This is a genomic window from Brachybacterium sp. sponge (genome assembly GCF_001613775.1).
GTDB lineage: Bacteria > Actinomycetota > Actinomycetes > Actinomycetales > Dermabacteraceae > Brachybacterium > Brachybacterium conglomeratum.
This window is the reverse complement of record NZ_LRMP01000001.1, coordinates 843821-957489: the sequence shown is the minus strand read 5'-3', so window position 1 is coordinate 957489 and position 113669 is coordinate 843821. Positions and strand designations below refer to the sequence as shown.

Genomic DNA, 113669 nt, shown 5'->3' with positions numbered 1-113669 from the left:
GGCGACGAGGGCCGTGTCTCCGCCGACGCGGTCGGCGTCGTGCCGGAGGCCGATCAGGTCGCGACCGGCGGCATCTGGTCGGCGTCCCTCCGCGCCCGCACCGCCGGGCTGTGGGTGGTGTGGTTCTGCATCAACCTCTCCTACTACGGCGCGTTCATCTGGATCCCGACGCTGCTGGTGGACCGCGGCTTCGACCTCACGAAGTCGTTCACCTTCACCCTGATCATCACGCTCGCCCAGATCCCCGGCTACGCCGCCGCGGCCTGGCTGATCGAGGTGCTGGGACGGCGCTGGACCCTCACGATCTTCCTCGCCGGCTCGGCGCTGTCCGCCGTGGGCTACGGCATGGCCGACTCCGAGGCGATGATCCTGATGGCCGGCTGCCTGCTGAGCTTCTTCAACCTCGGCGCCTGGGGCGCGCTGTACGCGATCGGCCCGGAGCTCTACCCCACCGCGGTGCGCGGCACGGGCACGGGCGCGGCCGCCGCCTTCGGCCGCCTCGCCTCGATCCTCGCCCCGTTCCTGGTGCCGGCGCTGGTGCTCGCCGGCGGGCAGTGGCTCGCCTTCGGGGTGTTCGCGCTCGCCTTCGCCGTCGCCGCCGCCGCGGCCTTCACCCTGCCTGAGCAGCGGGGGAAGGCGCTGGCGGAGTAACGGCGCCGGGGCCCGCGGCCCCGCGGGCTTGCTCGTCGACGCTCGTCTCCGGTGAGCCGGAGTTCGTCGACGATCCGTACCACCGCTGGCCAGTTGATCGACGATACGTACCAGAAAATTGGTACGTATCGTCGATCAACTCTGTGGCCCCACGGTCGGGAAGGCACCCCCGACCTCGGCCTCAGCTCACTTGTCGAGGGAGCCGTCGTAGGCGCAGATCGCGTCGACCTTCGCCGCCGACGAGGACTCCGGGTCGAACTCGAGGTCGAGCCACACCTTCACGAGCTCCTTCGCGAGCTCCAGCCCGATCACGCGCTCGCCCATGCACAGCACCTGCGCGTTGTTCGACAGCACCGAACGCTGCACGGAGTACAGGTCGTGCGCGGTCACGGCGCGGATGCCGGAGACCTTGTTCGCCGCGATCGCGACGCCCAGACCGGTGCCGCAGATCAGCAGCGCCCGATCTGCCTCGCCCGCGGCGATCTTCTCCGCCGCCTCGACGGCGACGTTGGGGTAGTAGGTGCCGTCCTCCCGGCCGGTCACGCCCACGTCGATGACCTTCTCGACGCGGGGATCGTTCTCGAGCAGCTCCTTGAGCGCGGACTTGTGGCCGTAGCCGGCGTTGTCGGAACCGGTGACGATGGTCAGAGCCATGATGTTCTCCTTCGGTGACGAATGACGGATGTGCAGGTGAGACGGAGGCGGCGGCGCGGTGAGTCGCCGCGGCCGCCCCGGCTCAGGCCGAGAGCTTCTCGGCCAGCAGCGTGACGATCTTCGAGAACGAGATCGCGCCGGGGTCGGGGGTGCCCACGGACTTGTCGCCGTGGTTGCGGGCGCGGCCCAGGGTCGCGGAGATGTCCGCGGTGGCCTCGGCCGCCTCGACGGCGCGGGCCGCCGCGGTCTCGATCGTCCGGGAGGCGGAGGCGGCGGGGCCGTCGCCCTTCTCGGCGCCCGTGGCCTGGGCGAGGGCGATCGCCTCGCGGAAGGGCACGGCCGCATCGACCATGGTCTTGTCGCCGGGCTTCGCCCCGCCGAGCCGCTCGACGGCCTCGACCGCCTGGACCAGGCCGGTGAGCAGGTGCTCGCCCGAGACGGGCGCGTCGTCGGAGAAGGCGCTGCCGAGGCTGGTCAGCGCCGCGCCCCACAGCGCGCCGGAGGTGCCGCCGGCCTCGGCGGACCAGGCGGCACCGGCCTGGACCAGGACGGTGCGGGCACCCCCGTCGGACCCGACGACGCGGTCGGCTGCCGCGCGGGCGGCCTTCGCGCCGAGCACCATGCCCTGGCCGTGGTCGCCGTCGCCGGCGATCGCGTCCATTCGGCCGAGCTCCGGCTCGAGCTCGACCAGCAGCGCCTCGACGTCGGCGAGGATCCCGGCGATCCGCTGCGCCGACTCCTTCGACTCGTCGGACGCGTCCGGGATCGGGTCCTCGCCGGGGGTGTAGATCTCGGTCCGCTCGGTGCCGAGGTCGCCCTCGACGGTGCCGCCGCGGCGGAAGGCGGGGGCGTCGGCGGCGGCGAGCCAGTGCTGCTCGAGCTCCTCGTCCAGGCGCATCACGGTCAGGGACAGCCCGGCCATGTCGAGGCTGGTCACGTGCTCGCCCACCTCGGGACGCACGATGGTCAGGCCCGCCTCGGCCAGGAGCTGCGAGGCGTGCTTCCACACCACGAACATCTCCTCGTACTTCACGGTTCCCAGGCCGTTGAGCACCACGGCGACGCGGTCCGAGGCGAGCTCGGGGGTCTCGCCGAGCACGCCGTCGACCAGCACCTTCGCGAGCTCCTTCGCGCTCGGCATGGGCTGCTCGTCGATGCCGGGCTCGCCGTGGATGCCCAGGCCGATCGCCATCCGTCCCTCGGGGACGTGGAAGAGCGCGTCCTCCGCACCGGGCAGGGTGCAGCCGTCGAAGGCGACGCCGAGGGAGCGGGTGGCATCGTTCGCCTTCCAGGCGAGGCGCTCGGCGTCGTCGAGGTCGGCGCCGGCTTGGATCGCGGCCCCGGCGACCTTGAAGACGGGCAGGTCGCCGGCGATGCCGCGGCGGTCGCGGTGCTCGCCCTCGCGGCCGGAGGCGATGTCGTCGCTGACGGCGACGATGCGCACGTCGATGCCCTCGGCGCGCAGCTTCTCGGCGGCGACGCCGAAGTGGAGCACGTCCCCGGCGTAGTGGCCGAAGCCGAGGATCACGCCGCCGCCGTTCTCGGCGTTCTTCGCGACCGAGTACACCTGGTCGGAGGACGGCGAGGAGAAGATGTTCCCGCAGGGCGCGCCGTGGGCGAAGCCGGGGCCGACCCAGCCGGCGAAGGCCGGGTAGTGGCCGGACCCGCCGCCGACGACGAGCGCGGGCTGCCCGGCGGGGGTCCGCTTCGCGCGCACCACGCCGCCGTGGACGCGCAGCAGCTCCTCGGGGTGCGCGGCGACCAGGCCCTCGACGGCGTCGGAGGGGAAGGTCTGGGGGTCATCGAACAGGTAGGTCATCGGGTCTCTCCGGATCGGCGGGGTCGGTGCGGATGGGGGCATGTGCGGCGGCCGTCGGGCCGGCGCCGGGCGGACACGGCGGCCGCGGCGGCGGGCGCGGGGCCGGCGGCGGGCCGCGGTCCCCACGACGCCTCGGCCGACGGGATCGGCGGCCGACGGGGTGGCCCGTCGGCCGCCGGGGCTCAGGCGGCGGTGTAGCCGCCGTCGATCGACAGGATCGAGCCTGTCACGAAGCTCGCGGCGTCGGAAGCGAGGTACACGGCGGCGCCGGCGAGCTCCTCCGGCTCGCCCGGGCGGGACATCGGGGTCATGGCGTTCCAGATGTCGATCTGCTCGCCGCCCTCCGCGTAGAAGCCGCGGGTCAGCTCGGTGCGCATGTAGCCGGGCGCGATCGCGTTCACGCGCACGCCGCGGGAGGCCCACTCGAGCGCGGCGGAGCGGGTGAGGTTGTGGACCGCGGCCTTGGAGGCGTTGTAGGAGGCCTGGGTCTGGGGCACGTTGGCGATGATGCCGCTCATGGAGCCGGTGTTGATGATGCTGCCGCGGCCCCGCTCGAGCATGGCCCGGCCGACGGCCGAGAGCACGTGGTAGACGCCGTCGAGGTTCAGGCTCATCACGGCCCGCCACTTCTCGCCGTCGCCGTCCTCGACCGGGTGGTGGATGGTGCGCCCGGCGTTGTTCAGCAGGATCTCGATCCCGCCGACCTCCTGGTCGATCTCGGCGACGACCTTCTCGACCATCGCCTGGTCGGTGACGTCGAGGTGGCGGTAGCAGACCTCCACCCCGGTCTCCGCGGCGAGGTCCTTCGCGGCCTGCTCGCCGGTCGCGTCGTCGATGTCCGCGAGGACGATCGGGGCGCCGTGCTGCGCGAGGCCGCGGGCCATCGCGAGCCCGAGGCCCTTCGCGCCGCCGGTGACGAGGGCGGTGCGGCCAGTGAGGTCGAACATGGGGCTGATGGCGGAGGTCATGGAGGACTCCTTCGAAGCAGTGGGCGGACGGGGCCGGCGGGGCCGACGGACGCTGCGCGCGGGGCGGGGCGCGACGGACGAGCGGGCGGATCGGCCGGGACCCGGGGGCCGACGGTCATCCCGTCGGCCCCCGGGGCGCGGATCAGGCCTCGGCGGCGGCGATGTCCTTCTTGCCGACGCGGGGCTGGTCGACCTTCAGCGCGAAGGTCATCAGGAAGGCGAGGGCGTACAGGACCACGAACGCCCAGACCACGCCGACGTCCCCTCCCCAGGGGCGCACGACCGCGACCACGGCCGAGCCGAGGAAGGTCGCACCGCCCGCGGCGGTCGTGTACATCGCCATCGCGGCGCCCTTGTGGTCCGGGGCGAGCGCCGGCATGATCGCGCCGAGCGGCACGAAGCCGGCCAGCAGGATGCCGAAGACGGTGCCCGCGATGACGGCGACGACGAAGCCCCAGTCGGAGCCGGCCGGCACCCAGTGCGGCACGTACCACCACAGCAGCAGGCCGATCGCGGAGCCGACGATGCCGAACCAGCGCACCGTGGTGGTCCAGCCGATGCGGTCGCCGAGGGCGCCGAAGGCGGCGTTGAACAGGATGTTGCCGGCGAAGACGATCGAGGTCATCAGCAACCAGCGGCTCTGCCCCCAGCCGAGGGTCTCGGCGATGACGGTGGGCAGGATGATGAACATGCCGAACTGCGGGGCGGTGTTGATCAGGCGGGTCAGGAAGCCCATCATCACGCGCTTGTTCGTGAACGCGAGGTGCACGCCCGAGAAGACCACCTGGCGGGAGGTCTCGCCCTCCGGGGCCAGTCGGATGGAGCCGTGCTTCTCGCGCACCCCGAGCCAGGCGATCAGGAAGCCGGCGATCACGATCAGCGAGGAGACGGCCATGGCCCAGCGCTCGCCGAAGAAGCCGCCGCCGAAGGCGGGGATCAGACCGATCGCGACGAGCGATCCGATGGTGGGCATGCCGCCGGTGAACATGACGTAGAACCAGCCGACCGCCGCACCGTTGCGCTCCTTGGGGACCACGGCGTTGACCCAGACCAGGAAGGAGAAGGCGAACAGCGGGAAGCCGAAGCCGCGGAAGAAGTAGGTCGCGGCCACCAGCGGGATCGACTCGGTGGACAGCGCGCCCAGGAACGCGGCCTGGAACACCAGCCAGACGACGAGGCCGAGCAGCATCACCCTGCGCGGGCCCCACAGGTCCGAGAGGGCGCCGGCGAGGTACGAGCCGACCAGCGAGGCGAGGGAGTAGAAGGTGATGATGGTGGCGGCGAGGTTGATCATGTCGTCGCCGCCGCCGAAGACGTTCGCCATGTGCGGGGAGACGAAGTTGGTCTCCACGCCGTTGCCCGTCATGAAGACGAGCACGCCGAGGAAGCCCCACCGCAGCGGATGGGGGATGCCGAGTCGGTCCAGGAAGGTCTCCTGGGACGACCCGGCGGCCGGCACGGCGGGTCCGGCCTGGGTGGTCGAGGGTACTGCGCTCATAAGGGCACTCCTGTGTGCGAGGGGGAGAGGCGCGGGCGGCCGACGGCAGCATCGAGGCGTCGGCCGCCCCGTCAGGGCTGATCCGGGACCAGCGGGGCCGTGCTCAGCGGCCGGGGAGGATGGAGACCTTGACGGAGGCGCCGGCGGAGTCGGCGACCGAGTCGAGGGCCTTCTGGAAGTCGGCGAGGCCGAACTGGTGGGTGCAGATCTCGTCGAGCGGCAGGTCGCCCTTCTCGATGATCTTGATGGCGGCGGGCCAGGTGTGCGGGCCGAGGTGGGCGCCGCGCACGTCGAGCTCCTTGTCGTCGGAGATGATCGACCAGTCCACGGAGACGTTCTCCTTGAACACGGAGTACTCCACGAAGCGGCCGAGCTTGCGCAGCAGGTTCAGGCCCTGCGGCACGGCGCTGGGGTGGCCGGTGCACTCGATGTAGACGTCGGCGCCGTAGCCGCCGGTGAGGCCGCGGATCTCCTCGTAGATGTCGACCTTCGAGGGGTTCAGGGTGAGGTCGGCGCCGCACTTCTTCGCGAGCTCGAGCTTCTCGTCGTCGAAGTCGAGGGCGATGACGAGCTTCGGGTTCTTGTGGGCCGCGCCGATGATCGCGCCGAGGCCGATGGGGCCGGCGCCGGCGATGACGACGACGTCGTCGAACTCCAGCTCGGCGCGCTCGACGGCGTGCATCGAGCAGGACAGCGGCTCGGCGTAGGCGGCGTGCTGCGGCGCGATGTCCTTGGAGATCCGGTGGGCGCGGGCGAGCTTGGGCACGATCATGTACTCGGCCATGCCGCCGTGGTAGTGCTTGAAGCCGAACATGTCGTGCGGGGCGCACATCCAGTACCAACCGCGCTGGCAGTACATGCACTCGCCGCAGGGGACGATCTGCTCGACGACGATGCGGTCGCCGACGGAGACGCCGTGGTGGGCGAGGATCTCGTCGGAGCCCTGCACGACGGTGCCGGTGATCTCGTGGCCGGGGATGATGCCCGGCTCGACCCAGCGATCTCGGTTCTCGTCGCCCCAGAACTTGGCGGCGCCGGCGTAGGCCTTGAGGTCGGAGGCGCAGACGCCGACGGCCTCGACCTGGATCAGGAGCTCATCGGCGGCGGGGGTCGGGACCGGGCGCTCCTCGAGGCGGTAGTCCTCGGGGGCATGCATGACGACGGCCTGCATGGTGGCGGGCAGCTGGCTCACGTGAGACACATCTCCTTCGATACGTTCCGCCCGGCCTGGTGGCCCCACAGGGCGCGCCGACGGGTCGGGCCTGACGAGGAACACTCTAGGCAGACCGGGAACAAACGTCAAGCACAAATGTTCTGCGTTCGGGCGTCGCAGGTCAGAGGCGTGCCACGGGGTGGATCGGGCGCGGTCAGCCCGTCGTGGCGGCGAGCGCGAGCACGGCCTGGGCCGTCGGCTCGTCGGTCAGCAGCGTCGTGTACAGCCCGGTACGGGCGCCGGCGAGGATCGAGGGCGCCTTGCGCTCCCCCGCCGCCATCGCGATCGAGGTCGGCAGCGCGGTCAGCAGCGCGCGCGGCGGGCGCACCAGCAGCTCCGAGCCGGGATAGCTCACCGGACGCCCGTCGATGTCGTAGAAGTGGAGGTTGATGTCGCCGACGGCCGGGACCAGCGCCGTCTCGTCGCGCGGCACCACGGAGGTCAGCGCCGCGCGCCCCTGGTAGGGCTCGCCGATCCCGACCACCACAGCGCGGGCGCGCGCCCACAGGTCGGTGATCTCGCGGAAGCTGGGGTCGGCCTGCAGCGACTCCCAGAGCTGCTCCGAGGGGCTCGCCGGGGCGAACATGAACTTCGGCTCGGCCCGGGTGCGGTCCGCGAAGCGGCGCACGATCTCGTTGGTCTGGAAGGACGGGTCGGTCTCCTGCTGCCCGCCGACGGTCGGGGCGATCACCACTCCCGGCAGCTCGGGCAGCCCGGGCATGCCGCTGACGGCGTAGGTGGTCTTGCCCGAGGAGATCAGCAGCACCTCGCCCCGCTGCAGGTCCAGGGAGCGCAGCTCCTCCCCCAGCAGGTCGCCGATGCCGCGGTAGTCGCGCTGAACCTGGTTCCCCGGGGCGATGCGCACGGAGCGGACCCCGAGCACGTCCTGCAGGCGGGCGGCGAGATCGGGCAGGTCGGCGGTGGGCGGCTCGAGCACCTCGAAGCGCACCATCCCGATCCGTCGCGCCTCGGCGAGGAGCTTGGAGACCGTGGGCCGGGAGACGCCCAGGCGCGCGGCGACCTCCGCCTGTCGCACCCCGTCGACGTAGTAGGCGGAGGCGGCGCGGTGGAGCAGCTGGAGGTCCATCGCGGTCTCGAGCATCGATGCTCCTCCCTCTCCGTGAAGGCCGTGTCCGGGCCCCGGGGCGGCGGGGCTCGCGCCGATGATCCTAGTGAACGCCGGGCGGTGCTGCGGAACGGGGCTCCGTCCTGCGCCCCGGGCAGGGCTGACGGTGGCAGGATGGTCTGCGGCGATGACGGCACGGAGAGGCGGCGCGATGACGGCAGGCACGGGGGCGACGACCCCTGCTCCGCGGACCGCCCCGTCGGCCGCGCCCCGAGCGGCCGGAGCGCCCGCCGGCGCGAGGGTCCCCGCCGTGCTGGGCGTCGACGTCGGCACCTCGAGCACGAAGGGCACCCTCGTCGCGCTCGACGGGACGCTCCTGGCCACCGCGGTGCGCGAGCACTCCGTCTCCCGCCCCGCCCCGGGCCACGTCGAGATGGACGCGGAGATCTGGTGGGAGGAGTTCGTGGACATCGCCCGCGAGCTCACCGCCGACAGCGCCGCGGACGTCCCCGCGGAGGTCACCGCGATCGGCGTCTCGGGGATGGGCCCCTGCGTGCTGCTCACCGACGAGCGCGGCGAACCGGTGCGCCCCGCGATCCTCTACGGCGTGGACACCCGCGCGGGCGACGAAATCCGCCACCTCACGAACGTGCTGGGCAGGGAGGAGATCGTCGCGCACTGCGGCGGGATGCTCACCTCGCAGGCGGCCGGGCCGAAGGTCGCCTGGGTCGCCCGGCACGAGCCGGAGGTCTACGCGCGGGCGCGTCGGCTGTTCATGCCGGCCTCGTATCTCGCCTTCCGCCTCACCGGCGAGTACGTGCTCGACCACGTCAGCGCCAGCCAGTCCGCGCCGATGTACAGCCTTCGCCACCAGACGTGGCATCCCGAGTGGGCCGAGCGCGTCGGCCCCGGCCTCGAGCTCCCGGAGCTGCGCTGGGCGGGCGACGCGGCGGGGACCGTGCAGAGCGCGATCGCGCGGCTCGTGCCCGGTCTGCGCACCGGGATCCCCGTCATCACCGGCACCATCGACGCCTGGGCGGAGGCCGTCAGCGTCGACGCCGCCTCCCCGGGCGACCTGATGCTGATGTACGGCACCACCACCTTCCTCGTCGCGACCACCGTCGAGCCCGTCGCGAGCCGCACCCTGTGGCCCACCTCCGGGGTGGAGCCGGGCGCCTACGCGCTCTCGGGCGGCATGGCGTCCTCCGGGGCGATCACCGGCTGGCTGCGCGAGCTGACAGGCTCCCCGGAGTTCGACGCGCTGCTGGTGGAGGCGGAGGCCAGCGGTCCCGGCGCGAACGGGCTGGTCATGCTCCCCTACTTCGCCGGCGAGCGCTCCCCCATCGCCGACCCCGGCGCCCGTGGGGTGATCGCGGGGCTGACCCTCTCCCACACCCGCGGGGACCTTTACCGCGCCGCGCTCGAGGCCGCCGCCTTCGGGGTGCGCCACCATCTCGAGACGCTCACCGCGGCCGAGCTCAGCCTGGACCGGGTCGTCGCCGTCGGCGGCGGAGCCCGCAGCGACCTGTGGCCGCAGATCGTCTCCGACGTGACGGGCCTGGTCCAGCGGATCCCGCGGCGCGTCGTCGGCGCCTCCTACGGCGGCTCGATGCTCGCCGCGCGCCTCGCCCACGGCACCGACGTCTCCCGCTGGAACCCGACCGATCACGAGATCGTCCCGGACCCGTCGCGGCGCGAGCGCTACGACGAGCTGTACCGGCTCTACCGGGACCTCTACCCCGCGACCTACGAGATCACCCACGCGCTCGCGGCGATGCAGGAGCACTGAGCGGGTCAGCTGCGGCGGGCGGAGCGGCTGCGGCGGGCGGGGCAGCTGCGCCGAACGTCAGCCCCTTCCCCGTCGGCCCCGCCCCACTGCCCCGCGATGGGAGTTGTTCGACGTCCCGTACCACTTCTCTGGTACGGGACGTCGAATAACTCGGGCGCGCCGGGCGCCTGGGGCCATGCCGGACACCTGCAGCGAGGCCGGGCACCGAGGGCCGCTCCGGACAATGCCGGCGAGACCGGGCACCGAGGGCCGTGCCCGACACCAGCGGCAGGGCCGGGCACCGGCCCTGCACTGGCGGGGTCGTGCAACGGTGCACCCGCCGCCGGGACTCCCACACGCCGTTCCCGCGCACCCCGTACGGTGGCCCCACCGGCGCCTCCGCGCGCCGGTCGACCGCATCCAGCGCCCGGAAGGGGAGCCCCATGCATGCCGACCGACTCACCGAATCCCTCTGTCACCACGCGGAGGGTCCGTACTGGTCAGTGACCTGGGGCGGCCTGCGCTGGGTGGACATGCTCGCCGGGGACATGCTGCATCTCGGCGCCGACGGGACGGCCCGGCGCCTGCCCACCCCGAGCCCGGTCGTGGCCTGCGTGCGCCCTGCGGCCGACGGCGGGGCGGTGCTCGCCCTCGAGAAGGGCTTCGGCCTCGAGGACGCCGACGGGTCCGTCCGCGCGCTGCCGCCGCTGTGGGACGAGGACGTGCGCATGAACGAGGGGGCGATCGCGCCGGACGGCTCCTTCCTGTGCGGCTCGATGGCCTATGACCAGCGGCCCGGCGCCGCCGCGATGTGGCGCCTGATGCCCGACGGCACCACCACCCGGCAGTTCGGGGACCTCACGATCTCCAACGGCCTCGCCTTCACCGCCGACGGGACGCGCGCCTACTACATCGACACCCCCACCGGACGGGTCGACCTCTTCGACTGGTCCGACGCCGACGGGCTCGTCGAGCGCAGGCCCTTCGCGGACCTCTCCGGCGAGGACGGCGGCCCGGACGGGTTGTGCCTGGACGCCGAGGGCCGGGTGTGGGTGGCGATGTTCGGCGGCTCTCAGGTGCTGGGCCTGGACGAGCGCGGCGCGGTCGCCGAGCGGATCACGGTGGGGGCGCGACAGGTCACGGCCTGCACCTTCGGCGGCGAGGACCGCGGGACCCTGTTCATCACCACCAGCCGGGAGAACCTGGCCGAGGGGGACGATCCGGAAGCCGGCTCGCTGTTCTCGGTGCGTCCGGGCGTCGTCGGCCCCGCCGAGGAGAACCTCTTCGGCGATCCCGACGACGCCGACGCGGACGACTGACCCCGACGCTCCCGTCGTCCGGCCGTGACGACGAATGCGCTCCTGGCGTGACCTCAGGGCCGTAGAGGCGGTGAGGTCACGCCAGGAGCGCAGAATCGTGCGGCCCCGGGCGGGGTGGCCTCGCTCAGGACGCGGTCGGCGCCTCCGCCGAGCGGTCGCGGGCCTCCCCGGTGGCGAGGGAGTCGAGCATGTCGTCGTACTCCACCATCGCCGAGGGCTCCGGCTGCGGGGTGATCAGGCTGACCAGCACCGCGAGCACCAGGCAGATCGCGAAGCCGGGGATGATCTCGTAGAGGTGCTCGTCCCCGAACAGGCCGATCGCCACGTCGGGCTCGAACTGGCCCCAGACGAAGGCGACCACCGCGCCGGAGATCATGCCCACCGCAGCGCCCGCCGTCGTCAGGCGACGCCAGAACAGCGACAGCAGCACGATCGGCCCGAAGGCTGCGCCGAAGCCCGCCCAGGCGAAGGCGACCAGCGCCAGCACCGAGCTCTCGGGATCCAGGGCGAGGATCACCGCGATGACGGAGACGACGAGCACGCCGATGCGGCCGCCCCACAGCTTGGCGCCGTCGCTGAGCTTCACGCCCACACCGCCGACGATGTCCTCGACCAGCGCGGAGGTGGTGACGATCAGCTGCGAGGAGATCGTGGACATGATCGCCGCGAGCACGGCCGCCAGCAGGATGCCGGCGATCAGCGGATGGAACAGGATCTGGGCGAGGTCGAGGAACACCGACTCGCCGTTGGTCGCATCGGTGATCTGCACGTCCTGGTTCTGCTGGAAGTAGGCCAGGCCCGCCATCGCGGTGAACACGGCACCGGTCACGCACAGGATCATCCAGCTCATCCCGACGATCGTGCCGTACTTCGCGTCGCGCGAGGAGCGCAGCGCCATGAAGCGCACGATGATGTGGGGCTGGCCGAAGTAGCCCAGGCCCCAGGCGACGGCGGAGAGGATCCCCACCCAGGTGCCGCCGGAGACGAGGGAGCCGAAGGAGGGGTCGACCTCGCGCACCGAGGCGAACATCGCCGTCGGCCCGCCGACGACGAACATCGCGGTGATCGGCACGATGATCAGGGAGACCAGCATGATCAGGCCCTGCACCACGTCGGTGTAGCTCGCACCGAGGAAGCCGCCGAAGAGGGTGTACAGGATCGTCACGCCGCCCACGAGGAGCAGGCCGGTCAGGTACGGCCCGCCGAACATCGACTGGAAGAACACGCCGCCGGCGACCATGCCGGAGGAGACGTAGAAGGTGAAGAACACCAGGATGATCAGGCCCGCCGCGATCCGGAGGATGTTCGTGCGGTCGTGAAGACGATTGCCGAAGTAGCTCGGGACCGTGATCGAGTTGCCGGCGATCTGCGTGTACTGACGCAGGCGCGGGGCGACGAAGATCCAGTTCAGACCGGCGCCGACGGTCAGGCCGATCGCGATCCACGCCTCGACCATGCCGCTCATGTACAGCGCGCCGGGCAGGCCCATCAGCAGCCAGCCGGACATGTCCGAGGCCCCGGCCGAGAGCGCCGCGACGAAGGGGTGCAGCTGTCGGCCGCCGAGCATGTAGTCCTCGCCGCCCTTGGTCTTGCGGAAGGCGTACAGGCCGATGCCGATCATGGCGCCGAAGTAGACGGCGAGCGCGACCAGCTTGAAGGCGAGCTCCATGGGACTCTCCGATCTCTGGTGGGGAAGGGTGGTCGGCCGGAGCGACGGTCCGTGCGCGGCATCATCGCTCGCAGGACGGCCGGTCCGGTCGGGGACGACGCGCCACCGTACCGGTGCCCGGAAGGGCAGCTGCCTCCGACCCTACGCCGAAGTGACCCCGATCACTCCCGTTCGTGGCCGGACGGTGACCTCCGGGCCGACGCACGGACGCCCGACACCCCTCGGGTGCCGGGCGTCCATCGGCCAGCTGATCAGCCGAACAGAGCGTCGGTGTCGTCGTCGACCCAGTCGAGGGTCCGCTCGACGGCCTTGCGCCACAGACGCATGTACCGGTCGCGGGTCTCCTCGTCCATCTGGGGCTCCCAGCGCTTGTCCTCGGCCCAGTTGTCGATGACGTCCTGCTCGCCCTCCCAGTAGCCCACCGCGATGCCGGCGGCGTAGGCGGCGCCCAGCGCGGTGGTCTCGATGACCTTCGGGCGCACGACGGGCACGCCGAGGATGTCGGCCTGGAACTGCATGAGGGTCTCGTTCATGACCATGCCGCCGTCGACCTTGAGCTCGGTGAGCTCCACGCCCTCGGAGGCCGCATCGGCGATCGCCGCGTCGAGGACCTCGCGGGACTGGAAGGCCGTGGCCTCCAGCACGGCGCGGGCGATGTGGTTCTTGTTGTGGAAGCGGGTCATGCCGACCATCACGCCGCGGGCGTCGGAGCGCCAGTGCGGGGCGAACAGGCCCGAGAACGCCGGGACCACGAACAGGCCGCCGTTGTCGTCGACCTGCTTGGCCAGGTCCTCGATCTCCGGGGCGTCCTTGATCAGGCCGAGGTTGTCGCGGATCCACTGCACGAGCGAGCCGGTCACGGCGACCGAGCCCTCGAGGGCGTAGACGGGCTTGTTCTCGCCGATCTTGTAGGCGACGGTGGTGAGCAGCCCGTTCTCGCTGCGCACCAGGTCCTCGCCGGTGTTGACCAGCATGAAGTTGCCGGTGCCGTAGGTGTTCTTGCCCATGCCGATCTCGAAGCAGGCCTGGCCGAAGGTCGCGGCCTGCTGGTCGCCGAGGATGCCGGCGATCGGGGTGTCGATGAGCAGGTCGTTCTTGCGGCCGTGCCCGTACACCTCGGAGGAGGACTTGATCTCCGGGAGCATCGACATCGGGATGCCCATGTCCTTCGCGATGTCCTCGTTCCAGTCGAGGGTGTCGATGTTCATGAGCATGGTGCGCGAGGCGTTGGTGACGTCGGTGACGTGCACGCCGCCGTTCACGCCGCCGGTCAGGTTCCACACCAGCCAGGAGTCGGTGTTGCCGAAGAGCAGGTCGCCGGCCTCGGCCCTCTCGCGCGCGCCGTCGACGTTCGCGAGGATCCAGGCGATCTTCGGGCCGGAGAAGTAGGTCGCCAGCGGCAGGCCCACGCGCTCCTTGTACTTGTCGGCGCCCTCGTCGCCGGCGAGGCGGTCGCAGATCTTCTGGGTGCGGGTGTCCTGCCAGACGATCGCGTTGTAGACGGGCTCGCCGGTGTTCTTGTCCCACACCACCGCGGTCTCGCGCTGGTTGGTGATGCCGACGGCGGCGAGCTGGTGGCGGTTGATGTCCGCGCCGGTGAGCGCGGAGCCGACGACCGAGCGGGTGTTGCGCCAGATCTCCATCGGGTCGTGCTCGACCCAGCCGGACCTGGGGAAGATCTGCTCGTGCTCCTGCTGGCCGGTCGAGACGATCTGGCCGGCGTGGTCGAAGACGATCGCGCGGGTCGAGGTGGTGCCCTGGTCGATCGAGAGGATGTACTTCGTCGAGTCGGTCATCGGAACTCCTTCGTGGTGATGAACGTGGTGCTGTGGTCATGGTGCCGGACGGCTCTGCGCAGCGCACGGGAGCCGCCCGGCTGGAGCGGGTGGGTCAGAAGGCGATGCTGGCGAGGCCGCCCAGGGCGCCGCCGAGCAGCGGGCCGACGATCGGGACCCAGGCGTAGCCCCAGTCGCTGCTGCCCTTGTGCGGGATGGGCAGGACGGCGTGGGCGAGGCGCGGACCGAGGTCTCGGGCAGGGTTGATGGCGTAGCCCGTGGGCCCGCCGAGGGAGGCGCCGATCGAGACGACCAGCAGCGCGACCGCGAGCGGGCCCAGGCCGTGCGGGGTGTTGCCGAACATGACGATGACGAAGACCAGCACGAAGGTCGCGATGATCTCGGTGACCAGATTCCAGCCGTGCGAGCGGATCTCCGGGCCGGTGGAGAAGGTGCCGAGGATGGTGCCTGCATCCTTCTCCTGGTCGTAGTGGGTCTTGTAGGCGAGCCAGGCCACGACGGCACCGAGGAAGGCGCCGATCATCTCGGCCAGGAAGTAGGCGATCGTGTTGGCGAAGTTCACAGCGATGCCGGGGCCGTACTCCTCGGCACCGCTGGCGAGCAGGCCGAGGGTCACCGCGGGGTTCAGGTGCGCGCCGGTCTTGTAGGCGACCCACACGCCGGCGAAGACCGCGAGGCCCCAGCCGAAGTTGATCAGCAGCCAGCCGCCGCCGTTGCCCTTGGTCTTGCCCAGGATCACGTTGGCGACGACACCGCCGCCGAGCAGTGTGAGCATCGCCGTTCCGGCGATCTCGTACAGAAAGATGGTTGCCATGGGGCCTCCTCGTCGAGCGGCCCCGCAGCTCTGCGGGACCGGTGGCATCCAGGTGGTGGGGAGAGGGGCGGGTCCTGCCCGCCGATGGTCCGCGGGCGGAGTCGCCCGCGGAGAGCCTCCCCGGCCGGATCAGGACCGGGGAGGAGTTCTGGGTCAGCCGCGGGCGGGCACCTCCGCGGCGGCCGCGATGCGGGAGGCGGCCTCGGCGTCGGAGGCGGTGGCCTCCCCGGCGAGACGGGCCTCGATGTACCCGCGGTAGGCGTCGACCTCGGCGCGCACGGTCGTCTCGTCCCAGCCGAGCTCCGGCGCGAGCAGCGCGGCGACCTCGTCGGCCGCGGCGACGCCGCGGTCGCGGGTCTCGTAGTCCAGGCGGGTGCGGCGCTCGAGCACGTCGGCGAGGTGCCGGGCACCCTCGGCGCGGGCGGCATAGACCACCTCGGCGCGCAGGTAGCGCGGGGCATGCTCGAGCGGGGTCGCGAGCGACGGGTCCTCGTCGATCAGGGCGAGGACGTCGGTGAGCAGGCTGCCGTAGCGGAACAGGAGCCGATCGACGCGGATCTCGTCGGCGCCGAACTCTTCGCCGCCGATCCGCTTGCTGATCTCAGACTTGTCGCGCACCAGGGCCGCGTAGCCCTGCGCGCCGATGACGGGGACCGAGCGGGTCAGCGACGGGCGGCCGGGCTCGGTGTCCTTGATCGCGAAGTCGACGACGTCCTCGGCCATGACGCGGTAGGTCGTGTACTTGCCGCCCGCGATGGCGCTCAGGCCGGGTTCGACCTGCATGACGGTGTGCTCGCGCGAGACCTTGGTCGAGCCCTTGTCCGAGCCCTTCTTCACGGGCTGCAGCAGGGGGCGGAGGCCCGAGTACACGCCGATGACGTCCTCGCGGGTGAGGTCGTCCTTCAGCACGGCATTGGCGTGCTCGAGGACGTAGTCGATGTCGTCCGAGGTGGCGCCCACGTCGCGGGGGTCCTGGGTCCACGGGGTGTCGGTGGTGCCGATGACCCAGTACTCGTCCCACGGGATGATGAACAGCACCGACTTCTCGGTCTGGGTGATGATGCCGGTGTCGGGGACGGCGGGGATCCGGTCGCGGGCGACGGTGACGTGGATGCCCTTGGAGGCGAGGACCTCGAGGCCGCCGTCGGCCCCGGCGAGCTCCTGCTGCTCCTGGGTCCAGACGCCGCCGGCGAGGATGACGTGGCGCGCGCGGACATCGAACTCCTCGCCGCTCTCCTCGTCGCGCACCCGGGCGCCGACCACGCGCTCTCCCTCGTGGAGGTAGTCGACGACGGTGGTGTAGTTCGCGACCGAGGCGTCGAGCTGGGCGGCGGAGCGCACCAGCATCATCACGAAGCGGGCGTCGTCGACCTGCGCGTCGTAGTACTCGAGCGCCCCGACGGCCTTGTCGCCGTCGAGCGCCGGGAACACCTCGAGCATCTTGTCGTGCAGGAGATGGCGGTGGAAGGGGACGGCGCGCTTGCGGCCCACCGACTGCATCGCGTCGTAGAGCATGACGCCGGAGCCGATGAAGCCGCGGTCGATGACCTTCTTGAAGAAGGGGAAGACGAACTTGATCGGCTTCACCAGGTGCGGGGCGGTGTGCTCGAGCAGCAGATCGCGCTCGCGCAGCGCCTCGGCGACCAGCTTGAAGTCGAGCATCTGCAGGTAGCGCAGGCCGCCGTGCATGAGCTTGGAGGAGCGGGAGGAGGTGCCGGAGGCCCAGTCGTGGGACTCCACGAGGCCGACGGACAGGCCGCGGGTGGCAGCGTCGAAGGCGGCGCCCGCCCCGTTCACCCCGCCTCCGACGACGAGCACGTCCAGCGGGTTCTCGGGGGTCGTGGCGCGCAGGCGGGCGAGGTGCTCGCCGCGGCCCTCGGGGGTGAGTGCGGATCGCTGCTGTTCGGACACGCTGGCTGCTCCTTCGCATCGGCACCTGGTGATCCCGGCGCTCGCGGCCGGGCCCGTCGCGCTCTCCGCGGCGGTGACACGGCCATCGTGGGACGGGCGTGCAGCATCGCGCAAGCCAGGTGCACGAACGTGCAAGACTGGTGTACATGACCCCCACTTCCCGGCTCGAGGACCTCTTCACCGCTGCACGGATGTACTACGGGCAGAGCCAGACCATGGAGGCGATCGCCGGAGAGCTCGGGGTGTCCCGCTCGACAGTGTCCCGAATGCTGCGGGATGCGCGCGAGGCCGGCCTGGTCCAGATCACCCTGCGCCCGCCCGAGGCGCATCGCGTGGAGGACCTCGGACGACGCATCGCCCGCCAGTACGGGGTGAAGGTGCACGTGGTGCCGGATCCGCCCGAGAGCGATCAGCGCGATCGCCTCGCCGCCGTGGTCGAGGAGGCCGCCGAGCTGCTCGATCAGATGCTCGAGCCCGGCTCCACGCTCGGCATCGCCTGGGGCACGACGGTCGCGGCACTGCTGAGCACGGTCCGACCACGCCCCGTTCCCGGGATGCGGATCGTGCAGCTCAACGGCGCGATCAACGTCGAGGGCTCGGGCCTGACATATATCGCGACCGTGCTCGCCCGGGCGGCGGAGCGATGGGACGCGACGGTGCACCAGTTCCCGGTCCCGGCCTTCTTCGACTACGCCGCCACGCGCGAGGCGATGTGGCACGAGCGCTCGGTGCAGCGGGTGCTGGAGACGCAGTCGCAGGCCACGGTCGCGGTGTTCAGCGTCGGCGCCTTCGACGCGGAGGTCCCCAGCCACGTCTACACCCACAACTACCTCACGGCCGCGGACCTGCGCTCGCTGCGGGCCGACGGCGCGGTGGGCGATGTGTGCACCGTGTTCCTGCGGGCCGACGGCACCTTCCGCGACATCGCCATGAACGCGCGCGGCTCGGGCACCGCCCCGGACCGACTGGCCCGGATCCCGCGCCGCCTCCTGGTCGCCTCCGGCTCCCGCAAGGCGCTGCCGTTGCGGGCGGCGCTGCGGGCCGGGGTCGCGACGGACCTGGTCATCGACGCGGTGACCGCCACGGCCCTCCTCGCCCTGCGCTGAACCGACCCGCTCCGCTCCGCTCCGCACGACAGCACCTCTCCCCTGCCCCAGCCCCACGACGCCGTCCGCCGGCCCCATCTTCGCGACGTCGAGACGTGGCTATGTGTCGTTATGGGGGCGAATAACGACACAGATCCACGTCTCGATCGCGACCAGCCGACGACCACGCGGGCAGACGGCGATCGGGACGGTCGCCGGGCCGCGCAGCAGGCGGCACAGCGACTGGGCCGGGCGGTCAGCGGGGGTGGATCAGGCGGAACCGCTCGCAGACGACGGGCATGTCCGGCGCGAAGCCGCCGTGCGAGTGCTCGGTCCAGAAGCGCTCGTGGATGTGCCGCCAGGCAGCGAGGGTCCGATCGCCCTCCCCCTCGGCGTGGGCGTGCTCGGCGGTGACCTGGTCGAACGGGACGGTCGTGACCTCCGTCGTCTCCAGCACCGCGCGGGGCGCCCCGCTGCCGTCGAGGATGATGGACAGCTCGCCGACCTCCGGGAGCGGGTCCCCGTCGGCCTCGTAGTCCCGGAGCGAGGAGGCGGTCCCCGTCTTCACCCCGTCGAGCACCAGGCGCAGCAGCCCGTCGGCGTGCTCGGGGGTGGCGCCGAACGCCCAGGCCTCCGGTCTGTGCTCGGGCAGCTCGGGGTGGGCGGTGCGGGCCTCGGCCCAGAACTGCTGGAGTGCGGCGTCGTCGCTGGTCACCCCCGCACACTACCGGGAACAGAGGCCGGGTCGTACCTCTTTTCTCTCAGCCCTCGGCGGCGGAGAGGTCGAGGCGCTCGGGGTGGGTGTAGAGGTTCATGCGGCCGTCCCCGTCGTCCCGCGCGCGGGTGAAGCCGACGAGCGTCTGGCCGAACTCCCGGGCGGTCTCGACGGCGAGGGAGCTCGCGGCGGAGACGCAGGCCACCAGCGGGATCCCGGCCATGCAGGCCTTCTGGACGATCTCGAAGCTGGCCCGGGAGGAGACCAGCAGGAAGCAGTCCCGCAGCGGCAGGCGGTCCTCGAGCAGGGCCCAGCCGATCACCTTGTCGACCGCGTTGTGCCGGCCCACGTCCTCGCGGGCCACCAGCAGGTTCCCCTCGAGGTCCACGAGCGCGGCGGCGTGGACGCCGCCGGTGCGGGCGAAGACGGCCTGCTGGTCGGAGAGTTCGCGGGCGGCGCGGAGGATCACGTGCGGGTCCGCCGCCCAGGACCGCAGCAGCGTGTACCGGCTCTTCTGCCGGACGGCGTCGATGCTCTCCGCCCCGCACACCCCGCAGGCGGAGGTGGTGGTGAAGGCGCGTGCGACCTGCGGCAGCAGCTGCGGCCGGGTGGTCGTGAAGTCCATGACGTTGTAGGTGTTCTGGGCGAAGCCGCTGCCGGCGTCGACGACGGCGCCGTCGCAGTAGCGGGCCTCGGCCACGTCCTCGCGGTCACGGATCAGGCCCTCGGCGTGCAGGAAGCCGTGGATCAGCTCGACGTCGTGGCCGGGGGTGCGCATGGTGAGGGAGAGCTGCTGCCCGTTCAGGCGGATGTCCAGCGGCTCCTCGACGGCGACGTGGTCGCCCTTGCGTCCGGCGTAGAGCTTCCCGTCCCGCACCCGGACGGTGCGGATCCGCGTGCTGTCGGTGACCCTGCCCATCCCTCGAGGATAGCCCTCCCACCTGCGGTGCGGCGTGCCCTCAGCCGTGGGCGTCGTCCCCGGATCCCGATGCGGCGACGCCGTTCCGACCGTTCTCCGCGAGCCGCTTGGCGAGGTCGAGCTCCTGCTGCCAGCCGTGGAAGTTCTCCTCGTAGTTGCGCCGCCGCACCGCCTCGTCCAGGCCCAGCTTCGCGAAGCCGCGCTCGCGCACGGTGAGCCGCACGCGGTTCCGGGCCGCGGTGCCGGCGGGGTCGATGACGAACTCGACGGTGTTGTTCGGGGCGTCGGAGATCTCGCCGAGCCCGCCGCCCAGCCAGCGGAACGCGACACGGTTCGGCGGCTCGTGCGCCTCGATCGCGAGCTGGAAGCTGCCGTGGACGGGATCGACCACGCGCGTCACCGGACCCGAGGTCGTGATCTCGTGCTCGCGGTACTCGCCGTCGTTGATGAACCAGCCGGGTTCGCGGATGACCGCGAAGACCTTCTCCGCGCTCGCGTCGATCAGCACGCTGTGCACGATCTCATCGGGGACGGGGGCGTCGGCGGGGAGTGACTGGGCGTCGGCCATAACGGTGCTCCTCGGGTCGGGGCGGCGTCGTCGCCGTCCTCACGAAGCGTGCCAGAGATCGGCGGCCCGGGCGAGGCTCCTTCTCCTGCTGGCGGGCTCGGCCGGGGCCGTGCGTTGCGGATGCGGGCGGTCCATGCATGGGTGGCCGGGGCGCGCAGCAACCCGCCCACCCGGACGGGCGGGCGGGCTGCGGGACCGGCGATTCGTGGCCGCGGCGGCTACCTGCGCGATCAGTCCTTCGTGACCGCGGCGGCGAGCAGGTTCAGCGACTGCTCCAGATCCTCCTCGGGGATCATCGGGAAGCGGATCTGCTTGAGCAGCTCGGGATCGGTGACGTCGGACCAGCTGTAGGTCAGCGACACCTCGGTCGCGTCCGACCCCTTCGGGGTGAGCTCGTAGAGCCACTCCCAGCCCTTCGGGCCCTCGGGGGCGCTGCCGTCCTCCCCCTCGGGAGCAGGCTTCCAGCCCACCATCTTGTTCTCGTCGTATGCGGTGACGAAGTTGTGGGTGCGATAGTCGCCGCCCATGTGGTCACCGTGCATGTTCATCACGAACTTCTCACCCACAGCGGTGATCCGCTCGGTGTCGTCGGCGGCGCGAACGAAGCCGGAGCCGTCGAACTCGTGGTGGCGGGCGGGCAGGGTCAGCACCGCGAACACGTCCTTCGCGGGCACGTCGATCGTGCGGGTGACGGTCAGATGGGTCTGCTCTGTGTTCATCCCTCCACCCTGCCTCGTGAGCTGCGCGATGTCACGCCTCAACGACCGGGCGGTCGAACTGCCTGGTCACCGCGGCGCGGGGACTCCCTGGGAGCAGCCGGGCACGGCGCGAGGGGCCGACGGACAGATCCCGTCGGCCCCTCGCGCCGTGCCGCGCGCGAGCTCAGGCGTGCTGCGCGGGGCGCACCGAGCGCTGCGCGGACTCCTCCTCCGGGCAGGCGGAGCCGAGCTCCGTCATGCCGTCGACGAGCCAGCGCACCATGTGGTCCGCGAAGGAGGCGCGGGGCAGGATCCGCCAGGTCTCCTCGCCGCTGCGCACGAGCACCACCGGGATGGTGCTCAGCAGCGTCGCCTCGGCCCGGCCGACGCCGAACACGCGCGGGTGCAGGTCCAGCGCGACGCTCTTCTCGAGCACCTCGCGGGCACCGGGGCCGTCGAGCACCAGCACGGTGCGGTTGGCGGAGAGGTCCACGGCCTGTCCGGGGACCCCCTCCTCGAGCGCCTCCTGGTAGGGCGCCTCGACGCCGGGCTCCTGCCGGCGGGAGACGTCCACGGCGAGGAACTCGTCGGGCGCCAGGCGCAGGACGTGCAGGCCGTCCAGGTCGCCGGTCACCTCGCCGTGCGCCGTCGGCAGCGGCACGCCGAGCACGGACTCGAGCGCCGTCGCGCCCTGCTCACCGGGCACGGCCCGCAGGCCGATCTGCACGGCGAACTCGTGCTCGCGCAGAGTCACGGCGCGCGCCCCGGTGACGGCGGCGCCCTCCATCAGGTCGGTGAGATGGCGGGCGGGGGCCGCGCGCAGCGGCTCCAGGACGTCCATCGAGGGGGTCAGGGTGGTGCTGTCAGCCGTCACGGCGGGCTCCTTCGGGGTCGACGAGCACGGGAGAGGTGATGGTCAGGTCGATGATCCGGTCCCCCTGCGGGGAGCGGACCTTCTCGCCGATGCGGCCGAGGCCGCCGTCGACCAGGGCGAGCGCGAACGGCTGGTCGAGAGCCGCCGAGAGGTACGAGGAGGAGACCCAGCCGATCATCGGCACCGGACCGTCCTCGGGCGTGATCGGGGTGTCGGCGTCGACGATCTGCGCGCCCTCCTCGAGGCGCGTGGTGCCGTCGTCGCTGAGCAGGCCGACGAGCTGGCGGCGGTCCTCGCGCACGGAGTCCGGGCGGTCCAGGGACCGCTTGCCCACGAAGTCCTTCTTCTTCGCGCCGATGATCCACGACATGTTCGCGTCCTGCGGGGTGATCGTGCCGTCGGTGTCCTGTCCGACGATGATCAGGCCCTTCTCGGCGCGCAGCACGTGCATGGTCTCGGTGCCGTAGACGACGATGCCGAACTCCTGGCCGGCCTCGTGCACGGCCTCCCACACGGTCCGCCCGTAGAAGGCGTCGACGTTGATCTCGAAGGCGAGCTCGCCGGAGAACGAGATCCGCGGGATCCGGGCCGGGATGCCGTTGGACAGGACCGTGTCGCGGAACTCCATGAACCCGAACGCCTCCTGGGAGACGTCGAGGTCGGGGGCGACCTTCGCGATCACGTCGCGGGAGCGGGGACCGGCGACGGTGATCGTGGTCCACTGCTCGGTCACCGACGTCATGGCCACGTCCAACTCCGGCCACTCCGTCTGGTGCCACTCCTCGAGGTGGTCGAGCACCGCGGCGGCGCCCGAGGTCGTGGTGGTCATGAAGAAGTGGTCCTCGGCCACGCGCAGCGTGACGCCGTCGTCCATGATCATGCCGTCGGGCCCGCACATCACGCCGTAGCGGCCCTTGCCCACCGGCAGCTTGAGGAAGCCGTTGGTGTACATGCGGTTCAGGAACCGCGCCGCATCCGCGCCGCGGATCTCGATCTTGCCGAGGGTGGTGCCGTCCATCATGCCGACGGAGTCGCGCACGCCGGCGCACTCGCGCAGCACCGCCGCGTCCATGTCCTCCTCGCCCTGCGGGAAGTACCGCGGGCGCTTCCACTGGCCCACGTCCTCCCAGACGGCGCCGTGCTCGAGGTGCCACTGGTGGACGGAGGTGATGCGGGCGGGGTCGAACATCTGCCCGCGGCGGCGGCCGGCCAGCGCCGCGAAGCTCACCGGGGCGTAGGGCGCCCGGTAGGTGGTGGTGCCGATGCCGCCGAGGTCCTCCTCCCCCAGCAGCACGCTCATCACGCCGATCGCGGCGACGCCCGAGGTCTTGCCCTGGTCGGCGCCGGTGCTGATCGATGTGTAGCGCTTGACGTGCTCGACTGCGCGCATGCCCGCGCCCAGCGCACGCAGCACGTCGCGCACCGTCTGGTCGCGCTGCAGGTCCACGAAGTGCTCGCGCCAGCGCTCGGGGTCCTCGGTCGCCGCGGAGACGGGACCGCTGTCGGGGCTGGGCACGAGCCACAGCGGCCGGGCCGGTGCCACGGGCGCCGACGCCTCGGCCTGCGGGGCATTCGCCGAGACCGGGTGTCCGGCGGCGGTCGCGGCGGCGGCACCGGCCTCGGCGCCCTGGGAGAGGGCGCCCGCGAGGTCGGCGGTGCCGAGCACGGAGCCGGCCAGGTGCTGGTCCTCGACCGAGGGGACGGCGACGAACGAGGTCAGCGCCGCGTCGTACTGGATCCGGCCCTGGCGCTGGGAGTGCAGGTGCACGAGCGGGGAGAGCCCGCCGGAGACGGCCAGGAGGTCCGCGGCGACGGTCTCGACCTCGCCGGCGATCTCGCCGTCGGCGCCCAGCGGCGCGATCTGCACCGCGGTGAGGCGGTCCCCGTCGCCGCCGCCGACGGTGTCCACGACGGACCAGCCGAATCGGGCGTCGACGCCGGTCGCCTCGAGGACGGCCGCGGCGCGGGCGCTGGGCTCGGGGCGGGAGTCGAGCACGACGGGCAGGCGCACGCCCGCGTCGTGCAGATCCGCGACGAGCTCCCAGGCGGAGTCGTTCGTGGTCAGCACCGCGACGTCCTCGCCCGCGGCGACGCCGTAGCGGTTGAGGTAGGTCTGCACGGCCGCGGCGAGCATGACGCCCGGGCGGTCGTTGTGCGCGAACACGACGGGGCGGTCCATCGCGCCGGGGGCGAGCACGACCTGCTTCGCGCGGATGTGCCAGACGCGCTGGCGGGAGACGCCGGGGCGGCCGTCGTCCGCTCCCTCCGCGGGGAGTCCGAGGTGGTCGGTGCGCTTCTGCAGGGCGGTGATGTAGTTCGCGTCGTAGCTGCCGAAGACGTTCGTGCGCTCGAGCACGGTGACGTCCTCGGTGCGGCGCAGCTCGGCGACGGTCGCGTCGACCCAGTCCATGGCGTCCTGGTCGTCGATCCGCAGGCCCCGCGAGGACAGCAGCGAGCCGCCGGCGAGGGGCTGCTCGTCCAGCAGCATGACGCGGGCGCCGGAGCGGGCGGCCTCGCGGGCGGCGGCGAGCCCGGCGGGGCCGGCGCCGACGACGAGCACGTCGGTGTGGACGTGCTTGTGGTCGTAGTAGGCGTGGTCCTCGCGCGGGTCGAGCGTCCCGAGCCCGCTGAGCAGGCTCGCCTCGAGCCCGTCGACGGCCTCGACCGTGGTGGCCGGGAGCATCGACTCGTCGACCCCGTCCTCCCGTCGGTCGTGGACCGTGATCAGGGCGTTGGTCTCCTCGAGGCCGGCGGCCATGAGGCCGCGGGGGCGGGCGAGGTAGATCGAGGGGGCCACGGCCAGGCGGCCGGCGGCCAGCAGGGCGCTGGCGACGGTGTCGCCGGCGAGCGCGGGCAGCGTCTCGCCCTCGACCGTGAGGGTCAGGGGCCGTGCGGGGTCGACCCCGTGGGCGGGGCCGCGGCGGGGGGTCTGGTTCTCAGGCATGGTCGTCCTCGTTCCCGGTGCGAGCCTCGGGGGCAGGGGTGGAGCCGTCGGCGGCGCTGCCGGCGGCGGAGGGATCGGCGACGGAGCCGTCGGTGCGTCCCTCGGTGGTGGTCATCGACGCGAAGCGGTCCGGCTCGGCGGCGTCGGCCAGCACCTTCTGGGGCTCCGGCAGGTCGGGGCGCGGGGAGCCCATCGGGTAGATGCGCTCGAAGCGGTAGGTGCGGGTGTCGCGCAGGGCGTTGAACCACTTGCGGCAGCCGGCCGAGTGCTGCCAGCGCTCGGCGAGGATGCCCTTGGTGTTGGCGCGGTAGAAGAGGTAGCGGGACCACTCGCGGTCGTCGAGGGCCGAGGGGTCCTCGGGGTAGGGCACGTGGGCCTCGCCGCCGTAGTGGAACTCGACCTCGTTGCGGGGTCCGCAGTGGGGGCAGTCGATGAGGAGCATGGTGGCCTCCTGGGGTCGTGGCGCCGGGGCGCGGTCAGTGGGCGACGCCGGCGGCGCCGTGCTCGTCGATGAGGTGGCCCGTCTCGAAGCGGTCGAGGGTGAAGGGCGTGTTGATCTCGTGCGGCTCGTCGTGCGCGATCGTGTGCGCGAGGGCGAAGCCGGCGCCGGGGGTGGCCTTGAAGCCGCCGGTGCCCCAGCCGCAGTTGACGTACAGCTGGTCCACCTCGGTCTTCGAGATGATCGGCGAGGCGTCGGCGGTGACGTCGACGATCCCGCCCCAGGTGCGCAGCACGCGGGCCCGGGAGAAGATCGGGAAGAGCTCCACGGCGGCGGCGAGCTGGTCCTCGACGACGTGGAAGGCGCCGCGCTGGCCGTAGCCGTTGTACTGGTCCACGCCCGCGCCCATCACGAGCTCGCCCTTGTGGGCCTGGGAGACGTAGACGTGGACGTGGTTGCTCATCACGACGGCGGGGTGGACGGGCTCGAACAGCTCGCTGACCAGGGCCTGGAGGGGGCGGGACTGGACGGGCAGGCGCACCCCGGCGGTCTCGGAGACCTCGGTGGAGTGTCCGGCCGCGGCGAGCGCGACCTTCCCGGCGTTGATCCGGCCACGGGTCGTCTCGACGCCGACGGCGCGGCCGTTCTCGACGATCACCTCGGTGACCTCGCAGTTCTGGATGATGTGCACGCCCATCTCGTCGGCCTTGCGGGCGAGCGCCCAGGCGACGTGGTCGTGCTTGGCGATGCCGGCGCGGGGCTGGTAGGTGCCGCCGAGGACGGGATAGCGGATGTCCTCGGAGATGTTGAGGATCGGCACGACCTCCTTGACCTGCTTCGGGTCGAGCCACTCGGCGTCCACGCCGTTGAGCTTGTTGGCGTTGACGCGGCGGACGGAGCCGCGCACGTCGCCGAGGGTGTGGTCGAGGTTGAGCACGCCGCGCTGGCTGAACAGGAAGTCGTACTCGAGCTCCTCGGGCAGCTGCTCCCACAGCTTCAGCGAGGCCTCGTAGATCATCGCCGACTCGTCCCACAGGTAGTTCGAGCGGATGATCGTGGTGTTGCGGGCCATGTTGCCGCCGGCCAGCCAGCCGCGCTCGAGCACGGCGACGTTGGTGATGCCGTGGCGCGAGGCCAGGTAGTAGGCGGCCGCGAGGCCGTGACCGCCGCCGCCGACGATCACGACGTCGTAGCCGGACTTCGGCTCGGGCGAGTGCCACAGGAATTCGGGGTGCTCGGGAAGAAGGTCGGCCATGGAGGGTTCCTTCGCAGAGGGGGACCGGGCGCTCCCGTCGTCGGGGGCGGGCCGGGTGGACTGTGTGTCGACCAGTCGACTGTGACTGATATATCACTTGTCGCTCACTGTAGGGTGGGTCACATCCGGTGTCAATCCCGGCCGCCCCCGATGCTCAGGAGCAGAGATGACCACGTCCCTCGGCACCTCGCCCGCCTCGCTCGCCGAGCAGGCGTACCTGGCCCTCCGCGACCGACTGATCATGCTCGAGATCGCCCCGGGCGAGCCGCTCCAGGAGGGACGGATCGCCGAGGAGCTCGGCGTGGGCCGCACCCCGGTGCGCGAGGCGATCAAGCATCTCGAGCTCGACCATCTCGTGGTCACCTATCCGCGCCGCGGCACCTTCGCCACCACGGTCGACATCACGGCGCTGGCTGCGATCACCCAGGTGCGCGCGGCGCTCGAGCCGGTCGCGGTCCGCGCCGCGGCCGCGAACCAGGACCCCTCGGCCCGCGCCGCCCTCGAGGAGTCGCTGCGCTCCCTCGACGCGCTCGAGGCCGGCCCCGAGGCCGCGGACCCGCGCCATGCCCTGCAGGTCGACGTCGGCGTGCACCGCGCGATCTACCGCGCCTGCGGGAACGTCTACCTCGCCGAGACGCTGCTGCGCCTGGACAACCTCTCCACCCGCATCTGGTGCGTGGCGATGCACCGCCTGCCGGGCCTGACCTCGCACGTCACCGAGCTGCGGGAGATGCTCGACGCGATGCTCGCGGGGGACGACGACCGCGCCGCCGAGCTCGTCGCGCAGCACGTCGCGGAGTTCGAGTCCTCCATCCGCACGGTGCTCTGAGGGGGAGGGCGGGCCGGGGCGCACGCGTCCGCGGCCGAGGCTCACGCGTCCGCGGCCGGGGAGCACCCGTCCGCGGCCGCGCCGCATCACGAGACGCTCACGGCCCGCCGACCCCCTTGACGTGACCCAGCCCACAGGGCACTCTGGCAACTCGGTTGTACTGAACGCAACGCGCACGCTCGCCGTCGCGCACCCCTCCCCGCGTCGCGCTCCGAGCGGGCCGACGCCTCCGACCTCCCAACGGCGGGAGGAAGACAGGAGTCCCCATGTCCAGCACTCCCTCCCATGCGACCGCGGCCGCGGCGACGCGGCTCGAGCGCGGCCAGGTCAGACTGACGCTCAGCACCGTCGGCCTGGGCACCTTCATCGAGTGGTTCGAGTACGCGAGCTACGCCTATCTCGCCACCACCATAGCCCAGGTGTTCTTCCCGAGCACCGACCCGGGCATCGCGCTGATGCAGACCTTCGGCGTCTTCGCGCTCTCCTTCCTGGTCCGACCGATCGGCGGGCTGTTCTGGGGCCACTTCGGCGACAAGATCGGCCCGAAGCGCACGCTCACCCTCACGATCGTGGGCATGGGGCTGGCGACCTTCACCATCGGCGTGCTGCCCGGCTACGCCACGATCGGGCTCGCCGCCCCGATCCTGCTGCTCGCGGCCCGGATGCTGCAGAGCTTCTGCGCCGCGGGCGAGTACTCGGGCGCGGCGGTGCTGCTGGCCGAGCACGCGCCGGCGCACAAGCGCGCCCGCTGGGTCTCGACCGTGCCGATCGCGACCTCGGCCGGCTTCCTCGGCGCCTCGGTGATGGCCTCGCTGCTGAACGGCCTGCTGCCCGAGGAGGCCGTGCAGGAGTGGGGCTGGAGGATCCCGTTCCTCGCCGCGGCGGTGCTCACGATCGTGGTGCGCTGGATCCGCCGCAGGGTCTCCGACTCGCCCGTGCGCGAGCAGATGGAGAAGGAGGAGGCGGTCGCGACCGCGCCGCTGTTCGAGCTGATCAAGGACCACTGGCCCTCGATGCTGCGGATGCTCTTCATCATGGCCGTGAACGCGAGCGGCTACTACCTGGTGCTCACCTACATGGCCACCTACATCGAGGTCGAGCTGGGGCTGACGGCCTTCCAGTCCAGCCTGATCCTCTCGCTCGCGCTGGTGCTCTACCTGCCGCTGATCTTCGTGGGCGCCTGGCTCTCGGACACCTTCGGCAGGCGTCGACTGCTGCTGATCAACGCGATCGGGTTCATCCTGCTGAGCTACCCGGCCTTCGTGCTGCTGGGACAGTCCGGCTTCCTCGGCGTGCTGCTGATCCAGATCTCGCTGGTGGCGCTGTTCAGCCTCAACGACTCGACCTTCGCCGTCTACTTCGTCGAGGCGGTGCCGCCGCAGGTGCGCCTCTCCGGCTTCGCGATCCCCTTCAACTTCGGCAACGCGATCTTCGGCGGCACCGCGCCGTTCATCGCGACCTGGCTGATCTCGGTCACGGACAACTCGTACTCGCCGGCCTTCCTCATCATGGGGCTCTCGCTTCTCGGGCTGGTCGCGCTGATCCTCCAGGGCGACTCGTACGATCCGAAGGCCGCCCGGGAACGGGCCGCCCGCGAGGAGCAGGAGCAGCTCGCCGCCTCCTGAGCGCCCGACGCGTCGTGGGGGCGCCTCACGGGCGCCGCGCGGCGCGCCGCGTCCCAGAACCCCCTTGACTGTGACCGCCGCCACGTGAATGATTGGGCAACCGCGTTGCCCTCAACGCAACAGTGCAGGGGAGCCAGTTCCGCGGACCGTCGAGCGATCGAGGACGATCGCCGTCGGCCCGGCCGCACCGACCATCCCGAGGGGTGTCCCATGACGACCACAGAGACGAACCAGCCCGGCGCCGAGGACCCGTCCTCGCCCCCTGACCCGGGGAGCGGCGACGGCGCGACCGGTACGCCCGACGGCGCCTCCCGCGCCGATGAGCGCACCGTCGACCTCCCCCGCTTCCGCGGATTCCAGATCCCGGCGCTGGACCGAGCGATCATCATGGCGCTGCCGCCGCTGCTGATCGTCGGCGTCGTCATCGCAGTGATCCTCGCGCCCGACGCCTCCGCGAACCTCATCTCGAACCTGCGCTCGTTCGTCACCGGCGGGTTCACCTGGTGGTTCGTGCTCTACTCGCTGATCGCGGTGGCGGTGTGCGTATGGCTGTGCATCAGCCCGCTGGGCCGCATCCGCCTGGGCGGCCCGAAGGCCCGGCCGGCCCACGGCAACTTCGCCTGGTACTCGATGCTCTTCGCCTGCGGGCAGGGCGTGGGCCTGATCTTCTGGTCCCTCGCCGAGCCGATGATGCTGCGCGACGGCGCCCCGGTCGCCTCGGACATGGGCAACGCCGGCCAGTCCGGCATCATCTGGACCTACTTCCACTGGGGCCCCACCGCCTGGGCGATGTACTGCGTGGTCGCGATCTGCCTGGCCTACTCGCACCACAACCTCGGCAAGACCCTCACCTTCCGCGAGGCGACCGTCGACCTCCTCCCCGCCGCCGCGCGCCGACCCGCCGGCGTCGTGATCGAGCTGCTCGCGATCATCGCGACCGTGCTGGGCCTGGCGACCTCCTTCGGCTTCGCGGCGATGCAGTTCACCTCGGGCCTGAACACCGTCACCGGCATCGCCTCCGGCCCCATGGTCTGGATGATCGTGATCGTCGTGCTCGGCGCGCTCACCGCCGTCTCCGCCTTCATGGGCGTGAACAAGGGCATGAAGCGCATCAGCGAGCTGAACTCCGTGCTCAGCATCGTGCTGGTGGTCGGCGTGTTCGTCTTCGGGCCGACGATCTTCATCCTCTCGAACATGTTCCAGACCTTCGGCGGCTTCTTCGCCTCCTTCCCGGCCATGAGCTTCTGGACCGAGGCCGAGACCGCCGGCAGCGGAGCGCCCTGGGACGAGCTCTGGAACGGCCCGTGGACCGTGTTCATCTGGTGCTGGGTGATCGCGTTCTCGCCCTTCGTCGCCGGCTTCATCGCCCGGATCTCCCGCGGCCGCACGATCCGCGAGTTCGTGCTCGGCGTGACGATCGTGCCCTCGCTGATCGTGATGGTGTGGACCGCGGTCATCGCCTCGGCGGGCATCCGCTACGACGACCAGAACGGCCTGGTGATCTCCGAGGCCGTGAACGAGGACCTCTCGGTGGCGCTGTTCCGGATGCTGGAGATGGTGCCGGGCATCGGCATCTTCCTCATCATCGCGGCGACCGTGCTGGTCGCGACCTACTACGTGACCAGCCTCGACTCCGGCACCTATGCGCTGGCGGAGTTCGTCTCGGCCCCGAAGAAGTCCGGACCCCTGTTCCGCGTGGTGCTCGTGGTCTCGATCGCGACCGTCGCGGCGGTGCTGCTGTCCCTCGGCGGCGCGGCCGTGGTGGACACCGTCCAGACCGGCACGATCATCGGCGCCTTCCCCTTCTCCTTCGTGATCATCCTGATGATCGTGAACCTGATCCGGCGCCTGCGCACCCGCAACGCCGCGGTCGTGCGGGCGGAGCGGGAGATCAACGACCCCGAGCCCCGTCCCGAGGACGAGTTCGTCGACGAGGACGGGATCCCCGACCCCAAGCGCGGCGTCGGCGAGGGCACCTTCGTGCCCCCGCAGACGTTCCACCGCCACGACGACCGAAGGGACGACTACCGATGACAGAGCCCTCCGCCCCCGACGCCCCGTCGCCCGACTCCTCCTCGCTCGGGCAGGCGCAGACAGGCGCCGCACGGCCCGGCCCGGCGCCGGCCGGAGCGCCGCCGGCCGGAGCCCCGTCGGTCGGAGCTCCGCCGACCGGGACCCCGTCGGCCGACGAGCCCGCCCGCACCGTGCGCCTGGCGACGATGACCGCCCGGGAGTACGAGGAGTGGGTGGGCGGCGGGAGCGCCGTCGCGATCCTGCCCACCGGGGCGTTCGAGCAGCACGGCCCGCACCTGCCGCTGGGGACCGACGCGATCCTCTCCACGGCGGTCGCGACCGCGGTCGCCGAGCAGACCGGGGCGAAGGTGCTCGAGCCGTTCACCCTGGGGTACAAGTCCCAGCAGCGCTCGGGCGGCGGGAACCACCTGCACGGCACGCTCAGCCTCGACGCCGATGCGCTCATCGCCCAGGCGCGCCAGCTGATCCGGGGCCTGCTCGCCCAGGGCGTGCGGCACGTGGTGGTGCTCAACGGCCACTACGAGAACACGCAGTTCCTCTACGAGGGCGCGGACCTGGCGCTGCGCGACCTGGGCCTGGCCCCGGGCGCGGAGCAGTCGGTGATGCTGCTGTCCTACTGGGACTACGTCTCCGCGCCGACGCTCGAGGTGGTCTACCCGGGCGGGTTCCCCGGCTGGGACGTGGAGCACGGCGGGGTGCTGGAGACCGCGCTGCTGCTGCACCTGCGGCCGGAGCTGGTGCACATGGACCGCGCGGTGAGCCATCCGCCCGCCGCGCCGTACCGCTTCGACCGCCTGCCGGTCGTGCCCGAGCGGACGCCGGGGACCGGCTGTCTCTCGGCGCCCGACGGCGCGAGCGCCGAGAAGGGCGAGCTGCTGTTCACGCAGACCGTCGAGGATCTCGCGGCAGAGCTGCGCGCCGAGCTCGGCCTCTGAACCGGGCCTGCCCCGCCCGGCGTCCACCACGAGCGCGGGGCGGGGCTCGTCGTCCCCCGGACCACCGGGCGGCCCCGTCGACCCCGTCGGCCCCGTCGGCCTGCCGCACCCTCCCCGCCGCCACACCGCCACGGGTGCGGGAACTGCTTCCCCGAACCGCTTGACGTGACGCCCCTCACGCGCAACACTGACGCAACCGGGTTGCACTCAAGACAACCATCAAGGCCACATCCCGTGCCGTGCCCCGTCGAAGGAGACGATCATGACCGCGACCACCGCAACCTCCGTCAACGACCTCGAGCGCCTCAAGGTCCTCCACAACGGCGAGAAGCAGAAGCTGACCTTCTCCGACGCCGAGTTCGAGCGCCGCCTGAGCGGCCTGCGCAGGATCATGGCCGAGAAGAACCTCGACGCCGTGATCCTCACCAGCTACCAGGGCATCAAGTACTACTCGGACTTCCTGTTCACGTACTTCGGCCGCTCCTACGGCATGGTCGTCACCGCCGACGACACCTGCACCATCACCGCGAACATCGACGCGGGCATGCCCTGGCGCACCAGCTACGGCGAGAACATCGTCTACACCGACTGGAACCGCGACAACTTCTACTACGCGCTCCAGCAGGCCCTCGCCCAGCGCGGGATCACCGACCCCAAGCGCCTGGGCATCGAGGACGACACCGTCTCGCTGCAGATCCTCCGCCGCCTCCAGGACGCCTTCCCCGGCGCCGAGCTGATCGACGTCTCCCAGGACGCGATGCGCCAGCGCATGATCAAGTCCGCCGAGGAGATCGCGGTGATCAAGGAGAGCGCCCGGATCGGCGACATCGGCGGCGAGGCGATCAAGAACGCCGTCCACGCCGGTGTGCAGGAGTTCGAGGTCGCGCTGGCCGGCACCGAGGCCATGACCCGCGAGATCGCGAAGACCTTCCCGCACCGCGAGGTGCGCGACACCTGGGTGTGGTTCCAGTCCGGCATCAACACCGACGGCGCCCACAACTGGGCCACCACGCGGAAGGTGCAGGAGCACGACATCCTGTCGCTGAACGCCTTCCCGATGCCCACCGGCTACTACACGGCCCTCGAGCGCACGCTGTTCTTCGGCGAGCCCGACGAGGAGTCGCTGCGCCTGTGGAACATCAACGTCGAGGTGCACCGCGCCGGCATCGAGCTGATCAAGCCCGGCGCCGTGTGCAAGGACATCGCCCATGAGCTGAACAAGATCTACATCGGCCACGGCCTGCTGCCGAACCGCACCTTCGGCTACGGCCACTCCTTCGGCGTCCTCTCGCACTACTACGGCCGTGAGGCCGGCCTGGAGCTGCGCGAGGACATCGACACCGTGCTCGAGCCGGGCATGGTCGTCTCGATGGAGCCGATGATCACCGTGCCCGAGGGGCAGCCCGGCGCGGGCGGCTACCGCGAGCATGACATCCTCGTGGTCGGCGAGGACGGCGCGGAGAACATCACGAAGTTCCCCTTCGGGCCGGAGCACAACATCATCCCGGCCTGATCAGGCACAGGGGACGCCGGCCGGCATCACCGCACCCGCGGACGATGCCGGCCGGCGTCCTCGTCCCCGCCGCACCTGACCGGGCCGGCCCGTGCTTCCCCGACCCGAGCCGAGCCGAGCCGAGCCGAGCCGAGCGGCATGATCGGTCATGGTCGGTCGAGGGCGCTGGGCGTGCCACTGCGCCTATATAGGCGTACTGGTACGCCCTGCGCCACCTCTCGACCATCTTCACCGCCTCCCGGCCCGATCCCCGACCCCAGGAGCCCCGCATGAGCAGCCCGGAGACACCGCAGCCCCGGCCCGACGCCCCCGACCTGCCGGACGGCCCCGTCGAGCGAGCGGGCGTGCACGAGTTCGCGCACACCCTCCACGAGGGCGCCGGCGACCTGCGCATCCGCCATCACTTCGCCGACAGCTCGCAGCTGCCCGTCGCGCTGCAGACCTGGACCCTCGCCCCGGGCGCCTACGAGGGCATGCACGCCCATGACGAGCCGGCGCTCGAGGAGATCTACCTGGTCCTCTCCGGACGGGCCCGCATCCGCCAGGAGGGCGAGACGCATCTGCTGGGTCCCGGGGATGCGCTGCGCGCCCCGGCCGGCATCGAGCACGACCTGGCCTGCGAGGGCGACGAGCCGCTGCAGGTGCTCGTGGCATGGGGGCCGACGGGGAACTTCGACATGAGCGGCTTCGGCTCGTACCGCAAGGCCCTCGCCGCCCGCGACGCCACGTCGGCCGATCGCGGTGCGGCGTCACCTGGCGGCGGCGCCTCGTCGGCCGATCGTGCCGTGGCTCCCGCCGACCGAGCCCCCGGGAACGACAGCGCCGATAGGATCCGAGGATGACCAGCACCAACGAGCAGGAGCGCACCGAGAGCGGCCGCGGCGCCTCCGTCATCGTCAACGTCCTGCGGATCATCCGCTGCTTCACCGTGGAGCATCCGCAGCAGGGCGTCACCGAGATCGCGGAGCAGGTCGGCCTGCACAAGTCGAGCGTCTCGCGGATCCTGTCGACCCTCGAGCAGGAGCGGGTGGTCGAGCGCGACGAGGCCTCCCGACGCTACCGGCTGGGCCTCGGCCTGATCGCCGTGGCCGGGCCGCTGCTCGCGGAGCTCGACGTGCGCCGGGTCGCGCTCGAGGACCTGCAGGACCTCGCCGAGCGCACCGGGGAGACCTCCGCGCTCGCGGTCTGGAACGGCGCGGCGTCGGTGACGGTGGAGCAGGTCCCGAGCCGCCATCAGATCAAGCACACCTCGGTGCTCGGCAGCCACTACCGCACGGCGCTGAGCTCGACCGTGCAGGTGCTCCTCGCAGCCCTCGAGCCCGCCGAAGCGGAGGCCCTGGTCGTTGCCGGCACGATCCGGCTCGAGGAGGGCTGGGAGACCGGCGACTACATGGAGCGGCTCGCCAGGGTGCGGGAGCAGGGGTACGCGCTCAACGACCGCGAGACCTCCGAGGACGAGGTCTCCCTCTCCGCGCCGGTGCGTGACCACCGCGGGGAGGTCGCCGGCGCCGTGCTGCTCGCGGCGCCGTTCTACCGCGCCGGGGCCGAGCAGCTCCCGCAGCTCGCCGCCCGGACCCGTGCCGCGGCCGACGCGATCTCGCGCCGGCTCGGCGCGGCGAGCCAGGGCTGAGGAGCCCTCCCCCGCTCACAGCGGGTCGGCGACCGCCTCCTCGAGGCCGAGCGGCGCCCGCCCCAGGACCTCCTGAACGTGCCCGGAGACGAGGTCGAGCTCGCCGTCGCGGATCGCGGTGTAGGTGCTGATCCACGCCTCGACCTGCCAGTCCGGTGCACCGTAGGGGGCGCGGGAGGCGCGGGCCTCGGCTATCGACTCGTCGACGTACTCGTACTCCTCCCCCGCCGCGCGCGTCATCAGCAGCGCCGCCTCGGCGAGGCTGACCGCGACCGGACCGGTCAGGTCCAGCGCCCTCCCGGCGTAGGGGGCGGGGTCGCGCAGGATCCGGGCGGCGACCTCGGCCACGTCGCGGCGGGCGACGAAGGCGCAGCGGCCCGTGCCGCCCGGGCCGCGGATCACCCGGTCGTCCCCGGCGAAGTCGAGCAGCACGTCGGCGTAGAAGCTGTCACGCAGGAACGTCCAGGCCATCCCCGAGCCGCGCAGCATCTCCTCGGTAGCGCCGTGGTCGCGGGCGAGGGTGAAGCCGGCGTCGTCGGACGCGCCGAGGAAGGACGTGTAGACCACGTGCCGCACCCCGGCGCGGGCCGCGGCGTCGATCGCGGTGCGGTGCTGGTCGAGCCGGTCCTCGGCCTCCCCGGCGGAGACCAGCAGCAGCGCGTCGGCCCCGTCGAAGGCGGCGGCGCAGGCGTCCGCGTCGCCGAAACCGGCCTGCGCCTGCTCGACGCCCTCGAGCGCGGGGAGGCGCTCGAGGCTCCGGCCGACCAGGCGCAGCGTGATCCCGGGCGCCCCGTGGAGCAGGCGGGCGACCTCGCCGCCCACCTTCCCGCTCGCGCCGGTGACGACGATGCGCATCAGAGCAGGCCCTTCTCGGTCAGCCAGCCGGTGGCGATGTCGGCGCTGGAGGCCTGGTCCACGACGCTCTGCCGGTTCAGCTCGACGAGGTCGTCGGCGCTGAGCTCGGCGATCACTCCCTCGATCGCCTCGGCCGCCTGCTCGTCGATCTTCTCGGAGACGACGGGGACCACGTTCTGCGGCAGGATCATCGACTCGGGGTCCTCGAGCACCACCAGGTCGTTCTCGGCGATGGAGGGATCGGCGCTGTAGATGTCGGCGAGCTGGACGTCCCCGTCCAGGAGGGCCTGGACGGTCAGCGGACCTCCGGAGTCCTCCACGGGCACCACGGCGATGTCGACGTCGTACACCGCCTTCGCGCCCTCGGGGCCGTAGGGCCGCGTCTCGAACTCGCTGTTCGCGGCGATCTTCAGGTCCTCCTCGACGCCTGCGAGGTCGCCGATCGCGCTGAGGGAGTGCGTGGAGGCGAAGTCGGAGGTGGTGGTGTAGGAGTCCTGGTCGGAGGCCTCGGCGAAGGAGAGCACGCGCAGCCCCTCCGGCAGGGCCTCCTCGAGGGAGGAGCTGATCTCCTCGGGGCTCGCGGAGCCCGCGTCGGGCTGGTAGTGCTGCAGGAGGTTCCCGAGGTACTCGGGCAGCAGGTCCAGCGACCCGGCCTCGAGCTCGGGCATGTACACCTCGCGCTGGCCGATCTGGTACTGGCGGTCGACGGTGAATCCCGCCTTCTCGAGCACCTGCGCGAACAGCTCGGCGATGATCTCGTTGGAGTAGTAGGCCTGGGAGCCGATGGCGAGCGTGCCCGCGGGGACCTCGCCGCCGCCGTCGGAGCCGGCGGAGCCGGAGCCCTCCTCCTCGAAGGGGTCGGAGCTGCCGCAGGCCGCGGCGCCGAGGGCGAGCCCGCCCGCGCCGAGGGTGCCCAGCAGGTGACGACGGGTGCTGTGGATGCTCATGAGGGTTCTCCTGGGAGGTGAGGTCGGACGGAGCGTGCGGCGGGGAGGGAACGGTCGGGACTCATGCGGCGGCCGTCCCGCGCGGTGCGGTCGCGCGCTGGAGCAGCAGCAGGGCCAGGTCGAGCACGAGGGCGAGCACGATGACCAGCAGTGACCCGGCGATCATCTGCGGATAGTCCTGGGAGCCGAGGCCCTGGAAGATGTATCGGCCCAGGCCGCCGCTGCCCACATAGGCGGCGAGCATGGCGGTGGCGACGACCTGCACGGTCGCGCCGCGAACCCCGCCCACTAGCAGCGGCATCCCCAGCGGGAGCTCGACCCGGGTGAGGATCTGCCATTCGGTCATGCCCTGGGCGCGGGCGGCGTCGACGGTGGCGGGGTCCGCCGATTCGACGGCGGAGTAGGCCCCGGCCAGCAGCGACGGGATCGCGAGGATCACGAAGGAGAGCAGCGGCGCGGTGAGCCCGATCCCGACCAGCAGCGCGAACAGGGTCACCAGGCCCAGGGTGGGCAGGGCGCGGGCCGCGCCCGCGGCGCCGACGGCGAGGCCCTTGAACCGGCCGGTGTGGCCGACGTACAGCCCGACGGGGACGGCGATCAGCGCAGCGACCAGCACGCCGAGCGCTGTGTAGCCGAGGTGCTCGGCGGTGCGCAGGGGGATCCCGGACGGCCCGGTCCAGCGCGCCGGGTCGGAAAGCCACTCGAAGGCTCCGAGGAAGGGGTTCTCGTTCACGGCCTGCTCCCCTCCCGTCCGCGGTGCCAGGGCATCAGCAGGCGGCCCAGCAGCACCAGCAGCGCATCGGTGAGCAGCGCGAGGGCGGCGGTCGCGACGACGCCGGCGGCGATCTCTGCGACGATCCCTCGCCGCACCCCGTCCACGAACAGCATCCCCAGGCTCGGCACGCCGAGCACACCGCCGACGGTGACCAGCGAGATCGTGCTGACCGCGACGACCCGCACCCCGCCCAGCAGCACCGGTCCGGCCAGCGGCAGCTCGACCTGCCAGAAGCGGGCGGCCGGGGCGTAGCCCTGCGCGGTCGCGGAGCCGAGCACGTCGCGGGAGACGGAGCGGAAGCCGTCGGAGGCGGTGGGGACCATGAGCGCGAGGCCGTAGAGGGTCAGGGCGACGACGATGTTCAGCGGACTGCGCACGCCGGTGCCGATCAGCCCGGGCAGCAGCACGAACAGCGGCAGGGACGGGATCGCGTACATCAGCCCGGAGGTGGTGGTCACGCCGGTGCGCAGCCAGCCGCGGGAGTTCGCGAGCTTCGCCAGCGGCAGGGAGAGCGCGAAGGCGAGCAGGATCGGCGGCAGCGCCTGGACCAGGTGCGCGCCGGTGTATCCCGCGATCACGTCGAGATTGTCGAGGACCCAGCTCACCGGAGCGGCTCCTGCCCGCGGTCGCCCTCATGGCCCCCGTCGGCCCGATGCGAGCCGGTCCCGCGCGAGCCGGCCCCGCTCGAGCCATTCCCGCCACCTGCGGGGGCGCCGGCGAGCACCCCGGCGGCGCGCCCGTCCGCGTCGACGACGACGTCGCGGCCGTCGACGCGCTCGACGTGCAGGGTGCGGGCGCCGCGGTCCGCGCCGACGAAGCTGGCCACGAAGTCGTCGGCCGGGTCGGCGAGGATCTCCTGCGGGGTGCCGACCTGGGCGATCCGGCCGCCGGGGCGGAGGATCACGACGCGGTCGCCGATGCGGAAGGCCTCGTCGATGTCGTGGGTGACGAAGACGATCGTCTTGCGCAGATCGCGCTGGAGGCGCTGCAGCTCGCTCTGCAGCTCCTCGCGCACGATCGGGTCGACGGCGCCGAAGGGCTCGTCCATGAGCAGGATGTTCGGGTCGGCGGCGAGGCCGCGGGCGACGCCGACGCGCTGCTGCTGGCCGCCGGAGAGCTGGGCGGGATAGCGGGAGGCGAGCTCCGGGTCCAGGCCCACGGTGTCCATGAGCTCGCGGGCCCGCTCGCGCGCCTCGCCCTTCGCGGTGCCGCGCAGCACGGGGACGGTGGTGATGTTGTCCAGCACGGTGCGGTGGGGCAGCAGGCCCGAGGCCTGCATGACGTAGCCGATGGAGCGGCGCAGCGCGACGGGATCCATCCCCGCGACGTCCTCGCCGTCGATCGTGACCCGCCCGGAGGTGGGGTCGACCATGCGGTTGATCATGCGCATGAGGGTGGTCTTGCCGGAGCCGGAGGTGCCCACGAGCGCGATCGCCTCGTGGGAGGCGATCTCGAGGGTGAAGTCCTCGACCGCGAGCGTGCCGCCCGGATACTCCTTGCGGACGTTCTCGAAACCGATCACGGGGCCTCCCAGGGCGGTCGGGCCGACGAGCTGTCACTGCCGGAGAGACCAACCCTATCGAGTGGCCCGACGCGCGGGGTCGCGCCAGGCCGTTCGGTCTGCCGCGTTCACCGACCCAGCGGCGGATGCTCCTCGACGCGGAGGCTGCCGCGGTGCACGGTCAGCGCCGCCCCCTGTGCGAGGGTCGCGAAGCCCGCCTGCGGGTAGCCGGTCGAGGAGACGAGCACCCGGTCGTGGTCGGCGCGCCAGCGCAGGTCGTACACCTCCGCCGGCTGATCGGCCGGGGCCTGGGGCGGGTCGTGCTGGGCGAAGGCGACGAGCGTGCCGGGCGTAGTGAGCAGGCAGTTCAGCGACTCGGGCGGGCGGCCGAAAAGCTCCGTGGTCAGTGCGGTGAGCTCGGCGGCCGCGTGCTGGATCGCGAGCGCCCAGTCAGTCTGCCCCTCCCGCGGCGAGAGCTCGCCCGCCCAGGCGGTGACCAGCGAGAGGAACAGCTCGGAGTCGGTGGTGCCGAGCGGGGCGCGGCCGCCGCGGGCGAGGATCCGCTCGCGCAGCTCGTCGGAAAGGTCGAACTGGCCGTTGTGGCTGAAGGTCATCTCCCCCTCGACGAAGGGGTGGGTGTTCTCGGGGGTCAGCGCGAGGCCCACGCTCGCCCGTCGCAGGTGCACCACGATCACCTCGCCGCGCGCCTCCGCGACCGCCTCCCCGTAGTCGTTCGAGGCGAGAGCGGTGTCGGTGCCGCGGCGCAGCAGCGGGAGCATCGGGGCGGGGTCGTCGCCCCCGTCGGCCCCCGTGCCCGCGGGATAGGAGGCCACGCCCCAGCCATCCTTGTGCCGCTCGGAGAGCGCCGTGAACAGCGGCAGCTCGCCGGGCACCGCCTCGGGCAGCGGAAGCGCGCCGCGGGAGACGACGCCGAGCAGACGACACATGGGAAAGACCTTCCGGGAGGGGACGAGGACGGGGCGGCCGAGGGGACAGCGCTCGCGCCGGTCGGCCGTCGGGACGGATCGCTGGACGGGACGGGGCGGCCGACGGGACGAGCCGGTGCTGCTGGAGCCCGCCCCGCCGCGCTCAGCCCGCGGCGGCGCGGGCCTTCATCCGCGCGTCCAGCGCGAGCGCGATCCGGGTGAGCAGGAAGTTGATGACGATGTAGATCACCGAGACCACCAGGTACGTCTGCACCAGGTAGCGGGTGATCGACACGAGCGTCTTGCCCTGGAACTGCAGCTCGTTGTAGCTGACCACGTAGCCGAGGGTCGAGTCCTTCAGCAGCGTGACCAGGGCGAGGATGAGGCTCGGCAGCACCAGGCGCACCGCCTGCGGCAGGATCACCGAGGCCATCGCATCGCGCCGCGAGAGCCCGATCGCGGCGGCCGCCTCGTGCTGGCCGCGGTCCACGGCGTTGATCCCGGCGCGGAACACCTCGGCCGTGGTGGCGGAGGAGACCAGGATCATCGGGATCACCAGCATCCAGAACCGCGGGAAGGTCACGCCGAAGGCGGGCAGGGCCAGCAGGAACGCGTAGACCACCAGCAGCATCGGGATGCCGCGGTAGAACTCGATCCACACCGCCGCGAGCGTGCTCAGCACCCGGAAGCGGGAGAGGCGCGCCAGCGCCAGCAGCAGGCCGAGCGGGAACGCGACCACGGCGGCGAGCGCAGTGACCTTGAGCGTGCCCCACAGGCCCTGGCCGAGGAAGGCGAGGTAGTCCACCCGCAGGTAGACGATCCACTTGCCCGGGTCGAGCTGGCCGTTGGACTGGAACTGCCACAGCGCCCCCGCGAGCAGCGCGAGGATCGCGACCACGCTGAGGACCGACAGCAGCAGGATGCGCCGACGGCCCTTCGGACCGGGCGCGTCGAAGAGGACCTGGGTGGCGGAGGACGACGTCGTGCTCATGGGCGCATCTCCTCCCGCTCGTTCCTCGCAGTTCGTCGACGCGCGGTCATGCCTGGGCTCCTGCCGTCACGTCGAGCGCCTTGCTCGCGCGCGAGCGGTCGCGACCGCCCGGGGAGACGGCCCGCTCGATCGCCCCGCCGATCGCCGCACCGCCGAGGGAGAGGATGAGATAGACGGCGCCGGCGATGAGGAACATCAGCACCGCCTGGGCGTAGCGGATGTTCAGCGTCTGCGTCACCCAGGTGACCTCCTGCACCGCGATCGCCGAGCACAGCGCGGAGCCGATCACGGTGCCGATGAACACGTTCACCAGCGGCTGCACCATCGAGCGGAACGCCTGCGGCAGCACCACGTAGCGCAGCGTGCCGAAGAACCCCAGCCCGATCGAGCGGGCCGCCTCCGCATGGCCGACGGGCACGGTGTTGATGCCCGAGCGCACGTTCTCGCACACGAACGCGGCCGAGGACAGGGTCAGCCCCAGCACGCCGCACCAGAAGTAGGGCAGGCGCAGCCCGACGTCCGGCAGGCCGAAGGAGATGAGGATCAGCAGGCTCAGCAGCGGGATGTTGCGGAAGATCTCGACGTACACGGTCGCCGCCCAGCGCAACGGCGGGATCGGGCTGACCCGCGCCACCGCCATCACGGTGCCGACGACGAGCGCGAACACGTAGCCGAGCACCGTCAGGGCGACGGTCGTCCCGATGCCCTGCAGCAGCAGCGGGATGTTCTCGCGGATGGCGTCCATCAGGGGCCTCTCGGTGCGATCGGGGACTGGGGAACAGGGACGGCCGACGGGCCGGCTCCTGGCCGTGCGGTCGGCGTCCGGCCGACGGGCCGGCTCCGGCCGGTGGGCTGACGTCTGGACGCCTGTTCGACTCCGGGCCGACGGGCCGACGGGCCGACGCCCGGCCTGCGGGCCGGCGGCCTGCCCGTCGGCCGGGCGGCTCAGCCCGTCAGGAGGGCAGCTCGCCGGGGACGGGCGGCTCGGGGGCCTCGGTGTCCATGACCTCGCCGATCGTGGCGGTCCACAGCTGCTCCCAGGCACCGGAGTCGATGATCTCCTGCAGGAAGGTGTTCACGAAGTCGACCGCGCCCTCGGCGTCCTTGGACAGGCCCACTCCGTAGGGGTCGTCCACGAAGGGCTCGCCGACGACGGTCACCTCGGGGTCCGCGGCGGAGTTGCCGAGCAGCACACCCTGGTCGAGCACGTAGGCGTCGGCCCGACCCTGCTTGAGCGCGGCGACGCAGGACTCGTTGTCCGGGAGGGTCTGCACGTCGCCGGGATCGGTCACGAACTCCTCGATCGCCTGGATGCCGGTGGAGTTCGCCTGGGTGACGAGGTTCTTGCCGGTGAGGTCCCCGGGGCCGGAGATCGACTCCGCATCCTCAGTGCGCACCTGGATGGCGGTGCCGGAGAGGTAGTACGGGCCGGCGAAGTCGATGACCTCGAGACGCTCGGGGGTGATCGAGTAGGTCGCGATCACGCAGTCCACGGTCCCGTTCTGCACCAGCGTCTCGCGGGTCTCGACGGTGGTGTCGATGTACTCGACCTTCTCCTCGCCGCCCTCACCGAGGATGTACTTCGCCAGCAACTGGGTGATGCCCGCGTCGAAGCCGGTGGGCTGCCCACCGGTGGTCGAGGCGAGGGAGAACACCTGGTTGGCGACGGTGCCGCCGCGGATCAACTGGTCCTTCTCCTTGATCGCGGCGGCCCAGGCGCTGCCGGCGATCGCGTCATCGGCAGCGACGGGACCGGAGGCGATCACGTCGGCGAAGGCCGAGCCCTCGCCGCCGCCGTCGGAGCCGCCGCCGCCGCCGAGGTCGGGGCCGTCACCGGTGTCGGAGCCGCAGGCGGCCAGTCCCACCAGGGGAAGGGCGGCCGCCGCGGCGACGACGGCCCGGCGGCGGGGACGGAAGCTCGTGGGGTTCATGGGTCTCTCCGGTTTCTGCGTGCGCTCCGGGCGGAGCGGGGGTCGGGGTGTGCGAGGGTCGGTGGCGCGAGCGTCGGGCTGCGCCGGGGTCAGTGCGCGAGGATCTTGGACAGGAACGCCTTGGCGCGGTCGCTGCGCGGGGCGGTGAAGAACTGCTCGGGCTCGCCCTCCTCGACGATCTCGCCGGCGTCCATGTAGACCACGCGGTCGCAGACGTGGCGGGCGAAGCCCATCTCGTGGGTGACCACGAGCATCGTCATCCCGGCCTTCGCGAGCTCGGCCATCACGTCCAGGACCTCGTTGATCACCTCAGGGTCCAGGGCCGACGTCGGCTCGTCGAAGAGCAGCGCCTTCGGCTTCATCGCCAGCGCCCGGGCGATCGCCACACGCTGCTGCTGACCGCCGGACAGCGCCGTGGGCAGGGAGTTCGCCTTGTCGGCGAGGCCCACGCGCTCCAGCAGCTCCATCGCCTGCTGATCCGCCTCGGCCTTCGGCACGCCGCGCACCTTGCGCGGGCCGAGGGTCACGTTGTCGATCGCCTTGAGATGCGGGAAGAGGTTGAAGCTCTGGAACACCATGCCGACGTCGGCGCGCAGGCGGGTGAGCTCCCGGCCCTCCTCGGGCAGCCGCTCCCCGTCGATGGTGATCTCCCCGGCGGTGATCGTCTCCAGCCGGTTCAGGCAGCGGCACAGGGTCGACTTCCCGGAGCCGGAGGCGCCGATCAGGGCCACGACCTCACCGCGGTGGATGTCGAGGTCGATGCCCTTCAGCGCCTGGAAGTCGCCGAAGAACTTGTCGACGCCGCGCACGGAGATCAGGGGCTCACCGGTGCGGGGAGCCCCCTCGGGGCGGGTCGGGTCCTGCCCAGCGACGTCGGCGTCGGGCGGCGTGGTGCGCTCGTTCATGCTCCGAGAATGCTTCCCCCGGCGACATCTGTCCACATGAGGGGAGCACTGATCGGATGTCGGGATGCATTCGTGACCGTGGCCGGGTGCCGGTCAGCCGCGCACCCCGCCCTGCCCCGCCCTGCCCCGCCGGCACCCACCCGCGACACATCGAGTGGCAGGTTTCGACCGGTATTCCGCGATGGAAGCGGTCGAAACCTGCCACTCGATTGCCGACGGGCCGGGAGGCGGGGCCGACAGGCGTCGCCGGCCCCACGCGGCCGAGCCGGCCGACCTCGGCCGGCCCGGGCCTCCCCGTCAGCCCTGGTACTTGCCCTGGTAGACGGAGTCGAAGGGGGTGTGGCCCTTCTGGCGGTTCTCGATGGAGCTGGTGACCACGGCCTTCGCGGTGCGGGCTGCCTCGAGCGGGGTGGCGCCCTTGGCGAGCTCGGCGGTGACGGCGGCGGCGAGGGTGCAGCCGGCGCCGTTGACGCGCTCCTGGCCGACCTTCGGGCTGCGCAGCTCGACAGTCTGCTCGCCGTCGTGGAACACGTCCACCGCGTCCTCGCCCTCGAGCGCGACCCCGCCCTTGGCCAGCACGATCACGTCGAAGGCGTCGTGGATGCGCTTCGCGGCCTCGGCCAGCTCCTCGACCGTCTCGATGCTCTCCATGCCGGAGAGCGCCAGGGTCTCGAAGTGGTTGGGGGTGACGAAGGTGGCCAGCGGCAGGATCTGCGCCTTGAGCGCGTCGTCGGTGTCCTGGGCGAAGCCGCCCTCGTTGCCCTTGCAGATCAGCACCGGGTCGAGCACGACGTTCGTGAAGGACCGCTCGGCGAGCGCGCCGGCGACGGTCTCGATCGTGGCGGGGGTGCCGAGCATGCCGATCTTCGTGGTGTCGATATCGTGCACCGCGGTGCTCGCCTCGATCTGGTCGAGGATCAGCTGCGGCTCCAGCGGCACGAAGCGGTGGCTCCAGTCGTCCTTCGGGTCGAAGGAGACGATGCAGGTCAGCGCCGCAGCGCCGAAGGTGCCCAGCTGGTGGAATGTCTTGATGTCCGCCTGGGCACCGGCACCTCCGGAGGCCTCGGAGCCGGCGATGGTCAGGGCGACGTGAGTCATGGGGGCCTTTCTCGTGGTGTGTGCGTCGGCGTCGCCGGGGCGGTCCGCGGCGCGGGGGCCGACGGGCTCCGCCTCGTGACGGGTGCCGTCCGGGGACGGGCGCCGTCGGGCGACGTGACCGCGCGCTCCCAGGGCCGGCGCACCCCTCGGGGGCGCCGCCCGTCGCAGCGGTCGGTGCCGCGCGCTCCCAGGGCCGGGCGCCGCATGCGGCGCCGCCGACCCGTCGCTGCGGCAGGTCCACGATGGTACCGGGTCCGGTACAGTGCCGGGCGTGCTGTCGCCGGACGAGACGACGGGGCGCAGCGCTCCGTCCACCACGCTCCGCGGCCCCTCCCTGTCCGAGGACGGGGCGGCCGAGCACTCCCCCGCGACGTCGGCCGGAACCCGCCGCACCCTCCGTGGCCGCGCCGGCGCGCTGGTCGACGATCACCTCCGCTCGACCCTGAAGTTCCTGGTCGTCGGCGGTCTGGTGTTCCTGCTGGACGCCGCGATGTACAACCTGCTGGTGTTCTGGCAACCCACGCAGGGCTGGGGCGCGGGCATCATGCACGGCAGCCCGCTCACGGCCAAGGTGCTCACGATCGCGGTCGCCTCGTGCCTGACCTATCTGGGCAACCGGCTGTGGACCTTCGGGGACCGGCCCCGCCCGGACACGACCCGCTCGATCATGCTGTTCATCCTGGTCAACGTGATCGCGACGGGACTGCAGCTCGCCTGCCTGGCCTTCTCGCGGTACGTGCTGGGACTGGACTCCCCGCTCGCGGACAACATCTCCGGCACCTTCATCGGCCAGATCGTCTCGACCTCCTTCCGCTACGTCACCTACGGGCGGCTGGTCTTCCCCCGCCGCTGAGCATCGGGCCGCTCGTCACCCCGGCGATCGCTGCCGCACCGCTCCGCAGCTCTGAGAGACTCGGGCCCATGAACTCCTCCGGTCCCTGGACCCGTGCCGCCGCCGCTGCCGGCCTGCTCGTGGGCGGGCAGGCCCGTCCCACCGTGTTCGCGCAGATGTCGGCGAAGGCCGCCGCCCACGACGCGCTGAACCTCGGGCAGGGCTATCCCGACGACGACCCGCCCGCGCTCGTCGCCGAGGCTGCGATCGACGCGATCCGGCGCGGCCGCAACCAGTACCCGCCGGGCGCGGGCGAGGCCGACCTGCGCGAGGCCGTGGCCGAGCATCAGGCAAGCTGGTACGGACTGCGCTGGGACCCCACCACGGAGGTACTGGTCACCACCGGGGCGACGGAGGCGCTGGCCGCGACGATCCTGGCGTTGGTCGAGCCGGGCGACGAGGTGATCACCCTCGAGCCCTTCTACGACCAGTACGCGGCGCTGATCGCGCTGGCGGGCGGCGTGCACCGCACCGTCCCGATCACCTCCCGCCCCGCCGCTTCCACGGGATCCGACGCCTCCTCTGGCGCCTCCTCCGGCTCCGGCACGGGTTCCGACGCAGGCACCTCCCTTGGGTCCGACGACGGGGACCTGGTGCTGGACGTGGACCGGGACGCGCTGCGCGCGGCGTTCTCCGAGCGCACCCGCCTGGTGCTGGTGAACACCCCGCACAACCCCACCGGTCTGATGCTGTGGGTGGAGGCTCTGCAGGCGATCGTCGAGGAGGCGGAGCGGCACGATGCGCTGATCGTCACCGACGAGGTCTACGAGCACCTCACCTTCGGCCCCGCCCATCTGCCGCCGGCGACGCTGCCCGGGGCGCAGGACCGCACGATCTCGATCTCCTCGGCGGGCAAGACCTTCGCCGTGACCGGGTGGAAGATCGGCTGGATCACGGCGCGGCCCGAGCTGATCACGGCGATCACCGGAGTCAAGCAGTGGCTGACCTACGCCTCGGGCGCCCCCTTCCAGCCCGCGGTCGCCGCCGGGCTGCGGATGGATCCGACGGTCTTCCACGACCTCGCCGCCGACCTGCGCGCACGACGTGACCTGCTCACCGACGGGCTGCGCCGGATCGGCTTCCGGGTGAGCGTGCCGGAGGCCGGATACTTCACCGTCGCCGACGCGGGCCCGCTCGGCGAGCGCGACGCCCGCGCCCTGGCCGAGCGCCTCCCTGAGGAGGCCGGGGTGGTCGCGATCCCGCTGTCGGCCTTCTACCGCGACGGCGAGGCGGGCGACGCCTCGTCCCATCTGCGGCTCGCCTTCTGCAAGTCGCGCACGACGATCGAGCAGGCGCTGGAGCGACTCGAGAGCTGGGCGGCGCCCCGCCGCTGAGCGGGTCCCGTCGCTGGACTGCCGACGGACGCTGCAGCCGACTCCCTCGGACGACCGGAGGGCCGGTCCCCGCCCCACCGGCATCAGCGCCCGCGGCTCGCCCCGCAGCGCAGTGTGCGCGGCCCCTCACGGACGACGGCCCGCCGGCCTCCGGTGCGCTCCGGAAGCCGGCGGGCCGTCATGGTGGCGGGCTCGGCCTCAGGCGGCCTTGACCCAGACGTCCTCAGCGCTGAAGTTCAGCAGCGGGGAGACGGCGAAGTGGCCGTTCTTCGCCTGGTCGGCCGGGATCAGGATGCCGATCTCCCACTCCCCGGTGCCGCCGTCGTGGAGGGTGCCCACGTCGATCCAGCTCTTCGGCGTCACGGAGCCGGCGTCGCTGTAGGAGTTCCCTCCCTCGGTCACGTAGTCGACCATGAGGGAGAAGCCGGGCTCCGACGTGCCGTCTCCGTGGTAGGTCATCGACACCGGCACGAGGATGTAGGTCTCGCCCTCCCCGGGCTCCTCGTTGAACTCGTTGGCACCCATGACCTCGTCGGTCGCGTCCCAGTTCACGTCACCGATGGTGACGTGAGGGTCCCGCCCTCGCCGTCCTCGACGGTGAACTTCTCGCCGATCGCGTAGGGGGCGTCCTTGGTGCCCTTGCCGTCGGCGGCGGCCTCGGTCGCCTCCTCCGAGGTGGCCTCCTCGGTCGTCGCCTCCTCCGAGGTCGCCTCCTCGGTCGTGGCGTCCTCCTCGGTCGGCTCCTCGCCGTCCTCGGTGGTGGCCTGCTCCGAGGTGGTCCGGTCGTCCGTGGGCTCCCCGCCGTCGCGGGTGAAGAGGAAAATGCCGCCGCCGACGAGAAGCACGATCAGGGCCAGCACCGCACAGCCCGCGCAGATGAGCAGCGGGGTCTTCGAGGACTTCTTCGGCGGCTCGGCGTGCTGGGCGTAAGGCTGCTGGGCGTCGGCCCCGAAGGCGGGCGCGGCGGACGGCGCCTGGCCCCAGCCCTGCGAGTCCTGGCCGTAGCCGGTGTTCGGTGAGGGCTGCCCGTAGGCTCCGCTCGGCGAGCCCTGGCTGTATCCCTGCTGCCCGTACCCCTCGCCGTAGCCCTGCTGCTGGCCATAGGGCTGCGGTCCCTGCCCGTGGCCGCCGTTCGCGGGCTGCTGCCCGTACTGGTCGTCGGAAGGGGGCTGACCCCACGGGTTCTGCGGTGGCTGCGACATGGTCCGTTCCGGCGCCGGCTGCGGCGCCGACCCCTCTCTGCTGGCGGGACGAGCTCTGCACGAACCTGCGCGGGTCCGTCCGCGTCATCGTAGAGCGCGTCCAGGCTCCGCTCAGCATCCGTCATGTCGCAGTCGGGTCACGATGCCGGGCGGAGCCGTCGTGCGCTCCCGTCGACGGTCACGCCGCGTCGTCCTCACCTGCCGTACCCCGCGACGGGACGGGGCGACCGCGCACGTCGGCCGCCCCCGTCGGGACCGGGCTCAGCGCCCCGCGGTGAACCGCTCCCCGTGGAAGGCGCTGCCGGTGGTGCGCTCGGACGCTCCCGAGGCGTCGAGATAGGGGGTGATCCCGCCGCGGTGGCGGGGGAAGCCCGCTCCGAGGATCAGCGCGAGGTCCACCTGCTCGGGCTGCTCGACCACGCCCTGCTCGATCATCAGCTGGATCTCCTCGGCCAGGCCCGCCCGCACCTTCTCCAGCAGCGCCTCGCCGACCAGCGGCTCGATGCCGGCGGGGCGCTCGCCCTCACCGAAGACCTGCGCGACCGTCGGCGAGACCGGCGGGTGCACGGAGGTGCGGCTGCGCTCGGTGAAGTGGACGCCGCCCTGCGCCATGACGCCGAGCCCGGGCGAGGCGTGGAAGCGGTCGCCGAGCTCCTCGAGCAGCACCTGGCCCACGTGGTCGGCGACGCCGAGCCCCACCAGGTCCAGCAGCTCGAAGGGGCGCATCGGCATGCCGAGCGCGTCGAGGGAGGCGTCGACCTCCACCGGGTCCGCGCCGGCGTCGAGGGAGGCGAGCACGCCGCCGAGCACGCGGAAGAGCAGGCGGTTGACGATGAAGCCGGGCGCGTCGGCGCTGCGCACCGCGAACTTCCGCAGGCGGCGCACCACCTCGAGACCGGTGGCGAGGGTCTGCTCGTCGGTCTTCTCGGTGTGGATCACCTCGACCAGGGGCATCTTCGCGACGGGGTTGAAGAAGTGCAGGCCGACGACCCGCTCCGGGCGGGCGAGGTCCTCGGCCATCCTCGACACGGAGAGCGAGGAGGTGTTGGTGACCAGCAGCGCGTCCTCGGCGAGGACGCCCTCGAGCTCGGCGAAGACGGACTTCTTGATCGTCAGCACCTCCGGCACCGCCTCGATCACGAGGTCGCAGCCGGCGAGCTCCTGCAGGTCGGTGGTGGCGGAGAGGTTCTCGGCGATCGCGTTCGCGGTCTTCTCGTCGAGATGTCCGCGGGCGGCGGTCTGAGCGATCACGTCGCGGGCGGCGGCCAGGCCCTTCTCGGCGATGGCCTCGTCGAGGTCGCGCATGACGACGGGGACCTGCAGGCCGAGCGCGAGCTGCGCCGCGATCTGGGAGGCCATCAGCCCGGCGCCCGCGACGCCGACGCGCGTGATCTCCCGCGCGCCCTCGACCGGGGTGCGGCCGGGCTTGCCGCGGCGCAGCAGCTCGGCGGAGTAGAGGGACGCGGCGGCGGCATCACTGCGGACGAGCTCGGCGAGCGCGTCGCCCTCGCGGGCCAGGGCGTCCTCGAGGGTGGAGCCGGGCAGCTGCTGCAGCAGGATCAGGGCGCGGCCGACGGCGGGGGCGCCCTGCGCCTCGAGCCGCTGAGCCCAGGCGCGGCGGGTCTCCGCGGGGCTGTGCGGGGCGTCGAGCGCGTCCAGCAGCTCCTCGGCCTCGGGCGAGTCGACGGCGGGCAGGGCAGGGGCGCGGCCGCCCCAGGCGCCGGCCGCTTCGGCCGGGGCGGTCTCGCCGACGACGGCGGGGTCGACCACGTCGGTGTCGGTCTCGTCGACGTCGACGTGGGCGGCGACCAGGGCGGCGAACTGCTCGAGGGCCTCGTCGAGGTCGGCGGCGATCTCGTCGACGAGCCCGGCCTCCTGGGCCTTCTCGGCGGTGAGCTGGCGGTCGCGGGCGGGGTCCTCGAGGATCATCCGCACAGCGGTCTCCGCGCCGACGACGGACTGCAGCAGCGTCGTACCGCCCCAGCCGGGGAGGATGCCGAGGCTGGTCTCGGGCAGGCCGATGCCGCGCACGCCGGGGGCGGCGGTGCGCACGTCGGCCATGAGCGCGACCTCGAGGCCGCCGCCGAGGGCGACGCCGTTGAGGTGGGCGAGGATCGGGACGGGGCTGGTGCGCACGCGGACCTGCAGGTCGTGGGCGGCGCGGGTCATCGCGCGGACGTTCTCGGCGGCGGTGGGGTCGGCGAACATCGACAGGTCGGCGCCGGCGAGGAAGGTGCGGCCGGTGCCGGTCAGGGCGATCGCGCGGATCTCCCCGGCCTCGGCACGGTCGAGCGCGGCGGCGATCGCGCCGGTGACGGCGTCGATGGAACGGGGGCCGAGGGTCGCGGGGCGGCGCTCCTCGCCCTCCGGCGGGGCGAAGGTCAGAACGGCCACGGTGCCGAGTCCGGGATGCTCGCGATCCTCCGTGACGACTCGGGTGACGTGCTCGGTGTAGCTGCTCATCAGGGGCCTTTCGCGTTCTCGTCGTCGAGTGCCGCACAGTTGTCTGATACTGCGGGTTTCAGGTAGATCATGCCCCAGGTCGGGGCCGGGTGTCCACCGGGGCCGCTCCGTCCGACCGCCTCAGCTCGCGCGGAGCCAGATGCCCTCCTGGACATCGCCAGCGCGCGGGGTGAGCACGAAGTGCCCGTCACCCTGGATCTCCTCGGGGACCACGAAGGCCTGCTGGGAGAGGATCTCGTCCGTCGGCACGGCGGTCTCCTTCTGCGTGATCTCGTCGTAGAGCGGGGTGACCTGGGCGCCGTTCTTGTACTCGGTGCCGTCGGCGGCCACATAGGTGACGTCGATCCAGTGGCCGCCGTAGGTGGCGAAGGGCTTCTCCCCGCGATGGACCCCCTCGAAGGTGACCATGATGTTCTTCATCCCCTCGGCCGGCTCGTCGTTGAGGGAGTTCGTCTCCCGGATCTCCTCGGTCGCGTCCCAGTCCACGGCGGTGATCCGCACGTCGACGCGGCCGCTGTCCTCGGTCGGCTCGAAGGGGACGACGGCGTCGTGCGCCACCGCCTCGTCGGGGCCGACGGGGGCCTCGGCGAGGACCTCGCCGCCCTCGGGGACGGTCTGCTCCGTCGCGACCTCCTCCTCGCTCGGGGCGGTCGGACCCATCAGCGCTCGGATCCCGAAGAAGCCGCCGACGCCGAGCAGCAGCCCCGCGATCACCGAGACGGCGGCGACCGCGACGTAGAAGGAGGTGCTGGGGCGGTGTTCGGGCAGCGGCTGGGTGGGTGGCGTGGGCTGCATGTCGACTCCTCCTGCGGCGCGCCGCTCCGCGGTCGTCGCCGCCCCTCCCCCGGTGCGGTGCGCTGCCCCTGCGCGGGGCACCCTCACGCTAGCGCACGCGGCCCGCGCCCTCCGGCCTGCGGCTTCCGGCCCGCCCATCCGTCCCACGCCCCTCCGGTCTGCGAGTCCTCGGCTCACGGCCGACGCGCCGGCTCCCGGGCGCCCGGCGACCACCCGCCGACGGCGCGCTCAGGTGGTCGCGAAGTAGAGGACCTCTCCGCTGAACGTCTCGACCCCGAGCCGGAAGCTCTCCATCTCCGCCTCGGGCACCAGGAAGGCGCTGTGGAAGCGGGCACTGGCCCCGTCGGCGAGCGGGGTGATGCGCTTCATCGGGTCGGGGACGAGGCCTTCGCCGACGTCCGGGAAGTAGGTGCGCGAGGACTCACCGGTCAGCCACAGCTCCTCGGCGGGCGCGAGATGCCCGGTCCCGTCGTAGCGCACCTCGTACTCGACCAGGATCAGGCGATAGCCCTCCTGGATGGCGCCCTCGCCGCTCGCGCCGGGCAGGGTCGCGTCGAGGTCGACCGCCAGCGGGGTGACGCTGAGCGTCCCGCCGGTCCAGACGCTCCAGGCGACGGTGTGCTCGCCGACGGTCGCGGGCCGGTCGTAGCCGCCGGTGCCGTCGGTGACCTCGCGCCCCTGCGCGTCCAGGACGGTGCCGGGCTCGCGCGGCTGCTCGGTCTGCGCGGGCGGGGCGGAGCGGGTGGCGGGCGCGGAGGGCGGCGCGGCCGACGGGTCCGCCGCGCTGCCGCCGAGCAGGTTCTGCCCGGCGCCCAGCACGAGGGCGACGATCGCGACGGCGGCCGCGCCCTGCACGACGACCATGGCGAGGATGGCCCAGGCGGGCAGGCGGCCGTCGCGGCGCTCCTCGTCGGGCGTCTGCTCCGGGGCGTCGTAGGTGAAGGACGGCGCGCCGTAGGGACCCTCGGCGGGGGTGTCGGAGAGGCCGCCGGGGATGCCGGGGAGCTCCTCGGAGGCCGCGCCGGTCGCATCGGGCCCGGCCCCCGTCCCGGACCAGGCGGAGACGTCGGCCGTGAGGTCGCGCGACGGGACGGCGCGTGCGCCCCGACGGGGAAGCGCAGGCAGCGCGGCGGGGTCGGCGGGGGTGCGCGCGGACGGGTCGGAGGCGCCCGGCGCGTCGGCGCCGTCCTCCCAGTCGTAGTCGGAGGGCGTCCCCCGTCCCGTGCTCATGCCTCGAGCCTAGAGGACGGGCACGACGGAGCGGCGGGGTCGCAGACCCTTGCCGACGACGGCGCGGCGGGCTCAGCCGAGCCAGGCGGTGACCAGCGCGTACGCTCCGATCGAGAGGAGCAGGATGATCCCGAGCAGCACCAGCGCGACGGCCCTCGGGGCGGGGCGACGGGAGGCGCGGCGGTCTGGGTCCGGGCTGCTAGGGTCCTGGGCGTTCGGCACGTGCCGTGCTCCTTCCGGGGCTGGTCGAGGCCCGGCGGGGCGGGCACGGCCACGGTAGTCGACCTCCCCGGGACAGGGCTGAGCGACGAGAACCGCGTCGAGCTCATCTCGCGCCTCGTCCGTCGGACGGGCTCTGTCGCCTGCCAGGAAGACGCGCTAGCGTGATGGACGCACCGGCCGGCCACCGCCGCGCCCGCAGCCCGAGAGCCGATGGGCGCGGACCGACCCGGCCCCACCCCGCCACGAGGAGTGCTCCATGAACTCTGCTCCGACCGCATCCCTGACCCGTCTGCCCCGCACCGACCTGGAGGTGCTCCCGCTGAACCTCGGCGGGAACACCTTCGGCTGGACCTCGGACCGCGAGACGTCCTTCGCCGTGCTGGACGCCTTCGTCGCCGCCGGCGGCAGCTTCATCGACACCGCCGACGTCTACGCCGCCTGGGCCGAGGGCAGCGAGGGCGGCGACTCCGAGACGGTGCTCGGCGAATGGTTCGAGGCGCGCGGGAACCGCGAGGAGATCGTGCTGGCCACCAAGGTCGGCGCGAAGCCGTCGCGCACGGGCCTGTCGGCCGAGAACGTCGAGGCGGCGCTGGACGAGTCGCTCGAGCGGCTGCGCACCGACCGCATCGACCTCTACTACGCCCACTACGACGACGAGGAGGTCTCGATCGAGGAGCAGGTGCGGATCGCCGACGGCCTGGTCCGCTCCGGCAGGGTGCGCCACCTGGGCCTGTCGAACTTCTCGCCGGAGCGCATGCGGGAGTGGTTCGAGGTCGCGACCCGCGAGGGCCTCACCGTGCCGGTCGCGATCCAGCCGCACTACAACCTGCTGGCCCGCGCCGGGTACGAGAAGGACTACGCCCCGATCGCGCGCGAGTTCGACGCGGCCGTCATGCCCTACTTCTCCCTCGCCTCCGGCCTGCTGACCGGCAAGTACCGCACGAAGGAGGACCTCGAGGGCCGCGCCCGCAAGGGCATGGTCCAGGACCAGCTCACCGAGGACGCCCTGGCCGTCGTGGACGTGCTCACCGAGGTCGCCGCGACGCATGACGCGGAGCCGGCATCCGTCGCGATCGCCTGGCTGCTGGCCAAGGGCACGACCGCCCCGATCGCCTCGGCGAGCACGCCCGAGCAGCTGCCCGCCCTCCTCGCAGGCACGAGTCTCGAGCTCTCCGCGCAGGAAGTCGCCGCACTGGACGAGGCCTCGGCGCCCTTCGCCTGAGCAGCGCCGGCGGCCCGGCAACCCGGCGGAGGCAGGTCAGGCGGGCAGCTTCGTGGCGAGCACGACGTAGTTGCCGTAGCCGGGCTGCAGCGTGCCGTACCAGCTGCCGTCGCCGCCGCCGTCGGGGGTGCCGACGATCTCGCACAGCGCGTGCCGGCCGCCGTCGCGCAGCTCGCATCGCGCACCGAGCTCCTCGGGCAGCGGACCCTCGGGGCTGTCGGCCATCATCACCGCGGTGACCATGGCGCCCTCGACCTCCTCCAGAGCGACCTCGCTCGGCACCGCCGCGCTCAGGCCGCCGATGCCCTGCGGGGCCTCGGCGACGGCGAGGCCGCCCGTGGCGCCGACCTCGACGAGCAGCGAGGTCGCGCCGAACGCCGCGGGGACGAGGTGGACGACGGCGATCTGCTCGCCCATGCCTCGGCCGTCGTCGGGCAGGACGCAGTCGGCGGTGTCGCCGGCGAGGGTCGCCGCGCCCTCGCAGGTCGCTCCGCTGCTCGCGAAGAACTCCTGGCCGGCGATGTCGGAGGCCTCCATGGACGTGGCCCCGCGGTGCTCGCCGTAGAGGTTCTGCATGACGAGATACCCGCTGCCGAGCGGAAGGCTCTCGGCCGAGTAGGTGCCGGCCCACGAGGCGGGCAGGTCTGCCGCGGACGGGCCCGGGTCCGCCTCACCCTGGCCGTCGTCCTCAACCTGGTCGTCGCTGCCCTGGCCCTGGTCGTCGCCGCTCTGTCCATCGTCGGCCTGGCCCTGGTCGCCCGCGGTCGTCACGATGCCGGAGGCGTTCCCCGCCGCGTCGTCCGCCGCCGCGCCGTCCCGCTCCGGCTCGCCCGGGTCCGGGATCGCGACCGCGGCCCGCTCCGGGTCCTCGGCGTCGGCCGCCTCAGGCACGGCCGTCCCGCAGCCCGCCAGCAGCGCACCGGCGGCGAGAAGCGCCGCGAGGGACGCCCCTCCGCGCCGCTTCGTGCCGCGGCGAGCCCCTCGTGCCCCGGCGTCCCCCGACACCGCCGCACCCACCCCTGCTGTCCTCGACGCCACTGTCCTCGACATCCCGACCTCCCCTGGGGTTCCCCGTCGCCGCGCGCTCCGCAACGGCCGTCCGGGTCGCGGTCGTGATGACCGCTCGGCGACGACTTTACGATCTCTTTACCTCAATGACAACTCGCCTTGTATCACGAGGCGGTGGGCATCGTCCTCGTCGGCCGCGCCCTATCGTCCCTCGAGCCCCGCTGGCCCGCGCCGTTCACGCGGAGTGACAGAGCTGCGCGCCGATGCCCCGTCGGTAGTAGCGTGGCGCGGTCACGCCCACCCCGCCGCACGAGGACACCGCATGCCACTGGACGAACAGCCCCACGTCGCGAGCGCCGACGCCCCCTCGGACGCGGAGCATCCGGTGCTCGACAACCCCGCCTGGTCCTCGCTCACCGGCGCCCACCGCGAGCTCGCGATCGGCAACGAGCACGTGCTGCGCTATCCGGAGGACGTCTCCCCCTTCGTGGGAGTGCGCGACTGGGAGCACCCCGACGTGTGGGACGCGATCCTGGACGTGTTCGGGCACGATGCCGTGGTCTCCGTCTCCCACGCCGATCCGCTGCTGCCGGCCGGCTGGGCGCCGGAGTTCCAGATCCCGGGCGTGCAGCTCGTCCAGACCGACCGCCTCGCCCCGCGCCCCGAGCCGGAGGCGGTCGAGCTCGGAGCGGCCGACGCCGAGGAGATGCTCGCCCTGATCGCGCAGACCAGGCCCGGGCCCTTCGAAACGCGCACCCACGAGATGGGCCGTTACGTGGGGATCCGGCGGGACGGACAGCTGATCGCGATGGCCGGCGAGCGCCTCCACCCCGAGGGCTGGACCGAGATCAGCGCGGTCGCGGTCCATCCCGACCATCGCCGGCAGGGTCTCGCCTCCCGCCTCGTGCTCGACGTCGCCCACCACATCCAGCGCCGCGGGGACAGGGCGCTGCTGCACGCCTCCGCCGCGAACACCGCCGCGATCGCGGGCTACGAGAAGCTCGGCTTCGAACTGCGGCGCCGCCTCACCTTCGGGGCGCTGCGCACACCCTGAGCGGCAGCGCCCTCCTTCCGCCCGGTCAGCACACGGATCAAGGACGTCCCACCAGGCCCGGAAGGGCTCGTGCGGCATGGGCGGTCCCGCCGCCCTTCGACAGGACGCGACCCCCGCCGACACGGTCGAGAAGCTGCGGGAGCAGAGCGGGACGCGGCCCGGCGACACCGGGGCAGTCGCCGGCCACGCCTGACCCCGCCCGCCGGCCCACCCGCCGCCTCGGCCGGCCGTGCCCGGGTCGTAGACCGACACGGGCGAAGATCCACCGCGCCCGTCCTGCCCCCGACACCCGACTCGGTACGGTCTCCCCATGACCATCGATGCGCGCTGGCCCGAGCCCCTGCAGGACGTCGATCGCAGCGACGAGGACCTGCGGGCCTGGGTCGCCGAGCGGATCCACCGCCTGGACGCCGACGGGCGTCGCAGCGCCGACACCCACCTGGTGCGCCTGGACCTGCCCGAGGACTGGGACATCCAGCTCTACCTCAAGGACGAGACGACCCACTCCTCCGGCAGCCTCAAGCACCGACTGGCCCGCTCGCTGTTCCTGTTCGCCCTGGTCAACGGACAGCTGCGGCCGGGCATGCCGGTGATCGAGGCGTCGTCGGGCTCGACCGCGGTGAGCGAGGCCCATGTGGCGCGGATGCTCGACATCCCCTTCGTGGCCGTGGTCCCGCGCGGCACGAGCGCGCGGAAGATCGCGCTGATCGAGTTCGCCGGCGGGCAGTGCCACGTCGTGGATGGCGCGGCGGACATGAGCCGGGAGGCGCAGCGCCTGGCCGATGAGCTCGGCGGGCTGTTCCTGGACCAGTTCACCCACGCCGAGCGCGCCACCGACTGGCGGGGCAACAACTCCATCGCCGTCAGCGCCCTCGCCCAGCTCGAGCTCGAGCCGCATCCGGTGCCGCGCTGGATCGTGGTCGGCGCCGGGACCGGCGGGACCAGCGCGACCTTCGGACGCCTGCTGCGCTACCGGTCCCTGCCCACCTCCCTGTGCGTCGCGGACGTGGAGAACTCCGCGTTCTTCCCCGGATGGGTGCAGGAGGATCCGCATCTCACCACTGGGTCCGGCTCGCGGATCGAGGGCATTGGCCGCCCGCAGGTCGAGCCGAGCTTCGTGCCCGGGGTCGTGGACCGGATCATCCGGGTGCCGGATGCCGCCTCAGTCGCCGCCGCCCGACATCTCTCCGAGGTGCTCGGCAGGCGCGTCGGCGCCTCGACCGGCACGAACCTCATCGCCGCGGCGCAGCTGATCACGCAGATGCGCGAGAAGGGCGAGAGCGGCTCGGTGCTGACGCTGCTGTGCGATCCGGGCGACCGCTACACCGACACCTACTTCGACGACGACTGGGTCGCCGCGCAGGGCTGGAACCTCACGCCCTGGCGCACGGCGCTCGCGGAGATGCTGCCGCTAGGGGTGCGCTGACACCCGGCCCACCCCGCCCGCGGAGGGCCAGGGCGCACTCAGCTCCAGGCACCCTGCAGCCACCGGCCCCAGCCCCAAGCCCGCATCCCGCATCCCGCATCCCGCATCCCGCATCCCGCAGAGCATGGTCGACTACCGGCGCAGGGCGTACCTCTATGCCCATATAGGCATAGAGGTACGCCAGACGCCCGTGACCGACCATGCCACCGGCGGTCCCGGGCCTCGGATCGGGGGTACCGGACCCGGCAGCGCTCGGGATGCCGCGGCGGGAGGCTCAGCGCCCGGGCAGCTCGAGCGCCCACGCCTCGGCGAGCGCCCCGCGCACGCGGACCCGATCGCCGTCTGCCGGATAGAAGCGCAGAGTGCACGGGGAAGCCGCGTCCGGGAGGTGCTCGAGGAGGCTCGCGTCGAGGAACAGCGTCGCGGGTCCGTCATCGGCCGAGAGAACCTCGCGCGCAGTGCCGTCGGCCCCGAGGATCTCGACCGTGACGGCCCCGCGAGTGCGCACCTCGGCCCGCGCGGGAGTCTCGAGCAGGAGCTCGACAGTGCCGCCGGCCCCGGTCGCCCCGGGCACGTCGACGTCGTCCGCCGCCTCCAGGGGCAGCGCCTCGGCCCGCAGCGCGCGCAGCTCCGGGACCGGCGCGCTGCGCAGCTCCTCCCCGTCGAGCCGCAGCTCCCGCGGGAAGGTCAGCGCTCCGGCCCAGCCCTGGGCGTCGGTCTGCTCCTGGCTGCGCTGCTGCCCCTCCCATGACCAGCCCCACAGCAGCACCCGGCCGGCCTCGGCGTCGACGACGGCCTGGGGTGCGTAGAAGTCGGGACCGATGTCGACCTCCCCCCCGGCGGTCGGCGCGAAGCGCGGCGCGCCGTCCGGGCCGTCGACGAGGTCTCCCACCAGGTAGTCGACCTGGAGGGTGGAGCGCTCGTGGGTGGAAGGGTGCCCCCAGCGGGACAGCAGCAGCACCCAGCGCCCGCCGACGGGCACGAGCTGCGGGCACTCCCAGAGATCGGCGGGCGAGTGCTCGGCGGCGACAGGGTCGTCCCCGTGCAGCAGCGTGCCGACGAGCTCCCAGTTCTCGAGGTCCTCGCACGAGTACAGCAGCAGCGTCGGCACGAAGCGACCGCCCTCGCGCACCCCGGCGCCCTGGATCCCCCAGCGCTTCCCGCCGTAGGTGAACACGAAGGGGTCGCGGATCCCGATCAGTCCGGGCACCTCGGGCACCTCGGCGGCGACCACGCCGGTGCGGACCAGCTCGGTGCCGCTCTCATCGAGGCGGGCGACGAGCACGCGGGCGAGCTGGTTCTCGATCCCGTCGACCCCGGAGTAGACGAGAGTGGGGACGGCGGGGGCACCGGGCCCGCCGGCGACGGGTCCGGCGGACAGCTCGGCACCCTCGGCGGCGCTCGCGTCGGGCGCGTGGTCGAGGAGTCCGACGCCGCTCCAGCATCCGTCCTGGTCGGCTTCTCCCGGGCGGGGCACGGGGCCCAGCGGCTCCTCGCGCCAGCTCACCAGATCCGAGGAGGACATGTGACCCCAGTGGATGTGCTCGTGGCGGGTGGACGCGGGGTTGTACTGGAAGAACACGTGCCAGCGGCCGTCGGCGGTGCGGTGGATGCCGTTGGGGTCGTTGATCCAGCCGAGCGGGTGGACGCGGTGGAGGGCCGGGAAGCCGAGGTCGAGGGTGTCGGTCATCGTGATGCTGCTCCTGGTGACGTGGGGGCGGGGACGGTGGGCAGGGGTCACTTCGAGGACCCGGCGGTGAGGCCCTCGCGCAGATAGCGCTGGCCGAAGAGGAACACGACCACGGCGGGCACCATCGAGAGGATCACTCCCGCCAGCACGACCGAGATCGATCCGGTGCCGAGGTTGCCCTGGAGGGTCACGAGGCCAAGCGGCAGGGTGTAGTTCTGCTCGGAGATCATGAAGATCAGCGGGCGGAAGAACTCGTTCCAGTGGTAATTGAAGGCGAGGACCCCCACGATCGCCATGCCGGAGAGCGCCAGCGGCGCGTAGATGGAGAAGAAGGTGCGCCAGGGGCTCGCGCCGTCGAGCGCCGCGGCCTCCCCGAGCTCGAGCGGGAGGCCCAGGAAGTACTGGCGCATCAGGAAGGTCCCGAAGGCGGTGGGGATCGCGGGGAGGATCAGCGCGAGCAGCGTGTCGGAGAGCCCCATGCCGCGGATGATCATGAACACCGGCACGATCGTGACCTGCACCGGGACCATCATCGTCGACAGCACGATCGCGAACAGGGCGTTCTTGCCGCGGAACTCCATGCGGGCGAAGACGTATCCCGCCATCGCGGCGGTGAGCATCTGCCCGATCGCGACCACGCCCGTGACCAGGGCGCTGTTGAGCACGAGCAGCGGCACCGCGATCTGTTCGAACACCGCGGTATAGCTCGAGAAGTCCGGTGAGGTGGGGAAGAAGCTCGGGGGGAGGCTGAAGGACTCCGCGGCGGGCCGGAGCGAGGTGGTGAACGTCCACCACACCGGACCGAGGGTGAGCACGGCGGCGACGAACAGGGCGGAGTACTTGGCGAGGGCGGGCAGGCGGCGTGTCATCGGGGGTCCTTCCGGACGGGGACAGGGGCGCTCGCGACGGCGGGAGCGCGGCTCACTGATAGAAGACGAAGCGTCGGGCGAGGCGGAACTGGGCGGCGGTGACGAGCATGATCAGGACCATGAGGACCAGGCCGATCGCGCTGGCACGCCCGAACTCGAGCTCGCGAAAGGCGCTCTCGTAGATGACCATCACGACCGTGCGGGTGGAGTCCCCGGGCCCGCCGCGCGTGAGCACGTAGGGCTGGTCGAAGACCTGCAGTGCGGAGATGATCGCCATCACCGAGGCGACCAGCACGGTGGGACTCACCAGCGGCAGGGTGAGATGGCGGAACTGGCGCCAGCCGGTCGCCCCGTCGATGGAGCCGGCCTCGTAGATCTCGGTGGGGATCGAGCTCAGGCCGCCGATGAAGAGCAGGAACGAGAAGCCGAAGTTCTGCCACACGTACACCGCGATCACCACGACCATGGCCCACTGCGGGCTGGTCAGCCAGGGCACGGCCGGGATCCCCACCAGCGAGAGCAGCCAGTTGATGACGCCGTAGCTCTCGTTGAACAGGTACTTCATGAGGATCGAGACGCTCGCGGCGGACAGCACGAGGGGGAAGAAGAAGGTCGAGCGGAAGAACACCCGCAGCCACGGAGGCATCCGGGAGCTGACCAGCACGGCGAGCAGCATCGCGATGACGAGCTGGGCGGCGACCGCGACGACCACGAACACGGCGGTGTTCAGGAAGGAGATGCCGACGGTGCGGTCCGTGGCGAGGTCGGCGAAGTTCTCCAGCCCCACGAACTGCGGGGAGGTGATGATGTCCCAGCGGAAGAAGGCGAGAGCGAGCGAGCCGACGATCGGCAGCACCACGAAGATGCCGATGCCGAGCATCGTCGGGGCGAGGAAGAGCCAGCGCAGCAGGGCGCTGTCGCGATCGGCGGTCATGAGGGGTCCTCCTCGGAGAAGACGGCGCGCAGGTCGGCGTCCAGATCCGCGAGCGACCGTGCGACCTGCTCAGGACCGCCAGACAGCGCGGTGGAGACATTGCGGATGAGCGCCGTCTCGACGGCGGCCTGCTGCGGCGGGGCGGGGATCGGGCCGGTGGACGGGAAGCGGTCGAGGGTCTCGTAGAAGCGTGACCAGTGCTCCGGACCGATGCCGGTGTACAGGGAGTCGTTCACCATCGAGCGCCGGGTCGGAGTGGTCGAGGGGGTCGGGAAGGCGAGCTCCATCGCCTCCTTCGAGGCGGTGTACTTGATCCACTCCCAGGCCTGGTCCGGCTTGTCGGTGGTCTTCATGACCGCGTATCCGGCGCCTCCGAACTGGTGACGCTGGGTCTTCCAGCGCGGGAAGAACTGCACGTCGTACTGCTCGGGACGCATGCCGCCCTCGGCGAGCCCCTGCACCCAGTAGCCGCCCGCGGGGGTGGTGCCGATGCGACCGGAGGCGAACAGGCCGACGAGGGTGTTGCCGCCGCCCTCCTCGGGACGCACGGCGAGGCCCTCGCCGACGAGGCCGCGCAGGTGCTCGAAGCTCTCGTGGACGCGGTCGTCGGTCGCGTTGGAGCCGGTCCAGAGATAACCGCCGGAGCGCTGCTCGCCGGGATAGAAGGTGGACCAGAAGTCCTCGCCGCCGCTCGCCCGCTCCTCGATCAGGAAGGAGGTGTCGTTGACGTAGAGCCAGGGCACGATCCCGCCGAAGAGACGATTGGTCCAGTAGTAGGGGGTGGCGTCGCCCTTCATGCCGCGCAGCAGCTCGGTGAAGTCGTCCTTCGTCCAGTCCTCCGTCGGCATCTCGAGGCCATTGCGCTCGAGGACGTCGAGGTTGAGGTACATGTTCGCGGCGTTGAAGTCGAGCGGGAGCTGGTAGAGGGAGCCCTTGTACATGAACGCCTCGATGAGGCTGGGGTGGACGTCCTCGAAGTAGTCCTTCATCTCCTCGGCGTCGCGCAGGAGGTAGTCGTCCAGCGGCAGCGCGAGGCGTTCGGCGAAGAGCTGCGCGCCTTCGGTCGCCGTGTAGACGATGTCGGGCTGGGTGCCGGAGGCGACCATCGTGAGAATCTTCGCGAAGAAGTCTCCCCAGTCGGTGGCCTGCACCGACTGGATCAGCACGGGGATGTCGGGGTGGGTCTCCATGAAGGCATCCGCGATCGCCTGACGGCCGGCCGCGTCCTGGGAGGTGCCGAGGATCAGGATCGTCAGGGCGTCCTGGCCGCGGCCGGGGATGTCGGCGCCGGTGAGGCGGGGCCAGGCGGCGACGGTGCCGGCGAGGGCTGCCGCGCCGCCGGCGCCGAGGAGGGCGCGGCGGGTGAGGGTGGAGGGGCTGGCCATGCGGTCCTCTTCGTCGAGAGTCGGGACGGTCGAAGCGTGTTGATAGAGGAGGTGCGGGTCGATGCGGCTGTCCGGCGTCCTCGCCGACACATCGCTTTCACACGTGCCTAAGTCGTGCGAGACGAGTATGGAGTGCAGCTTTCACACGTGTCAACCTTGGTTCAGCGACCACATCCAGGACACTCCGACGAGGCCCCAGTCCACTCCGCCCCCGAACCGGACCCAGACCCGGCCGGATCGGAGTCGAAGCCGCCTCGACCAGCCTGCGCAGTGCTGACGTCGAGCGAGGTCAGCGCTCGCGTGCGATCCCCACCGACTCCCGCTCGACGAGCGGGCACTCGACGACCACGACACCCGCATCGTCGCCCGCCGCCTCGCCCTCCAGTCGCGCGAACAGCGCAACCATCGCCCGGCGCCCCATCTCCTCGTGGGGCAGGGCGATCGTCGTGAGCTTCGGAACGAGCCGCTCGGCGAAGAAGTCCTCGTCATCGAAGCCGATCACCGAGAGATCCCCCGGAACGGCGATGCCCGCCGCGGCCGCGGCCTGGAGCACCCCGGCAGCGACCCGGTCACGGATGCAGAACACACCCGTCGGCGGGTTCTCCCCCGCGAACAGCCGGGCGGCGGCCCGGTAGCCGTCGTCGATCTGCCACCCCGCCTTCACCATCCGCGGTTCGATGCCTGCGTCCGCCAGCTCGTCACGAAAGCCGGCCTCCCGCTCGAGAACGGCCACGGAGCGATCGTCGCCGGAGAGCATAGCGATCCGCCGATGACCGGTCTCGACCAGGCGACGAGCAGCACGTCGGGCGCCGCCGTAGTCGTCGGGCACGAAGGTGGGCGGCAGCTCGGCACCCTCGCCGCGCTCGTCCGCCCCGGGCGGCACCGGTTCGTGGTTCGCCAGCACCAGCGGGATCCCCGGCGGCACGACGGGGAGAGGGCCCCTCATGCGGCCCATGGTCGCGTAGAGCAGTCCGTCCACCTGGCGCTCGGCAAGGAGGCGGGCGGCATCCTCGACGGTGTGGTCGCGCAGCGAGAGGTCCACGGTGATCACGAGGTGATCGTGCCGGGCAGCGACCATCGAGGCAGCGCGCGCCATACGGCCGGCGAAGGGCGAGGTCGCGATCTCGTCGGTGATGAGACCGATCGTGCGCGAGCGACGCTCCTTGAGGGAGATCGCGAGGGCCGAGCGGGTGTAGCCGAGCTCGGCGGCGGCGGCGAGCACGCGCTGCTGGGTGGCCACGGCGACCGTCCCCTCCACACGTCCGTTGAGCACCATCGAGACGGTGGCCCGCGAGACACCCGCACGCGTCGCGACATCGGCGGAGGTGGGGCGGCGGGACGAGGAGCTCACAGCTCGTAGGGTACGCGGCTCCTCCGGCCGGCGGCGGGCCGGGATCCATGGCTCCTTCCCCGCGATCCCGGCCCGTCGTCCCGTGCCCGCCCGGCCGCTCACACCACCGCGGTCATCCCGCCGTCGACGTGGAGGGTCTGGCCGTTGACGAAGCGGCTCGCGTCGGAGGCGAGGAACACCAGCGGGCCGACGAGGTCCTCGACGTCGCCCCAGTGCCCGTCGGGCGTGCGCCGGGCGACCCAGGCGGAGAACTCCTCGTCCTCGACCAGGGCCTTCGTGAGCTCGGTGGCGAAGTAGCCGGGGGCGAGCGTGTTGACCTGGATGCCGTGCGGGGCGAGGTCCGCGGCGAGGCCCTTGGTGAACATCGCGATCCCGCCCTTGGTCGCGCTGTACGCGGCGATCGAGGGGCGGGCGAGCTGGGACTGGACCGAGCCGATCTGCACGATCTTCCCGCTGCCGCGCGCGATCATCCCGCGGGCGACGCGGCGGGCGCAGTAGAAGGCGGCGGAGAGGTTCGTGGCCAGCAGCGCGTCCCAGTCCTCGTCGGCGAACTCCGCGATCGGCGCCCGACGCTGGATGCCGGCGTTGTTGACCAGCACGTCCGGGGTGCCGTGCGCGGCCTCGATCACGGTGAGCGCCGCGTCGACGGCGGCGGGGTCGGTGACGTCGAAGCCGGCCGAGAGGACCTCGGGCACCTCGCCGGCCCCGCCCGTCGCCTCGGCACCGACGCCGGTCGCGTCGGCGGCGGTCGTCCCATCGGCCGCGCCCGCGCGCTCCGCGGCGACGGCGGCGGCGATCCCCTCGGCCGTCGCAGCAGCGCGCCCCGCGTCCCGGCCGTGCACGATCACCCGCGCCCCGGCCCGGACCAGACCGGTGGCGAGCGCACGGCCGATGCCGCGGGTGGAGCCGGTCACCAGAGCGGTGCGGCCGGTGAGGTCGAACAGGTCGGACACGAGGTCTCTCCTTCGTGAGGAACGCGCGGGGCGTGGTGGGACGAGGAGGCCCGGGCCGTGGAACGGTCCCGGGCCTCCTGCGAGGATCTCAGGCCCGTGCAGGGCTCGACGTCTCGTCCGCGGCGCCGGAACCGGGGACGACGGCCGCCTCGGCCTCGTAGGCGGAGTCCTTCTCGGTGGTGGACAGCCGGATCGCGTCCTCGGTGCGCAGCAGGTCGCGGCCGCGGGTCTCGGGGACCAGGAAGGTGGAGGCGGTGGTGATCGCGGCGAGGGTCGCCATGTACAGGCCCAGCACGATCCAGTTGCCGTCGGTCCAGGCCATCAGCGACGCGCCGAGCACGCCGGCGAGACCGCCGGCCAGCACCGCGGAGAGCTCACGGGCCATCGCCACGCCGAGATAGCGGTGGCGGTTGCCGAAGAGCTCGGGGAGCATCGCGCACTGCGGGCCGAGCATGGAGTTCACCGCCACGCCGATGCCGATCGCGACCACGGCGATCGAGAGTCCGGTGCTGCCCAGCGACAGCATCCACCAGGCCGGGAAGCTGTACAGCAGCATGAACACGGCGCCGAAGCGGTAGACGGGCACGCGGCCCACCTTGTCGGAGATCGCGCCGGTCAGCGGCACGGAGAAGACGCCGATGAGGCTGCCGAGGGTCACGCCCCAGGCGACGGAGCCGCGGTCCAGGCCGATCGCGGCGGAGGTGACGAAGGCGAGGGAGACGGACTGGAAGAGGTAGGAGCCGCCGTTCTCGGCCATGCGCAGCCCGATGCCGGCGACCACGCCCGGCAGGCCCTTGGTGAAGATGTCGCGCAGCGGCCGCTCGGCCGTCTGCTCGCGCTTCTCCAGGTGGACGAAGGTGGGGGTCTCCTCGAGCTTCGCCCGGATCCACAGCGCCAGCAGGATCAGCACCACGGAGGCGAGGAACGGCAGGCGCCACCCCCAGGAGAGGAACTGCTCCTCGGGCAGCAGCGTCAGGGCGGAGAAGGCGAGGCCGGCCAGCAGGGTGCCGGCCTGGATGCCGACGAAGGGCAGGGCGGAGAAGAAGCCGCGCCGCTTCACGGGGGCGTACTCGGCCATCAGCACCGTGGAGCCGGCCTGCTCGGCGCCCGCGCCGAAGCCCTGGGCGAGCCGCAGCACCACGAGCAGCGCGGGCGCGAGCGCGCCGACGGACTCGTAGGTGGGCAGCACGCCGATCAGCATGGACGAGCCGCCCATCAGCACGATCGTGGTGACGAGCACGAAGCGTCGGCCCACCTTGTCGCCGAGCAGGCCGAAGACGAGGCCGCCGATGGGGCGGGCCGCGAAGCCGACGCCGTAGATGCCGAAGGCGGCGATGAGGGCCATCGCGGGATTGGACTGGTCGAAGAACAGCTGGTTGAAGACCAGGGCGGTCATCAGGCCGTACATCGCGAAGTCGAAGTACTCCAGCGCGCTGCCGACGCTCGAGGAGAGCGTGGCACGGCGCAGGTTCGCCTGGTACTCGCGGTCCGCGTCCGCGGCGACCGCGTCCGGCGGGGTCGTGGGGCTGGGGGTGGAGCTCATGGGACATCTCCTTCGATGGCTCAGAGAGGGGCCGACGGGCCCGGGGGGTGTGCGGCGCCGGGGTCAGCCGGCGGGTCGGAGGAACGGGTTGGTGAGCTGGGCGGCGACGCCGAGGGCGGCGCGGCCGAGGCGTTCGAGGGTCTGCTCGTCGGCTTCGGCGGCGGGGAGCGCGACGCCGAGGGCGAGGGGCGGGTCGGTGGGTCGCCAGGGCTCCAGCGGCACGGCCACGCCCCAGATCCCGGACAGCCCACGGCCCGGGTCGACGGACCAGCCGCGCTCGCGGGTCTCGGCGATCTGGGTGCGGATCTGCTCGGCGGACGGCATGCCGGGCGCCTCGGTGCGGGCGATGGCCTCGTCGATGCGGGCGTCGTCCAGTCGCGAGAGCATCGCGAGCCCCGCGCCGGTGGTGACGGCGGCCAGGCGCGATCCGAGCGGGGTGCCGAGCCGGTGGGCGCGGCCCTCGTGCCGGGCGAGATAGAGGGAGTACTCCCCGTCGAGCATCGCGACCTGCACGACCTCCCCGCGCAGCACCGGGTCGGCCTCGACGACGCCGTAGAACTCGCGGATCTGGTTGAACTCGTGGGCGAAGGCGCCGCCGAGCTCGGCGGTGCGTCGGCCCAGGCGGTATCCCGCCTCGACGCGGCGGATCATCCCGCCGTCCTCGAGGACGGCGCAGATGTTGGAGGTGGAGGACTTCGCGGCGTCGAGGGCGCGGGCGAGGTCGGAGAGGGTCAGCGGGGCACCGCCCGACTGCTCGAGCAGCTCGAGCACGCGCAGCGCGCGGGTGACGGCGGGGGCGGGGTCGCGGGTCGTCTCGGGCATCGTCGCTCGTCCTCCCGGCTCAGTAGAACTCGACGGTGTCGACGCGGTTGGCGAGCTCCTCGCCGTGCAGGAAGCGGCGGAGGTTCTCGATGAACTGGGCGACGATCCGCTCCTCCTCGCGCCGGTCGAGCGCCGCGGTGTGCGGGCTGATCAGCACGTTCGGGTGGTCCCAGAGGGGACTGTCGGCCGTGAGCGGCTCGCGGGCGACGACGTCGAGGGCGGCGAAGCCGATGCGGCCGGTCTCGAGAGCGTCCAGCAGCGCCGGCTCGTCGACGACGGTGCCGCGGCCGACGTTGACCAGGATCGTCCCGGGCCGCACGGCGCCGAGCACCTCCGGGCCGACGAGGCCGACGGTGGAGTCGGTGCCGGGCAGGGTCACGACGATCGCGTCGACGTCGGCGGCCGCGCTCGCGAGGTCCTCGATCGGGACGAGCTCGTCGACGCCCTCGACGGGGGCTCCGGAGCGGGTGGTGCCGAGCACGGTCGCGCCGACGGCGTGGAACAGGGCCGCGCAGGCCTTCCCGATGCCGCCGAGGCCGACGACGAGCACGCGCATGGTGTCGAGCTGGCGCATCTCCCAGCGCGGTGACCAGTCGTGGTCGCGCTGCTGGGCGAGGAGGCGGGGCAGGGTCTTCGCGCCGGCGAGCACGCCGAGCAGGGCGAACTCGGCCAGCGGGCCGCCGTGGGTGCCGGCACTGGTGGTGACGGCGATGCGCTCGAGCTGCTCGGGCGCGAGGCCCGCGGCGCGCAGCTGGGAGCCGCCGCCGGCGGCCATGGTCATCACCCAGCGCAGGCGCGGGTTGGCGCTCGCGGTGCGGGCGAGCTGGGAGGGGTCGACGTCGGGGAGGGAGAAGAGCACGTCGGCGCTGTCGACCATCTCCTCGAAGCGGCGCTGCTGCTCCGCGGTGCGCTGGTGGGCGGGGTCGCCGTCCCAGTCGGCCGGGAAGCGGCGGGGGCGGTAGAGCTCGTGGTCGCGGACCACCTCGACGCGCGGCTCGGCCTGCTCGATGCGGGCGCAGAGCTCCTCGGGGAGGTCCACGCCGATCACGACGCGGGGGCGGGCGGCATCGGCGGGGGCCGGCTGCTCGGGGGTGGTCGTCATCGAAGCTCCTTCGCTCGGACGGGGACGGTCTGCGGTGACTGCGGGGCGAGCGTACCCCAGATTCAGAGGAGTGAACAGTGTCCACTCCAGTGGACTGCCATAGTCTGTCGGCATGCGAACCGATGACGCTTCCTCCCTGCCCTCCCCCGCCCGCGCACGCCTGGGCGTGATCGGCTTGGGCTCAATGGGCGAGCCGATGGCCCACCACCTGCTCGCCGCGCACGGCGCCCTCGTGGTCCACTCCCGAAGCCGCAGGGAGTCACTGATCGAGGCCGGCGCGACCTGGGCGGACACTCCGCGCGAGCTGGCCGAGCAGGTCGACGCCGCGCTCGTGATGCTCCCGGACCTGCCCCAGCTCGCCCCGATGCTCGAGGGCCCGGACTCCCTGCTCGCCGCCGGCACGGAGCTGCTGCTCATGATCGGCTCGACGAGCTCCCCGCGCGGGGTGCGCGAGCTCGCGGACCGGCTGGTCGGCGAGACGGGCGGCCGGGTGCGCCTCGTGGACGTACCGGTCTCCGGCGGTGAGGCCGGGGCGCGGTCGGGCACGCTGTCGGTCATGGCCGGCGGCGCGTCGGCCGACGTCGAGCGGGCGCGCACACTGCTCGCCCCGTGCGGAACGGTGCGCCACCTCGGCCCGCTCGGCGCCGGCGAGGTCGCGAAGGCGTGCAACCAGATGATCGTCGGCGCGACGATGATGGCGATCGCCGAGGCGACCGTCCTCGCCGAGCGCAGCGGCATCGCTCCGGCGGACCTGTTCGAGGTGCTCTCGGGCGGCTACGCGGGCTCGACGCTGCTGGCGGACAAGCGCGACAAGCTCGTCGCCGGCGACTACTCCCCCGGCGGCACCGCCGCGTACATGACCAAGGACCTCGGCTTCGCGGCCGAAGTCGCCGAGGACACCGGCACCTCCCCCGCCCTGCTCGGCGCGCTGCGGAGCGCGTACAACGAGCTGGTCGCGGCGGGGCTCGGCGAGGAGGACCTCTCGGTGGCGCGCCGCTTCGTCGCCGAGCGCGGCGCCTGAGCCGAGCACGGCTTAGGCAAGCCCTGAGGCCCATGCGATCTTCGTCGGCCTCACCCACAACCCGAAGGTCGCCGCGCTGTGCGAGCGCCTCGCCGCCCAGCACCCGACGCTGCACATGCACCGCCCGAACCACACGCACTCGGTGCGCTGAGCGCTCGGACTACGCCGGACCACGACCGTCGGCCGCCCGCCCGGCCCCTCCGTACCACGCTCGCCGGCCGCCGCCTCGGTCCCTCTGTCCTGCCCGGCGGCGCGCTGCGCGCCGATACTGGCCGCATCGGGCGGCCGCCCCGCCCGCCCCACACCCGACCACCAGGAGGACCCTGTGACCGTCGTGAAGATCAACCGCCTCGCCGTCCCCGGCGGGCAGTCGGCCGAGCTCGAGAAGCGCTTCGCCGCCCGGAAGCACTCCGTGGACGGGGCGCCCGGCTTCGAGGGCTTCGAGCTGCTGCGCCCGGTCGCGGGCGAGGAGCGCTACTTCGTCCTGACCCGCTGGGCGGACGAGGAGAGCTTCCGGGCCTGGGCCGAGCAGCGCGAGTCGCGGGATCCGTCGACCACGGTCTCCCGGGCCGAGGGCATGCTCGAGTTCGAGGTCGTCGACCTGGAGTGAGGACGGCCCGCGCCTGCGTCGTGCCGCCCGCTCATCGCTCCGCGAGGTACAGCGGCTCGCCGTCGATCGTCTCGACGGAGAACAGGGCGGAGCCCCGCTCCCCCTCGGCCAGCTCGAGGGCGACGATCGCGGTCGCCCGGTCACCGTCGGTGAGGGCGCCGATGTCCCGGAGCGGGGCGGCGGTCGCGACGTCGAGGTCCATGTGGCAGCTGGCCCAGGACGTCGACTCGAGGCAGAGGTAGAGGTCCTCGGTCGGGACCGTGCCGCCGGGACCCGTGTACGCGACGTCGACCGTGGCCAGCACGTATCCCGCGCTCGGGTCGGGCGGGGGGTTCGCGGGGTCGGTGGCGACGGCGGCGTCCGCATCCCAGTCCACCTCGGTCACGGTCACCTCGACGATCCCACCGCTCACCGTCGGCCAGGACAGGGTGTGCTCCCCGAGCGTGGCGGGCCGGTCGTAGGTGCCGACGTCCGTGACGACCGCACCGGAGGCATCGGTGACCCTGCCCGGCGTGTACATGCTCGAGTACCCGCCGACGGGATCGCTCAGCTCGTACGGCGCACCGCCGTAGAAGTAGAACAGCCCGCCGAGGACGAGGACCAGCACGAGCACGAGTCCCGACACGGCGAGCGCCAGGGAGGACAGCACGATCGCGACGATCGGCAGCGCGCTGCTCCGGGCACGCTCCGGCGGCGCCGACGGGGGCGGGAGCAGCGAGGGGTCGGACCAGGTGTCCACCTGCGCAGGTTCGGCCTGCGCAGGTTCGGCCTGCGCGGTGTCGGCATGCGGGTCATCACGCTGCGCGGGCGCGAGCAGCGCCCACGGAGCAGGAGCAGGGTCTGCGGCGCCGCCGGGGGCGAGGGCAGGCAGGGGCTGAGGCGAGGAGCCGTCGGACATCGGTGACCGCCAGGGGTGCAGAAGGGACCAGGAGCCCGCGCTTCCGGTGGCCCGTGCGGCAGCGGTGAGCGGAATGTAGCAGGTCGCGGGGCAATTCACGCGCTCTCGTCACCGACTCGTGACCGTGGGGGCCGGCGGGCCGCCCGAGGCGTCCCGCTACGCTCCTCGACATGGCCGCGACATCGCCCGTCCCGGCCCCTCTCGGGAGGCTTCGCCGGGTGGGGACGGTCCTCGCGGTGCTCGCAGTCGGGCAGCTGCTCGCCGGCGTGCTCGTGGTGCTCCTCGCCGCTCCCGCCTCGAGGCTCCTCGCCCTCGGAGCGGTGCTGGCAGCTCTCGCGACGTGGCCCGTGGCGGCCTCGACGCTCCGTCCGAGAACCCCGGGGGCGGTGACGGCGGCCGACGCCCTGACCCTGCTGCGCCACCTCGGGGCGGGTGCGCTTGCGGCGGCGGCCGTGCTGGACCTCGGCGGGGAGCTGGCCGCGCGATCGTGGCCGCTCGCCGCGCTGATCGCGACGACCCTGGCCACGGACGCCCTGGACGGCCCGATCGCGCGGCGCACCGGGAGCGCGGGTCCGATCGGTGCCCGGATCGACATGGAGGCCGACGCGGCGCTGGTGATGGTGCTGTCCGTGCTCGCCGCGACGGTGGTGGGACCGTGGGCGCTCGCGATCGGGCTGATGCGCTATGCCTTCGTGGCGGCCTCGTGGGTGCGGCCCGCGCTGCGGGAGCCGATGGCCTTCAGCCAGTTCCGGCGGCTCATCGGCGGCGGTCAGGGGGTTGCGCTGCTGATCGCGCTGGTCCCCGTCGTCCCCGTCCCGGCGGCGGCCGCGGTGGTCGCCCTCGCGCTGGCCCTGCTCGTGGTCTCCTTCGGACGGGACGTCGTCCGACTCGAACGCGCGCAGCGGACGGCTCCCCGCTGAGGGGGCGGCGGGTCCACCTCTCCTTCGGCATCCCCCTGTTCGCCCTCGACGGCTTCGGCCGCCTGGGCCTGCCGGCGCTGCTGTACGCGCCGCTGGCAGCGCTGGAGCAGTCCCGGCCCGCTGACGGAACCGCCTGTCTCCGGCGCACCGGCGACGGTGCGCCTGCCGGGATGCGGTCTCAGCCCTCGAGGGTGATCAGCTGCTTCCCGCCGGGCGCGACGATCCGCACCTCGGGGCCGAAGCTCGCGTTCTGCACCTCGTGCGCGAACACGTCGGAGGAGACCATCGCGGCGAGGACGCCGGCGCCGCCCTCGCGGAAGAGGAACAGCTGCGCGGAGGACTGGTAGTACTTGCCGTTCAGCAGCGTCGTGCCGGCCGCCTCGTTGACGCGTTCGGCGGGAGTGGTCTCCGGGAACACCATCAGCTCGTCGAACTCGACATCGACCACGTCGGCGAGGCGGACCGACAGGATCCTCTCACTACACTTGGAGCTTCAAGTCGAAGCCTTGCGCACTCCGGTTTGCCAATAGCCGCATTTTAAACGCCTACCGCACAGAACCCTTAGAAGCCCCAAAGGGTTCGCAACTAAAGCCCGCCCTCACCGCGACCCCCGGACGGTTTCTACAAACATACATTGCCCCCGAACACAGCCCCAACAACACATCGAACGCTTACCGGCGGTAGCATCTACAAATAGGGCGATCCGCGCCAGATCACCCCCTCCCCACAGAAGGCCTATATGCTTGACGCCCTCCTTGTGTCACTAATTACATTATCTGGAATGCTGGTCACGCTCGGTCTATATTACATTCTTTCCGTAAACTGGCCCCGCCTCTACTTTGGCCCCAGTGACGGTCTCGAGATTTTCCTATCATCCCGCTTCGTAATCTTTGCCGGGTTCCGAATAGTTCCTGTGGCCATCATCTCCAGCGCCACTTTCACGTACACCTCGATGATCACAGATGATCGAAAGTGGCTGCCACCAACACTCTTCATGGTTGCGTATGGGATGTTTGTGTTGGCCTCAAGGTTGGCAAATCGGGTTAGGCACGGACGGCGACTAAATCTGCCAGACGCACTCTGGATACTCACATCAGTGTCCCTTGCGGCATTCGGTGTGCTCATCGGCAGCTTTGCAAGTCCCCTACTTGCTTCGTTAGCCCCAACTCCGGGCACACTTAGAGACGCCGTGTTCACAGCGGTGCTTGTTGCAGCAACCCTCGGAGCCGCACAACGATTCGGCTTAAGTGGGGACTACTCTGAACGCGCAATCAAGAGGGCTATTAAAGAATTCATCGAAACTACGCGGACTATCGAGGCGCAAAGCCGTAAGCGCAACATCGATCGATGGGTCATCTCTGCCATCTACATCGCCGAGCAACTACAACGACCGCGGTGGTTCCAGGGAATTGAACGCGTACTTTACTCTCTTGGGGCACCAGTCACTACAGGAGCTTTCCAGTATCGAGATGGGCATACAAGGCCCCGGAGTTCGGAGATCACTCGCTACCTAGACCGGGGTTCAGCTTCCAATTTCGCCTCCATGTACGGAGGGCTAGGTGAACAAAGAGGCCACCGGATCGCTACCATGACGTTTAGCCTGCACAACAGTGCAAAGCCATTCGTCGACCTCTGCAATGCAGTCCACACTGAGCTAATTCGCCAAGAGTTCAACTCGTCGTATGCCCTCAGCTGGATCCACGCCCACGGTCTCGAAGTAGGGGAATTGCGACTACACGAAAGTTATCCATTTGACTTTCTGTTCTCGATCCATTCTCGAATAGACACTCGGGAGGCAGTGCAATTCACACTCGGCGTCGTCGGCCCCGAGGAGGGTCCATCGAAATACAAATTGCTCCCCGGAGAGACGATCCAGATCGAGGTGCACCGCCACCTACTTGGCCAGAAGTGGCACCTGCAAATAGAGGGTGACGAGTCTCCCGCAGAGCCAAATCGAGTATTCATCCCTCTCGACACCCTAAACTTCGACGCCAACTGGGAAGGCTAACCCCCGAATTAATTACGCACTTCCATGCCGGAGAGAAGTCGGCTCGGTCGGATGGCCCGCCATGACGCAATCAAAGCAAAGTGCAATCCCACTCCTCCTCGCACGACAAAGAAGGATATTTGAGGGCAGCTCGTCCTATGCACCCATAATCGCATCACCGTCATTATTCGGCAGTTGCCCCATGCGGAATATAGAATTTCTCTAATCTGGGTGAGCGCCAACAGTCGCCGGGTTGAGCGGTATCCTCATTCCGCTTGTCTCGCTTTGGAAGATCACCACAGCCCGGGCGTTCCTGCCTGAATGGTGAAACGCTCGACCCGTCACCTTCCGCTCACGCGAACGCGCTGGTCCCTGTGATCGACCGTCCGACGATGAGGGACTGCATCGTGTCGGTCCCCTCGTAGGTGTGCAGCGCCTCGATGTCGCTGCGGTGGCGGATCACGCGGTTCTCGAGCAGGATCCCGGAGCCGCCGAGGAGGTCGCGGGCGTTCGAGGCGATCTCGCGGGCGGCGCGGGTGTTGTGCACCTTGGCGAGCGAGGCCTGCTCGGGCCGGATGGTGCCGGCCGCCTCGAGGTCGGCCAGGCGGCGGCAGTACAGCTGCATCGAGGTGAGGGTCTGCAGCATGTCCGAGAGCCGCACCTGGACGTGCTGCGCCTTGGCGAGCGGACGCCCGAACTGGATGCGGGTCGTGGCGTGCTCGAGCGCGGCCTCGTAGCAGGCGATCGCGTGGCCGAGCGCGCCCCAGGCCACCCCGGCGCGGGTCGCGAACAGGACCCTGGAGGTGTCCTTGAAGGTGCGCGCGCCGGGCAGGCGCTGATCCAGCCCCACCCGCACCTCGTTCAGCGTGATGTGGGCCTGGTGGATGGCGCGCAGCGCGACCTTGCCGCGGATCACCTCGGCCTCGTAGCCGGGCAGGGACTGGTCCACGAGGAAGCCGCTGACCTGACCGTTCAGCTGCTCGTCGGAGGGGTCCTCGACCCGCGCCCACACCACCGAGAGGTGGCAGCCGGCGCCGTTGCCGATCCAGCGCTTCTCGCCCGTCAGCACCCACTCGTCACCCTCGCGGCGGGCGACGGTCTCGAGCGAGACGGAGTCGGAGCCGTGGTCGGGCTCGGTGAGGGCGAAGGCGGCGTGCTCGGTGCCGGTGGCGAGGGAGTCGCCCCAGCGCTGCTTCTGCTCCTCGGAGCCGAGCAGCATGATCGAGCGCAGCGCGAGCCCACCCTGCACGCCGACCATGGTGCCGACGCTGCCGTCGATCCGGGAGAGCTCCATGTTCACCAGGCCCGTCGCGAGCGGGGAGAGGGTGCGGTGGCCGGGCACGTCCAGGCCGTCGGTGAGCAGGTCGAGCTCGCCGAGGCGGGCGACGAGCTCGATCGGGTACTCGCCGCGGTCCCACCAGTCGTTGATCCGCGGCAGGACCTCGTCGGCGAGCGAGCGGGCGTCGGCCCAGGCTCTCAGGTCCTCGCCCTCGACGTCCTGGAAGAGCGCGAGGTGGTCCGCGGTTGCGGGCAGGAGCGTCTCGGGGGTGGCGGCCGACGCGTCGGGGGCGGAGACGACGGCGCGCTCGGTGACCACCGAGTCGACGCGGTCGCGGTTCTCGTCGGTGCCGGGGTTGCCGCCGAGGGAGATGTGGCCGGGCGCCGGGGCGTCCCAGCTGCTGGTGTCGGTGGTGGTGCGGGTGTCGTTGCTGGTCATCACTTGATCCTCTCGACGATGAGGGCCATGCCCTGGCCGCCGCCGACGCAGAGGGTGGCGAGGCCGTAGCGGCCGTCGCGCTCGGCGAGGCCGTTCAGGAGCGTGGTGGTGAGTCGGGCGCCGGTGGAGCCCCAGGGGTGGCCGAGCGCGATCGCCCCGCCGTGGACGTTGAGCTTGTCGTGGGGAATGCCGAGGTCCTCCGCGGAGGGGAGCACCTGGGCGGCGAAGGCCTCGTTGAGCTCGACGAGGTCGATGTCCTCGATGGTGAGGCCAGCGAGGTCGAGGGCCTTCTTCGTCGCCTCGACGGGGCCGAGGCCCATGATTTCGGGGCTGAGGCCGGAGACGCCGGTGGCGACGACGCGGGCGAGCGGGGTGATGCCCAGCTCCTTCGCGTACTCCGCCTCCATCAGCACCAGCGCCGCGGCGCCGTCGTTCAGGGGGCAGCAGTTGCCGGCGGTGACGCTCCCCTCGGGGCGGAAGACGGGGTCGAGGCCGGCGACGGCCTCGTAGGTGACGCCGGCGCGCGGGGAGTCGTCGGTGTCCACGACGGTGCCGTCCGGCAGGGTGATCGGGGTGATCTCGCGGGCGAAGAAGCCGGAGGCCTGCGCGGCCTCGGCCCGGTTCTGGGAGCGGGCGGCGAACTCGTCCTGCGCCTGACGGGTGACGCCGCGCAGCTCGGCGACGTTCTCGGCGGTCTGGCCCATCTGGATGTACGCGTCGGGCAGCTCGCCGTCCTCGCGCGGATCGTGCCAGGGGGCGGGGATCTCGCGGGTGGCACGCTTGTCGGTGCGCTCCCACGCGGCCCGGAACTGCGGGTCGCGGGCGTCCTCCTCCATGAGCTTGCCGGTGCTCAGCGAGATCGACTCGACGCCGGCGGAGATCACGGCGCGCGCCTCGCCGGAGGCGATCGCATGGAAGGCGGCGCGGGTGGTCTGGATGGAGGAGGCGCAGAAGCGGGTGACGGTCGCGCCGGGCACGGTGTCCAGGCCGAGCTTCACGGCGACGGTGCGGGCGAGGTTCCCGCCCTGGTAGCCCTCGGGGATTGCGCAGCCCAGCTGCAGGTCGTCGATGGTGGCGGGGTCGAGCTGCGGGACCTGGTCGAGGGCGGCGCGGATGGTCTGCGCGGCGAGATCGTCGGGCCGGACATCCTTCAGCGACCCCTTGCGGGCCCGCCCGATCGGTGAGCGGGTGGCGGCGACGATGACGGCTTCGGGCACGGGTTCCTCCTGGGACGGCGGTGTCTTCGGGCGGGCCGGAGTCGCGGCGCGGCCGCAGGGATCCGCGTCGGCGGGACCTGCGGCCGACGTCGGCTCCGGACGCCGGCGTTAGTGATACTACGGGTTGCAGGTACCTGGTGGGAAACGGAGCCGTTCTCGGCGCCCCGGGAGCGCCGCCCGGCTCATCCCCGGCGCGGGGTCAGGAGGAGGCGCGCGAGCAGGTCGATCGCGGCGCCGAGCACGCCGATCACGAGGATCACCACGAGCATCTCGTCGTAGGCGAGGCGGTCGCGGGCGTTGAGGATCTCGTAGCCGAGCCCGCTGGTCACGCCCAGCATCTCGGCGGGCACCAGCACCACCCAGGCGATCCCGAGGGCGAGCCGGATCGACTGCAGCACGGCCGGCCGCACCGAGGGGACGAGCACCGTGCGCAGCATCTCGCGCCGGTTCGCGCCGAGGGTGTGGGCGACGGCGACGAAGCGCGGGTCGATCGCGGCGACCGCCGCCGCGGTGCCGAGCAGGATCGGCCAGATCGCCGCGGCCGCGACGAGGAAGACCACCGGTGCCGAGCCGACGCCCAGCAGTGCCACGGCCACCGGCGCCCAGGAGAGCGGGGAGATCATGCGCACGAACTGGACGGGCAGCGCACTCGCCCAGCGGGTCGGCCGGTGCAGCCCGATCAGCACCCCGGCGGGGATGCCGACGGCGGCGGCGATCCCCATGCCGAGCAGGAGGCGGAGGGTGCTGGTGACGAGGTCCTGGACGAGCACGCCGGTGGCGAGCAGGGAGGCGAGGGCGGAGGGCACGCCCAGGGGGTTCAGCGCCGCGAGCATGGGACTGCCCGCCCCGCCGACCGCGGTGAGGGCCCACCACGCGAGCCCCACGGCGAGCACGCCGAGCACTCCCCAGGCCAGGGCAGAACCGCGCTCCGCACGCACGCTGCCGCGTCGACGGCCGGGGCGCCGCGACGTCCCGTCGGCCCCGCCTCGCGCAGGATCGCGGTGACGAGCCCCGAGGGCGGCGCCGTCCCGGGGCTCGGGGCGGTCGGGCTCCTCGGCGTCGAGGTCTGCGGGGACGAGGCTCATGGGGCGATCTCCTCGGGGTCGTCGAGGCCGACCAGCGAGCCGGGGTCGATCCGCCGGGCGGCGTCACGCAGCGCGGTGTCGTCGACGACCAGGTCGTGGGCGTCCTCGGGGTCGATCTCGGCCAGCGCGCCGAGGGGTGCGTCGAGCACGGCGGTGCGCATCTCGCGGACCAGCTGCGCGGTGAAGCCGGGCCTGATCACGGGGGTGAAGTCGATGGTCTCCCCGTGCCACTCGGGATGGGCGACGTGCGCATGCCCGGCGCCCTCGCGGTGCATCGCCGCGGCGATCGCGGGAGGCGGCTGGGGGAGGTAGGTCCCGGCGAGCTCGGCGGCGACGCTCGCGCGGTCCTCCCGGCAGGCGATCTGGGCCCGAACGAGGGCTTCGGCGACGCCGGCGATCTGCTCGGGCGGGCGGCGCAGGAGCGCTCCGGAGGCGACGGTGACGCAGCAGGGATGGGAGCGCCACACGTCGCCGAGGAAGCGGCCGATGGTGCCGGCTCCCGTCGTCTCGCCCATCGCATTGAAGGGGTCGGCCACGGTGTATGCGCTGATCGATCCGGCGTCCAGCGCCGGGATCATGTCCGAGGGCGCCATCGGCACCAGGGTGACCTCGCCGCGGTCGCGGGAGGCGGTGCGTCGCACGACGGGGGTGAGCCCCTCGGCGCGCAGCATCTGCTGGACGATGACGTTGTGGATCGAGAACCAGCTGGGCACGGCGAGGGTGGAGCCTGCGAGCGCGCCGAGCTCGGGCACGTCCCGGCCGAGGGTGAGGGCGGAGCCGCCCGAATGGTTGGCGCCGAGCACGGTGATGTCGGCGCCGAGGTCCAGGCGCATCTGCAGCGCCATCGGGAACAGCAGGTGGACGAGGTCGACGCTTCCGGCCAGCAGGGCCTCTCCCATGGTGGCCCAGGAGCGCAGCCGCACGGGCTCGGCCACCTCGACCCCCGCCTCGGCGAAGAGGCCGCGGGAGTGGGCGATGAGCAGCGGGGCGGCGTCGGTGATGGGGAGGTAGGCGATCCGCAGCGGGCGCTGCGGGGCCGGGTCCGTCCCGTCACGCCCAGCGCCGCCCGACCCGCTCCCGGCCTGCCCGCTGCGGGACTCGGGGACCTCGCCGCGGGCGGCGAGGCCGAGCCCGGCGCCGGCGAGGCCGGACAGCGCGAGCGCTCCTCCGCCGCCGAGGACGGCGCGTCGGCTCGGACCCCGCGCGCCCGACGGCGTGCGCGAGGAGCGCTGAGGGGTCACGCGCCCGCCTCGACGACGGCCCCGCGCCGGTAGTGGGCGAGCACCTCCTCGCGGGTGGTGCCGTCCTCCCGCGGGGTCCAGTCGGCGGTGATCCCGCGAGGCCCGTCGAGGTAGACGATGCGGTCGGCGACCACGAGCGCCTCGTCGACGTCGTGGGTGACCAGCACCGCCGAGATCTGCACGCGGGTGAGCACGTCGCGCAGCCAGGTCTGCAGGTCGGCGCGGATCGCGGGGTCCAGGGCGGAGAACGGCTCGTCGAGCAGGACCACGGAGGGGTCCACGGCGAGCGCCCGGCCGAGGGCGACGCGCTGGGCCTGCCCTCCGGAGAGCTCGGCGGGCAGGGCGCCTGCGAGCTCGGCGATGCCGAGGTCGGCCATCAGCTCGGGAACCCGTTCGGCGCGGAAGCGGCCGGCGTTGGCGCAGTAGCGGCCGCCGAGGGCGATGTTCTCGGCGACGGTGAGCCAGGGGAAGAGGTCCGGGGACTGCGGGACGAGCGCCGGCAGGCGCGGATCCGCGCCGCGGTCGATGCGCCCGGACTGCGGCTGGTCGAGATCGGCCAGCAGCCGCACCAGGGTCGACTTCCCGGCACCGGAGGCGCCGAGCACGCACAGGGTCTCGTGCTCGGCGACCTCGAGGTCCAGGTCCTGCAGCACGGGGCCGGCGCCGCCGGGATAGCTGTGGGTGACCCCATGGAGCGCGAGGCTGCTCATGCGCGCCCGTCCGTCGCGTCGTCCCCGGCGCGCGCCCGCAGATGGCGCAGGTGGATCTCGGTCGGGGACTGGACGGGCAGGAACGCCGCCTCGCGGGCGCGGCGCGAGGTGTCGGAGGCCAGCGCGTAGCCGCGGCCGCCGACGATCTTCTGCTCGAGCCGGGTGGCGCGGCCGGTGAGCAGCGCGGCCTCGAGCCGCACCCGCACCAGCTCGGCCGGGCTGTCATTGCCCGACGGCGCGTCCGACGGCACGGCGTCCGTCGGCGCGTCTTCCCACGAGCCGCCGGCATCGCCGGCATCGCCCGATCGCGCGCTGCCCGATCTCGACGTGGAGCTCGCACGCACTCCCCGAACGAGCCCGTCGCGGAGCTGCCGCCAGTCCGCGGCGGCCGTGGAGAGCTCCTCGGCGAGGACCTCCCGGGCCACGTCGTCGGCCCCGGCCTCGGCTGCGTCCAGCGCCGCCCCGGCGAGCCCGAGGCACATGGCGGTCTGGATCTGCAGGAACGTGGAGCGGACCCGGTCGCGGAAGGCGGGCAGGTCGCGGGTGAGGACGTCCTGTGCGGGGATGCGCACCTCGTCCAGCAGCAGCACGCCGGAGGCGGTGGCGTCCAGGGCCGTGAGGCCGGTGAGCTCCTTGACCCGCACCCCGTCGGCGTCGCGCCGGTGGCGGACGACCGCGCGTCGGCCGTCCTCGAAGCGGACGGGGGTGACGACCCAGCCGCCCGGACGGAGGTTCGAGCACCAGGGCAGCACGCCGGAGACGACGAGCCCGCCGTCCGGGGAGTCGGTCGCGAGCAGCGGGATCTCGCCCAGCCCGGCCTCCTCCTTGAAGGCGGGGGCCATGCCGGAGGCGAGGGCGACGGCCCCGCTCTCCGCGCCCTCCGGCAGCGGGGTGCCGGTCGCCTCGTGGTACGCGATCGACGAGCGGTGGCCCCACAGCGCGAAGGCGGTCGCGGTGCAGCGGCGCGCGAGCACGTGGGTGAGCTCCGCCGCCAGCGGAAGCGGCGCGGTCAGGAGGTCGAGCTCCCCGAGCGCGGCCGGCCCCTCCCAGAGGTCCGCCTCGGCCCGATCGACCGCCGCGGCGCTCTCGGCGACGCGGGCGAGCACGGGCTCCGCCGCCGCGGGCAGCGCGGCGAGGCCCAGCCCGTCGCGGCCGAGGGGTTCCGTGCCGTCGCGGCCGGCGCGGTCCGTGCCGTCCGCGGGCACGGCGGTGCGGACGGAGACGGCGGTCATCAGGCGCCCGTGGTGTCGAGCTCGATCGCGCCGAGCGCCCAGATGCGGTCGATCGGGGTGGAGACCGCCTCGCGGGCGCGCACGACGGCGTCCTCGTCGGGCGCGTCGTAGAAGCACAGGCACTTCGCGGTGTCCTCGCGCACGTAGGTGCGCAGGAAGCTGGTCTCGGGGACCTCGGCGTACTTCGGGGCGTTCGCCTTCTTGCGGGCGAGGTACTGGTCCATTGTGATCTCGGCGGGGATGTCCCACTCCACGAGGTAGCCGGCGCCGCGGCGCAGGGCCTTGATCTCCTCGAGCTCAGCGCCGACCAGGCGCACCTCGTCCGGGCCCTGGACCTCCTCGGCGACCTCGCGCACCGCCTCGCCGACGGCGGCCGCGGCCTCCGCGGAGCCGGCCTCGACCACGGTGAACAGGCGCGAGTGGTCGGCGGCGACCTGCGACTCGATGATCTCGGCGGCCTCTCCGTCACCGGCGCCGAGGAGGGCGTCGAGCACAGCCTGGCTGCCTTCGCGGGTGGCGAAGGAGGGGGCGATCTCGAGCAGGAACAGCGACATGGGGGCACCTTTCGTCGTCCGCTCCGACGCCATGACGGGCCGAAGCATTGCTTATGGCGGCCATCAGGATGGCACAGAGCGCGGTGCCCTGTCGTCCCCGCGTCCACGGACGGACCGGCTCACGAGGGGCCGGCGGCCTCCGCCTCCGTCGTCATCCGCGCCACGTGCAGCGCGAGATAGGAGACCTCGTCCTCGGAGAGCCCCTCCCCCATCCGCAGCTGCACGATCACGGCGAGCTGCTCGGCGGTGCGAGTCTCTTCCGGATAGGCCTGGCGGATGGTGCGGCTGATGAGGGACTGCTCTCCGGCCAGCTGGCGGTGCTGCTGGATGCGCACGAACATGTAGCGCACATGGGTGATGAAGCGGGCGGCGGCCATCGAGTGGCGGTCCAGCTCCAGCCCGTAGCGCTCCCCCACGATCGCGAGCATCTGCTGGATCACGCCGGTCATCGTGTACGTGAAGGAGAGGTCGCCGGTGGAGAACCCGGCGTTGACGAGGTGGAGGGCGAGCGCGGTCGCCTCGTGCTCCGGCAGGAGCGGGTCGACCAGGCGGTTCACCTCGTCCAGGAGGCGGCGGGCGCGGTCGTACTCCTCGGGGTAGAGGGTCTGGACCTCCGCGCGCAGCGGGTACTCGATCTCGATGCCACGGCGCAGCCGGTCAAGGGCGCCGGAGACGTGGTCCGCGACGGCGATGGCGAGGGTGGGGCGGTCCGATTCGCCGTCCTCGATCCCGGCCTCGCGCAGCGCGATGACGACGGCGCGCAGCACCTCCTGGTCGATCATCGCGAACGCCTCGGCGAGGTGGTCGGGGTCGCGGCCGTCGGCGGGGACGAAGACCTGCACGATCTTCGCGGGGTCGACCTCCTGGCCCACCTGGGCGCGGAAGCCGATGCCGCGTCCGGTGAGGATGACGCCGCGATCGGCGTCGTCGCGCGAGAGCACCACGTTGTTGTTCAGGACCCGCAGCACGCGCATCGGCTCCGCACCCTCCTGTCGCAGTCTCCCGGCACACTCACCTGGCGCGCCCACCCGGGACTTCTCGGCCTCGAGGGCCTGCCGCGGCGAGCCGTCGCCGGTGCGCGCACCCTCTGCTGGGAGGGTACGCGCACCGGCGCTCCGGTCAGCGCCGGGCGGTGAGCACGGCGTCCCCGGCGGCGACCTCGCCCGCGGGGGCGGGCTCGACCGCGGCGAAGGTCGCCGTGTTCGGGACCGTCACCAGCGTGATCGGGTCGAATCCCGCGGCGCGGACCGCCTCGAGGTCGACGACGGCGAGCAGGTCGCCGGCGGCGACCTCCTGCCCCTGCTCGACGCGGACGTCGAAGCCCTCGCCCTGCATGGTCACGGTGTCGATGCCGACGTGGACGAGCACCTCGGCGCCGCCGTCGGCCAGGAGCCCGAAGGCGTGGCCGGTCGGGGCGACGGTGGCGAGCAGCCCGTCGGCCGGGGCGAGGATCCGCCCGTCGGCCGGGATGATGCCCACGCCCTCGCCGAGCGCGCGGGAGGCGAAGACGGAGTCGGAGACCTCGTCGAGGCCGACGAGCCGGCCCGCGACCGGCGCGCCGATCACGACGGCGCCCGCGGAGGAGCCGGCGGCCGGGGCGGCATCCGACGCGGCGGACCCGTCGGCCGGGGTCGCGGATCCGCCCGTCGAGGCTGTGCCGTCGGCCGCGGAAGCACCGCCGGCCGACGGACCGGCGACGGGATTCGCGGACCCTGCGGCCGCAGCGGCACCCGCGGGGGCGCCGACGGTCGCGAGCTCACGCTCGGCCCCCGCGGCGTCGGCGGCGTCAGCGGCGGAAGCGCGCGCGGATTCGGCGGGTGCCGCGGCGGCCTCGGCGGCGTCACGGGCGGCGTTCGCCTCGGCGCGCTGCTCGGGGGTGCGGTAGTCGGAGAGGAACACGAGCACCATCGCGAGCACGAAGGCGACCGCGATCGCGATGACGTAGGTGAGCATCGGGTCGAACACGGGGATCGTCAGCAGCGAGGTGAAGGCGAACACGGAAGTGTTCACCCCGCCCAGCAGGCCCACCACCAGGCCGCCGGCGAGGCAGCCCACGAGCATGCGTGGGTAGATCCGCTTGAAGCGCAGGTGGATGCCGTACAGGGACGGCTCGGAGATGCCGCCGAACAGGCCCGCGGCGAGCGCGCCGGTGGCGGTCTGGCGCATCTCGGTCTCGCGGTGGCGGATCGCCAGCAGCAGCACGCCGGCGGTCGCGCCGAAGCAGGCGAAGTTCCATGCGCCCATGGGCCCCTGGATGAAGTCGTAGCCGAGGGCGTTGATGTTCTGCAGCATGAGCGCGTTCAGCGGCCAGTGCAGGCCCAGCGGCACCAGGAACGGGTACAGCAGCGGGATGAGGATCGCGAAGACGAGCGGCGCGTTGCCGTTCAGCCAGGCCAGGCCCGCGCCGAGCCCGTTGCCGGCCCAGATGCCGAGCGGGCCGATGAGGAACCCGGTCACCGGGATCATCACCAGCATCGCGAGGAAGGGCACGAAGACCAGCTGCACGTTGGCGGGGAAGACCTTCTGCAGCCCCTTGTAGACCAGGGCGAGCAGCGCCACCATCAGCAGCGGCACGAACACCTGGCCGCCGTAGTCGTTCAGCTGCATGGGCAGGCCGAACACGGTCGCGACGCACTGCTGGGTGCCGAGCAGCTCGTTGGTGGTGCAGGTGACGCCGGGGGCGGTGCCGTCCAGCAGGCCCATGTAGTCCGGGGTCATCACGGCCGCCATCACGGCCGCTCCGACCCAGCCGTCGATCTGCAGCTTCCGCGCCGCGTTGAAGGCGACCATGATCGGCAGGAAGTACAGCACCGAGCGCCACATCGCGTCGACGAACACCCAGGTCGCGGACTTGTCCTCGGCGCGGAAGTCGATCATCCCGACCGCGTCGAGCACGGAGGCGATCGCGATGATCAGCGAGGCGCCGAGCAGCACGCCCATGAGGGGGCGGAAGGAGTCGGAGAGGTACTCGAAGAAGCTGTCGAGCCAGGACCACTTCCCGCGCGCCTTGGAGCGGATCGCGGCCTTGACCTCGGCGTCGGTCTGCGGGCGGGGGCTGCCGCCGGCGGCCATCGAGGGCAGGGCCATGATCTGGGAGTGGACCCCGGCGACGGCGCCGCCGATGACGACCTGGAAGCGGTCGCCGGACTGCGGGACCGTGCCCATGACCTCCGGCAGGGCGTCCAGCGCCTCGCGGTCCACCTTCGCCCCGTCGTGCAGCTGGAAGCGCAGCCGGGTCGCGCAGTGGGTGAGGCTCTCGATGTTCTCGGGGCCGCCGACGCCGCGGAGGATGTCCTCGGCGGTCTGGGCGGTGGTCCCTGGGGAGGAGCTGCTCATGCGGCGTCCTCGCCCCCTTTCGTGGAGTGGTCCGGGCTCGGCGTCGGGCGCGGACCTGGGTGCGGGCAACAAAAAAGACCCGGGGCCCTGCCGGGTGCGTCATGGCGCGCGGCACGGTCCCAGGTCTTGCTCCCCCGCCGGGACGGGGGATGACAATCCGGTGAACGCTGAGGTTCGACGAGGACCTTAGCAGGATCCACGGGAAGCGCAAGGGGCGGGACGGGACTACCCTCGCGAGCATGTCAGCGCCCCGCACCGATTCCCACCCCGGCGCCCGGTCAGCGCGACCCGCGTTCACGATCGACGTGCCCGCCCCCGCCGACGCCCCCGCGCTCGCCCGCGTCCACGTGCGCGGCTGGGAGGTCGCCTACTCCCATGCCCTGACCGGCGAGGAGTGGTTCGGGGAGCCCGCGATCGCGCGGCGCCTCGCGCACTGGACCACGTGGCTGACCCCGGGCACGCCCGAGGCCGACGAGGGCGTCTTCCGGGTGGGCCGCGACGCGGACGGCACCCCCGTCGGCCTCGCCGCGTCCTGGCCGCCCCGCGATGCGGAGCCGGTGCGGGAGCGGGAGCTGTCGGTGCTCTACGTCGAGCAGGCCTGGCACGGCACGGGCCTGGCGAGAGCGCTGGTGGAATCGCTGATCGGGCAGGAGCCGGCGAGCCTGTGGGTCGCGGAGGACAACGCCCGCGCGCAGCGCTTCTACGCGAAGCTCGGCTTCGTCGCCGACGGGACCCGGCAGGTCGATCCGCGCTGGCCGCAGCTGCCCGACATCCGGATGGTGCGCTGAGCGCAGGCCGTGGCGCCGTGCGGCGCTGTGCGGCGGGCGCTCCGCTGTGCGCCGGCCGGCGCGCTGCGCGAGGGTCGTCGAGCCCGCCGCCTCAGCTCCCGAGCAGGACGGAGTCCGCGGTGAGCGCGCGGCACCGCTCGGACAGCGTGATGCCGAGCCCCGGACGGTCCGGGACCAGCATCCGGCCCTCGCGCGTCTCGAGCCGCTCCTCGAACAGCGGGTCGAGCCAGTCGAAGTGCTCGACCGGTCGGGGACCTTCTACTCGATCGGGATCCGGGCGCTGCTGGCGGGCACGAGCTTTCTGGACCGGGACCCGCGGGTGCGGCCCCGCGCACGAGGCGAAGATCCTCGCCGCCCTGCGCGCGGCGCGGGACCGCATCGAGGAGTCCGCGCCGGCACCCGCCTGAACCGGCGGCTCCCGCCCTCGATGCCGCTGCACCCGCCCGCCGGGACCCCACGGCCGCGCCGCGGGTCGGACCGCGCCCGCTCGAAGATCCTCCCCCGGGTGGACGTCGACGCCCGCCCGGGCGGACGCGCCCGACGCACCCGTCGACGGATCGTAGAGGCATGAAGAACGCGACCATCGCCACCAGCCGCACCCGAGCCACCTCCGACCACCTCATCGCCTACCGACCCCTCCCCAGCGTCTGGGGCGACGTCGACGCGCTGCACGCCGTGCGCGAGCGCCGGGAGCTCGTCGCCGCCCAGGGGCTCGACCCGAGCACGCTGGAGATCCCGGCCCTTCTCGCCAGGATTCCGGTCCCGGCCGACGGCTCCCCGGCCGCTTCGCGCCGGGCTCCTGCTCACCGCGCCCCGCGTCGGGGCCTGTGGTCCCGCCTGCTGGGCGGCGACGGGACCCCGCGCCAGGTCCGCGGCGGAGGCCAGCACCTGGCGGCCGCCTGAGCCGGCCGTCGACGTCGCCCTCAGCTCTCCGTGCGTCCCGACGCCATGGTCGGCGCGGGGAGGGCGGGACACGCGCACCGCGCCGTGCGACGGCCTACGATCAGTGCCATGACCAGCGCCTCGGACCGTCTCGCCGGCGAACGACTCGATTACCTCGCCGGCTCCCTCGCGGACGCCGCCCCTGCGGACCCGCTCGCGTTGTGCGACGCCTGGCTGCGGGACGCCTTCGCACGTCGGGAGTCCCGCGGCGACATCTCGGACCCGACCGCCGTGGTGCTCTCCACCGTCGCGCTCGACGCCGACGGCACGCCCCGGCCGCGCTCCCGCACCGTGCTGCTGAAGAGGCTCGACGCGGACGGCGCGGTCGTCTACACGAATCTCGAGTCCGACAAGGGCCGGGAGCTGCGCGTCACTCCGCGCGCCGCGCTGCTCATGCCCTGGTACCCGCTGCAGCGACAGGTGCGGATCGAGGGGCCCGTGGAAGAGGTGCCTGCCGAGGAGTCCGACGCCTACTGGGCCTCTCGCCCGCGCGGCTCGCAGCTCGGCGCCTGGGCCTCGCACCAGTCCCGGGAGATCGACTCGCGCGATGCCCTCGAGGCGAGGTACGCCGAGGTCGAGGCACGTTTCGAGGGTGCGGAAGTGCCGCGCCCGGAGTTCTGGGGCGGGCTGCGGATCCGTCCGGAGCGAATCGAGTTCTGGCAGGGCCGGGCGCACCGGGTCCACGACCGGATCGTCTACGAGAGGTCGGCCGACGGTGCGCGCACCGGAGCGTGGGAGCGTCACCGCCTGCAGCCCTGAGACCGGGACCCGACGCCGGCACGGCGGCACGCGATGCCGATGCCGCGGGCGCCGCCGCGCGATGCCGTCGCGCGCAGCGCCCGCTCAGCCCGGATGGCGCAGGAACCGCTCCGGGGCCTCGAGGAAGCTGCGCCAGGTGCGGACCAGGTCGAGGTCGTCGTAGTCGGCCCGGCGCAGCCCCCACTCCCCCAGCTCGTACAGGTCGGCGTCGGGCAGCGCGGCGAGGACCGGCGAATGGGTGGACAGCACGATCTGCGAGCCGGCGTCGGTGATGCCCTGGAGCAGCTCGAGCAGGGTGAGGCAGCCGCTGAGGGACAGCGCCGACTCGGGCTCGTCCAGCAGCCACAGCCCTCGGATCCTCGAGCGCTCCTCGACCAGTGCGAGGAAGGACTCGCCGTGGCTGCGCTCGTGCATCATCCCGCCGACGCCGATCTCCTCGTAGTACGTGAACAGGGAGTGCATCGTCTCGGCGCGCAGGAAGAAGCCAGAGCGCGGGGCGCCGGCCCCTCGCACGAGCTGGAGATGCTCGGCCAGAGGGGACTCGGTGCGGCGGGTGGCGTGCATCGCCCCGGTCCCGCCGCCCTCCGGGTTCAGTCCGTAGGCACCGGCGAGCGCCTCCACGAGGGTGGACTTCCCGGCGCCGTTGTCCCCGGTCAGCACCGTGACCGGGCCGAGCTCGAGGCCGTCGCGGAGCACCTGGCGGATCGGGGCGAGGGTCGCCGGCCACGCCGCGTGGTCCGCGGGGGCGAGGGGGTGCTCGCGCAGCTCCCGCACCGGCAGGACCGGGGTGTCGAAGGGCGAGCCCGGGAGCCCGGGCTCGTCGAAGTCGTCGCCGAAGAGGCCGTCCATCAGCTGCTGCTCACCTCCGCTCTGCTGTCCGTGGCACTATCCGTCGGCTCGGCTGGCCGGGCCGCTCCCGCGGGGCCGTCCCGTCACACGCCGAAGGCGGGCGGGTAGGCGATCTGTCCGCGCGGCGTCGGACGCTCGGCGGTTAGGGCGAGGGCGAGGAAGGCCTCGTCGGGCACGTCGAACGGGGCGGTGACCCCGACCCCGGAGGCGGGGGTGAAGCCGAAGCGGGGGTAGTACTCGGCGTGGCCCAGCACCACGACGAGGTTCTCGCCCTGCTCGCGCGCCGCAGCGAGCGCGGCGCGGATCGCGGCCGAGCCCGCGCCGCGTCGCTGCTGCGCGGGCAGCGTCGCGCAGGGGGCGAGCGCGAGCACGGGCTCCCCGCCGACGTGCGCCCTGGTCAGGAGCGCCTGCGCGACCGGTCGCGGGCCCCCGTCGGCGTGCGCGATCCAGGAGAGCCCCTCGATCCAGGCCTCCCCGTCGGCGCGGAGCGCCTCGACGAGATCCGCCTCCTCGGGGGTGGGGAAGGCGGCGGCGAGCAGGTCGCGCAGCGCGGCGGCATCGTCGGGCCGCTCCGCGCGGGTGCGCCATGCGGCGGGGGCGTCGGGCGCCTGGGCGGAGTCGTGAGAGCTCATGCCCCCAGCATGCACCGTCGTCCGGACATCCTTCCCGAGGACCGCTACCCTCGTGCACGCCCCTCCCTCCCCGATCCCCGCGAGGTCCTCCATGTCCCAGCCGCGCTCCCGCACCCCGCTCGTGCTCGGCATCATCGGCGGCGCCGCCTGCCTGGGCCTCGCCCTGCTGCTGGTGCTCGGCGGGGTCACCGGCTACCTGATCCTGCGTGAGGGCTCGGACTCCGACGCGGGTCCCGGCACCTCCACCGAGGCCGACGGTCCGGGCGGAGCGGAGGGCTCCGGCGAGCTCGTGGCGCCGCCCGGGGCGGCGGCCGACCAGCCCTATCTCGAGCTCAGCACCAGCGACGACGGGCCCGTGGTCGACGTCTACCTGGACTTCCTGTGCCCGCATTGCCAGACCTTCGAGGCGACCCAGGGACCGGACCTGCAGGAGATGGCCGAGGCCGGGGAGATCACTCTGCGGATGCACCCCCGCCCGATGCTCGATGCGACCTCCTCCCCGGCCGGCTACTCCGGCCGCGCCGCCAATGCCGCGCTCTGCGCCGCCGCCGAGGACCCCGCGAACTGGTATCCCGCCTCGGCCGCCCTCTTCGCACAGCAGCCCGGCTCCGCGGGGCTCCCCGACGAGGACCTCATCGGCATCGTCGAGGAGGCCGCCGCGGTCGACATCTCCGACTGCCAGACCGAGGGCACCTACCTGCCCTGGCTGGAGGAGGTCGTGGAGCCGGACGCCCAGCAGACCGTCCCGGGCACGCCGGCCGTGCTCATCGACGGCGAGCAGTTCAGCGGCGACATCACGAGCACGGACTCCGTGCGGAAGGCCGTCGAGGCGGCCTGAGCCGCGCTGGTCGTCGGCCCGACGCGCGCGGAGGCGCCCCGCCGCTCGATCGGCCGACGGCCCGCCCTGCGGCAGCGCGACCGGGCCGCCCTGCGGCAGCGCGACCGGGCCGCCGGCTGACGGGTGGCAGACCGGAGATGGCCCGGATCACTCGCGGTCCCCTCCTTGGTGTCCCCCCGGCGACGCCCCGGCGAACACCTGAGGACAGTCCAGCTCCCACCCTGGGTTCTCCCCGGGGCCGGTCCTACCTTTGGAGCATGCAGACCGAGACCTGGCACTTCCCCGTCGGCCTCACCCACGACGCCGGGTGGGAGCTCGACGTCCGACGCACCCTTCCCGCCCCGCCCTCCGAGATCTGGCAGCGACTGCTCGCCGAGTGGCTCCCGCAGTGGCTGGGTGTCGAGTCCGTCCCGCAGATGGTCGGTGCCCCGGTGCGTCGCGGGGGCCGGGTCCACGGCCGGGTGATCGGCTGCCATGTCGGCCGACGCGTCCGCCTGCGTTGGACCCCCGACACCCTGGACCACGAGACGGTGTTCCAGGTGACGCTCCAGGAGGCCCCGGAGTCGCTCGGCCGGGCCACGATCCTCGAGATCCATCAGGAGCGTCTGCTCGGCGCCGCCGAGCGACAGGGCCTGCTGGACCACTGGAACCTCGTCCTGGACGACGTCGTCGCCGCCCACGGCCGCGAGCTCGCCGGGGGCCGCCTCGACCTGCAGGGCTGAGAGCCCGGCAGTCAGCCGTTCCCGCAGTCAGCCGTTCCCGCAGTCAGCCGTTCCCGCGGTCTGCTGCGCTCGCGGTCTGCTGCGCTCGCACGCTTCTGTGCTCGCAGTCAGCCCGCCTCGCAGTCAGCCCTCGTCGACCTCGTGGCCGATCGCGCCCTCGCCGTCGGGGATCTCGGCGTGCTCGCGCAGCACCTCGATGCGGGCGACGTCGATGTCCACGCCGCCGGAGATGCCGGAGACGGTCCCGTCGAAGCGCAGCTGCCACACGGCCCAGTCGCCCTGCATGGGGCGGCTGCCCGAGGAGAACAGCCAGTCGGGGCGCGAGTCCGTGACCGGCAGGCCGTAGTGGTCGCGCCACTCCGAGGAGGAGTAGATCAGCAGACGACGGCCCCAGGCCTTCTCGACGATCGCCGTGAACGCGTCGACCTCGGCCTGCGCGTCGACCGCGCCGGGCCGCTCCTCGCAGGCGCCGTCGAACTCGAGGTCGAGAGCGGGCGGCAGCGCCGAGTCGTCGGGCGGGGCCGCGGCGAGGAAGTCCTCGGCCTGGTCCGCGCCGGAGGAGCAGAGCGTGAAGTAGTGGTAGGCGCCGGGGACCACCCCGGCGGCCTGCGCGCCGGCCCAGTTCTCCTGGAAGCGGGAGTCGACGAAGCCCGCGCCCTCGGTCGCCTTGATGTACGCGAAGCCGTACCCGTCGGAGGCGACCGCCGCCCAGTCGATCTCCTCTTGGTGGGCGGAGACGTCGATGCCCATCACCTCGTCGGGCGCGAGCGTCGTCTCCGCGGGCAGGTTCTCGAGCGCGGCGGCGTCGGCCGAGGTCGCCGGGACCTCCATCGCCGCGTCGTCGGCGGTGAAGGGCGCCGGATCGCTCTTGGCCGCCTCCTGCCCGCCCCCGCCGAGGCCCCGGATCACCGAGACGGTGCATCCGCCGATGACCAGCACGAGCAGCAGCGCGAGGGAGCCCGCGACGATCTGACGTCGGCGGACCTGCTCAGGCGTGAATCGTGGCACGCACCGGACGCTACCGGAGCAGGCCAGACCGTCGCGGGAGACGTGCCGGGCGGAAGCGGAGGAAGGACAACGCTTCCCGGCTCCCTGACGGGTCAGGGCGTGAGCCGGGTCGGCGCGGGAGCCGGGTCAGCGCGCGTACTTGGTCAACGCGCGTGCCGGGTCAGGGCGTGAGCCGGGTCGGCGCGTGAGCCGGGTCAGGGCGTGAGCCGGGTCGGCGCGTGAGCCGGGTCAGCGTGCGAACAGCTCCGCGAAGGCGCGCAGGAGCCGCGGCGGCTGGTCGGCCTCGACGTGCCGCAGCTCGGCGAAGATCTCCTCCATCTCGTCGGGCGAGAAGTAGCCGTGGTCCCGGTAGGCGCGAGCCCGCTCGATGATCGAGGGAACGTCCAGCTCGGGGTGGAACTGGGTGGCGTACTGCCTGGTCCCGACGCGGAACATCTGCACCGGTGCGGTGCGTCCGCTCGCGAGCGCGGTCGCGTGCGGGGGCAGCGTGTGCACGGCCTCCTTGTGGCCGACGAGCCCGAGGAAGGTGTCCTCGAGCTGCGCGGCGCGGACCAGCGGATCCTCGCGACCGGCCTCGGTGAGGGTGACCTCGACGGCGCCGAGCGGCTCGCCGTGGGCGCGGTCGATGAGGGCGCCCTGGTGGGTGCCGAGGGTGCCGATGCCGTAGCAGGCGCCGAGGAAGGGGACGTCGTGGGCGATGACCTGGTCGAGGACGCGGTCGATCTCCGCCTCGGCCCGCAGCTGCGCCTCGCCTTTGGAGCCGACGGGGTCGGAGACGGTGAAGGGGCTGCCGCACAGGATGATGCCGGAGATGTCGTCCACCGCGAGGTCCGGGAAGGGGTCGCGGTCCAGGCGCGCCCAGAGCAGGTCCTGCTCCTGGAGGCCGGTGAAGTCGAGCACGGCGGAGCGCTCGGTGGCGGCGACGTCGTCCTCGGGACGGGTGGCGATCTGCACGAACGGTTTCACCAGCGCATCGTATCCACTGGTGCGCGGTGCTCCCGGCCGCCGGCGCTGGCCCCTGCATCGCCGATGATCGACCGCTCTGCGGACGTGCCGTCGGACCGTGCCACGGCGCGCCGGCGCGCTGCGGTCCTGTCGGCGCACCGCGGTCCCGCCTTTCGGGCACCGAGGTCTCGTCGGCGCGCACCGTGGACCCGCCGGTCGTGCCGGCCTCTCCCGTAGTCTGCGGGGCGTCGACGACGCTCATCGAGGAGATCCCGTGACCGCACCCCTTGCTCCTGTTCTCCTGCTGCCGCTCGGGGCCGCCGACGGGGGTGCAGGGACGGCGAGGCTCCGCCCGTTCGACCCGGCCGCGACGGCGCAGATGCCGGCGCCCGTGCTCGAGCGGCCCGCGCGGGAGCTCTCCTCATGAGCTCACCGGCTTCGCGGGTCGCGGGACATCCGCTCCCGGAGGGGCTGCGGGCGGCGCAGGACCCGGCGCTGCGCGCGTGGCTCGCCCGCCTTCCCGCGCTGGTCGACGAGGTGCTGGAGCGGTGGGAGCTGACGGCGCTGCCGCCGTTCCGACCGGGCGGTTCGAGCGCCTGGGTCGCGCCCGCGCGCACCGCCGACGGGGACGAACGGGTGCTGAAGGTGGCGTGGGCGCATGATGAGTCCCGCGACGAGGCGGCGGGGATGCGGGCGTGGCAGGGGCGCGGGGCGGCGCAGCTGCTGCGCAGCGAGCGGCGCGGCGACACGGCGGCTCTCCTGATGGAGCACGTTCGGCCCGGGGTGCCGCTCGCGCGCTGCCTGACCTGGCCCGAGCGGGACGAGGTGGCCGCGGCGGTGCTGCGTCGGCTCCGCGTCCCGGTCGACGAGCTGCTCGGTGCGGACGACGATCCGGCCGCCGACTCCACCCTCCCCGCCCCGTCCTCGTTCCGGCCGCTCGCCCACATGTGCACGTGGTGGGCCGACAGCGCCGCCCGGCGGCATGCCGAGGCCGTCCCGTCGCTGCTGCCGTCGGGGCTCGTCGAGCACGGCCTCGGACTGTTCCGCGAGCTGCCTCGGGAGTGGGACGGGGAGCAGATCCTGCTGGTCACGGACCTGAACCCGGGCAACATCCTCACCCATGACGGGCCGGATCGGTGGCTGATGATCGATCCGAAGCCGTACATCGGCGATCCGCACTACGAGGTGCTGCAGCACATGCTCAACGACGGGCAGCGCCTGGTCGCGGATCCGGGGGCGTTCGCCGATCGGATGGCTGACCTCGCGGGGCTGGATCGTCGACGGACCCGACGGTGGCTGCTGGCCCGTTGCGTGCAGGAGGCCGCGGAGTTCGGCGACGCCACATCGGCGGCGCTCCGTCTCGCGGCCGACGGGGTCGAGTGACGTTCCGGGGTTCTTGCGGCCGACTGGGTCGAGTGGCTTCTGAGGGCCGCTGCTCCTCACTGTTCGGTCCGTCGTCGGGCCCGTCGCTCAGCCTGAACTGCCGGCCTACCCCGGTCCGACTATGTGTCCATGCCTGGCGGCGCGTCTCGGCCTGACGGTGACTCGCCTCCTCCCGACGCTCCGTCGGGGTCCGACGATTCTTCGCTGCCCGGCCTATCCCCGACCGACAGCCCCCGCAGCGGCGTCGGCCCGGTCTCCCGCGCCGCGCCGGAGTGCCCGGTCCAGCGCACCCGGTGCCCGGGCAGGGCAGAGTTCTCGACCCGTTCGACGCGGGCGGCGAGCTGCTCCTTCTTGTTGCAGTGGGCGCAGAGCCCCTGACCGTTGTCGAGGCTGGTGGGGCCTCCGCGGGAGACGGGGACGATGTGGTCGTACTGGCGGATCTGCGCATTGCAGAACGGTCCGCGGCAGGTGGTGTCGCGGCGGCTGAGGAAGCGCCGCATCACGGGAGGGAAGGGGCGCGAGGCGGCGTCCATCGCGACGAGCTCGCCGGCAGTGGGATGGGCGTAGAGACGTCGCAGCGTCGCCCGCACGGCCTCGCCGTCGGGGCCGAAGGGGTCGCGCTCCCCCTCAGCGGGCGGGGTCGTGCAGGCCAGGAGCTGCTCGCGCACCGCCTCGGCCGGCACGGCGCCGTAGCCCTCGAGGTGGGCGACGTCGCCCGCCTCCGGAGAGAACAGGGCACGGTCGGTGATGATCACGCCGACCTCGAGCGTGACCGGCGGCGCCCCCTCCTCGGGGCGCAGCACCGCGTCGACCAACGCGTCCGCCATCACGGCGGAGTGGCCGCTGCGGTCCCCGGCGGCGCGGCGTCGCTCCGCCTCGCGGCTGAGGCGGCGGTGGATCTGCTGGGCGTCGAGAGCGGAGAGCCGCGCCGTGAGGGTCGCCATCCCGTGCTGACCGGGGGTCATCGTGACGTGGCGGTCCCTGCGCGCCCGGCGGTGGCGCAGCGCCGCGCCCTCCGGGTCGAGCTCCCCGGCGACGGTCGCGACCGCGTCCCGCCATCTGCGGGTGCCTGCACCGTCGAGCTCGGGGAGCCGCTCGCCGAGGATCCGGTCGACCTCGCGGGCGAGGTCCGGCTCCAGCACGGCGGAGGCATCGGCGACGGTGTAGGCGGCATCCCCGGCGATCTGCCCCGCGGCCAGCGCCGACATGATCCGCGGGAGTGTCTCGACGAGACGCCGGGCGGAGGCGAGGGTGCGGCCGGCCATGTGCGGGGAGCGGCGGGTGATCAGGGAGATGTCGGTGACGGTGGAGCCGTCGGCCTCCTTCTCGATGCGGCTGCGTGAGGGGGTGGCGGCGTCCTCGTGGGCGGCGTCGTCGCGCGCCTGCTCCCAGCGCTCGCGGCGCGTGGTCTCCTGCAGGGCGATCACGGCGCGGGCCTCGAGGGAGTCGAGCGCCCCGCGGGAGGCCTGGATCGCGCCGAGCAGGTCGGAGAACTCGCGGCGCGCACGGTCCTCGGTCGTGAACAGGTCTGTGGGGTCGCCGGCGAGCCCCTGGAGGAGGAACGCCAGATCACCGAGGTGCTGGGCGAGGCCGACGGGGTCCGTGCGGCGCAGCGCGGCGAGGGTCTCCTCGGGGGTGTCCTCCCCCGAGGTGCCCGGGAACCACGGTGCGCTCGTCATTCCTCCATGCTTGCGGCGCCCGCACGAGAGGGCCAGGCCGAACCCGGAAGTGGGGACGGCGGGGCGGTGTGGAGGAACGGTCGGCGGCAGGGGTGGCGGCAGGGGTGCGGACGAGGGCGGGGTGCGGAGCGGAGCAACGGTCCAGCGCCCCGGCGACGCTGGCCTCGCCCACCGCCCAGCCACGGGTCCCACAATGGAGGCATGACGACTCTCGCAGACTTCACCGCCACCACCCTCTCCGGGACCGAGCAGGACCTCGGCGAGCACCTCGGCTCCGTCGTGCTCGTGGTCAACACCGCCAGCAAGTGCGGGCTCACCCCGCAGTACGAGGGGCTGCAGGCCCTCCACGAGCGCTTCGCCGACCGCGGGCTCACCGTGCTGGGCTTCCCCTGCGACCAGTTCAACAACCAGGAGCCCGGCACCGACGACGAGATCTCCGAGTTCTGCCAGGTCAACTACGGAGTCACCTTCCCGATGTTCTCGAAGATCGAGGTCAACGGCGAGGGCGCGCACCCGCTGTACCAGTGGCTGACCGGCGAGCACGAGGTCGAGGGCGGGCTGAAGATCCCCGCCGGGGACATCGAGTGGAACTTCGGCAAGTTCCTGCTGGACCGGGACGGACAGGTGCTGCGTCGCTGGTCGCCGCAGACCACCCCCGAGGAGATCGCGGACGACATCGAGGCCGCGCTCGGCGCCTGAGCGCCTGAGCGCCCGACGGCCGGCCGGGCTGCCGGGCCGGACTGCCGGGTCCGGACGATCCGGGCCGGACTGCCGGGTCCGGACGATCCGGGCGGGACTGCCGGGTCCGGACGATCCGGGCGGGACGGCTCAGAGCGCGACGACTCAGTGCGCGACGACCTCGGGCTCGTGCCCCACGGCCTCGCCCCTGGGCCGTCGGCCCGGCGCCGCCGGCCTCACCCGGGAAGCGACCACCCGTCGGCGACGACGGCGTCCCGGTCGCCCGGCCGATCGGTGTCCACGAGCACCCGCCTCCGGTCCAGGACCCGCAGCCGGCCCACCCAGGCGCCGAGGCCGCGGGTGGAGCCGTCGGTGGTCAGGGCGAGCCGCACCTGCACCTCGCCCGAGAGCGGGCCCGACGCGTCCACCAGCGGGAACGTCCCCGTCCACGCCACGCGCCGGCCCCAGCCGGTGATCGTCCCGTCGGGGATCTCGACCGGCTCCTGGTGGCGGGCGGTGAGGCGACCCGGCAGGGGCGTCCAGCTCTCTCCCCCGTCGGCCGAGACCTCGAGGACCAGCAGGTCGTAGGCGGTCTCGAGGTGCGCGAACAGCTCCGCCTCGAGCACGGGCTCGCGGCCGGGCAGGTCCGCGGAGATCTCCAGGGTCGCCGTGGCGGCGTCGCGGACCCCGGCGCGCCAGCCCGACCGCACGCTCTCAGGGACGATCCCGAGCGCATGGGCCACGCAGGTGGAGACCTCGCGACGGGTGACCGAGGTGGTGGACCATTCGCGGGTGGGGTGCACCGAGTTGGTCAGCAGCACCACGACGGTCTCCGTGAGCGGGTCGATGACCAGCGAGGTGCCGGTGAACCCGGTGTGCACACCGCTGTAGGGGCTGGTCAGGCCCGCATGGTAGAACCAGGCCTCGAGCTCCGGGCCGAGACCGCGCCGTGCGCCGCCGACGCCGGTGATCTCGGCGATGCGGTCGGTGAACATCGACTCGACGGTGTCGGGCTGGAGGATGCGGGCCCCGCCGTAGATCCCGCCGTGCAGGAACATCTGCGCGAACACGGCGAGGTCGCGGGCGGTGGAGAACACCCCGGCGTGCCCGGCGACGCCGCCGAGGGAGTAGGCGTTCTCGTCGTGGACGTGGCCGTGGACGAGCCGGCCGTAGTACTCCACGTACTCGGTCGCGGCGATGCGGTCCTTCAGCTCCGCGGGCGGGTTGTACATCGTCTCGTCCATGCCGAGCGGGCCGGTGATGTGCTCGCGCACGTACGCGTCGAGGCTCTGCCCGGAGAGCTTCTCGACGATGAGCCCGAGCGTGATCAGGCCCAGGTCGGAGTAGACGTACTTCGTGCCGGGCGGGGTGCTCGGCGCGACGGTGAGCACCGCGTCGATCCGCGAGGGGATGTCCGGGAAAGCGGAGTAGAGGTTGATGAAGGCGGGCAGCCCGCCGACATGGGTGAGCAGGTGCTGGACCGTGACCTCGCCCTTCCCGTTCTCGGCGAAGCGCGGGAGGTGGTCGGCGACGCGGTCCTCGAGCGAGAGCAGTCCCGCCTCGACGTGCTGCATGACGGCGGTGGCGGTGAAGATCTTCGAGATCGAGGCGAGGTCGTAGATCGTGTCCGTCCGGGCGGGGATCCGCTCCGCCTCGGGCAGCTCGGTGCTCGCGTCCTGCCAGCGCAGCGCGTACCCGTCGGCGTGCTCGTAGGCGATGCCGCGCTGCGAGGCGACCAGCAGCGTCGCACCGGAGAAGCGGGGCGGGTCGTTGTCGAGGCCGGCACGGAGGATGCCGGGCAGCTGGGCGAGCACCTCCGCATCGAGGCCGACGTCGGCGGGGTCGACGTCCTCGAGCGTCCTCGAGGAGCCGCGCCGGTTCCAGGGGTGGGGGTGGGGCCCGCCGGGCCGCCATCCGGGAGCGGAGGCGGCGGCCTGCTTCTCGGGGCGCTCCTTGCGCGGTGCGGGATCGCCCATGGCGTGGGCGGCGGTGGTGAGGCCGACGGCTCCGGTGCAGGCGGCGAGCGCCCCGGCGGCGAGGCCGACGCGACGGGTGATGCCGGGCTGGTCGGGGCCGGACTGGTCATCGCGGGGCTGGTCGGTGCCGGGGTGGTCCATGGGGCTCCTTCGCTTCGGGTCCGTCGCGCGGCCGGGGGCGTCCTCGATGACGCCGCACGTCCGTCTCCGCTGGTCGGACCGGGTGGCACGCAGGCTCCGCTCCCCCTGGTCGGGAGCCTCGCGCACCGCCGACCAACCTAGCCCCGCACCTCCGCTGTGGCAACCGTCGCACGCCGGGCGCGGGGCGGTCGCGTGGTCATCTCCGGCCCCGGAGGTCAGCGGCTGCCGACGGGCCCGCTCCCTCTCCGAGCCGCCCGCACCTCGCGCAGGCCGAGCACCAGCAGGACGATCGAGGCGGCCCGCAGCCCCGCCACCACCAGGTCCCCGAGGATCTCGAGGATTCGGGCGACGAGCACGACGCCGTCGGGGAATCGGTCCAGGTCGCCGGAGACGTCGATGCCGAAGAGCAGACCAAGCAGGACCGGGGCGATGGCGAGCACCCCGCCGATCCAGAGCCGGCTCCCGCGACGGGCATGCACGATCACGATGATCGACAGCACCAGCGCCGCGACCCAGAGGGCCAGGCTTCCGAGCGCCAGAAGTGCAACGACGGCCCCGAACGTGGCCCGACCGCCGGGATCGGCCAGCAGCCCGGTCCACGTCTCGAGGGGCCGACCCGCCATGAGCAGCTCCAGGAGCAGGCGCACGAGGCCGCTGAGCACCATCACGGCCATCACCGCGATCAGGGCGTACGCCGTGCGGACCGGAGGTTCGGACAGCGCGGGCGGGACCGGTCCGCGCGGCGGCCACGACTCGCTGCCGGGCGGGGGCACCGGTGCAGGACCGCCCGGATTCTGCCCGCCTGCTCCCGGCCCGTAGGCCCGGTGCCCCTGGGCTCCCGGACCGACCGGTCCCGGCCAGCCCGGTCCCGGCCCCTGCGCGCCCGACGCTCCCGGCCCTGGCGGGGGAGCTCCCGGCCCGTAGGCCTGGTGCCCGTCGCCGCTCGTGCTCGGATCCGTCATCGTCTCCCCCGCCCCCTGCTCCCGGTCACCGCACCCTCAGTTGCTCTCCAGCGCGAGCACGGGCACGCAGGCCGGGCTGAAGCCCAGCACCTGCCCGTAGAAGGACAGCGACGACTCGATCGCCGTCACGATCGTCTCCGCCTTCCGGAAGCCGTGCTGCTCGCCCTCGAACAGCAGATAAGCGTGCGGGATGCCCTTGGCGGCGAGCGCGTCGCGGAAGGCCTCGGACTGGCTGGGCGGGACGATCCGGTCCTCGTCGCCCTGCAGCAGCAGCACCGGCACCTCGAGCTCGTCGACGTGGCTGAGCGGGGCGCGCTCGACGTACAGGTCCCGCCGCTCGGGATAGGGGCCGACGAGCCCGTCGATGTAGCGGGACTCGAAGTCGTGGGTGTCCAGGCGGAACTGCTCGAGCTCGGCGACGCCGAAGCTGGAGACCCCGGCCGCGAAGGCGTCCGTGCGGGTCAGGCACGCCAGCGTGGTCCAGCCGCCGGCGCTGCCGCCCTCGATCGCGAGCCGCTCCCCGTCGGCGATCCCCTCGGCGACCAGGTGCTCCATCACCGCGACGGTGTCAGCGACGTCGACCACGCCCCACTGGCCCTTGAGCCGGTCGCGGTAGGCACGGCCGTAGCCGCTGGAGCCGCCGTAGTTCACGACCACCACGCCGAGCCCGCGGGAGGTGTAGTAGGCGACGGGCAGCGAGAGCACCGGCGGGACGTGCGCGGTGGGGCCGCCGTGGACCTGCGCGATGAACGGCGGCAGCTCGCCCTCGCGCCCGGCGAGGCCCTCCTGACGAGGGCGGTGCACGATCGCGTGGACCACCCCGCCGTCCGCCAGCGGCACCTCGATGCTCTCCGCCTCGGGCAGGAGCCCGGGGTCGGGGGCGTCGTCGCGGGAGGAGCGCAGCAGGGTGAGCGCAGAGAGGGACGGTGCGGCCGACGGGGTCGGTCCGGCCGACGGCGCGCCACCGGTCGAGGCGGCCGCGGGGGCGGCATAGGTCGGTGCGGCCGCGGGGGCGGCGTCGGTCGATGCGGCCGACGGGCCGGACAGGCCAGGCGCGTCGTCGAGCCGCAGCTCGGCGAGGTGGATCGCGCCGAACGCGGTCGGGGAGGCGCCGGCGAGGACGAGCAGCCCGTCCTCGCGGCGCTGCATGCCGCCGACCTCGGTGAGCGGGCAGTCCAGCGGGGCGAGCTCGCCGGTGCTGATCCGCAGCACCGACAGCGAGGTCGCGGCGCGGCCGTGCTGGACGAGGGCCCGGTCGGCGTCGAGCACCTGGCACCAGGTGGTGCCCAGCGCCCACATCGGCCCCGCGAACTCCTCCTCGCGCTCGAGGACCTGACGGGCGCCGTCGGCCGACGACCACGTCCAGGGGTTCCACCAGCCGGTGGTGTCGGAGAGGAACAGGAGGCGCTCGTCGTCGAGCCACTCGGGCTGGAGCACCGAGACGTCGGTGCCGCCGGCGATGATCTCGCCCTCTCCGGCGCTGCCGTCGAGCAGCGGTGCGACGTGCAGCTCGGTGCCGTCCCAGGGCATCTGCGGGTGCTCCCAGCTGATCCAGGCCAGGCGCGTGCCGTCGGGGCTGAGGCGCGGGTGGGCGACGAAGCGGGAGGCGGGGGTGATGCGGCGCAGGGCGGCGGGATCCTCCGCGGCGGAGCCGTCGAGCGGGACCGCGACGATGCTGCGCTCGATGTGCGGGGCGCCGTCGGCGTCGGCGGGCGGGGTGACGTCGGAGTCGGTGGGCGGGGTGCCGCCGTCAGGGCGCGGGGCGCCGCCGTCGGGGCTCGGGCCGTCGGCCCCGGCGGTGCGGCCGACGAGGCCGGCGTGGTCCTCGCACACCCACCACACCTCTGTCGTGCCGTCCACGAGGGTGACGACGGTGGGGTCCGCCCAGCGCAGCGAGGGTCCGTGTGCGGACTCGACCTCGGGGCCGACGGGGGTGAGCGGGCGGGGCTGCTCCCCCTCGCGCAGCGCGTAGGCGCGCTGGTCGGCGAAGTTCACGAAGACGACCAGCGGCGGCTGTCCGTCCGGGCCCGGCGCGGGGACGACGCTCCAGCTCGACCCGCCGTACTCGTGCACGCGCGAGCGGGCGTTGTAGGGGGCGGGCAGGACGGTGACGCGGTCTGCCGGCACGGACAGGGCGGCCGCCCCCTCGGCCCCCTCGGCCGGCGGGAGCGCGACGGGGCCCGCCGTGCGGACGATCGCCTGGCGACCGCCCTCGGTGGCGATCCCCTCGGTCCACCACACCTCCCGGCCGACGAGGCGCGGGGAGCCCAGGCGGGTGCCGCCGGTCGCGAGGAGGTCGGCGGTCAGGGGCGAGGGCCAGGAGCCGTACGGGAGAGTCGTCACCATGGGACCAGCGTAGGCAGAACGCGGCTCCGGCAGGACGACACTTCGCGGACGGGAGCTGTCCGCCCGACGGCGAAGGATCGAGGCATGGACACCACGCTCTTCACCCCGACCTCTCGCCTCACCGGCGGCTACGGCAGCCTCAACTCCTTCGCGATCGTGAAGGGCCCGGACGGGGCCCGCGGCTTCCACTCCTTCCTCGCCGCCGTGTTCGACGCGGTCGAGACCCTCGAGGCGCATGCCGTGGACACCGACGGGCTCCTGATCCATTCCGAGGCCCGGATCGGCGACGCCTGCCTGATGGTCGTCGACTCGAAGCCCGACTGGCCCTTCACCCCCGCGATGCTGCAGGTCAACGTCGAGGACCCGGAGGAGGTGCTGCGCCGCGCCCGGGAGCGGGGTGCACGCGTCATCACCGAGGTCTCGCCGTTCTACGGCTCGACGATCGCGAGGTTCCAGGACCCGTGGCACAACATCTGGTGGCTGTTCGGCCCGGCCGACGAGGACGCGTCGGAGCTCGAGTGGGATCCGGAGGTCGCGGCCGAGGAGGGCGAGAGCGAGGTGCACGCGAGCATCTGCCGCGCGATGGAGGGGCTCGTGGCTCCCGGGGAGGGGTGACGGGCTCAGGCGCTCAGGCGCTCAGGCGCTCAGGCGCTCAGGCGCTCAGGCGCTCAGGCGCTCAGGCGCTCAGGCCATGATCGTGCCCTCGACAGTGAGCACCGTCGACCCACCGACCCACAGCGTCCCGTCGGCCGCCTGTTCGAGGTGGACCCGGCCCTCGCGGCCGAGCGCCGTCCCCTGCGCGGCGGTCCAGCGCTCGGGCGCCTCTCCGCGAGCGACGAGCCACTGGCCGATCCCGGCGTTGAGGCTGCCGGTGACCGGGTCCTCCACGCCGACGGGCGCGAAGGCCCGCACCTCGTAGAGCGGCGCGGCGTCCGGATCGGGGGACGCATCGCCCAGCGCGTCCCGCTGCCCGCTCCCCCAGCGCCCGATCACGCCGACCTTCCGGTTCCCGAGCGCGGCCACGTCGGGCTCGAGGGAGAGCACCTGCTCGGCGTCCTCGAGCTCGAGCACCTGCCAGCCCGGGCCGTTGTCCGCCCAGGTGTGGCCGCGCACGGCGGCGCGGGGGATGCCGAGGGCCGCGGCGATGCGGCCCACCTCGTCCTCGGCGAGCGGGCCCTCACGAAGCAGCGGCGGGGCGGCGAAGGCGAGGCGCTCCCCCGCCGGCTCCTCGCTCCGATGCACGTCGGACGGCCCTGCCGTGTCGAGCGACCGCACGTCGTCCAGCCCCGCGTCATGCCCCACCTCGCTCCGCCGCACCTCGACCAGGCCGATCGCGCACTCCTGCACGATCCGCTCGCCCGACGGGACGCCGCCCGCGTGCAGCCAGGCCCGGGCGGTGCCGAGAGTGGGGTGGCCGGCGAAGGGCAGCTCGCCCGAGGGAGTCCAGATCCGCACCCGGTAGTCGGCCTCCGCCATGGTGGGCGGCAGCAGGAAGGTGGTCTCGGAGAGGTTCGTCCACTGCGCGATGCGCTGCATGTCCTCGTCGGCCAGGTCCTCCGCCTCGAGCACCACGGCGAGGGGATTGCCGCGCTGGGGCGCGTCGGCGAAGACGTCGAGCTGGAGGAAGGGGCGGCGGCGGGGCAGGACGGGCGCGGCGGTCATGGCCCCATCCTCCCCCGGCGACGACGCAGTCCTCCCCGGCGGCGACGCAGGCAGAGGCCCGGCCCCGCATTCGTGGATCCGGGGCCGGGCCTCTGCGACGGGCGCCGGCGATCAGCGGCCGGGTGAGCGGGTCGGGTGCGGTCGCACTCCCCCTGTCCCTCCGGCGCCGTGGCTCAGCGGCCGCAGGCGTCCATCTTGGCGTCCTCCTCCTGGATCGCCTCGAGGCCGTAGTCCTCGGGCTCGGACTCCGGGATCTCGGTGCCGTGCAGGGACGCGCCCGCCGTCTCCTTGAGGAACAGCAGCGCCACCATGCCGACGGCGCAGCCGAGCATCACGTACACGGCCGGGAACTCGAGGAACCCGGTCGACTCCACGACCGCCTCGTTCAGCGGCGCGGCGGTGCCGCCGAAGATCGAGGTGAACACGTTGTAGGTCACCGCGAAGCCCGCGAAGCGCACATGGGCGGGGAACATCGCCGGGAAGGTCGCGGAGATGGTGGACAGCTGCGGGATGTACAGCAGGCCCAGCACCGCGAAGCCGACGATCGCCAGGCCGAAGCTCTGCCCCATCAGCATGTACATCGGCACGGCCATGACGAACAGGCCGATCATCGAGAACCACCACATCCTCTTGCGGCCCACCCGGTCCGAGAGCGCACCGCAGAAGGGGATCACCGCCATCATCGCGACCTCGCCGATCAGGATCACCATCAGCGACTCGTTCGCGGAGAGGTTGATCTTGGTCTCGAGATAGCCCGGCATGTAGGTCAGCAGCGTGTAGTTCGCGATGTTCAGCGGGATCACGAGCCCCGACATCACCAGGATCGGACGCCAGTAGCGCACGATCAGGTCGCGCAGGCCGCCGGTGGCGCTCTCGACCGCCTCGTCGGCGTCCTCGAGCTCCTGGAAGACCGGGGTCTCGTCGAGGCGCGAGCGCAGGTACAGGCCGATCAGGCCCAGCGGCGCCGCGACGAAGAAGGGCACGCGCCAGCCCCAGGCGGCCATCGCGTCCTCGCCGATGATCAGCTGCAGCACGAGCACCACCACGGTGCCGAGCGCGAAGCCGCCCAGGGTGCCGAACTCGAGGAAGCTGCCGTACAGGCCGCGGCGCTTGTCCGGCGCGTACTCGGCCATGAAGGTCGCCGCGCCGCCGTACTCGCCGCCGGTGGAGAAGCCCTGCACCAGGCGCAGCACGGCCAGCAGGATCGGGGCGAGGATGCCCACCTGCTCGTAGGTGGGCAGCACGCCGATCAGGAAGGTCGCCGCGGACATCAGAATGATCGTCAGCGCGAGAACCTGCTTGCGGCCCAGGCGGTCCCCGAGCGGACCCCAGACGAAGCCGCCGAAAGGCCGGGCGAGGAAGGAGATCGCGAGGAACGCGTAGGTCCAGAACAGCCCCTCGGAGCCCGAGGGGAAGAAGTGGGCCGCGATGTAGGTCGCGACGACCGCATAGGCGCCGTAGTCGTACCACTCGGTCGCGTTGCCCATCGCGGAGGCGGCCACGGCCTGCTTGATGGTCCGCCGGGGAGGGAGGTCCTCGAAGGAGATCTCGCCCGAGGTGGTCGCCGGCTCGGGACCGGGTCCGGGGGAGGAGGTGGTGGTGGATGTCGTCACAGACTGGTCATCCGTTCTTCGCGCACGTGCCGCAGCACGCTGTGGCGGCGTTCCCCGCCGGCAGGAGCCGGTGCCCGACGAGCGGGAAGCGGCCGATGACAGGTGGTCACCGGACGGAGCAGGGCGCAGGCCCCGGCCGCGTGCCGGCACTGCGCCCCATCAGCAAAACGCCGCCACGATAGCGAGCAGGGCACGAAGTTTCCAGCCGGTAGCCACGCGGGGCAGCGCGTCAACAGATCAAGGAGACGAAGAGGAGGGGACGGGGTGCTGTGCCCAGAAGGCGGCGCCGCCGGGATCGTCTGCGCGAACCCAGAGCTCGCCTCCCTCCGCCGTCCGGCTGGAGACCGTCAGTCCCCGGCACCCGGCCCGGAGGCCCCCCCGTCGTCGCTGTGCGGCTCCTGCTCCCCCTCGCCCGGCGCCCGGGCGAGGTCCTGCGGGGCCGTGCGCGGATCCACCGGCGAGCCGGAGAGGTAGGCGGCTCGCGCCAGCACGTTCGAGGCGATCGAGGAGACGATGATCAGTGCCAGCACGGTGAGCAGCGTCTTCACCAGCACGACGGGGTCCAGCCCGCCGGTGCGGGTGTGCTGCAGGAAGGCGCCGATCACGATCATCGGCAGACCCAGGCCGGTGGCCGGGGAGAGCACGTTGATGCGGCTGAACGAGTCGCGGGCGTGGAACATCGACAGCGCGGCGGTGAGCATCCAGAACGCGCCGCCGATCAGCAGCACGCCGATCAGCACGGTGAGGGCGAGGTCGAGCACGGGGTTCATCGGCGCCCCTTTGTGAGGATGCGGGCCAGGGCCACGGTGGCGAGGATCCCCAGCACGGAGGCGATCAGCGCGGCGTCCACCGCCGCGGCGGAGGAGTTCACCAGGCCGATCAGCACGATCACCCCGATGCCGGAGAAGAACACCAGATCGCCCACCACGGCGCGGCTGGCCGGGTCCGGTGCCGTCGCCACCCGGAACAGGCCCACCAGGATCGCGGCGCCCAGCAGCACCACGGTGGTCCACAGGATGATGGTCATCGCTCGTCCTCCTCCTGCTCGCGGGGCTGCTCGTGCGAGGACCCGCCCGCTCCGGCGTGCCCGCCGGGACCCGTCCGATGGCCCGCGGCGCGGATCCGACGCACGGCGCGCCCGTCCGCGAAGCGCTCGTCGGCCGCACTGCGCGACCGGCGCGGGAGCAGCGCCGCCTCGGCCCCGCCCGGCCCGCGGGAGGCGCGCAGCAGGCGCTGCTCCATCTCGCGCAGGTCCTCGACCACCTGCTCGCGCGACGCGGCGAACAGCACATGCACGAACAGGCTCGGGCCCTCCTCGAGGGTGCCGTGGGCGGTGCCCACCACCAGCGTGCCCGGGGTGATCGTGATCGAGGAGGCCATCGCGATGATCTCGAGGTCCGTGGCGGCCCGCAGCGGGTACTCCACGATCGCGGGCGAGCTGCGGGTGCGGGGGCTGTACACCCCGCCGGCCACCGCGAAGGAGCCCTTCACGATCTCGCCGATGATCCACAGCACATAGGTGAACGTGTACCAGGCGCGCATCAGCCGATCACCGCCTCGACGTAGGCCTCGACATCCAGCAGGTCCGTGGCGGCCACGTCGATGCTGGGCAGCACGACGCCGATCCCCGCGAACAGCGCCATCGACAGCGCGATCATGGCCGCCCCCGGGGCCAGCAGCCGCCGCGGCACCCGCACCTCGTCGGGCAGCGGCTGCTCCTCGCCGCGGCCGGTGGTGGGATCGTCCGGCCGGTAGGTGGTCATGTCCTCACCCCAGGCCAGGCGGCGCCACACCCGCTGCAGGCCCAGCAGGGAGCCCACGGAGGCGATCACCACGGCGAGCAGCGCCGCCCAGCCCAGCACGGCGTCCCCGCCGGTGATCTGCTCGGAGGGGGCCTGCAGCAGGCCCACCTTGCCCCACAGGCCGGAGGTGGGCGGCAGGCCCACCAGGCTGAACATGCCCAGCGCCATCACGGCCATCACCCACGGCTCGCGCCGGGCCAGGCCGCTGAGGCGGTCCAGGCGGCCCGAGCCGTAGGTGTGCTCGAGCGCGCCGGTGGTGAGCAGCAGGGAGGACATCGAGATCACGTGGTGGACCAGGTAGAGGATGCCCGCGGTCACGGAGAGCTGGGTGAGCAGCACCAGGCCCAGCAGGATGTGGCCCACGCCGGTGACCATCTGATGGCCCATCGCGGTGCGCACCCGGGTGGCGGCGGCGGTGGAGAACGCGCCCACCAGGATCGTGGCCAGCACCAGCACCGCGAACACGGTGAGGAACGGAAGCTCGTCGCCGAAGGCGACCGCGACGATGCGGTAGATCGCGTACAGCGCCACCTTGGTGTGCAGGGCGGAGAACAGCGCCATGATCCCGGCCGACGTCGCGGGGTAGGCGCGCGGCAGCCAGGAGTGCACCGGCACCATGCCGCCCTTGACGGCCAGGGCCAGCAGCACCACGGTCAGGGCCGCGGCGGTGACCGGGTTCTCGCCGCCGGCACCGGCCAGCGCGGCGAGGTTCACGGTGCCGGCGGTGCCGTACACGAACCCCACGCCGATCAGCAGCACCGTCGAGGTGAGCAGGTTGACCAGCACGAACAGTCGGCCGATGCCGAGGCGACGCCAGGTGCCCGTCAGCGCGATCAGCGCGTAGGAGGGCATCAGCATCACCTCCACCCACACGAACAGGTTGAACAGGTCGCCGGTGATGAGCGCGCCGTTCACGCCGGCGCTCAGCAGCAGCACCAGCGGCGGCACGAAGCGGTACCGCGCCTCCCCCGTGAGCACGAGGAACACGCTGGCGGCGAGCGTGGACAGCGCCGTCACCAGCAGCATCACGGCGCTGAGGGTGTCGGAGACGAAGGGGATCGCCAGCACGTCGGAGAAGCCGCCGACGGCGTGGGAGAGCACCGGCACGGTGCGGTGGAAGGCCATCAGCCACAGCGCGCCGAGCGCCACCAGCAGCGGGGCGCCCAGCATCACCGCGACCTCCACGGGGCGGCGGCGCACCACCACCAGCGCGGCGGCGCCCAGCAGAGGCACCACCACGAACAGCGGCAGCAGGGCGGGGTTCACGGCGGGGATCATCAGTCGTGGGTCTCCCCGGTGTCGGGATGGGCGGTCATGTCGTCGTCCCGGCCGATCACCGCGAGGGTGAGCATGAAGATCGTGACCGCCATCGTGATCACGATCGCGGTGAGCACGAACGCCTGGGGCAGCGGATCGGCCATGTCGGCGCGGGAGGAGAGGTCGGTGAGCGGCTCGGCCCGCCAGCCGGGCACGCCGGTGGCCAGCAGGGCGAAGTTCGCGGCGTGGCTGAGCAGGGTCATCCCGAACACGGCGCGCACCATGCTGCGCTGCAGCAGCAGGTACACACCGCCGGTGACGAGCACGGCCACGGTCAGGGCGAGGATCATCGGCGTCCGGCCTCCCTCGGCTTCGTTCCGGCGGTCAGGTGCGCGGTGCCCACCCCGACCCGTCGGCGGCGCGCGGGCTCGCCGCGGGTGGTGTCCAGCGGGCCGGGCAGCTCGCCCTCCACCGCCTCGTCCGTGCGCTCACGGGTGCCCTCGCCGGACTTCTCGCCCGTGGTGGCGCCGGCCCCCAGCAGGTTCACGGCCACCATCACCAGGCCCAGCACCGCCAGGTACACGCCCAGGTCGAAGATCATCGAGGTGGAGACGTGCTGGCCCAGCAGGTAGCCGTGCAGCGGCTCGAGGAAGCCCTCGTGGAGGAAGCCCAACGCCCCGGAGCCGAGCGCCACCAGCACGCCCCCGCCGATCAGCAGCAGCGGCAGGCGCGGCGGGCCGATCTGGCGGTCCCGCGAGGTGGACAGGTACAGCAGCGCCACGATCGCGGAGCCCACCAGGGCGGCGATGAAGCCGCCGCCGGGGGCGTTGTGGCCGCGCAGGAACAGCATCAGCGACAGCAGCGCGAGGATCGGGCCCACCACGCGCACCATCAGCTGCAGCGCGGCGGCGTTGCCCCAGGCCGAGGAGATGGCCCGGTGCGCGGAGGTGCCCTCCTCGCGCAGGTGCGGGGCGTCGACCTGCTCGTCGGCGCGGGCGGGGTCGATGAACATGTGGCGCACGCTGGAGAGCACGGCCACGATCGCCACGCCCGCCATGCCCAGCACGGAGAGCTCGCCGAGCGTGTCCAGCGCACGGAACTCCACCAGGATCACGTTGACGATGTTGTGGCCGCCGGTGATCTCCTCGGCATGATCGATGTAGTACTCGGCGACCTCGCTGCGGCCGCGCCGGCCCATGAACAGGAACACGCCGGCACCGGCGGCGAGACCCACCGGGACCGCGACCAGCAGCGCGCCCGCCCGGCGGGAGCGGCGGGGGGCGCCGTCCCGCTCCGGGGCCTCGAAGCGCTGCGGCAGCCGCTGCAGCACCAGCATGATCACGATGATCGTCAGCGACTCCACCAGCAGCTGGGTGAGGGCGACGTCCGGGGCGCCCAGCGCCAGGATCTGCACGGTGGCGAGGATGCCGACGGCGGAGAGCGCCACCGCCGCGCCCAGCCGGTCCCGCCGCGTGCACACCACGATCACCGCGGCGGTGACCAGCACCAGCAGGATCACGTCGATTCCGCGGTTCATGCCCTGCTGCAGCGGGGCGAGGTCCCCCCACAGCACCGCGAGGGAGCCCAGCACCACCGCGGCGAAGGCCAGCAGGATCGCGCCCAGGTGGCGCATCGGGTCATCGGTGGCGATGGGGCGCACCAGCCACGCTGCGACGCGCTCGGCGAGGCGGTCCACCGCCGTGAGCACGCGGGCGCCGTCCACGGGGAAGGGCCGCGCCTCCAGGGCGGGCAGCACCCGCTTCCGCGCCAGCGCGATCGCCACGCCCAGCGCGATGATGGCGACGGTGAGGCCCAGCTCCGGGGTGATCCCGTGCCAGAAGGCCAGGTGGGGGTGGAACTCGCCGCCCAGGGCGGCGTCCATCGCGCGGCCGACGGGGGTGTCCAGCACCCCCACCACCAGCGCGAGCGGCAGGCCCACCAGGATCGGCAGCGCGGCCGGGCCGAGGAACAGCAGGCCGGGGGCGTGGGCGTCCTCGGCGCGCACCAGCGCGCCGGTGGCGTCGTGCGCGTCGGGGGCCGACGGCGCCCGCTCGCCGTCGACGCGTGCCAGGAGCTCCTCGTCGCGGCCGTCCACGAAGGCGCCCAGCACGATCTTGGCGCAGTAGGCGAAGGTGAGCACGCTGGCGCCGGCGATGCCGAGCGCCACCGCCCAGGGCGCCCAGGCTGGTCCGCCGGTCTCGAGCGCGCCGGTGAGCAGCGACTCCTTGGAGACGAAGCCGAGCATCGGCGGCAGGCCCGCCATCGACATGCAGCCCAGCACGGTCACGGCGAAGGAGCCGGGCATGGTGCGCCACAGCGCCGGCATGCGCCGCAGCTCGCGGGTGTGCACGGCGTGGTCCACCACGCCGACCATCATGAACAGCCCGGACTTGAACAGGGCGTGCGCGATGGTGTGCAGCACGGCGGCGAGGATCGCGTACTCGGTGCCCACGCCGATGAGGGTGACGATGAGACCCAGCTGGCTCACCGTCGAGTAGGCCATCAGCTTCTTCAGATCGCCCTGCTGCAGGGCCAGGAAGCCGCCCACGAAGGCGGTGGCGATCCCCGCCACGATCAGCAGCACGTTCCAGGCGGGGACGTCGTGGAAGGCGGGGCTGAAGCGCAGCAGCAGGAAGATGCCGGCCTTCACCACGGCGGCGGCGTGCAGGTAGGCGGAGACCGGGGTGATCGCGGCCATCGCATCAGGCAGCCACACGTGGAACGGGAACTGGGCGGACTTCGTGCACGCCGCGACCGCGACCAGGAGGGCGACCAGCGTGGTGAACGCCGGGTCCTGCTGCCAGATCCCGTCGGCCAGCACCTCGCTGAGGGAGGTGGTGCCCAGGCGCAGCACCATCAGCGCGACGGCGCTGAGCAGGGCCAGGCCGCCCAGGAAGGTGATCAGCAGGGTGCGCATCGAGGCGGCCTGCCCGGCCGCGCCGGAGCGGGCGATCAGAAGGAACGACGCGATCGAGGTGAGCTCCCAGGCGATGAACAGCAGCACCAGGTCGTCGGCGAGCACCAGGGTCACCATCGACAGGGTGAACAGCGCCATCACCAGGGAGAAGCTGAGATTGCGGCCCACCGGGAGGTACCGGGCCGAGTACGCGAGCACCACCGCACCGATCACCAGCGCGATCATCGAGAAGACGATGCCGATCCCGTCGGCCCGCAGTGCGAACTCCACGCCCCACTGCGGCGCCCACGGGACGGCGAAGGTGGTGGCCGGGTCACCGGCCCCGCCCGCCATCACGGCGGCGGTGGCGGGCAGCAGCGCCGCGGCGGCGGCCAGGTAGAGGGCGGCGAGGACCCAGCAGGCGGCGCGGCCCATCAGCCGGTCCAGCACCGGGGTGACGGCGACGGTCGCGGCGAGGAGCAGCAGGGTCCACAGCACTGACACCGTCAGCACCCCGGGCGTGCGTGGGCGGCGGCGTCACGGCGGGTCATGGCGGGGAGTCTAGCGAGTGACCCTGAGCCGCTCCACCGCGTGCGGTCGGGGTGGCGGAGCGCGCGCCTCGCGCGCGCGTGCGAGAGGAAACTCGTCTCCGTCGCTCCTCGCACCGGCGCGGCAGGCCGACAGAGGTGAGGAGAGTCACGCCGTCGCGGCGGCGCGGCGGCGCGACGACTCGACGGCTCGACGGCGCGTGCGGGACCGGGGACTGACCCTGGGGCTGCCGTGGGGGCGCGGACGCCCGCCGTCCTGCACGGAGCAGGTCGGCGGGCGTCCGCGCCCCCTCGTGGGGTCCGGCTCGACGGGGCCCGTCCCGTCGTCAGCGCGTGCCGCGCAGGATCTGCACGACCGTGGGCTTCGGGCCCTGGCCGTCGTAGTCAGGGAAGTACGAGCGCTGCGCGCCGAACTCGCCGTCCTCGCCCGGGTGCTGGACGGAGACGAACGCCGAGCGGTCCTCGTCGCGCACGATCGGGCCGCAGGTCTCGGCGTCGATCGGGACGGAGAGGAACTGCTCGACGCGGCCGCGGGCCTCGCCCTCCAGGGTGACGCGGAACAGGCCGTCGTTGTAGCCGATGCCGGAGGGGGCGCCGTCGGTGGAGATCCAGAGGTTGCCCACCGAGTCGAAGGCGAGGTTGTCCGGGCAGGAGATCGGGGAGACCTTCTCGACCGGGAAGCCGGAGAAGTAGGTCTGATCGCCCTGCGCGGGGTCGCCGGCCACCAGCAGCAGGTTCCACGCGAACGTGGTCGAGGTCTGGTCGCCCTGCTCGTCGATCTCCACGACGTGGCCGTCGCGGTTCTGGGAGCGGGGGTTGGCCTCGTCGGCCGCGGCCTTGCCCTCGGTGCCGCGGCCGGAGTTGTTGGTGCAGGCCACGTACACGCGGCGGCTGTGCAGTGAGGGCTCGACGTCCTCGCAGCGGTCCATCTTGGTGGGGCCGACGGCGTCCGCCGCGAGGCGGGTGTGCACGAGGACCTCCTCGACGGTGAAGCCGGGGACCTGGGACTCGCCGTCGACCACGAGCGGCAGCCACTCGCCGGTGCCGTCGAAGGCGCCGTCGGCGGGGACCTCGCCGGAGCCGTCGATCTCGGCCTCGGGCGAGTTGCCGGTGAACCTCGCGACGTAGAGGTCGCCGTTCTCCAGCAGGGTCATGTTGTGCTCGCGGTCGCCCTCGACGTAGCGGTCGCGGGAGACGAACTTGTACAGGTAGTCGAAGACCTCGTCGTCGCCGGAGTAGGCGACCGCGCGCCCGTCCTCGGCGATGATGATGTTCGCGCCCTCGTGCTTGAAGCGGCCCAGCGAGGTGTGCTTGCGCGGGGTGGAGGTGGGATCGAACGGGTCGACCTCGACGATGTAGCCGAAGCGGTTGACCTCGTTCTCGTAGCCCTCGTTACGGGCGTCGTAGCGGTCGTACACGTTCTCCCAGCCGCGGGCGGTGGCGGCATCGCGCAGGCCGTAGCGCTTCTCCGCCTCGGAGGTGCCGGCGGAGCGGAAGTAGCCGTGGAAGTTCTCCTCGCCGGAGACGAGGGTGCCCCACGGGGTGAGGCCGCCGGCGCAGTTGCCGAGGGTGCCCAGGACCGTGCGTCCCTCGGGGTCCTCCACGGTCCTGACCAGGTCGGAGCCGGCGGCGGGGCCGGTCAGCGCGAACTCGTCGTCCAGCAGGATGCGACGGTTCAGCTCCGCGCCCTGCACGTAGCGGTAGGGGAAGTTCTTGTTCTTGCGCTCGAGCTCGACGACGGTGAGGCCGTGAGCGGCGCGGCCGATCTCGATCGCCTCCTCGGCGCCGGTGTCGGCCGGCAGCATGATGTTCTCGTTGGTGTACTCGTGGTTCACGAACATCACCGCGCGCTTGCCGGCGGAGCCCGGGATCTCCTGGATCTCGGTGTAGTCGTTGTTGTAGCCGAACTGGCGCTTCTGCGCCTCGGCGCTCTGGGCGTTCCAATCGAACTCGGGCGCGTCGTCGAACAGCGGGTCGCCCCAGCGGATGATCGGGTGCCAGGCGAAGCCCCGGGGCACGGTGAACTCGTCGACGGCCGCGTCGACCGGCTCGATCGGCGTGAAGGTGAGCTTGGTGCCGT

Annotated in this window: 102 protein-coding genes and 1 pseudogene (2 of these 103 running past the window's edge); 29 read left to right on the top strand and 74 right to left on the bottom strand. The window is 72.6% G+C overall.

Annotated elements, in window-relative coordinates:
- A protein-coding gene (locus tag A4A78_RS04275; RefSeq protein WP_062947148.1) for an MFS transporter crosses the window boundary here: on the top strand, positions 1 to 651 show its 3' end. The gene continues 792 nt to the left of window position 1, outside the view; the window shows 651 of its 1443 coding nt (coding positions 793-1443); its start codon lies beyond the left edge, outside the window; it ends in the stop codon at positions 649 to 651.
- Between the two features lie 186 nt (positions 652 to 837).
- Here the strand turns inward: A4A78_RS04275 and A4A78_RS04270 are convergent, their stop codons facing one another.
- The 6 genes from A4A78_RS04270 to A4A78_RS04245 form a co-directional block, all read right to left on the bottom strand.
- A complete protein-coding gene (locus A4A78_RS04270; protein ID WP_010549224.1) occupies positions 838 to 1305 on the bottom strand; it encodes a ribose-5-phosphate isomerase in 468 nt (155 codons plus the stop codon).
- A gap of 82 nt (positions 1306 to 1387) precedes the next feature.
- A complete protein-coding gene (locus A4A78_RS04265; protein ID WP_062947147.1) occupies positions 1388 to 3124 on the bottom strand; it encodes a dihydroxyacetone kinase family protein in 1737 nt (578 codons plus the stop codon).
- Positions 3125 to 3306: 182 nt separating this feature from the next.
- A complete protein-coding gene (locus A4A78_RS04260) occupies positions 3307 to 4092 on the bottom strand; it encodes an SDR family oxidoreductase (protein ID WP_062947146.1) in 786 nt (261 codons plus the stop codon).
- A 142-nt stretch (positions 4093 to 4234) separates the two neighbouring features.
- A complete protein-coding gene (locus A4A78_RS04255) occupies positions 4235 to 5590 on the bottom strand; it encodes an RbtT/DalT/CsbX family MFS transporter (protein WP_062947145.1) in 1356 nt (451 codons plus the stop codon).
- Positions 5591 to 5693: 103 nt separating this feature from the next.
- Positions 5694 to 6782, bottom strand: a complete 1089-nt coding sequence (locus tag A4A78_RS04250; protein ID WP_010549220.1) for an erythritol/L-threitol dehydrogenase — start codon at positions 6780 to 6782, stop codon at positions 5694 to 5696.
- 175 nt (positions 6783 to 6957) lie between these two features.
- Positions 6958 to 7905, bottom strand: a complete 948-nt coding sequence (locus A4A78_RS04245; protein ID WP_062947144.1) for a sugar-binding transcriptional regulator — start codon at positions 7903 to 7905, stop codon at positions 6958 to 6960.
- 175 nt (positions 7906 to 8080) lie between these two features.
- Between A4A78_RS04245 and A4A78_RS04240 the strand changes: the two genes are divergently transcribed.
- Entirely contained in the window at positions 8081 to 9658 is a 1578-nt protein-coding gene (locus A4A78_RS04240) for an FGGY-family carbohydrate kinase (protein WP_231880828.1), read from the top strand.
- A 422-nt stretch (positions 9659 to 10080) separates the two neighbouring features.
- Complete coding sequence (locus A4A78_RS04235) at positions 10081 to 10956, top strand: SMP-30/gluconolactonase/LRE family protein (protein ID WP_062947142.1); 876 nt, start codon at positions 10081 to 10083, stop codon at positions 10954 to 10956.
- Between the two features lie 124 nt (positions 10957 to 11080).
- On the opposite strand, the gene putP is transcribed toward A4A78_RS04235, so the two are convergent.
- The 4 genes from putP to A4A78_RS04215 form a co-directional block, all read right to left on the bottom strand.
- Positions 11081 to 12625, bottom strand: coding sequence for a sodium/proline symporter PutP (gene putP / locus A4A78_RS04230; protein WP_062947141.1), 1545 nt, complete (start codon positions 12623 to 12625; stop codon positions 11081 to 11083).
- Positions 12626 to 12876: 251 nt separating this feature from the next.
- Positions 12877 to 14421: a glycerol kinase GlpK gene (gene glpK / locus A4A78_RS04225; protein ID WP_062947140.1), complete on the bottom strand. Its 1545-nt coding sequence runs from the start codon at positions 14419 to 14421 to the stop codon at positions 12877 to 12879.
- A 94-nt stretch (positions 14422 to 14515) separates the two neighbouring features.
- A complete protein-coding gene (locus A4A78_RS04220; protein ID WP_062947139.1) occupies positions 14516 to 15235 on the bottom strand; it encodes an MIP/aquaporin family protein in 720 nt (239 codons plus the stop codon).
- A gap of 153 nt (positions 15236 to 15388) precedes the next feature.
- Positions 15389 to 17146 carry a glycerol-3-phosphate dehydrogenase/oxidase gene (locus tag A4A78_RS04215; protein ID WP_062947138.1) on the bottom strand — a complete coding sequence of 586 codons (1758 nt, stop codon included), beginning with the start codon at positions 17144 to 17146 and terminating at the stop codon, positions 15389 to 15391.
- Positions 17147 to 17292: 146 nt separating this feature from the next.
- On the opposite strand from A4A78_RS04215, the gene A4A78_RS04210 reads away from it, so the two are divergent.
- Entirely contained in the window at positions 17293 to 18252 is a 960-nt protein-coding gene (locus tag A4A78_RS04210) for a sugar-binding transcriptional regulator (protein WP_062947137.1), read from the top strand.
- A 235-nt stretch (positions 18253 to 18487) separates the two neighbouring features.
- Here A4A78_RS04210 and A4A78_RS04205 read toward each other — a convergent pair whose 3' ends face one another.
- From A4A78_RS04205 to A4A78_RS04170, 8 genes are all read right to left on the bottom strand, one after another.
- Positions 18488 to 18946 carry an ASCH domain-containing protein gene (locus A4A78_RS04205; protein ID WP_062947136.1) on the bottom strand — a complete coding sequence of 153 codons (459 nt, stop codon included), beginning with the start codon at positions 18944 to 18946 and terminating at the stop codon, positions 18488 to 18490.
- Between the two features lie 46 nt (positions 18947 to 18992).
- Positions 18993 to 19865 carry a formate dehydrogenase accessory sulfurtransferase FdhD gene (gene fdhD, locus A4A78_RS04200; RefSeq protein ID WP_062947135.1) on the bottom strand — a complete coding sequence of 291 codons (873 nt, stop codon included), beginning with the start codon at positions 19863 to 19865 and terminating at the stop codon, positions 18993 to 18995.
- Positions 19866 to 19905: 40 nt separating this feature from the next.
- Entirely contained in the window at positions 19906 to 20433 is a 528-nt protein-coding gene (locus tag A4A78_RS04195) for a polyketide cyclase (protein ID WP_062947134.1), read from the bottom strand.
- Positions 20434 to 20663: 230 nt separating this feature from the next.
- Positions 20664 to 21152 carry an SRPBCC family protein gene (locus A4A78_RS04190; protein ID WP_062947133.1) on the bottom strand — a complete coding sequence of 163 codons (489 nt, stop codon included), beginning with the start codon at positions 21150 to 21152 and terminating at the stop codon, positions 20664 to 20666.
- Between the two features lie 163 nt (positions 21153 to 21315).
- Positions 21316 to 22005: a sarcosine oxidase subunit gamma gene (locus A4A78_RS04185; RefSeq protein ID WP_082835175.1), complete on the bottom strand. Its 690-nt coding sequence runs from the start codon at positions 22003 to 22005 to the stop codon at positions 21316 to 21318.
- Positions 21995 to 24949, bottom strand: coding sequence for an FAD-dependent oxidoreductase (locus tag A4A78_RS04180; RefSeq protein ID WP_062947132.1), 2955 nt, complete (start codon positions 24947 to 24949; stop codon positions 21995 to 21997). Before A4A78_RS04180 ends, A4A78_RS04185 begins: the two co-directional genes overlap by 11 nt.
- Positions 24942 to 25391 carry a sarcosine oxidase subunit delta gene (locus tag A4A78_RS04175; protein ID WP_062947131.1) on the bottom strand — a complete coding sequence of 150 codons (450 nt, stop codon included), beginning with the start codon at positions 25389 to 25391 and terminating at the stop codon, positions 24942 to 24944. The genes A4A78_RS04180 and A4A78_RS04175 overlap by 8 nt, the downstream gene beginning before the upstream one ends.
- Positions 25392 to 25425: 34 nt before the next feature.
- The gene (locus tag A4A78_RS04170; RefSeq protein WP_062947130.1) at positions 25426 to 26643 is read right to left on the bottom strand and encodes a sarcosine oxidase subunit beta family protein; all 1218 of its coding nucleotides are present in this window, start codon (positions 26641 to 26643) and stop codon (positions 25426 to 25428) included.
- A 166-nt stretch (positions 26644 to 26809) separates the two neighbouring features.
- Here A4A78_RS04170 and A4A78_RS04165 point away from each other — a divergent pair, with 166 nt between their 5' ends.
- From A4A78_RS04165 to A4A78_RS04135, 7 genes are all read left to right on the top strand, one after another.
- A complete protein-coding gene (locus tag A4A78_RS04165; protein WP_062947129.1) occupies positions 26810 to 27472 on the top strand; it encodes a GntR family transcriptional regulator in 663 nt (220 codons plus the stop codon).
- A gap of 266 nt (positions 27473 to 27738) precedes the next feature.
- A complete protein-coding gene (locus A4A78_RS04160; protein ID WP_062947128.1) occupies positions 27739 to 29097 on the top strand; it encodes an MFS transporter in 1359 nt (452 codons plus the stop codon).
- Between the two features lie 210 nt (positions 29098 to 29307).
- Positions 29308 to 31131 (top strand): BCCT family transporter, encoded by a 1824-nt coding sequence (locus A4A78_RS04155; protein WP_062947127.1) that lies wholly within the window; start codon positions 29308 to 29310, stop codon positions 31129 to 31131.
- Positions 31128 to 32066 (top strand): creatininase, encoded by a 939-nt coding sequence (locus tag A4A78_RS04150; RefSeq protein WP_231880827.1) that lies wholly within the window; start codon positions 31128 to 31130, stop codon positions 32064 to 32066. The genes A4A78_RS04155 and A4A78_RS04150 overlap by 4 nt, the downstream gene beginning before the upstream one ends.
- Before the next feature lie 262 nt (positions 32067 to 32328).
- Positions 32329 to 33579: an aminopeptidase P family protein gene (locus A4A78_RS04145; protein ID WP_062947126.1), complete on the top strand. Its 1251-nt coding sequence runs from the start codon at positions 32329 to 32331 to the stop codon at positions 33577 to 33579.
- 269 nt (positions 33580 to 33848) lie between these two features.
- Entirely contained in the window at positions 33849 to 34421 is a 573-nt protein-coding gene (locus A4A78_RS04140) for a cupin domain-containing protein (protein ID WP_082835174.1), read from the top strand.
- Positions 34418 to 35209 (top strand): IclR family transcriptional regulator, encoded by a 792-nt coding sequence (locus A4A78_RS04135; protein ID WP_062947125.1) that lies wholly within the window; start codon positions 34418 to 34420, stop codon positions 35207 to 35209. The genes A4A78_RS04140 and A4A78_RS04135 overlap by 4 nt, the downstream gene beginning before the upstream one ends.
- Positions 35210 to 35224: 15 nt before the next feature.
- Here the strand turns inward: A4A78_RS04135 and A4A78_RS04130 are convergent, their stop codons facing one another.
- The 11 genes from A4A78_RS04130 to A4A78_RS04080 form a co-directional block, all read right to left on the bottom strand.
- Positions 35225 to 36064: an SDR family oxidoreductase gene (locus A4A78_RS04130; protein WP_062947124.1), complete on the bottom strand. Its 840-nt coding sequence runs from the start codon at positions 36062 to 36064 to the stop codon at positions 35225 to 35227.
- Positions 36064 to 37011 (bottom strand): ABC transporter substrate-binding protein, encoded by a 948-nt coding sequence (locus A4A78_RS04125; RefSeq protein ID WP_062947123.1) that lies wholly within the window; start codon positions 37009 to 37011, stop codon positions 36064 to 36066. The genes A4A78_RS04130 and A4A78_RS04125 overlap by 1 nt, the downstream gene beginning before the upstream one ends.
- 61 nt (positions 37012 to 37072) lie before the next feature.
- Positions 37073 to 37744 (bottom strand): ABC transporter permease, encoded by a 672-nt coding sequence (locus A4A78_RS04120; RefSeq protein WP_062947122.1) that lies wholly within the window; start codon positions 37742 to 37744, stop codon positions 37073 to 37075.
- A complete protein-coding gene (locus tag A4A78_RS04115; RefSeq protein WP_062947121.1) occupies positions 37741 to 38391 on the bottom strand; it encodes an ABC transporter permease in 651 nt (216 codons plus the stop codon). Before A4A78_RS04115 ends, A4A78_RS04120 begins: the two co-directional genes overlap by 4 nt.
- Positions 38388 to 39308: an ABC transporter ATP-binding protein gene (locus A4A78_RS04110; RefSeq protein WP_082835173.1), complete on the bottom strand. Its 921-nt coding sequence runs from the start codon at positions 39306 to 39308 to the stop codon at positions 38388 to 38390. The genes A4A78_RS04115 and A4A78_RS04110 overlap by 4 nt, the downstream gene beginning before the upstream one ends.
- Before the next feature lie 107 nt (positions 39309 to 39415).
- On the bottom strand, positions 39416 to 40234 hold the full coding sequence (locus tag A4A78_RS04105) for a class II glutamine amidotransferase (RefSeq protein WP_062947120.1): 819 nt from the start codon (positions 40232 to 40234) through the stop codon (positions 39416 to 39418).
- Positions 40235 to 40376: 142 nt separating this feature from the next.
- Positions 40377 to 41204: an amino acid ABC transporter permease gene (locus A4A78_RS04100; RefSeq protein WP_062947119.1), complete on the bottom strand. Its 828-nt coding sequence runs from the start codon at positions 41202 to 41204 to the stop codon at positions 40377 to 40379.
- Positions 41205 to 41250: 46 nt separating this feature from the next.
- A complete protein-coding gene (locus A4A78_RS04095) occupies positions 41251 to 41949 on the bottom strand; it encodes an amino acid ABC transporter permease (RefSeq protein ID WP_062947118.1) in 699 nt (232 codons plus the stop codon).
- Between the two features lie 208 nt (positions 41950 to 42157).
- The gene (locus A4A78_RS04090; protein ID WP_062947117.1) at positions 42158 to 43135 is read right to left on the bottom strand and encodes a glutamate ABC transporter substrate-binding protein; all 978 of its coding nucleotides are present in this window, start codon (positions 43133 to 43135) and stop codon (positions 42158 to 42160) included.
- A gap of 89 nt (positions 43136 to 43224) precedes the next feature.
- Positions 43225 to 44040 carry an amino acid ABC transporter ATP-binding protein gene (locus A4A78_RS04085; RefSeq protein ID WP_062947116.1) on the bottom strand — a complete coding sequence of 272 codons (816 nt, stop codon included), beginning with the start codon at positions 44038 to 44040 and terminating at the stop codon, positions 43225 to 43227.
- A 297-nt stretch (positions 44041 to 44337) separates the two neighbouring features.
- A complete protein-coding gene (locus A4A78_RS04080; protein ID WP_062947115.1) occupies positions 44338 to 45138 on the bottom strand; it encodes a hydroxymethylpyrimidine/phosphomethylpyrimidine kinase in 801 nt (266 codons plus the stop codon).
- Between the two features lie 271 nt (positions 45139 to 45409).
- On the opposite strand from A4A78_RS04080, the gene A4A78_RS04075 reads away from it, so the two are divergent.
- On the top strand, positions 45410 to 45991 hold the full coding sequence (locus A4A78_RS04075; RefSeq protein WP_231880826.1) for a GtrA family protein: 582 nt from the start codon (positions 45410 to 45412) through the stop codon (positions 45989 to 45991).
- Between the two features lie 68 nt (positions 45992 to 46059).
- A complete protein-coding gene (locus A4A78_RS04070) occupies positions 46060 to 47364 on the top strand; it encodes an aminotransferase class I/II-fold pyridoxal phosphate-dependent enzyme (protein ID WP_062947113.1) in 1305 nt (434 codons plus the stop codon).
- A gap of 198 nt (positions 47365 to 47562) precedes the next feature.
- Here A4A78_RS04070 and A4A78_RS04065 read toward each other — a convergent pair whose 3' ends face one another.
- The 6 genes from A4A78_RS04065 to A4A78_RS17735 form a co-directional block, all read right to left on the bottom strand.
- Positions 47563 to 47916 carry a hypothetical protein gene (locus A4A78_RS04065; protein WP_062947112.1) on the bottom strand — a complete coding sequence of 118 codons (354 nt, stop codon included), beginning with the start codon at positions 47914 to 47916 and terminating at the stop codon, positions 47563 to 47565.
- A complete protein-coding gene (locus A4A78_RS17740) occupies positions 47913 to 48566 on the bottom strand; it encodes a hypothetical protein (RefSeq protein ID WP_062947111.1) in 654 nt (217 codons plus the stop codon). The genes A4A78_RS04065 and A4A78_RS17740 overlap by 4 nt, the downstream gene beginning before the upstream one ends.
- 261 nt (positions 48567 to 48827) lie before the next feature.
- Complete coding sequence (locus tag A4A78_RS04055; protein WP_062947110.1) at positions 48828 to 51029, bottom strand: 3-hydroxyacyl-CoA dehydrogenase NAD-binding domain-containing protein; 2202 nt, start codon at positions 51027 to 51029, stop codon at positions 48828 to 48830.
- A 120-nt stretch (positions 51030 to 51149) separates the two neighbouring features.
- Positions 51150 to 51824 carry a hypothetical protein gene (locus A4A78_RS04050; protein ID WP_062947109.1) on the bottom strand — a complete coding sequence of 225 codons (675 nt, stop codon included), beginning with the start codon at positions 51822 to 51824 and terminating at the stop codon, positions 51150 to 51152.
- A gap of 228 nt (positions 51825 to 52052) precedes the next feature.
- Positions 52053 to 53054, bottom strand: coding sequence for a hypothetical protein (locus A4A78_RS04045; protein WP_062947108.1), 1002 nt, complete (start codon positions 53052 to 53054; stop codon positions 52053 to 52055).
- 72 nt (positions 53055 to 53126) lie between these two features.
- Positions 53127 to 53276: a hypothetical protein gene (locus tag A4A78_RS17735; RefSeq protein WP_156488549.1), complete on the bottom strand. Its 150-nt coding sequence runs from the start codon at positions 53274 to 53276 to the stop codon at positions 53127 to 53129.
- Positions 53277 to 53532: 256 nt separating this feature from the next.
- On the opposite strand from A4A78_RS17735, the gene A4A78_RS04040 reads away from it, so the two are divergent.
- Positions 53533 to 54498, top strand: a complete 966-nt coding sequence (locus tag A4A78_RS04040; protein ID WP_062947107.1) for an aldo/keto reductase — start codon at positions 53533 to 53535, stop codon at positions 54496 to 54498.
- 36 nt (positions 54499 to 54534) lie between these two features.
- Here A4A78_RS04040 and A4A78_RS04035 read toward each other — a convergent pair whose 3' ends face one another.
- Positions 54535 to 55389, bottom strand: a complete 855-nt coding sequence (locus A4A78_RS04035) for a hypothetical protein (protein ID WP_156488548.1) — start codon at positions 55387 to 55389, stop codon at positions 54535 to 54537.
- A gap of 439 nt (positions 55390 to 55828) precedes the next feature.
- On the opposite strand from A4A78_RS04035, the gene A4A78_RS04030 reads away from it, so the two are divergent.
- Positions 55829 to 56560 (top strand): GNAT family N-acetyltransferase, encoded by a 732-nt coding sequence (locus A4A78_RS04030; RefSeq protein ID WP_062947105.1) that lies wholly within the window; start codon positions 55829 to 55831, stop codon positions 56558 to 56560.
- Positions 56561 to 56870: 310 nt separating this feature from the next.
- Positions 56871 to 57986, top strand: coding sequence for a PLP-dependent cysteine synthase family protein (locus tag A4A78_RS04025; RefSeq protein WP_062947104.1), 1116 nt, complete (start codon positions 56871 to 56873; stop codon positions 57984 to 57986).
- 274 nt (positions 57987 to 58260) lie between these two features.
- On the opposite strand, the gene A4A78_RS04020 is transcribed toward A4A78_RS04025, so the two are convergent.
- The 9 genes from A4A78_RS04020 to A4A78_RS03980 all read right to left on the bottom strand — a co-directional run bounded on the left by A4A78_RS04020 (position 58261) and on the right by A4A78_RS03980 (position 68635).
- A complete protein-coding gene (locus tag A4A78_RS04020) occupies positions 58261 to 59676 on the bottom strand; it encodes a glycoside hydrolase family 32 protein (protein ID WP_062947103.1) in 1416 nt (471 codons plus the stop codon).
- A gap of 47 nt (positions 59677 to 59723) precedes the next feature.
- Entirely contained in the window at positions 59724 to 60545 is an 822-nt protein-coding gene (locus tag A4A78_RS04015) for a carbohydrate ABC transporter permease (RefSeq protein ID WP_010549173.1), read from the bottom strand.
- Positions 60546 to 60597: 52 nt separating this feature from the next.
- The gene (locus A4A78_RS04010) at positions 60598 to 61479 is read right to left on the bottom strand and encodes a carbohydrate ABC transporter permease (RefSeq protein WP_053915932.1); all 882 of its coding nucleotides are present in this window, start codon (positions 61477 to 61479) and stop codon (positions 60598 to 60600) included.
- Positions 61476 to 62864, bottom strand: coding sequence for an extracellular solute-binding protein (locus tag A4A78_RS04005; RefSeq protein ID WP_062947102.1), 1389 nt, complete (start codon positions 62862 to 62864; stop codon positions 61476 to 61478). The genes A4A78_RS04010 and A4A78_RS04005 overlap by 4 nt, the downstream gene beginning before the upstream one ends.
- Before the next feature lie 289 nt (positions 62865 to 63153).
- Complete coding sequence (locus A4A78_RS04000) at positions 63154 to 64215, bottom strand: LacI family DNA-binding transcriptional regulator (RefSeq protein WP_062947101.1); 1062 nt, start codon at positions 64213 to 64215, stop codon at positions 63154 to 63156.
- 98 nt (positions 64216 to 64313) lie between these two features.
- Positions 64314 to 65168 carry an SDR family oxidoreductase gene (locus A4A78_RS03995; RefSeq protein ID WP_062947100.1) on the bottom strand — a complete coding sequence of 285 codons (855 nt, stop codon included), beginning with the start codon at positions 65166 to 65168 and terminating at the stop codon, positions 64314 to 64316.
- 88 nt (positions 65169 to 65256) lie between these two features.
- Entirely contained in the window at positions 65257 to 66711 is a 1455-nt protein-coding gene (locus A4A78_RS03990) for an MFS transporter (protein ID WP_062947099.1), read from the bottom strand.
- Between the two features lie 63 nt (positions 66712 to 66774).
- Positions 66775 to 67533 carry an IclR family transcriptional regulator gene (locus tag A4A78_RS03985; RefSeq protein ID WP_062947098.1) on the bottom strand — a complete coding sequence of 253 codons (759 nt, stop codon included), beginning with the start codon at positions 67531 to 67533 and terminating at the stop codon, positions 66775 to 66777.
- 19 nt (positions 67534 to 67552) lie between these two features.
- The gene (locus A4A78_RS03980) at positions 67553 to 68635 is read right to left on the bottom strand and encodes a D-2-hydroxyacid dehydrogenase (RefSeq protein ID WP_062947097.1); all 1083 of its coding nucleotides are present in this window, start codon (positions 68633 to 68635) and stop codon (positions 67553 to 67555) included.
- Between the two features lie 112 nt (positions 68636 to 68747).
- On the opposite strand from A4A78_RS03980, the gene A4A78_RS03975 reads away from it, so the two are divergent.
- Entirely contained in the window at positions 68748 to 69656 is a 909-nt protein-coding gene (locus A4A78_RS03975) for an NAD(P)-dependent oxidoreductase (protein WP_062947096.1), read from the top strand.
- Positions 69657 to 69981: 325 nt separating this feature from the next.
- Positions 69982 to 70266 (top strand): antibiotic biosynthesis monooxygenase, encoded by a 285-nt coding sequence (locus A4A78_RS03965; protein WP_062947094.1) that lies wholly within the window; start codon positions 69982 to 69984, stop codon positions 70264 to 70266.
- A gap of 31 nt (positions 70267 to 70297) precedes the next feature.
- Here A4A78_RS03965 and A4A78_RS03960 read toward each other — a convergent pair whose 3' ends face one another.
- Positions 70298 to 71164: a hypothetical protein gene (locus A4A78_RS03960; RefSeq protein ID WP_062947093.1), complete on the bottom strand. Its 867-nt coding sequence runs from the start codon at positions 71162 to 71164 to the stop codon at positions 70298 to 70300.
- A gap of 170 nt (positions 71165 to 71334) precedes the next feature.
- Between A4A78_RS03960 and A4A78_RS03955 the strand changes: the two genes are divergently transcribed.
- Positions 71335 to 72084, top strand: a complete 750-nt coding sequence (locus tag A4A78_RS03955) for a CDP-alcohol phosphatidyltransferase family protein (RefSeq protein ID WP_231880825.1) — start codon at positions 71335 to 71337, stop codon at positions 72082 to 72084.
- Positions 72085 to 72262: 178 nt separating this feature from the next.
- On the opposite strand, the gene A4A78_RS03950 is transcribed toward A4A78_RS03955, so the two are convergent.
- Entirely contained in the window at positions 72263 to 72532 is a 270-nt protein-coding gene (locus tag A4A78_RS03950) for a hypothetical protein (protein WP_231880824.1), read from the bottom strand.
- 333 nt (positions 72533 to 72865) lie between these two features.
- On the opposite strand from A4A78_RS03950, the gene A4A78_RS17730 reads away from it, so the two are divergent.
- Positions 72866 to 74092: a hypothetical protein gene (locus tag A4A78_RS17730; RefSeq protein WP_156488547.1), complete on the top strand. Its 1227-nt coding sequence runs from the start codon at positions 72866 to 72868 to the stop codon at positions 74090 to 74092.
- 331 nt (positions 74093 to 74423) lie between these two features.
- Here the strand turns inward: A4A78_RS17730 and A4A78_RS03945 are convergent, their stop codons facing one another.
- The 9 genes from A4A78_RS03945 to A4A78_RS03905 form a co-directional block, all read right to left on the bottom strand.
- Positions 74424 to 75788 carry an acyl-CoA dehydrogenase family protein gene (locus A4A78_RS03945; protein ID WP_062947091.1) on the bottom strand — a complete coding sequence of 455 codons (1365 nt, stop codon included), beginning with the start codon at positions 75786 to 75788 and terminating at the stop codon, positions 74424 to 74426.
- Positions 75788 to 77005 (bottom strand): acetyl-CoA C-acetyltransferase, encoded by a 1218-nt coding sequence (locus A4A78_RS03940; RefSeq protein WP_062947090.1) that lies wholly within the window; start codon positions 77003 to 77005, stop codon positions 75788 to 75790. The genes A4A78_RS03945 and A4A78_RS03940 overlap by 1 nt, the downstream gene beginning before the upstream one ends.
- A 182-nt stretch (positions 77006 to 77187) precedes the next feature.
- Entirely contained in the window at positions 77188 to 78090 is a 903-nt protein-coding gene (locus tag A4A78_RS03935) for an ABC transporter permease (protein WP_082835172.1), read from the bottom strand.
- Positions 78087 to 79331, bottom strand: a complete 1245-nt coding sequence (locus A4A78_RS03930; RefSeq protein WP_062947089.1) for an ABC transporter substrate-binding protein — start codon at positions 79329 to 79331, stop codon at positions 78087 to 78089. Before A4A78_RS03930 ends, A4A78_RS03935 begins: the two co-directional genes overlap by 4 nt.
- On the bottom strand, positions 79328 to 80041 hold the full coding sequence (locus A4A78_RS03925) for an ABC transporter ATP-binding protein (protein ID WP_062947088.1): 714 nt from the start codon (positions 80039 to 80041) through the stop codon (positions 79328 to 79330). The genes A4A78_RS03930 and A4A78_RS03925 overlap by 4 nt, the downstream gene beginning before the upstream one ends.
- Positions 80038 to 81273 (bottom strand): acyl-CoA/acyl-ACP dehydrogenase, encoded by a 1236-nt coding sequence (locus A4A78_RS03920; protein WP_062947087.1) that lies wholly within the window; start codon positions 81271 to 81273, stop codon positions 80038 to 80040. Before A4A78_RS03920 ends, A4A78_RS03925 begins: the two co-directional genes overlap by 4 nt.
- A complete protein-coding gene (locus tag A4A78_RS03915) occupies positions 81273 to 81827 on the bottom strand; it encodes a DUF4242 domain-containing protein (RefSeq protein WP_062947086.1) in 555 nt (184 codons plus the stop codon). The genes A4A78_RS03920 and A4A78_RS03915 overlap by 1 nt, the downstream gene beginning before the upstream one ends.
- A gap of 119 nt (positions 81828 to 81946) precedes the next feature.
- Entirely contained in the window at positions 81947 to 82801 is an 855-nt protein-coding gene (locus A4A78_RS03910; RefSeq protein ID WP_062947085.1) for a PRD domain-containing protein, read from the bottom strand.
- Between the two features lie 145 nt (positions 82802 to 82946).
- A complete protein-coding gene (locus A4A78_RS03905; protein WP_062947084.1) occupies positions 82947 to 85163 on the bottom strand; it encodes a glucose PTS transporter subunit IIA in 2217 nt (738 codons plus the stop codon).
- Between the two features lie 239 nt (positions 85164 to 85402).
- Between A4A78_RS03905 and A4A78_RS03900 the strand changes: the two genes are divergently transcribed.
- Positions 85403 to 85951, top strand: a complete 549-nt coding sequence (locus tag A4A78_RS03900) for an N-acetyltransferase (protein WP_082835171.1) — start codon at positions 85403 to 85405, stop codon at positions 85949 to 85951.
- A gap of 91 nt (positions 85952 to 86042) precedes the next feature.
- Here the strand turns inward: A4A78_RS03900 and A4A78_RS17425 are convergent.
- Positions 86043 to 86195 (bottom strand): annotated as a pseudogene (locus tag A4A78_RS17425) (mandelate racemase/muconate lactonizing enzyme family protein); the annotation flags it as partial.
- A gap of 323 nt (positions 86196 to 86518) precedes the next feature.
- Between A4A78_RS17425 and A4A78_RS03890 the strand changes: the two are divergent.
- A complete protein-coding gene (locus A4A78_RS03890) occupies positions 86519 to 86854 on the top strand; it encodes a hypothetical protein (protein WP_062947082.1) in 336 nt (111 codons plus the stop codon).
- Between the two features lie 108 nt (positions 86855 to 86962).
- Complete coding sequence (gene pdxH, locus A4A78_RS03885; protein ID WP_062947081.1) at positions 86963 to 87652, top strand: pyridoxamine 5'-phosphate oxidase; 690 nt, start codon at positions 86963 to 86965, stop codon at positions 87650 to 87652.
- Positions 87653 to 87736: 84 nt separating this feature from the next.
- Here the strand turns inward: pdxH and A4A78_RS03880 are convergent, their stop codons facing one another.
- Entirely contained in the window at positions 87737 to 88501 is a 765-nt protein-coding gene (locus A4A78_RS03880) for an ATP-binding cassette domain-containing protein (protein ID WP_082835170.1), read from the bottom strand.
- Between the two features lie 83 nt (positions 88502 to 88584).
- On the bottom strand, positions 88585 to 89133 hold the full coding sequence (locus A4A78_RS03875; protein ID WP_197466625.1) for a GNAT family N-acetyltransferase: 549 nt from the start codon (positions 89131 to 89133) through the stop codon (positions 88585 to 88587).
- A 91-nt stretch (positions 89134 to 89224) separates the two neighbouring features.
- On the opposite strand from A4A78_RS03875, the gene A4A78_RS03870 reads away from it, so the two are divergent.
- Together A4A78_RS03870 and A4A78_RS03865 are read left to right on the top strand one after the other, a co-directional pair.
- Positions 89225 to 89971 carry a thioredoxin domain-containing protein gene (locus tag A4A78_RS03870; protein ID WP_062947080.1) on the top strand — a complete coding sequence of 249 codons (747 nt, stop codon included), beginning with the start codon at positions 89225 to 89227 and terminating at the stop codon, positions 89969 to 89971.
- A gap of 257 nt (positions 89972 to 90228) precedes the next feature.
- Positions 90229 to 90693 carry a hypothetical protein gene (locus tag A4A78_RS03865; protein ID WP_062947079.1) on the top strand — a complete coding sequence of 155 codons (465 nt, stop codon included), beginning with the start codon at positions 90229 to 90231 and terminating at the stop codon, positions 90691 to 90693.
- A gap of 123 nt (positions 90694 to 90816) precedes the next feature.
- Here the strand turns inward: A4A78_RS03865 and A4A78_RS03860 are convergent, their stop codons facing one another.
- Both A4A78_RS03860 and A4A78_RS03855 read right to left on the bottom strand, forming a co-directional pair.
- A complete protein-coding gene (locus tag A4A78_RS03860; protein WP_062947078.1) occupies positions 90817 to 91701 on the bottom strand; it encodes a GH25 family lysozyme in 885 nt (294 codons plus the stop codon).
- A gap of 228 nt (positions 91702 to 91929) precedes the next feature.
- Positions 91930 to 92667, bottom strand: coding sequence for a glutamine amidotransferase (locus A4A78_RS03855; RefSeq protein WP_062947077.1), 738 nt, complete (start codon positions 92665 to 92667; stop codon positions 91930 to 91932).
- A gap of 253 nt (positions 92668 to 92920) precedes the next feature.
- Between A4A78_RS03855 and A4A78_RS17725 the strand changes: the two genes are divergently transcribed.
- On the top strand, positions 92921 to 93073 hold the full coding sequence (locus A4A78_RS17725) for a hypothetical protein (protein WP_156488546.1): 153 nt from the start codon (positions 92921 to 92923) through the stop codon (positions 93071 to 93073).
- A complete protein-coding gene (locus A4A78_RS03850; RefSeq protein WP_062947076.1) occupies positions 93070 to 94029 on the top strand; it encodes an aminoglycoside phosphotransferase family protein in 960 nt (319 codons plus the stop codon). Before A4A78_RS17725 ends, A4A78_RS03850 begins: the two co-directional genes overlap by 4 nt.
- Before the next feature lie 119 nt (positions 94030 to 94148).
- On the opposite strand, the gene A4A78_RS03845 is transcribed toward A4A78_RS03850, so the two are convergent.
- Positions 94149 to 95708 (bottom strand): HNH endonuclease signature motif containing protein, encoded by a 1560-nt coding sequence (locus A4A78_RS03845; RefSeq protein WP_062947075.1) that lies wholly within the window; start codon positions 95706 to 95708, stop codon positions 94149 to 94151.
- Between the two features lie 201 nt (positions 95709 to 95909).
- On the opposite strand from A4A78_RS03845, the gene A4A78_RS03840 reads away from it, so the two are divergent.
- Positions 95910 to 96407, top strand: coding sequence for a glutathione peroxidase (locus A4A78_RS03840; RefSeq protein ID WP_062947074.1), 498 nt, complete (start codon positions 95910 to 95912; stop codon positions 96405 to 96407).
- 215 nt (positions 96408 to 96622) lie between these two features.
- Here A4A78_RS03840 and A4A78_RS03835 read toward each other — a convergent pair whose 3' ends face one another.
- The 3 genes from A4A78_RS03835 to A4A78_RS03825 all read right to left on the bottom strand — a co-directional run bounded on the left by A4A78_RS03835 (position 96623) and on the right by A4A78_RS03825 (position 101811).
- Positions 96623 to 98503: a serine hydrolase gene (locus A4A78_RS03835; RefSeq protein WP_062947073.1), complete on the bottom strand. Its 1881-nt coding sequence runs from the start codon at positions 98501 to 98503 to the stop codon at positions 96623 to 96625.
- 215 nt (positions 98504 to 98718) lie between these two features.
- The gene (locus A4A78_RS03830; RefSeq protein ID WP_062947072.1) at positions 98719 to 99276 is read right to left on the bottom strand and encodes a hypothetical protein; all 558 of its coding nucleotides are present in this window, start codon (positions 99274 to 99276) and stop codon (positions 98719 to 98721) included.
- Between the two features lie 225 nt (positions 99277 to 99501).
- Entirely contained in the window at positions 99502 to 101811 is a 2310-nt protein-coding gene (locus A4A78_RS03825; RefSeq protein ID WP_062947071.1) for a prolyl oligopeptidase family serine peptidase, read from the bottom strand.
- 84 nt (positions 101812 to 101895) lie between these two features.
- Between A4A78_RS03825 and A4A78_RS03820 the strand changes: the two genes are divergently transcribed.
- Positions 101896 to 102426 carry a glyoxalase/bleomycin resistance/extradiol dioxygenase family protein gene (locus tag A4A78_RS03820; protein ID WP_197466624.1) on the top strand — a complete coding sequence of 177 codons (531 nt, stop codon included), beginning with the start codon at positions 101896 to 101898 and terminating at the stop codon, positions 102424 to 102426.
- A gap of 69 nt (positions 102427 to 102495) precedes the next feature.
- Here the strand turns inward: A4A78_RS03820 and A4A78_RS03815 are convergent, their stop codons facing one another.
- The 9 genes from A4A78_RS03815 to A4A78_RS03775 all read right to left on the bottom strand — a co-directional run.
- On the bottom strand, positions 102496 to 103473 hold the full coding sequence (locus A4A78_RS03815; RefSeq protein WP_062947070.1) for a PhzF family phenazine biosynthesis protein: 978 nt from the start codon (positions 103471 to 103473) through the stop codon (positions 102496 to 102498).
- A 173-nt stretch (positions 103474 to 103646) separates the two neighbouring features.
- On the bottom strand, positions 103647 to 105086 hold the full coding sequence (locus A4A78_RS03810; RefSeq protein ID WP_369816728.1) for an MFS transporter: 1440 nt from the start codon (positions 105084 to 105086) through the stop codon (positions 103647 to 103649).
- Between the two features lie 347 nt (positions 105087 to 105433).
- Positions 105434 to 105856, bottom strand: coding sequence for a monovalent cation/H(+) antiporter subunit G (locus A4A78_RS03805; RefSeq protein ID WP_062947069.1), 423 nt, complete (start codon positions 105854 to 105856; stop codon positions 105434 to 105436).
- Positions 105853 to 106113: a monovalent cation/H+ antiporter complex subunit F gene (locus A4A78_RS03800; RefSeq protein ID WP_062947068.1), complete on the bottom strand. Its 261-nt coding sequence runs from the start codon at positions 106111 to 106113 to the stop codon at positions 105853 to 105855. Before A4A78_RS03800 ends, A4A78_RS03805 begins: the two co-directional genes overlap by 4 nt.
- Complete coding sequence (locus tag A4A78_RS03795; RefSeq protein ID WP_062947067.1) at positions 106110 to 106628, bottom strand: Na+/H+ antiporter subunit E; 519 nt, start codon at positions 106626 to 106628, stop codon at positions 106110 to 106112. Before A4A78_RS03795 ends, A4A78_RS03800 begins: the two co-directional genes overlap by 4 nt.
- Positions 106628 to 108166, bottom strand: a complete 1539-nt coding sequence (locus A4A78_RS03790; protein ID WP_062947066.1) for a monovalent cation/H+ antiporter subunit D family protein — start codon at positions 108164 to 108166, stop codon at positions 106628 to 106630. Before A4A78_RS03790 ends, A4A78_RS03795 begins: the two co-directional genes overlap by 1 nt.
- Positions 108166 to 108495, bottom strand: a complete 330-nt coding sequence (locus A4A78_RS03785) for a sodium:proton antiporter (protein WP_062947065.1) — start codon at positions 108493 to 108495, stop codon at positions 108166 to 108168. The genes A4A78_RS03790 and A4A78_RS03785 overlap by 1 nt, the downstream gene beginning before the upstream one ends.
- A complete protein-coding gene (locus A4A78_RS03780; protein ID WP_082835169.1) occupies positions 108492 to 111554 on the bottom strand; it encodes a DUF4040 family protein in 3063 nt (1020 codons plus the stop codon). Before A4A78_RS03780 ends, A4A78_RS03785 begins: the two co-directional genes overlap by 4 nt.
- A gap of 361 nt (positions 111555 to 111915) precedes the next feature.
- A protein-coding gene (locus A4A78_RS03775) for a PhoX family phosphatase (RefSeq protein WP_062947064.1) crosses the window boundary here: on the bottom strand, positions 111916 to 113669 show its 3' portion. The gene runs 298 nt beyond the window's last position; 1754 of the gene's 2052 nt are visible here — the last part of the coding sequence; the start codon falls outside the window, past its right edge; the stop codon is at positions 111916 to 111918.

Coding starts and splice junctions, on each gene's coding strand:
- A4A78_RS04100 (WP_062947119.1), bottom strand. CDS start 41,204: ATGAGCACGACGTCGTCCTCCGCCACCCAGGTCCTCTTCGACGCGCCC.
- A4A78_RS04140 (WP_082835174.1), top strand. CDS start 33,849: ATGAGCAGCCCGGAGACACCGCAGCCCCGGCCCGACGCCCCCGACCTG.
- A4A78_RS03880 (WP_082835170.1), bottom strand. CDS start 88,501: ATGGACGGCCTCTTCGGCGACGACTTCGACGAGCCCGGGCTCCCGGGC.
- A4A78_RS04050 (WP_062947109.1), bottom strand. CDS start 51,824: ATGCAGCCCACGCCACCCACCCAGCCGCTGCCCGAACACCGCCCCAGC.
- A4A78_RS03910 (WP_062947085.1), bottom strand. CDS start 82,801: ATGCGCGTGCTGCGGGTCCTGAACAACAACGTGGTGCTCTCGCGCGAC.
- A4A78_RS04105 (WP_062947120.1), bottom strand. CDS start 40,234: ATGTGTCGTCTGCTCGGCGTCGTCTCCCGCGGCGCGCTTCCGCTGCCC.
- A4A78_RS03980 (WP_062947097.1), bottom strand. CDS start 68,635: ATGACGACCACCCCCGAGCAGCCGGCCCCCGCCGATGCCGCCCGCCCC.
- A4A78_RS17730 (WP_156488547.1), top strand. CDS start 72,866: ATGCTGGTCACGCTCGGTCTATATTACATTCTTTCCGTAAACTGGCCC.
- A4A78_RS04040 (WP_062947107.1), top strand. CDS start 53,533: ATGAACTCTGCTCCGACCGCATCCCTGACCCGTCTGCCCCGCACCGAC.
- A4A78_RS04055 (WP_062947110.1), bottom strand. CDS start 51,029: ATGAGCAGCTACACCGAGCACGTCACCCGAGTCGTCACGGAGGATCGC.
- A4A78_RS03785 (WP_062947065.1), bottom strand. CDS start 108,495: ATGATCCTCGCCCTGACCGTGGCCGTGCTCGTCACCGGCGGTGTGTAC.
- glpK (WP_062947140.1), bottom strand. CDS start 14,421: ATGACCGACTCGACGAAGTACATCCTCTCGATCGACCAGGGCACCACC.
- A4A78_RS03865 (WP_062947079.1), top strand. CDS start 90,229: ATGCAGACCGAGACCTGGCACTTCCCCGTCGGCCTCACCCACGACGCC.
- A4A78_RS04135 (WP_062947125.1), top strand. CDS start 34,418: ATGACCAGCACCAACGAGCAGGAGCGCACCGAGAGCGGCCGCGGCGCC.
- A4A78_RS03800 (WP_062947068.1), bottom strand. CDS start 106,113: ATGACCATCATCCTGTGGACCACCGTGGTGCTGCTGGGCGCCGCGATC.
- A4A78_RS04130 (WP_062947124.1), bottom strand. CDS start 36,064: ATGCGCATCGTCGTCACCGGCGCGAGCGGGAAGGTGGGCGGCGAGGTC.
- A4A78_RS03890 (WP_062947082.1), top strand. CDS start 86,519: ATGAAGAACGCGACCATCGCCACCAGCCGCACCCGAGCCACCTCCGAC.
- A4A78_RS03825 (WP_062947071.1), bottom strand. CDS start 101,811: ATGGTGACGACTCTCCCGTACGGCTCCTGGCCCTCGCCCCTGACCGCC.
- A4A78_RS04090 (WP_062947117.1), bottom strand. CDS start 43,135: ATGAACCCCACGAGCTTCCGTCCCCGCCGCCGGGCCGTCGTCGCCGCG.
- A4A78_RS04240 (WP_231880828.1), top strand. CDS start 8,081: ATGACGGCAGGCACGGGGGCGACGACCCCTGCTCCGCGGACCGCCCCG.
- pdxH (WP_062947081.1), top strand. CDS start 86,963: ATGACCAGCGCCTCGGACCGTCTCGCCGGCGAACGACTCGATTACCTC.
- A4A78_RS03845 (WP_062947075.1), bottom strand. CDS start 95,708: ATGACGAGCGCACCGTGGTTCCCGGGCACCTCGGGGGAGGACACCCCC.
- A4A78_RS03790 (WP_062947066.1), bottom strand. CDS start 108,166: ATGATCCCCGCCGTGAACCCCGCCCTGCTGCCGCTGTTCGTGGTGGTG.
- A4A78_RS03905 (WP_062947084.1), bottom strand. CDS start 85,163: ATGAGCAGCTCCTCCCCAGGGACCACCGCCCAGACCGCCGAGGACATC.
- fdhD (WP_062947135.1), bottom strand. CDS start 19,865: ATGGGCAGGGTCACCGACAGCACGCGGATCCGCACCGTCCGGGTGCGG.
- A4A78_RS03985 (WP_062947098.1), bottom strand. CDS start 67,533: ATGCCCGAGACGACCCGCGACCCCGCCCCCGCCGTCACCCGCGCGCTG.
- A4A78_RS04150 (WP_231880827.1), top strand. CDS start 31,128: ATGACAGAGCCCTCCGCCCCCGACGCCCCGTCGCCCGACTCCTCCTCG.
- A4A78_RS04125 (WP_062947123.1), bottom strand. CDS start 37,011: ATGAGCATCCACAGCACCCGTCGTCACCTGCTGGGCACCCTCGGCGCG.
- A4A78_RS03935 (WP_082835172.1), bottom strand. CDS start 78,090: ATGAGCCTCGTCCCCGCAGACCTCGACGCCGAGGAGCCCGACCGCCCC.
- A4A78_RS03835 (WP_062947073.1), bottom strand. CDS start 98,503: ATGGACCACCCCGGCACCGACCAGCCCCGCGATGACCAGTCCGGCCCC.
- A4A78_RS04010 (WP_053915932.1), bottom strand. CDS start 61,479: ATGACCGCCGATCGCGACAGCGCCCTGCTGCGCTGGCTCTTCCTCGCC.
- A4A78_RS03990 (WP_062947099.1), bottom strand. CDS start 66,711: ATGAGCTCCACCCCCAGCCCCACGACCCCGCCGGACGCGGTCGCCGCG.
- A4A78_RS04030 (WP_062947105.1), top strand. CDS start 55,829: ATGCCACTGGACGAACAGCCCCACGTCGCGAGCGCCGACGCCCCCTCG.
- A4A78_RS17740 (WP_062947111.1), bottom strand. CDS start 48,566: ATGTCGCAGCCACCGCAGAACCCGTGGGGTCAGCCCCCTTCCGACGAC.
- A4A78_RS03815 (WP_062947070.1), bottom strand. CDS start 103,473: ATGACCGCCGCGCCCGTCCTGCCCCGCCGCCGCCCCTTCCTCCAGCTC.
- A4A78_RS03900 (WP_082835171.1), top strand. CDS start 85,403: ATGTCAGCGCCCCGCACCGATTCCCACCCCGGCGCCCGGTCAGCGCGA.
- A4A78_RS04020 (WP_062947103.1), bottom strand. CDS start 59,676: ATGACCGACACCCTCGACCTCGGCTTCCCGGCCCTCCACCGCGTCCAC.
- A4A78_RS04190 (WP_062947133.1), bottom strand. CDS start 21,152: ATGAACACAGAGCAGACCCATCTGACCGTCACCCGCACGATCGACGTG.
- A4A78_RS04095 (WP_062947118.1), bottom strand. CDS start 41,949: ATGGACGCCATCCGCGAGAACATCCCGCTGCTGCTGCAGGGCATCGGG.
- A4A78_RS04255 (WP_062947145.1), bottom strand. CDS start 5,590: ATGAGCGCAGTACCCTCGACCACCCAGGCCGGACCCGCCGTGCCGGCC.
- A4A78_RS04195 (WP_062947134.1), bottom strand. CDS start 20,433: ATGGCCGACGCCCAGTCACTCCCCGCCGACGCCCCCGTCCCCGATGAG.
- A4A78_RS04210 (WP_062947137.1), top strand. CDS start 17,293: ATGACCCCCACTTCCCGGCTCGAGGACCTCTTCACCGCTGCACGGATG.
- A4A78_RS03920 (WP_062947087.1), bottom strand. CDS start 81,273: ATGACCGCCGTCTCCGTCCGCACCGCCGTGCCCGCGGACGGCACGGAC.
- A4A78_RS04005 (WP_062947102.1), bottom strand. CDS start 62,864: ATGGCCAGCCCCTCCACCCTCACCCGCCGCGCCCTCCTCGGCGCCGGC.
- A4A78_RS03850 (WP_062947076.1), top strand. CDS start 93,070: ATGAGCTCACCGGCTTCGCGGGTCGCGGGACATCCGCTCCCGGAGGGG.
- A4A78_RS04160 (WP_062947128.1), top strand. CDS start 27,739: ATGTCCAGCACTCCCTCCCATGCGACCGCGGCCGCGGCGACGCGGCTC.
- A4A78_RS04265 (WP_062947147.1), bottom strand. CDS start 3,124: ATGACCTACCTGTTCGATGACCCCCAGACCTTCCCCTCCGACGCCGTC.
- A4A78_RS04165 (WP_062947129.1), top strand. CDS start 26,810: ATGACCACGTCCCTCGGCACCTCGCCCGCCTCGCTCGCCGAGCAGGCG.
- putP (WP_062947141.1), bottom strand. CDS start 12,625: ATGGAGCTCGCCTTCAAGCTGGTCGCGCTCGCCGTCTACTTCGGCGCC.
- A4A78_RS04145 (WP_062947126.1), top strand. CDS start 32,329: ATGACCGCGACCACCGCAACCTCCGTCAACGACCTCGAGCGCCTCAAG.
- A4A78_RS03840 (WP_062947074.1), top strand. CDS start 95,910: ATGACGACTCTCGCAGACTTCACCGCCACCACCCTCTCCGGGACCGAG.
- A4A78_RS04175 (WP_062947131.1), bottom strand. CDS start 25,391: ATGCTCCTCATCGACTGCCCCCACTGCGGACCCCGCAACGAGGTCGAG.
- A4A78_RS03925 (WP_062947088.1), bottom strand. CDS start 80,041: ATGAGCAGCCTCGCGCTCCATGGGGTCACCCACAGCTATCCCGGCGGC.
- A4A78_RS04235 (WP_062947142.1), top strand. CDS start 10,081: ATGCATGCCGACCGACTCACCGAATCCCTCTGTCACCACGCGGAGGGT.
- A4A78_RS04155 (WP_062947127.1), top strand. CDS start 29,308: ATGACGACCACAGAGACGAACCAGCCCGGCGCCGAGGACCCGTCCTCG.
- A4A78_RS03975 (WP_062947096.1), top strand. CDS start 68,748: ATGCGAACCGATGACGCTTCCTCCCTGCCCTCCCCCGCCCGCGCACGC.
- A4A78_RS04015 (WP_010549173.1), bottom strand. CDS start 60,545: ATGACACGCCGCCTGCCCGCCCTCGCCAAGTACTCCGCCCTGTTCGTC.
- A4A78_RS04070 (WP_062947113.1), top strand. CDS start 46,060: ATGAACTCCTCCGGTCCCTGGACCCGTGCCGCCGCCGCTGCCGGCCTG.
- A4A78_RS03955 (WP_231880825.1), top strand. CDS start 71,335: ATGGCCGCGACATCGCCCGTCCCGGCCCCTCTCGGGAGGCTTCGCCGG.
- A4A78_RS04260 (WP_062947146.1), bottom strand. CDS start 4,092: ATGACCTCCGCCATCAGCCCCATGTTCGACCTCACTGGCCGCACCGCC.
- A4A78_RS04085 (WP_062947116.1), bottom strand. CDS start 44,040: ATGAACGAGCGCACCACGCCGCCCGACGCCGACGTCGCTGGGCAGGAC.
- A4A78_RS04220 (WP_062947139.1), bottom strand. CDS start 15,235: ATGGCAACCATCTTTCTGTACGAGATCGCCGGAACGGCGATGCTCACA.
- A4A78_RS03945 (WP_062947091.1), bottom strand. CDS start 75,788: ATGACCAGCAACGACACCCGCACCACCACCGACACCAGCAGCTGGGAC.
- A4A78_RS04170 (WP_062947130.1), bottom strand. CDS start 26,643: ATGGCCGACCTTCTTCCCGAGCACCCCGAATTCCTGTGGCACTCGCCC.
- A4A78_RS04080 (WP_062947115.1), bottom strand. CDS start 45,138: ATGACTCACGTCGCCCTGACCATCGCCGGCTCCGAGGCCTCCGGAGGT.
- A4A78_RS04045 (WP_062947108.1), bottom strand. CDS start 53,054: ATGAGCACGGGACGGGGGACGCCCTCCGACTACGACTGGGAGGACGGC.
- A4A78_RS04245 (WP_062947144.1), bottom strand. CDS start 7,905: ATGCTCGAGACCGCGATGGACCTCCAGCTGCTCCACCGCGCCGCCTCC.
- A4A78_RS03795 (WP_062947067.1), bottom strand. CDS start 106,628: ATGCGCGCCTGGTACACGTTCACCTATGTGCTGTGGATCATCGGCGAG.
- A4A78_RS04180 (WP_062947132.1), bottom strand. CDS start 24,949: ATGCCTGAGAACCAGACCCCCCGCCGCGGCCCCGCCCACGGGGTCGAC.
- A4A78_RS03875 (WP_197466625.1), bottom strand. CDS start 89,133: ATGAGCTCTCACGACTCCGCCCAGGCGCCCGACGCCCCCGCCGCATGG.
- A4A78_RS03960 (WP_062947093.1), bottom strand. CDS start 71,164: ATGTCCGACGGCTCCTCGCCTCAGCCCCTGCCTGCCCTCGCCCCCGGC.
- A4A78_RS03915 (WP_062947086.1), bottom strand. CDS start 81,827: ATGTCGCTGTTCCTGCTCGAGATCGCCCCCTCCTTCGCCACCCGCGAA.
- A4A78_RS03870 (WP_062947080.1), top strand. CDS start 89,225: ATGTCCCAGCCGCGCTCCCGCACCCCGCTCGTGCTCGGCATCATCGGC.
- A4A78_RS03820 (WP_197466624.1), top strand. CDS start 101,896: ATGGACACCACGCTCTTCACCCCGACCTCTCGCCTCACCGGCGGCTAC.
- A4A78_RS03805 (WP_062947069.1), bottom strand. CDS start 105,856: ATGAACCCCGTGCTCGACCTCGCCCTCACCGTGCTGATCGGCGTGCTG.
- A4A78_RS04025 (WP_062947104.1), top strand. CDS start 56,871: ATGACCATCGATGCGCGCTGGCCCGAGCCCCTGCAGGACGTCGATCGC.
- A4A78_RS04270 (WP_010549224.1), bottom strand. CDS start 1,305: ATGGCTCTGACCATCGTCACCGGTTCCGACAACGCCGGCTACGGCCAC.